Below are 91950 nucleotides of genomic sequence, written 5' to 3' on the forward strand. Positions count from 1 at the left end.
GCAGCCATTCGAAAAACTCTGGCCGACCGCGTCGGGGATTGCGGGTTCGACCGGTGCGTTTCGTTTTGCTCCGCCATGGCCGCGTGGGCTGAGTCGAATTCAGAGCGATACCGAGATTTTTGTTTTGCCCGAAGGCTACGCGAGCAAGCTGGAGGAGCCATGCCCGATCGACGTGACGGAATCTGAACTGAACACGTCCAGCATTCCCGCCGGACAACGGGTTCGATCTTATCTCCTGCAGTTCAACCCGGTGGACCCGACCGGACAAGAGGCAGCCAGCATCGAGCTCGGCAGCCGGATGCGGCGGATCGAAGGCAGTATCACATTCGACCGCCCGGTGATCGGAATGATCGTGAATGGGGAAACATTGAAGGCCACCGATGAGATCTTCTCGCTCAACAGAGGCCCGATGCGTCCATTCACGCGTGGGCTGGAACTGAGCCAACCACGAACTGCCGATGTCGTATCATTGAGCGAAGACCGTCATACGTTGACGTTGAAACTGGCGGTGTTTGACCTGTTCAGTGACCACGTGCGGGTGATTGTGGACGCCTCACTCGATGATGTTGAAGACTGATTAGCAAATTCCAAATGGAACAACGAATCCATGAATCATCTATCCGCTGTCTTTCCAGTTGGCGCCAATCTGACGATGAGAATTCTCACCGCGATACTGTGTTTGTTCTTCACTGCCAACACGATCATCGCAGAGGAACTCACGGCCGAAGAATTGAACTTCTTCGAGGCCAGGATTCGCCCAGTGCTCATTCGCGAGTGCTACAGTTGCCATTCAAATCAGACGGGCAATGCTCGTGGCGGCTTGAAACTAGATACGAAGCAGCTCATGCATCTGGGTGGCGAATCGGGGCCAGCGATTGTGCCGGGTGAACCTGAAGAAAGCTTGCTGTACAGCGCAATCACGCATGAAGACTTTGTCATGCCGCCTAAGCGGAAATTGTCGCAGAAGATCATTAACGATTTCAAAACGTGGATCGAAATGGGCGCCCCCGATCCTCGTGTGAATGAAGTTGCCAAAGTAAACTCGACGATCACGGCCAAAGACATTCAGCAAGCAAAGGAGTCGTTCTGGGCATATCAAAAGCCACAGTACACACCACCTCACAAAGTTGAGCGGACCGATTGGCCACGCACGACGATCGATCGCTATATCCTGGCAAAGCTTGAACAGGCCGAATTGACTCCGTCCGACGATGCTGAGCCCTATAAAATTCTGCGTCGCCTGACTTTCGATCTCATCGGCCTGCCCCCGACACCTGAGCAGCTTGCTTACTTTGAGTCAGCTTGGAAAAAAGATCCTGACAAGGCAGTGGAATATGTTGTGGATCGCTTGTTGAGCATGGATCAATTCGGCGAACGCTGGGGACGACACTGGTTGGATGTCGCGAGGTACGCAGAATCAACGGGACGTGAGGTCAACATGACCTATCCGCAGGCCTGGCGGTATCGCGACTACGTCATCGACTCGTTCAACGCCGACAAACCTTATAACCGCTTTGTTCAGGAGCAACTCGCGGGCGATCTGCTGCCTGCGAAGTCGGATGAAGAGTGGACTGAGAATCTGGTGGCGACGGCTTTTCTGGCGATTGGGTCGAAGAACGTCAACGAAGAGAACGGCTCGCAATTCGCTGCCGACGTCGTTGACGAACAGATTGATGTGACGAGTCAAGTATTCCTCGGCATGTCAGTGTCGTGTGCCCGATGCCACGATCACAAGTTCGACGCTATTCCGCAGACCGACTATTACGCTCTGGCCGGAATCTTCAAGAATATGAAAACTTACTTCGGACGTCCCCAGTCCGAGTACGGCGAATTCATCAGCACCGTTCAGGAACGGCAACTCAGCACGCTGTTGGTGATGCCTGTCGAAGACCCGAATCCTTTCGACACGAGTTATTCGCCCGCACAACTGCAGCGTCTCAAAGAAGCAATGGACGCCAAGCTGGAGCAATTGAATGCGCAGCGACGTCGAGCCGCAGGCGAGCGAAGTATCGCAACACAGCGGCAAACGATCGTCTTGCTGCGGCAAGCGTCTGCACTTTCGAGCCAACTTGCGACAGTCGACGAGAAAGGCCAGCCGGTTAGCTTCTGCATGGGAGTGCAGGAGACAGAGAACCCAGCGAACGCTCGCCTCCTTGTGCGAGGGGAAATCGATCAGCCGGGTGAACTCGTGAAACGCGGCTTTCCGCAAGTGCTGACCGACAATCCCGTCCACATCAATTCCGAAAAGAGTGGCCGACTGGAGTTAGCACGGTGGATCGGGAGTGACGAGAACCCCCTGACTGCGCGTGTCATGGTAAACCGAATTTGGCAGCACTTGATCGGCCACGGCATTGTGCGATCGACGGAGAATTTTGGCGTGACTGGAGAAATGCCGACGCATCCGGAATTACTGGACTACCTGGCGATTCAATTTGTCGAGTCAGGATGGTCGGTGAAGTCGTTGATTCGAGAGATTACCACATCCCGCGTTTATCGCATGCAGTCGACCTACAATGAAAAGAACCACGAATACGACCCAGACAACACACTTGTATGGCGAGCAAATCCAAGACGATTGGATGCCGAGGCCATCCGCGACGCGATGCTGAGTATCAGTGGCAAGCTTGATCTCGAGCGACCGCGCGCTTCGATTGTCGCCGAGGCGGGACACACACGAGTCCAGGATGGGCAGTTTGATTCGGGGCGTCCGCCGGAACAGCAGGATTCTGCTGGTGAAAAGCGCGGCATGAATGGCATGCGTGGTCCGGGGCGCGGCATGTTCGGTCGCGGCGGGATGAGCGGCCAGTCGAACGGTACTGATAGGAGCCCATTTGATATGGAATCGGCTCAGTTCCGAAGCGTCTATCTGCCAGTCGTCCGTGATGCGCTGCCACGATCGATGACAGTGTTCGACTTTCCCGACGCCAGCACGATCACGGGGACTCGCGACGATTCCAACACCCCAAACCAGGCTCTTTACATGATGAACAACCCGTTCGTTGTGCAGCAGGGTGAATCATTTGCGCGTCGCTTGGCGGAGTCGAATTCCCAGCCTGTGAAACAAGTAGAGCAAGCGTTTTTACTGGCCTTTGGACGAACTCCGACTTCGAGCGAACGATCGGCAATGACGAAGTTCCTGCAAAATCAGCCGAGTCGTGGTTCGTCCTCCCTGGACGCGATGTGCCAGACCCTCTTTGGAGCGGCGGAGTTCCGCTTGATCGACTAGTCCACGAACCAATAACTGTCTCACAGGCATTCAAATCAACTATGGAGTCCCCAATGTTCTTGTCGCGACGTGAAATCCTAAAGAGTGGTTCGGCTGGTTTCGGCTATCTGGCGTTTGCTGGCTTGGCCAACGCTCAAGCCGCCAAGGAAGCCCCACTTGCGCCCAAGTCGTCGCACTTCCCCGGCACTGCTAAACATGTCATCTTCCTATGTATGTCGGGTGGTCCTTCGCACGTGGACACGTTCGACTACAAGCCACAACTTATCAGAGATCATGGCAAGCCGGGACATTACGGAGGCACGCTTTTGAGTTCGCCCTGGAAGTTTCGTCAACGGGGTCAAAGCGGCCTGTGGATTAGCGATCTATTCCCCAACGTTGGCGAACATGCAGATGACCTGTGCCTAATTCGTTCGATGCAGTGTGATCAGCCAGCTCATCCCAGCGCGATGACGCAGATGCACACCGGGACGTCCCGTTTCATTCGACCTTCGTTAGGAGCCTGGACGCTCTACGGCTTAGGCACCGAGAACGATAGCGTTCCCGGTTTCATCTCTCTGAATCCAATTGCCGGAAACTCCCGAAACTACGGCAGTGCTTTTCTTCCCGCGATCTATGGCGGCACAAAAGTTGAATCAGGCGGGCAAGGAAACAAAGAAAGCGTTCGAGACATCACCAACAAGTCGCTCTCAAGAAAACAGCAACGGGATCAACTGGATTTGCTTCAGATGCTTAACCGCGAAAAGCTTGAGCGAGACAAAGTCCAACCTCAGGTTGAGGGTGTGATCGAGGCATATGAACTCGCCTTCCGAATGCAGGATGCGATGCCAGCCGTCATGGATACGTCGAAGGAGACTGCCACGACATTGGCGATGTATGATGTGAATTCCGAAGAGACGGCATCGTTCGGTCTCCAGTGCCTACTAGCTCGTCGGATGGTGGAATCTGGCGTCCGCTTTGTTGAAGTGACACTCGGTCCGTGGGATCAGCATACGAACCTGAAGTCGGACCATAAGGCTCGGGCCGTGGCCTGTGACAAGCCGATCGCCGCACTGCTGCAGGATCTGAAGCAGCGCGACATGCTGAAAGATACACTTGTGATTTGGGGCGGTGAGTTTGGCCGCTCGCCCGAAGCCCAGGGTTCAGGGAGCGATGGCCGCAACCACAACAACAAGGGCTACACAACCTGGATGGCTGGTGGTGGAGTCAAAGGAGGATTCAGCTACGGAGCGACTGACGAATACGGCTACGAAACCGTCGAAAACAAGTGCCATATCCACGACTGGCACGCCACGATTCTGCATTTACTTGGCCTCGACCACGAACGACTTACTTATCGTTATGCAGGTCGCGACTTCCGCCTGACTGACGTCCACGGCGTCGTCGCGAAGGATATTCTTGCCTAGTCAACTACCGCGAACAACGTTGCCACCGCCACTTCCGCTGGTGGTAAAAATACTCAGGCGGCAAGTTCACCGACTGGAGTGCTCATCACGTCGACATCGCGCAGTGAGCAATCCAGGCAGTATCGTCAAGCGATCCAGGACATCGAATACAATCTAGACCTAAATACCGAAAACCTCGTCTGACCCCGGCGAAGCCTCCTAAGGATTCGGTTCTACTGTGTTTATGCAAACGACTCCTGAGACGCACTGCATCGTCACCTTGCGGTCAAAAGCCCTGGCGTTCACCAGTCACGGGCATTCCGGAGTAGTGGACATGGACGGTCCGCCACCCTTGATTCGTCTTTTCTAGCACTTGCGTCTCGCGCCCTTCCGTGTGAATCGTCGTTGCATCCTTCGCCATGGTCGCGTCGAACGACCAGTAGAATTCTGCCCACGCCATGTTTCCGATCACATGAACAACCACATCACGGACCTTTAACTTGCGTTTTGTAAAATTGGCTCCCATCGTCTTTTCGTAGAAATTCTCTTTCACCTCTTCCCAGCCGTGCTGATGACCACGCGGCTGAATGAAAGAGACATCGTTCGTGGTTTGCCATACTTTCGCTGCCAACTCGACATCCGCAGTTTCGATCGACTTGGCGTATCGGTCGATCAACACGCGTACCTCCTTCACTTCACTCGACTTACCATCATCGGTTTGGCCCCATGCGAGCCTCGAACCACCGATCAACGCGACGATCAAAAGGCTAACGAAGACTGATCTAATTGCTGCGATTTTCATTTCTATTCCTTGTTTTCTCTGATCGGAAAAATTGACGTTGGTTGAAGCCACTATTCAATCAGAACTTTCCGTTGAAGTTTTGCCAATCCGATCCTCCGAGATAATCTTTCGGTGTCGGAGCCCAGGCACGATTGAATTCTTCGACTCCCTGGAAATCGAAGAAGCGCGCCCTGCCATGTTGCGGGGGAAGACGCAGCCACGAACGATGCCCCACGAAGCCACCGCCGCTGGCGTATAAAGGTTGCAAAAAAAGAGCCGGAATCTTTGCTAATTCCTGGCGGCCTACAGGAATTATTTAGTAATGAGCAACGATCACACACATCTCGATGACCACACTTTGCAGGTTCAAACTCTGTTTGTGCAGCACCAGCAGGCTGTCTTAGCGTTCGTGTTATCGCTTGAACCTGGGATTCATGAAGCTGAAGAGATCGTGCAGGAGACGTTCGTCACAGCCAGCCGAAAAGCCTCGACGTGGACGGCTGGGACGAATTTTCTTGCCTGGGCGTGCACGATCGCGAGATTCAGGACGCTGAGTTTGCAGCGTGATCGAGGGCGCAGGAACTGCCGGTTGGCGGAGGATGTCGTTGAACTCTTGGCAGAACATGCGGAAGAGGACTTCTCGGTGTTTCAACGACGAGTGTCGACATTGCGTGGTTGCATGAAAGAGTTAGCACCAAAGGCCCATGAGCTAATCAATTTGAGATACCACGCAGGGTTAATGCCTGAGCAGATTGCAGACGAAATCGGGTGGACTGCCAATGCGGTTCGAGTGGCCCTGACGCGGGCTCGCGCCAGGCTTCGGGAATGTCTCGGGCGATCAGGGGAGAAGGCACTATGAGCGATGATCGGCTTCATCGGTTGATCGACGCCTGGCGTGACAATGAACTGTCAGACAATCAGGCAGAAGAACTGAATCAGATTCTTCGCGATTCAGAAGAGGCTCGTCGAACGTTCTCGGCTGAGGCACAGTTGCATGGCTTGCTGCATTGCGCTGCGGCGGAAGATGCCATTGAGCGCGTGGCCGATATTCCTTCAGCGACACTGCAAGGCGGAAGTCGAGTGTTGCGCCGCAATTCACGGTCCGCTTGGCTGATGTTGGTTTCCGCGATTGCCGCAGGTCTGATCGTCGCAGTGGGAATCCAGTGGTGGAATCGGGCTTCCCTGTCGACACCTGTCGCGACATTGGCGTCCAGTGAGAACGCAGCGTGGGAAAGCAAGTTGCCGACGATGCCGGGATCGGAACTGTCGCCGGGACTTCTGAGTCTGCGGACTGGCGTCGCGACGATTCGATTTCATTCAGGAGCGGAGGTTGTGGTCGAAGCGCCGGCGCAATTGGAATTGCTTTCGTCGATGCGAGCCAAACTGTTTTCTGGAGCAGCGGTGATTGATGTGCCGGATTCGGCAATCGGTTTTGTTATCGAAACCCCCGATGGCTATGCGATCGACTATGGGACTCGATTTGCCGTGCGAGTTGACCAGGAGGAGAAACAATCGAACTTTGAGATCATCGAAGGCGAGATCGCCGTCCATCACCCCGGGTCGGGCGACGAAGTCCGGCTAACCGGCCACGGACAGGGCGCGACGGTGTCCCGGCAGTCGGTCGTTGTGGTCGACCTCGAGCGACAGGCGGACATCGCGCGGCCATCGGAGAATGTGATCCGCGTCGGGACAAATGGCCGAACCGGGTCGGCGATGCGACGTGATGAGAAGCGGCACAAGTTTATCGAACGAGAGTTTTTGTCGGTCAAGCATACGAGTAGCGGAAAGTGGGATCATCGCTCGTTCTTTGCCTTCGACGTCAGCTCAGTCGACTTGGACCAGGTCGGATCGGCCCGTCTACGACTAAATCTGGTGCCGTCGACACGTGGACTTGTGTCGCGTTTGCCGAAGACAAATCGTTTTGGGATTTATGGCCTGACGAACCGGGAAAAAGATGGCTGGAAGTTTGGCGGCAGTTGGGACGAATCACCAGCACCGGCCGACGGCGTACTGCTCGGCACGTTTGAGGTACCTCGGAGCATGCAACGCGGGACGTTTGGAATTCAAAATGACAAACTGTTGGACTTTCTGAGAGCCAACCGCGACCGACCGGTCACGTTTATCCTCGTTCGCGAAACGACACAGATTGAAGGCGTCGGGGCAGGTTTGACGCACCTGTTCGCGAGCGACTCTCACCCAGAGGCAGTGGGACCAATGCTCGAATTTACGGTCGGTTCAGAAGAATAGCCTTTACGAGAAATTGTGACTTTGCCTGGATGTTGATTACAGAGCTTTTTAAACAATGAAACGATTGACCCTATCCACGTTAGCCCTGGCTGCTCTCGCCGCGTGCTGCAACATCGTTGCTGGCCAGGCGACAGAGCCGACTTCAAAGGCAATGATGCCAAAGAAGCATTTCGAGGTTCTTCGCACGTACTGTTTCGATTGCCATGACTCGGCATCGAGGGAAGGGCAGCTTAATCTTGAGTCGCTCTCGCTGGAAATCAGTCAAGACATTCCGACGGCGGAGTGGTGGTCGAAGATTCTGGCGGCACTGAATGCCGGCGAGATGCCGCCAATGGATGCCGAACAGATCACCGATAACGAAAAGGCGGCGTTGCTCGAAGATCTGTCAGTGCAAATGGTGAAGGCTCGCAACATCCTCAGCGACAGCGGTGGCGAGATCACTCTCAGGCGGCTAAACCGGCGTGAGTATCAGAACACGCTCGAATCGCTGCTGGGGTTTCGTCCAGATGTTTCCAACCTGCCAGCCGATGACGGGACCGGTGGATTTGATACAGCGGGGGCGTCTCTGTTCTTCTCTGCCGACCAGTTTGAGCAGTATCGTGCGACGGCGACGGCGGCATTAAAGATCGCGTTATCCGACCGAATGAAACCAAGATCACAGACACATCGCGTGGAACCTGAAGAGACTCACTCGAAGGAGTACTTTGATCGCCAGGAGTTGCTGCTTGACGCAATCAAGAGGGCTGATGCATTCTTGGCACAGGACTCAAAACCTCCTCAGGATTTTGGTTTTCGCGATGTTGCCCATGCAGAAAAACAATCCGAGAGATCCAGAGTTCATCTCACGCAGATGCAGGACTATACACGCCGTCCGCAGGCCAGAGATGGCGCGTTCCTACTCCGCTATGAAGGGCACAAACGACCGGCGATCAGTACCCCCAAAGTCAGCACGGCGGGCGGGCGTTACATCCTGCGAATTCGTGCCGGAGCTTACGACGACTCACCTCCGCGGCAGCGATACGTGGAGTACGCGATAGGCAATCCGAAAGAGTATCAGGTTCTGGGACAGGTAAAGATCCCTGGAACGGTTGCCAAACCGAGTGTTATCGAAGTCCCCATCGATCTGGAACCCGGGACATCGGGCGCGTTTCACATCCTGTGGCGCGACTACGAGGAACAGGCTTCCCGGTACGTGACTCACCGCATTCAGAGAGAGAAAAACGGAATTGGGCAACTGCCCGTCGTGTGGGTGGACTGGGTGGAAGTTGAAGGACCTCTCTTCGATGAGTGGCCGATTTCGGCGAAGGTAGATTTGCTAACACCGCAACGCAACGGTGAGGATAACGCAACTCACGCTCGACGGTTGATCGAATCGTTTGCGACGCGTGCCTTTCGCAAACGGCCGCCAGCCGAAGAGTATGTCGACAAGCTCGTCGGGCGGTATCTGGAAAAACGCAAAAGCGGCCAGAATCATGTCGCATCGATCATCGACAGCTACGCGTTGATCCTGTCTTCCCCCGGCTTCATCTATATGCTTGAGCCGCGAGGCGGTGACCACCCCGAACGACTGACCGATCGAGAGCTTGCTGTCCGCCTAGCGTATTTCCTCTGGAGTGCACCGCCGGACGCCGAACTCTATGCTGCGGCAGACGCCGGAACACTCTCACGCGGCGACGTGCTTCGTGCTCAAACGAATCGCTTGCTACAAGATCCACGATCGGACGAGTTCATCAGCAGCTTTACGCATCAGTGGTTAGACATGGTGCGGTTGGATATGTTCGACTTCGATGCCCGGTTCCATCCCGAGTTTGACCAGGCCGTTCGACGCAGTGCCCGCGAGGAAGTCTATTCCACGATCCGCCACGTGCTGGATCAGCAACTGCCACTGGGGACACTATTAAAGGCCGACTTCGTGATGATCAACGATGTGCTTGCGGACTTTTATTCTCTTCCAGGCGTCGAAGGCCCTCACTTCCGCCGGATGCAAGTTCCCCCAACATCGCCTCGTGGTGGCCTGCTCGGGACGGCCGCGATTCATGTCATGGGTGCCGATGGAACACGATCCGTGCCAGCCGTTCGTGGTGCATGGATTCTGAAGCATCTGTTGCACGATCCACCGCCGCCACCACCTGCCAATATTCCTCAGTTGAGTCGCTTGGCAGGTGAACCCCGCAGCGGTCGCGAACTACAAACGCTTCATCAGGATGCGCCGCAATGCGCTCAATGTCACCGCAAGATCGACCCGATCGGATTCGGCTTGGAGAACTTTACGGCCGCCGGTCTTTGGAGAGAAGTCGAGACCGTTTACGTCGATTCGTCGGATGCAAAAAAGTTCAAACTCTCCAAGTCAGAATCGTTTGACATCGATCCGTCAGGAACGCTGATCCGAGGTGAAGAGTTCAGCAACTATTTTGAGCTCCGCGATGCGATTGCAGGCTACGACGACGCCTTCGCCCGTGGATTCACCGAACATCTGATTGCATACGCGCTCGGGCGATCCTATCAGATCTCTGATCACAATCTCGCCAGCGAAATCACTCAACAGGCTTCCGAAGAAGGCGATCGCATCGACGCTTTCATCCATGCCCTCGTCCAGTCCGAAAAATTCCAAACCAAGTGAGCCGCCCATGAATCCCTCAACGCGCCGCGCATTTCTCGCTAGTAGCAGCGCCTTCGTCGCTCTGCCTTTTCTCGAATCATTCGGATACCGACGATTCGCGCGGGCCGCCGAAGCGACGACTGCCGCTCCCAAACGAATGGTTTTCTTGGGAATGGGATATGGCGTCACGTCGGAGACTTGGTATCCGAACATCAAAACACCGGGCTATGAGTATGAATTGCCCGAGTCACTCCAGCCGCTCGCCAAATACAAGAAAGATATCACCGTCTTTCAAAACCTGGAGCATGCCAATTCGAGGGATGGTCACTCGGGCTCCACCTTCTGGCTGACCGGTGCTGATCGCTACGCGATTCCCGGGCAGAGCTTTCACAACACGATCTCTGTCGATCAGGTGGCCGCAGCACAGTTTGGCAACGAAACCCGATTCACTTCTCTGCATCTGAACGGGGGCGATGATAATGGCCATGGCCCTGGATCGATTTCCTGGAACAACCAGGGCAAGCCGATCGTCGGAATGCCTCATCCCGTTGCGATGTACCACAAGCTGTTTTCGTCTGACAACATGCCACTGGCCGAGCGGCAGGCGCTGCTGGCCGACGACCGTTCGGCTCTGGACACCGTGCTATCCGATGCCCGATCGGTCACCAAAGGGCTGACGAAGACCGACAAAGACAAAATTGATGAGTACTTTCAGTCGATTCGCGAAATCGAAATCCGCATCGCTAAGGACGAAAAGTGGCTAACCGTTCCGAAGAAGCTTCCAGAGAGTCCGATCAAAGAACCGTCAGAAACACTTGAAGGGATTCCTGAAGTTGAAATGGCCTATGAGCTAATGTTGGCCGCCATGCAGGTCGACGCCTCACGAGTCTTTACCTACCGCATGCCAGGTGACAGTTTCGTGAGCAGTCTTGGCTCCAGTTACTCCGTGCACAATCTAAGTCACCATCCCGGCTCTCCCGAACGCACACGGGATTCAATCCTTCGCGACCAGAAGAACGCCGAACTGCTGGCGGGTTTTATCAAGAAGCTCAAGGCGTCCAAAGAACCTGATGGCTCTTCGCTGTACGACAACGTGACGCTCGCACTGGGCAGCAATCTGCGGACGGTCCACAGCCTGGATAACTGCCCCACCTTGGTTACAGGCGGCGGTGCCGGATTCCACCACGGTCGTCACATGGTGATGGAAAAGAAGACTCCGCTGTGCAACCTTTGGCTCAGCATGCTCCGCGGCAGCGGTGTTCGAGCCGATTCGTTCGGTGACGCGACCGGGGTCATCGACGAGCTGTACAAGGCTTAGAGTTCAAAGTCAGTGAACCGATGAAGAACGAACAACCACTTCCCGTGGAAGGTACCGTCGGCTCAAGACGAATTATAGACCTGACACGGCCAGACCTTACTGCAGCCCATCAAACATATGGCCGACCACTTCAAACTAATATGCTTCGCTGCATTCCTAATCGCGAATGTGACTCACGCCGCGCATGGAAAGGTCTCCGCTGATCATCCCAATGTGCTGTTCATCGCTGTAGATGACTTGAACACGTGGGCCATGGGATTGTCGAGCGAGTATTTGGCCAAGACGCCTCACATGAACGCACTTGCAAAACGCGGTGTGCTGTTCTCAAACGCTCACTGCGCTGCTCCGGTGTGCAGCCCTTCGCGTGTCAGCGTGATGACGGGCGTTGCCCCTTCCACTAGCGGTGTCTATCAGAACAAACAGGACTGGCGTGAGTGTTCCCGGCTCAGGGATCATGTCACCTTGCCGCAGCACTTTCGCAATCAGGGTTACAAGGTCATCGGTGGTGGTAAGCTCTATCACGCTGCGAACTTAAGCGAAAAGATGTTGACGGGATATCTCGATCCCAGACCGTGGCACGAGTACTTTCCTTCAAAGCAACGGCAATTGCCCGACGAGTTTATCCCGCCAGGGAATTCCAGACACGGCAGCAACCAGTTTTATGGCGGTCGTTTTGATTGGGATGCCCTCGACATCGACGATTCCGAAATGGGAGACGCAAAAGTCGTTGCCTGGGCCGAGACGCAGTTGTCTCGCCAACATGACAAGCCTCTGTTCATTGGCGTCGGGATCTATCGCCCTCACATTCCTTGGTACACACCCAAGAAATGGTTCTCGGAATATCCTATCGACGACGTGCCACTGCCGACTGCGAGCGAAGATGACCTTATCGATATTCCAAATGCCGCAAAGGCAATGTCAAAACACGCGTGGCACGGATGGCTTGTAGAGAACGAAAAATGGGATGATGCCGTTCAGGCTTACCTCGCCTCGGTCAGTTTCGCCGACGCAATGGTTGGTCGCCTTCTGGCGGCACTCGATCGCGGACCGTTGGCCGAGAACACGGTCATCGTGCTGTGGTCGGATCATGGTTATCACTTAGGGCACAAGCAGCACTGGGAGAAAAGAGTTCTTTGGGAGCAGGCCACGAAGGTGCCCTTGGTCATTTCGGATTACCGGTTGAAGTCCTCCGGACGGCGTTGCGAGCGTCCCGTCAGCTTGCTGGACCTGTACCCAACGCTCGTTGATCTTTGCGAACTCGACCCAGTGGGGAGTCTTGACGGACGAAGTCTTAAGCCGCTGCTGATCGATCCGGCTGCGGAGTCTGACCGATTGGTTTGCACCACATACAAACCGGGTAATCATTCGGTTCGGTCCCAGAATTGGCGGTACATCAAGTACGCCGATGGTTCGGAAGAGCTATATGATCATCGAGCCGACCCGAGAGAGAACCACAATCTTGCAACGAAGCCGGCGCACGATGCGCTCAAACAGCGACTTGCCAAAGGACTGCCAAAATCGGACGCGATCACAGACCCTAAATTGAAGATAGCGGACCAGACGAGTCACTCCAAATGAAATACACACTGCTTTTCTTTTGTGTCATTTTTTGGACGCTACGTTGCACTTTCATTGGAGTTTCCCCCAATCGACTGCACGCTGACGATGTGGACCGTTCGCGTCCAGCGGAATGGGACAACCTAGTATTTGGAGGCCAGTTCAAGGATCGTTTCGAGCCGGTTCCCCTCCGAGGAGAACTGACCCGCGATGCGTGGGGTGGTGATAACGTGTTGCCGCGAGACGTGTTGAACGGGATCGAAGATCCAAAGTGGTCTTACTGGGGCGGTAATGCCGTGGTCGGCGAGGATGGCAAATACCATCTCTATGTTTGCCGTTGGCCTGAGAACGCAGAGAAGGGCCATTTCGACTATCACAACTCCGTCGTGATTCATGCCGTGGCTGATCATCCACTGGGTCCCTACGAGTACCAGGATACGATCGGCCACGGGCACAACCCGACGTTGTACAAAACAGACAAGGGGTATGTGATCTATTGCGTCGGGAAGTTTTACTACTCGAAAAACTTGAATGGTCCTTGGAAGCACAACGCTTTCGATTTCCACAAGCGCGAGCGTTGGTGCGTCCAGCGTCGCGTGAACTTCACCTTTGCTCCGCGCGAAGACGGGTCGTATACCGCCATCTCCCGACGCGGCCGAGCCTGGGTCAGCCCCGATGGTTTCAAAGACTGGTATCTCGTTTCTGCAGAATCAGTCTATCCGAAGGTTGAAGGTATCTTCGAGGATCCGCTGATGTGGAAAGACCACGTTCAATACCACTTGATCGCCAACGATTGGAAGGGGCGAATCGCGTACTACATGCGCAGCAAGGACGGCATTCACTGGGTCACCGAACCTGGCGAAGCCTACGCGCCGGGTATCGACCGGTATGAAGATGGGACGGCGCCCGATTGGTACAAGTACGAACGCATCCGCGTGTTGCAAGACGACTACGGCCGAGCCATGCAGGCGCACTTTGCCGTCATCGACAGCGATAAACATTCGGACCTGCCGAACGATCGTCACAGTTCAAAACACATTATCATACCGCTCACTGTCGAGCGTCTGATCGAAGTGCTTAACAAGCAGGCGATTGCAGCGGACACGAAGGAAATCCGGGTAAGGATCAAGGCCGAAGACGGATTCGATCCACATCGAGATATCAATTTTGATTCACTGAGATTTGGCTCGTCGCAAGAAGTCAACTTTGGCCGAGGAAACAGATTACTTTCGACGCAAAAGGCCGGCCGAGACTTGATCCTTGTGTTCGACGGACAGGGGAACGGCATCACGGCGGAGAACTTCGCAGGCAAGCTACTCGGCAAAACGAGTCAGGGGAAGCTGCTCATCGGCTGGGCACGACTGCCGGGAGTGTCATTCAGTGAGCCCATGCTTTCGTCGCTCTCGCCGAAGTTTGAATACACAGACGAGGGCCTCGAAGCCTATGTCGAAGTACAGAACTTCGGCCAAACCGCTTCACGGGAATCTTCCGTCACAGTCTTGGTGGACGACGAGCTTCTAGCGTCTGGTTCGGTCAGGCCGTTAGAACCATTTGAAAAATCAATGGTGCGTTTGATTTGCAGTCAACGCCTACCGCGGGGGAGCAAACAGAGCGTGACGGTCCGACTGGGGAGTGAAGGAGTGCCCGGCGAAACCTTCACCAAGAGCGTTGTACTGCCAGGAGACAAATCAAAATGAAGTCGATTCTGATATCCGAAGACAACGGCTCGTCTCGAAAACCCGCACGACAGTCTTGTCAATCAACAGTTCTTTTCTCGGGAAGAAGTCATGGGATACCGCAGCAGTTGGATTGTGGCGACAACAGCATTCGTCCTTGGGCTGGCGACTCAGCAGTCTGCCCTGTGCGAGGACACACGCCTTAATGTGCTGTTCATTGCCGTCGATGATCTGAATGACTGGGTCGGCTTTCTCGGCGGACACCCACAAACGAAGACGCCCAACTTGGATCGGCTGGCCGAGCAGAGCATGGTCTTTGAAAACGCTCAGTGTCCAGGAGTCGCGTGCAACCCGTCGCGGGCGGCATTACTGAGTGGGATCGCGCCGTATCGGTCCAAGATGTACAGCAATCATGTGGAAATGCGGTCGAGCCCACTGTTGAAGGACGCAGTCATGATGCCGCGCTACTTCAGCGATCATGGCTACACGTCGCTGGCACGCGGGAAGATTTTCCACAACGCCACCGGTCCAGGAGCCGATCCGCAGTCATGGGACGTTCTCAGCGATCAGAAAAAAGAGAAGATCCCAGTCCCTCCAAATCAGCGAACGGACATGACACCGTTCAAGGATATCACGATCGATAACAAGCTGCTGTTCGTTCAAAAGCCCGTCATCGCATGGAAGTCGACCCTGCAGCCGAAGGAACAAACGACCGATTACCAGAACGCAATGTGGGCGGCCGAGTGGCTGACCGATTCCGCAGAGCAAAAAACACCGGTACCGTTCTTCCTGGCATGCGGGATCTTTCGACCGCACTTACCCTGGACTGTGCCAGCGGAATACTACGCCCGCATTGATCTCAAAAACACCAAACTTCCGCCGATCAACGAGGACGACTTCTCGGACATCAAGGGTGGCGGACCGTCGGAAGAATATGCCTACGCGAAAGAGCATGAGCTACGCGAAGAAGTCGCTTGGGCTTATCTGGCCAACATCGCTTACGCCGACGATTGCATCGGCGTCATCCTCGACGCGCTGGAAAAGAGCCCCTACGCCGATCATACAATCATCGTGCTCTGGAGCGATCACGGTTGGCATGTCGGGGAAAAGCTGCGTTACAAGAAGTCAACGCTGTGGGAAGAAACCGCGCGAATGCCGTTGCTGATCAAGGTTCCGGGCATGACGCCGGGACGGACGAAAAGGCCCGTCAGCTTGATTGACCTCTATCCGACATTGATCGAACTCGCAGGGCTGCCGGAGAAGGAAGGACTGAGCGGTCGCAGCATCGTGCCGATACTCAAGGACCCAGAGATCGCATGGAAATACCCAGCCATCACGTCATCGAAGAGCGGTCACAGTCTGCGAACAGAACGCTGGCGTTACATCAAAAAGAACAACGGCGCCGATGAACTTTACGATCACTCCCGCGACCCGCAGGAATGGACGAATCTCGCCGTGGATCCGAAATACGAGGCGGTCAAGAACGAGCTTCGGCAGCACCTTCCGAAACATTAACGAGTCTCTGAAACAGGAAACCAACTCACAATGACCGGATTTACGATCAGATTACTCCTTACGGTTGGTCGTACTCGCACAAAGCGTCAGATTCGCCGGTGACTCTATCATATTCATCTGGGGTTTGCTTTCTTGGAATTTTGTCGTCGGTTGTTTGAGCACACGTGGGCATTGCAGCCTTCAGCTCGCTCCACATTTCTCGTTGACGTTCCCAAGACAGTTGCCTGGTGATCGGACGCAGGTTCCTTTCGTGAATCTTGGAACGCCCCGTCATCTCGCGGGGCAGGTAGAGCAAAGCTTCTTGGATTTCTGGTGCGAGCAGCGAAAGGTTAAGGATCTGAGTGAGACGGGGTTGCGAGACTTTGCCTATCTCGGCAAGTTCAATCGTGTCCTGTGCCTCGCCACGCCGCAGCATCTCGTCCATCCGAATCGCGAGTGCCATCAAGCGTGAGATCCTCGGAACTTTTCCCCGCCGTTTCACCGGCGGCTCGTCACTCATTTCCGTCGTCTTTTTCTGTGTTGGCTTCTTTAGGTTCACATCGATTTTGCATTTGACCGTGATCATGAGTTCGCCTCCTGTTGTTGTTCGGTCGCTTCGGCAGAAAAGGTTTTGATGCCCGCCGGGTGCAGCGAAATTGAAAGCGAGCTTTCGTCAGCGTCAAATTCGATCCGGCTGATCAGCAACGTCAGCACCGCCGACTTCTCTCGTATGTTCAGCTCATTCCAGACGTTGCCGAAGTCCGAGAAGGCCGCGTTCACATCACATTCATCGATCTGTTCCGTAGTCAATCGCTTGATCTCTCCGTTAACGATTTCAAGCGACTCAATAATGCGGGCGACCTCTTGGTGCAACGCGGCCAATCGTTCTGAATCGTCCGACCCAGCATCGGTCGAGATCGTCAGATGTTTCATCTGATCGTGCTGGTGATTCAACCGCTGAGTGAGTTGCGCTCGTTGCGTCTGCAACTCCGCCAATTCCGCTTCGCAACGTTTACTCGACTGCTCCAACACATCGCGGCGCAATCCTTGATCGTCGGCGATGCAGCGAATCTGGTCGACCACCGCCGCCTCAATATCCGCCGCCGGCAACGACGGCGATGGACAATACTTTCGCCCGCGTTTGATCGCCGTGACGCACGTGTAGTAGCGGTACACTTTCGCTCCCCGCCGAGCCACGTTGTGGACCATCGAGTAGTTGCACGCCGGGCAGTAGATCAGTCCTTTCAGCAACGCCTGATACTTGTTGACAAGGTGATTGCCACCGCCGCGAGCGTGGCTACGCATCATCGCCGCTACGTCATCGAACAACTTCTGATCAATGATTGGCGTGTGCTCACCCTTGAATGTCTGCGTCTTATGCTTGATCCGGCCAATGTAGGTCGGGTTGGTCAACATCGTATGCAACGAAGACTTATCAAATGGTTTACCGCCTTTCGTCTTTCCCGATTTCGTTGTCCAAGACTTCAAGCACCAGCCACGACGGTCAAGTTCTTCCACCACGGGCGTCATCGACTCCATCTCAAGGTACAGCCCAAAGATACGCCGCACCTTCGCCGCCTCGTCCGCGTTGACCACCAACTTTGGGCTTGGGCCGGATCGGTCGACGTCGTAGCCGAGCACCGGCACACCGCCCGCCCATTTGCCACGCCGTCGCTGAGCCGCAATCTTGTCGCGAATTCGCTCACCGATAATCTCTCGCTCGAATTGGGCGAACGAAAGCAGAATATTCAACGTCAATCGACCCATCGAATGGGTTGTGTTGAACTGCTGCGTCACGGACACAAACGAGACGCCATGGTTGTCGAACGTTTCCATGATCTTCGAGAAGTCCAGTAAACTACGACTTAGTCGGTCGACCTTGTACACGACCACGCAATCAATCTTGCCCGCCGCGATATCTTCCAACAAACGTTTCATTGCGGGCCGGTCAACGTTGCCGCCCGAGTAGCCACCATCGTCGTAGTGTGTTGGAACAACCTTCCAGCCCTCTTGCGATTGACTGGCGATGAAGTTCTCCGCGGCTTCACGCTGTGCGTCCAGCGAATTGAACTCTTGATCAAGTCCTTCCTCAGTCGACTTGCGAGTGTAGATCGCACACCGAATGATCCGCCGTTCAGATTCCGTTTCCTTTTTCATTTCTGTCTCCTTCCGAGTCGAAAGAAGAGAAATCCGTTGTAGCTGACTCCGGTGATCTCGCCAGCGACTTTGGACAGCGAACGAAATCGCTTGCCCTCGTACTCAAATCCGTCCGTCAATACGAGCACTCGGACCATCTTGCCCTTGTATCGCCGTTCTAAGAAACTGCCCGGCGGCGGCAAGCGAGGATCCCAGTCAACGTAGCCGTCTTCTTCAGGCTTGACCCGACGAACGTTGTCTAGGACGTCTTCGCGAGGAGCCGTCATGCGAAGATCCGAAGTCGCCGCCAACTCGCGAGCCTTCTGTTTCGCTTCGTTGCTCAGCCCGCCTTCGTCCAACGCTTGTAACCGCCAAGCGATGCGTCGAACCAAGTACTTTTTATGGCGACTGCGACAAACTTCATCGAACACGTCTTCGTAGAGCGCTCGCAATTCATTGACTGTCTTGTCTTCAAGCGAAGCGACTGCCATTCGAGTTTCATCCGTCATCGGCTCACCTCCGTGTTGGATTGCTTCGTTTCGGAGACGACCGACGCATCAGGGGTGTCGAGCGAATCGAATTCGTGTTCGACATCGACTGGATTCGACATGCGAGTGTAGATCGCACATTGGGTCGCAGGTTGCTCTGCCTTGGTCCTACGGCGAGCCAGCGCTCGCGAAAGAATGGCAGCGATATTGCTGCGTCTTGCATCACTCATGAATGGGTGCCTCTGTGGAAGAAGGAGTGGATTCGGCCGCGGTCATCTGCCGATCGGAAACCGCGTCCGTCACAGAGAGCCCTGGAAACCGACCCGGCTCAAGCGGCTTTCCCAAAGAGTCTTCAAGAGTTCCAGAAACAGTTTCCAAGCAAAACCGTTTCCACCGCCCCACGCCGCGCCCAAGCAACTCAGCCACGGCCCGTCGTCGCTCATCTGGCGACAACTCACCCACATCCAAATCCGGCTTACCCACACGCAACCCTCTGAAAGAACAACAAGCAACCGGGAGCGACCAAACGCTCCCTCCCTGGTTACCTATGCCGTCCTTCCGCCCACGTGCGCGATAAAGTAGAATTCAAAACAACAAGTAATCATCCACCCCCACCCAGGAACGGCATCGTACGAACCGATCCCCGTGAACGGCCAAAACCTAAAAGATAATCACCACATAATTTGCCGAGTGTGTTGACCAACGCCTAGAATTCCGCGCAAGTTTGAAAACCGCTGGTCGCCCACAACTTCTCTGAAAGGTTGGAACACTTTCCGACCCAACGGCAAACGAAAAGCCGACGTGGCTCCCACGTCGGCTTTTTTCGTTTTATCCCGTTATCTCGCAACCACTTGCGTCAACCATCGTCGCGGCGGTTTCTCTGTCGTCTCAGACATCCGAGAACACGCTGGCCAGCGACCGCGGCCCGATTTGGGTCTCTGGGCCAGAATTCTTACGTTCTCCGTTTCTTAGCCGGTTTGGGTTAGGAGCCGTCGGCACCTCCCTTTCGATCCAGTTGAGAACATCGTTTGCCCCTACAAATCGCGATGTTTCCTCTCGCCAAGTTCGTAGCGACCCACCGAAACGGAGCCCAAACGTCTTCAAACGGGTCATGTGATTTAGAGACGCTCAGAAGATCCTAAATGCCGACTTTCCGGCTTCGTCGAGGGTCGCGGTGTGGTTCAGCCGTCGAGCAAGACTTGGCCGACGACGCCGAGTAGGAATCCGAGGACGGCACCGATCGCGGGTGCCCTTTGGTTCTCGACCTTGGACTGGGGTGCCAAATCTTGGAACGTTAGATACAGAATCCCGCTGGCGGCAAACAGCATGATGAAGCCGACGATTCTTGGGTAAACCGAGAGATGCTCGTAGCCAGCCCATCCCGCCAGCGGACCGAGCGGAATGCAGGCCGCAAGCAACAAGACCAGTTTCTTGCCGCCGATGTCCCCGGTCGCATTCAGCTCGCGGTACGCGTTGAAACCCTCGGGCAAATTTTGCAACGCGATCAGAACCGCCAGCAGCAACCCCGTCTTCTCGCCGTGCGCTAATGCAGCTCCCAGCGCGATCGCCTCGGGAATGAAGTCGGACAGCATCGCTACCAACTGGGCAATCGAACCCTTCGACCTCGCAAGCAACGTCTCCAACCCCAAGAGCACAACCGCGCCGGCAACGAAGGCGGTGACGATCCAGCCCAGCAACAACACTTGAACCCCCTCGGGAACCAGCACCAAGGCAACGGCCGAGATCATCACGCCGCCGCGGAACGCGATCACGCTGTGACGAAACTCTTCTTCAATTCATTGGGGCGAAATCTTCTCAAACATTGCGATCACACCGCCGATCGGAATGGCAGCCCCCGCCATCGTCGTCAGCAACAACACCTGCACCAGTTCGTTCACGATACGTCCTCCGCCTCCTGCGTGATGCCTGGCCGCTTCGCTGCCGCCCACCAAACCCAAGCGATCAGCACACCCTGCAGAGGCAGCCGTACAACCAGCGCCCAAACAGGAATTGCCGGGAATTGGTCCGCGTTCATCAGCATGTCGACGTTCGCTGGGAATACGGCAACAAGCAGAGCGATCAATCCCCACCCCGCCGCTCGTCGCAAGCGCGGCACCGCCAAGCCAACCCCGCCGAGCACCTCAAAGAATCCTGAGACGTAAACCAAAGCCAACGGCCAAGGCAAAAAGTCCGGCATGATCTTCATGTACACGTCTGGCGACACGAAGTGGTTGATGCCGGCGGCGATGAATAAGAGCGAAAGTAGAGCGACGGAAAGACGAGCAAACATGGCGGACTTTATTCAGTGGAAACTCTCTTTCCGCTGATGGAAACTACATGCAGGAAGCGATTGATTCGCAGCGTGCATTTGAGTTGCGCGAGCACACTCGGTTGAGACAAAGACTAATCGTTTTCGGCAACTACAAATCGCAGAAGCTTTTCCGCGACTTCTCTCGCTCCTTCGCTCAAATCATCCACTGAGTCAATGTGGGACAGGGCTTTCTGGCAAAAACGGACCTTGTCCTTGATCGTGCCGCTTTCGTCAGCGTAGGCACGTTGCGTTCGATCGCTAAAACGCTTTGACCTACTTTTGTCGACGAGCACGTGGTCGTCGATGTATTTGCCAAGATAGTTGAGTCGGTAAGCCTTTTCGCTGTAATCATTCGTTTCTACTTTGCCCGATTCGTAGTCCTCGATGACTGCGGTGATCGTTGCAGGCGTTAGCAAGTTCTCCACCTCTCGAACACCCAAGCGGTGGAAGCGATCGTTCAAGACGCTCTCCAACTTCATGTGTCGCTCGTCTTTGCCGTCATCTTTGTCAGTGATTAGGAACAGGCGGGCACAGATTCGCTCTACATCCATACCGTCTTCTTCGTCCAGGAACGACCAATGTGTGATGTTCCCTCCACCGTACTCGACAAACGCATAATGCAGATTCTCGATCAAGTTGTAACCGCGCTCGGCGAGCAGCAATTGTAGGAAGCGTCCGTAGTAGAGCCGGTCCGTAATGCCTTCGACCCAGATCGTGCAATTTGCAAACATCACTGACGATGGACGGACGCCAATGTGTTTCAGCAACTCATGATCACCGGACGTTGCATTGGTTACCGAAAAACGCGGATCATGTTCAGGATGGTCATCGTCGGCCGGTTGCTTGGAACACCGAAATATTGAACAACCTTCTTCGGAAATGGTGATGTCCAGGAACTGATTCGAGTGCGTCGTCACGAAGACGTAGAGATTCGGATTCGGATGATCAAAAATTGCGTCGATAAAAGCTCGCTGAAAGCCTGGATGTAAAAACAGATCCGGTTCTTCGATAAAAAGAAACAGCGGTTTGTCCTGTCGCTCGAACAAGGGCAACGTCAAGATGATGATTTGCTGCAAGCCGTCACCAAGTGACTGGATCGGCCGTTCGGCCTCATTGCCAATCTTGATGTTGACCGTATCGTGCTCGCGACGCGGGATGAGCGCGACAGGTTGCCCCCGGAAAAACGCTGACGACAGATATTCCTCGTACTTGCGAATGAACTGGCGATCAGCCAGCGACCCCAGTAGTCGATCCGTCAGAACGTCGTAGAGATCAAGTCCGGTGAAGACAGTCTTGCCGCTCATTTGCGTGCGAGCTTGGTTGATGTCGTCCTCCCGCGAATGATTCTGGCGATTCGTTCCCTTGATGTAGTCTGCCCACGTACGATCGAAATAGGCAAACTTTAGATCGTCATCGTTGACGCCCAGTCGCATGCCACGCAATGTTGGGATGTAAACGAATTCGACGTCTTTGAATGGCGGTTCAGGGACTGGCTGATTGTGCCCTTGGCTTGATGATTTCCGCTCAAGCCGCTCGATTCCTCGTACAATCAACTGAAGTGCGTTCTGATGGTCATCGTAAATCTTCCTATCGAAATCTCCGCGTTGATTCGATCTAGCACGGCTAACGTTTGAAGCCAGCTCTTCAACTTCCTTCGCCGCGCGTTCGGCCTTCCCAAAATGCTGATTGCATCGGTGAAAGCCGAACACTGGACAGTTCAAAAGATCATTTGACTTTTCGGCAATCTCTCGATGTTTTGACAAGCCTGGTGCTGAAACAATTGACTGCCGAACACCTTGACGGACTGCACGAGCGTCTTCATCGTCCGTCGAGATCATCAGGTTCGCCCCTGCCAAAAACATCGCTCGCATCAGTCGGCTTTTGCCCGAATTGTTCGGACCGACGAACGCATTGAGCCGCCGTATGTCTCGGAGAGAATTGAACGGTGCGTCAGCGTCGTAATCATTGGCGACCGATTCCGGCAGCTTGATTTCTTCGATCCGTAACATAGGCAAACCCCTAGCCATGCTCCCAGCGAACCGACATTAGTCCAAGAAAAACCGCGAAGTTGCTCACTTGGCTCGCTCGTAGGCTTGGCGTTCAATCGCCTTCAGTTGGCGATCACTGCACCGAGCCAAGGCGCGGAACAAATTCGGGTGGTCAAAGATCTGCTGGGCGATAGCGTCGGGGACGTGATGTGCCAACAGTAACAACTCTTCTTCGTCAGCCTCCAGCACATCCGCCAGCCGATGGATCAGGGACTCCGACGGCGAGCCGTCGAAGTCGAGTCGACCGCGTTCGACTTTGCTGAGGTATGAGAAGCCAACACTGACAAGTGGCGCAAGTTTGCGCAGCGAATAGCCTTTCGATTTGCGCAACTCGCGAATTCGGTCACCGAATGCATTCATGTCGATCTGCCTGCCTGCTTGTTACCGGACGCAGTTAATCTTACATTTGTAGCAGTCCGCAGGCAACACGCTTGCAGCGAAGTCACGACAGTCAAATCATTGGGGCACAATAGATGGCGTCAGATCGCGGGGTCATTTTCTTTTTACACGTCCAAGCAAGAACGGATGCTTGATGCAAGCGCTGCCACTTTTTAAAGACGAATATCTGTTCTCGATTTGGGAAGATGAGTTTCATCAATATGCTGCTGAGCATGATGCTCAAGTCGTTGCGGCGTTAACAAGCTGGGACTCTCGCGACAAAGATCTGACTGAGCGACAACTTGATGGTCTGTTCGTCACTAAGTTGTTTCGCGACCTTTGGGGCTACGAAGGAACCGGTACGACAGACGCAACTGATGGGTACACGCTGCTCTCGGAGTACTCCGTCCCAGGGGCAGGACAGCGCGGTGGGACCGGAAAAGCCGACCTCGCGCTCGGCAACTTTGGAATGACAGGCTTATGCGACGTTCCCCAGGTTCTGTGCGAGTTCAAGGACATCAACTCAGGGCTGGACGCACCGCAAAAACGCAAGGGCAACGACCGCTCGCCGGTACAGCAGTGCCTTGACTACCTGAAGTACGCCTTCGACAAAACCGAGGACAATCAACCCGTCAAGCCGACTTGGGGCATTGTCTCGGACATGAACGAGTTCCGGCTATACTTCCGCAAAGCCGGCGATGCTCAATGTCAACGGTTCGTGATTGCATCCAGGGACGAAGCCGATGCAATGTTAGGTGTGTCGGAAACCGCGATTCAAAAACGCTTCCTGTTTTGGAAGTTGTTCTCAAGTGGCCAGCTGATCACGGATCGAGGCCAAAGCGAGCTCGAAAAGATACTTGGCCGCCAATGGACGCTGGAAAAATCGCTCGAGCGAGATTTCTACAAAGAGTACCAGGCTTACCGGCAACACGTATACGAGTCGATTCTCGAAGCCAATCCAAACTTCGCAGGCACGCGCGGCGAACTGGTGAGGATAACACAGCGGTTTCTCGACCGTTGCATCTTCCTGCTGTTTTGCGAAGACATGGGGAAAGCTCTGTCATTTCCGACGGATCTACTGCGCGACATCCTGATCCGCGAAAGTTGTTCACCAACCTACTCGGGCGATTTCGACAATATTTGGGCGCTCGTTAAGCAGCTATTCAACACGATGCGAGATGGCGGTGTCTTTCCGCCCAATCATCAAATTCACAAATTCAACGGAGGCCTATTCGAGAACCTCCAAACGCTCGAGAACCTTCGTGTCCCAAACCGAATTTTCTGTGCCCAGGGACAGGGCGAGTCGAAAGAACGACTCGCTGAGTTTAAGAACACGCTGCTATACCTTTCAGCCACTTACAACTTTGGTGCCACGTCAGCCGGCCGCGAGCGGACGATCACGCTTTATGCACTTGGCCGCATCTTCGAGCAATCCATTACCGACCTCGAATACATGCGAGCAGAAGCCGACGGAGTCCCCACCGTCGCGAAGCTTTCTAAGAGACGGCGTGATGGCGTCTATTACACGCCCGAATGGGTCACGATATATATCGTCCAACACGTTATCGGTCGGCGGTTGGAAGAAGAACGCGAACGAATCGGCTTGGTTCTTGGTCAGTCGATTAGCGAGGACGACTTAAAGAAGTATCGAAAGGCTCGTACGAAGCCGAAAACGAATCCAGCTACCATCCACGTAAAGAAGCTCGATCAGTACGAAGAGTTCTTAGACCACGTCACGGTACTTGATCCCGCGTGCGGCAGCGGTGCGTTTTTGATTCAGGCACTGCAATACTTACAGCAGCACCGTCGTGACATTGCCGTCGAGCGAGAGCGAATCACAGGAGCGGCATCGCTTTTCGATCAGGATGCAATTATTCGCAGCATTCTGTCGGACAATCTGTACGGCGTGGACATCAACCCAGAATCCGTCGAAATCACACAGCTCGCGTTGTGGTTGAATACAGCATCGCCTGGCAAGCCGCTAAGCACGCTGGACCAGAACATTCAGTGCGGAAACTCGTTGGTTGGAGACGGCTTCGCCGAATTCTACAACGCGAAGCACAAGACTTTGTTCGACGACGCCGATCCCGCCGAGCGAGAGAAGGTCAACGCATTCGATTGGTCGGCGGCCTTCCCAAAAATCCTCGGTCCCGACGTCGATAAACAGCATCGCGGTTTCGATTGCGTGATCGGCAATCCTCCATACGTCAAATTGCAGCACTTTCGTAAAGTTGTTCCTGATGTTGCTGAGTTTTTATCGTCAGCGACAACGGTCAATGAAACGGATGGGTCGTCCGTGCGTCTGTATGATTCGACCAGATCAAAGAATTATGATCTCTACTTGCCGTTCATCGAGCGAGGCTTATCCCTCCTGAATCCTTCCGGGCATCTTGGTTACATCGCCCCGAGCGTATGGTTGCTCAACGAGTACGGCGTGGGTTTGAAATCACTGTTGAAGCGATCTCAGCGGTTGAATCGCTGGGTCGACTTCAAAGATTTTCCTGTTTTCGACGAAGCGATGACGTACACGGCGCTGCAGTTCTATCGAGGCAGTCCGAGCAAGCACATCACGTTTGCCGCCTGCCCCGACGGCCAACTCGCAACGGTGGAAGACGTTGGAACGATCCCCTACGAATCGCTGGATGCCGACGACACGTGGGTATTCTTGCCGGATAACGAACAGAACCTGATTGATCGACTCAAGCAGAAGTGTTCCAGGCTTGATGAGCACTCGGCAGTGGAAACCATATTTCAAGGACTGGTCACCAGTGCCGATTACATCTTTCAACTCGAAAGAGTTGGTCCAAAGCAATATCGTCAAACAGGAAGCAAAGCTGACGGAATTCTTTACGATATCGAAGATGAATTGATGAAACCGCTGGTATCTGGAGTAGATGCCAAACGCTATCTGGAACCAAACACGACAACGTATTTGTTGTTTCCGTACGACGTAAGGTCCGACGATGCGGTGCTTTGGTCGTCTGATGAAATGTATTCAAGATTCCCGAAGGGATGGGAATACCTAAAGCGATACGAATCCGATTTGCGTGGCCGAGAAAACGGCAAGATGGACCGAGATCATGACTGGTGGGGTTATGTTTATCCTAAGAGTCTTGGCAAGCACGAACTTGCGAAGCTAGGCGTTGCAACAACAGTTCCTGAAATGAGAGTCTTTCTGGACTCCGAAGGCAGGTTCTATTTTAACAACGTTCGTGTCAACGGCATCTTGGTCAAACCCTCGCATGCATGGTTTCTACTGGGCATTCTTAATTCACGAGTCGCCGACTTCGTGTTTCGCCGCATCTCGAAACCCAAGGAACCTCGTCCGTCCGGTGCCTACTTCGAGGCAAACAAGCAATACATTGCTCCTATTCCTATTCCTTCAGCAGACGATTCCCAAACCAAGACAGTTGCCAGCGCCGCCCAGCGATTGCAAACGCTTCACACGCAGCGACGCGACATTATCGAAGCAATTGACCAACGATTCGCCAGTAGACAAATGGTTGACAAGCCGAAACCGCCGAGCTGGATTTGGGCAGATGTATTCGACGTGGCTCATTGGAAGAAGGCCAACCCCGAAGGGCTCCGCGGGCGGGCCTTGAGTGCGTGGTCCAAGTCGCACTACGAATCGCTTCTTGACAAGAAATACGAAACAGTCGAAGACCAGATCACGTTCGGCGACACGATGATGGCAGCTCACGAGGACGGTCAGCTCAAGTTTTTTATCGGTGGCCGCTGCGTGATCGACGGCATCTATGTCACCGACGACGAAGCCAATGTGATCCTTCCACAATGGCAGCAGAAGGCGCGCGATAGCTTTGTCTCTGAGTCGATGAACGCGAAACGAATAGTCACACGACTTCTCGATTTGCGAACGACTAGCAACCCTGCGTTGACCTCCCAGTTGGCCGACTTTACTAAGAAACTGGCGGACGTTGAATCGAAGATCCTCTCCGAAGAACGCGCTCTCGACGACTTCGTCTACGACCTTTACGGGATTGATCCCGATTCGGAAGATCGCGTCATTATCGAAACCGATACTGCCCGCCGCGCCGATGCTCGATTCCCCCGACGAAAGGAATAGTCGCTAACTATGGCCTTTAAGAGCTTGTTTGTCGGCGTTGGCCGGCACGCTGACCCTAACACTCCCGATTTGCCCGGCCCGCCACGAGACGCGAGGGCGATGCAATCCTTATTCAAGGATAGTTTAGATGGTGGTGAATTCGACTTGTTAGTAGATGAACAGGCGACGACGAAAGCTATTTCGTCCTCACTGGATCAGCTTTTTTCGACGGCGACCGATGAGGACACGCTGCTTTTCCATTTCTCGGGCCATGGCTCAGAGAATCATGATCTGATCCCACATGACATTGACGACAGTCGTGTGAGTGAAACGACCATTCCCATGGGGCAGATTGTAGAATTACTGCGGACGTCGGAAGCTAAGAACATTATCTGTTTCTTAGATTGCTGTTTCAGCGGAGGTGTTGGGGCAAAAGTTCTTACCGGCTTGCCGCGAACCCGCGACAGCGGATTTAGCTTCGATCAGATGGCCGGTGAAGGCCGCATCATCGTTGCCGCTTCGGAGCCCACCGGCGAGGCGTTAGAGTGTCCATCTCGAAATTTTGGCCTGCTAACACTCGCCATCATGCAGACGCTTCGCGAGGCGGCAGCTCCGCTTCCGGTCGGCCTGTTCTGCGACGAACTGCAAAAACGAGTACGAGCTGAGGCCGGAAGATTCGGTTTTAGGCAAGAGGCAGTGGTGCTCAACCAGATTGCTGGCGGTTTGCTGGTCCCCAACTTGGTGCCTGGACGAAACTACGCTAAACACTTTCCGGATGTCGCTGCGGTTCGGTTCGATGTCAACTATGAAGGGATGACGGACGCGGGTATTGCCGATAGCATTGTTGATGTCTGGCGTCGAGACATTCCAACATTGAATGAACTTCAATTGCAATCGCTGAACGAGAAACGATTGTTTGAAGCCGGTTCACTCGTGGTTCAGGCACCAACGTCGTCCGGAAAAACATTCATTGGTGAACTCGCGTCTGTTTTTCATGCATGCCAGGGTGGACGATCACTATTCTTGGTACCCTACAAAGCGCTTGCGACCGAGAAGGCCGAGCGTTTTGCTCGCATGTACGGTGACGTCGGTTTACGGGTCATAAAATGTACCGGAGACAGTCGCGATCAGGTGCCTGCTTTCTTCAAAGGCAAGTATGACATTGCTCTGATGACTTACGAAATGGCGTTGTCTTTATTGGCGGGCGACACGTCGTCGATTCGCACAATTGCCTGCATTATCATTGACGAAGCTCATTTCGTATCGGATGCAAACCGCGGCATTTCCGTGGAATTGTTGATGACGCTCGTGCGACAGTCTCAGAAAAAGGTGTCGGCTCCACAGCTGCTCTGTCTATCCGCAGTGTCGGGCGAGAGCTCAAGGCTGCATAATTGGCTTGGCGCGGAATTGCTTCGCTCAACGACACGACCCGTAGAGTTGACGGAAGGAGTGCTGGCCCGAGACGGCTCTTATCTGCATCTGACGCCTGACGGAAAAGAGCAGACCAAACAGTTGGTCAAACGTTCTGAAATTCGTCAGTTGCGAGATCGTCCGGGCCTGCGTGACATGCTCGTTCCGCTAGTGAAACAGCATATTGCAGATGGCCAATCAGTCTTGATCTTCAGGCCGTCACGTTCGGCAGTAAAGCATGTGGCTCTTTATTTGGCAGAATCCCTCGCGGAAGGTGACTACTCAGACATATTGAACGGTCAAAACCAAGGCGATCCATCAAACGATTCAACTGACTTGAAACGCTGCTTAGAACGTGGAACTGCTTTTCACAGCAGTAACTTGGCTGCGAGCGAACGATTGGCTATTGAGAGAGCCTTTGCCGATCCAACGCACCCGTTAAAAGTTCTCGCCGCAACAACCACGATGGCCGCTGGCGTAAACACGCCTGCCGACTCGGTGGTCATCATGGAAACCATGTTTCCAGGGCCGTTGAAGACGCCATTCTCAGTCGCCGAGTATAAGAACATGTCTGGTCGGGCCGGCCGACTTGGCTATGTTTCCGCCGGTCGTTCAATCGTGCTCGCCGAACATTCGGTGCAACAAAAGGCACTGTTTGATCAGTACGTCAACGGTGACTTGCCAACGCTATCTTCCTCCCTATCGCAGGATGAAATGGAGACCTGGGTGTTGCGACTATTGCTCCAAATTCAAACGGTTCCCCGTGACGAGATGGTCGATCTGCTCGGTGATACATTCGGAGGCTATCTGCGATCGTCTAAATCCTCGGGTAGCGTGGACGAATTGCGAGATGACGTAGATGAAGCTGTTTCTGAACTGTTGGACGTGGGGATGCTGGATCACGAACGTCGAAAGCTGTTCCTAACACCACTTGGGCGAGTTTGCGCCCGATCGCTGCTTTCTTACACGTCAAGCCAACGGATCGTGAAGTCTCTGAACAAGGTTGGAAAGCAGTGCGAGCTCACAGAGCTTTTAGCGATCGTTCAATGTGTGGAAATCTGCGACGACAGCTACACTCCGTATCAGCAAAGAGGCAGTTTCGAGAATCGCTGGCTCGGTGAGGCACGGTCAGCGTTTGGCCCGAATATCTATGATGCGATGTCTATCGGTGCTACGGGCGATTTCGCTCTTCAAAAGCGATGTAAGAGAGCGTGCTTACTCTTGGACTGGATAGCTGGGACTCAGATCCGCGAAATTGAGAGCAAGTACACCGGCAACAACTTTTCTTCGATGGCAGCGGGCGACATACGACGTATCGCTGACAACACCCGACTCGTATTCGGCCCCGTGACAGAAATCGCCGCCCTGGTTCTGGGACAAACTTATGAAGCGAAAGAACTTGACAGTTTTATGCGGCGTCTCGAATTCGGTGTGCCAGAGGGCGGCGTTGAACTTACAAACCTTCCTGAAGCATTCGACCGCGGCGATCTGCTGACTTGGATCATCGACGGCGTGCATTCCATATCTGATCTTTTGGGTGGAACATATCGCCGACTGGTCAAGCACAAGAACAAAGCGAAGGAAGCCGCGTTTGCACAAATCAAATCAGAATCCGATCAAAGAAGGAAATGAGCGTGTCGCGATGAAAGCTTTTCAATTTGTATGCCTATTCGGACTGTTTATCAATTGGTCAGGTTTAGTGCATCCTCAGGAAGTGGAAATTCTGCCAAAGCGTCAGCAAATATTCCTCACGCCGAACACAGCTCTCGATCGCGTCCAGCAAGAACATTCCACGGAAGCTCCGATCGTTGTATCGCAGGACGAACTCGATCAGTTAATTGACTGTAAGGGTGGTGGCGCGTGTCCAATTTCAGCGGCGTTAATTGCGTCACAGGGACTGCGGGCGATGGCGGGGCTGCCGGTGGATCCGCAACCGCATCGGACGGCGTTACGTGTGTTTCGGGACAAACCAGAGTTGTTGCTAGGTCGAATCAGCAACGATCGCTTTGTCAATTTGATTGCTTATCTCTGCGCGGACTTTCAAGAGATGTCGACAGCGATTTCGGTCCTATCTGCGCCCAATAGTCCGCATTCCGCACTAGAACCGAAATGGTCGGAAACTGATGGGCCGGACCTGTCGGTGAAGCATGGAGAGATGAAGGTTTTGGCTTACACAGTGACGACGGCGGATGGGACCGTGCGAGGCAGGCATTTTGTGTTGCTGAAAGAGAACAATGAAGGCAAGTTGTCTATTCTTAACCCTGGGAGCCCGCTGAAACAGCGATTCTTCTTGGTCGAGTATCGTGGTGTCCCGACCGCGGCCAAACAGCGAGTGTTCTTTGTCGTTCCCGACGGATTGGATAAGTCCAAACAAACCTACGAGCTGAATACGATATTCACCGTTCGATTCTTGACGGACGACGCCGATGGATCAACTGACGACGCTTCGAGGGTCGAGACGATAAAGGGCAAGATCGACTTGCTGGCTGATCGGTTGCGATCGTCAGGTGAATTGACGTCGCCGGTAGCTTGGAGAAGTGGGGGAGCCGCATTCGGATTGCCAGGTATTGACCTGCCGGTGGAAGTTGGAGGCGGTGGTTACTCGGCTTCTGAAGCAATCGAATTGTTCCGCCATGCTGGGAGAATCAATCTGAACTTGCGTGATGTCATCGGCGGCGCACATGGTCGGCCTCTGACAAAATCAAGCACAGCACTTTCACAGGATGTGTTGCGAAAGCTAGTGGCTGGCGAGGCTTACGTGGCGGTGGCGATCACGGAGCCAACCGCGGGAACTGATATGAAGGCCATGAAAAGCAAAGCTGTTCGTTACGAGGCTGGCTTCAAATTGACCGGACGCAAGCTTTGGAACGCACGGTTGCGTCAAGCGACTCACGTTGTGCTCTACACACTGGCGGCCGACAGCAAAGACGGAGAACGTTCGGCGTTCCTTATCCCCCTTGATCACCCCGGTTTGAAGGTGGTTGACCGCTATGCCCACGGGCTAACCGGAAATTCTTTTGGTGGTCTTGAGTTTGACGATATGTTCGTCAGCCGTGACCACCTGCTGGGCGAGGATGGTGATGGAGGTGAAATTTTTAACGAACACTTTCAATACTGGCGCCTGATGCAGGCCGCCGCGGCGATCGGATGCGGCGAAGCAGCTCTAGATCAGATGGCCGAGCGAATCAAAACGCGAGAGGCATTTGGCGCACCGATAGGCCGCTTCACGCACCTGCAACAACCAATCGGTGAGTACCTAACAAAGTTACGAATGGCGATGTCGCTCGCACGGGAGGCGGCCCAAATGATCGACAATGGCGACTACGAGGGTGCGACGCCGTTGGTCAACGGCCTGAAAGCTGAAGGCGTCGAAATCGCATTGTCTGCGTGTGATGCAGCTATGCGTGCCCACGGAGCGATGGGATACAGTCGAGAAACTGATCTCGGTGATCGAGTTCGAGATTTGATGGGATTGCGAATCGCTGACGGCACTACGGACGTTATGCGAATGTCGGTCGTAAGTGAGAAATACGGATCCGATCTTTGGAAGATGGCTATCTACGGTGTTAGAGACACCGATACCAACATCCCAAAAGATAAATTGCAGCCTGCAAGTGCCGAGTAGCCTGCCAAGCCTAATGGACTGGACTGCCCAAATATCTTTGTCTCGACGTTGGATATCCTTCTAGCCGACCATCGCTGCGGTTTTGAGTAATTTTTGCGTTCCTTACGTGAGTGTTCAACTAGCGACAACGAGATTAACTGAACGACTCCGCTTGGCTGTGCGTCAATATTTGGAGACAAATGTTAATTGTGGTTCAGGTTGATGAATCCAGCAACGGAAACAGTCGCTTGCTGCGAATCCGATCCAAGAATTCTCATTTTCTTTCCCACCCCATGACCAGACGTGTCACGGGCGCCGGCTTCAATGATCCGGGCTGGCATTTTTGCTAGCAAAATTCTGTGTTGGGGGATTGTCCGGGTTTGTGGACAAGGGATAAGATGATTGCAGTGTTTAGTGCACGCTACACAACGGAGGCCGGCGGATCGTGTTTTCGCGGGTTTCCAGGGGAGAAAGTGGTTGATGGAGATTGCCATGCTTTGGATGCAGTGGATTTCGGGCGAACGTTCGGCGGGGAGGCCTGCGCGATGAAAAAGGCTCGTGGTGTGAAGTCGTTTGGCGCGGTGCTGCGCGAGAAACGTATGGCGAAGAAGATCACGCTGCGCAAGTTCGCGGAGATGATCGGCGTGTCGGCAACCTATTTGTCGCAGGTCGAACAGGATCACTTCGCGCCACCGACGGCGGATCGTGTCACAAAGATCGCCGAGTTGCTGGGCGAAGATCCTGACGAATGGATTCGTTTGGCCGATCGTGTGCCAGACGATGTGGATGTCATGGTGCGGCAACACCCAAAGGATATGCCGGAATTGATGCGGCTAGCGACCGGGCTTTCGCCAGAACAGTTTGAAGTCATCAAAGAACAAATTCGGAAAATGAAAAAGCGGGGGAAGTGACGATGGTCGTTGATTTGTGGGCACAGGGAATCAAAGTGCCGTCGCTGTCGTCTCGCCAGATCGCTGCCGAGGCCGATGCGGTGCTGGCGGAGTATGCGAAGCGATTCGGGCCGATCACGAAACCGCCAATCGAGATTGAGGACGTTACAACATCGGTGTTGCCGTTGACGTTTGGGTTCTCGGATCTCCAAGGCCAGCTTGGTGGTCGCGTTCATGGTGCGATCTGGTTCTCGCGGCAACAAGTTCTTATCGACAACGCACTGAATCCTGATCGCTTCCCTGATCTCTTGGGCCGATACCACTTCACGCTCGCTCACGAACTGGGACATTGGCAATTACACCGCTTTCTGTTCTTGGACGAAGATGGTCATGCGGTGCTGTTTGGTGACGGCGAAACGCCAGACGTGATTTGCCGCAAGGATCATGCTCGTCCAATGATCGAACGACAAGCCGATGAGTTCGCTGGTTGTTTATTGATGCCCGAGTGGTTGCTCAGGCCGGCGTGGCGAGAGTTAACCGGCGGCGATGATCCGATCTGCGACAGGCAGCTTCGCGAACTCGTCCCGCCGATAGAGCCAATGCGTTTCTTGATTGACGCCGACGGAATCGAAGTCGAGCCGGATCCGATTCGATTGATGCGTGAGGTGTTCTGTGAATCGCTTGCTGGCCAATTTGCCGTGTCAGAGGAGGCGATGCGGATTCAATTGGAATGTCTCGGTCTGTTCGTCACTGAGCGAACACCGCGGCCCGCTCCATAGTCGCTTCGATTTGATAGGAGTTTGCGTCGCGTACGTTATACCGCCTTCCTCCGAAGGCGTTTCTTTTTGCCTTGAGTGTTTAGTGAGTACTTTACACGGAACTATTTATGGGGAGCTATCCAAATGTCAAAGAGTTTTGATCCGCGGTATGTCCTGCGGCAGGTTTCAAACGAACTGCTGGAAGACCTGTTGGAAGGACAATCGCAAACAGTTGATGTGCCGTGGAGCGAATTAAAGGAAACACAAATCGAACCGATCTTTTCGGCGTGGCAGTCAATGCCCATCGAGCCGCGGCGGGCGATAGAGCTAATTTTGCGCGATGTGTTCTCGATGGCGAACGATCATGGTGTGCGGGCGATCATGGAAGAAGCGAATCGTCAAGGGAACACGTCGCTGCTTGACGACTTGGCCGGCGACGTGAGCCGTTTCGACATTGCAATGCGGACGTGCTTGCAAGCCGACGCGGTGTGGTCAGTCGCTTCCCAGTTTGCGAAGGCAGATGAAGTGTCGGGCGGTCGCTATTGGATTCGGCGGACCAATGTCCCCGAAGGCACACTGAATGTGGAGCCCGATAACGTGATCGTGTTGCAGAAAGCTATCGCCGCGTTCTATCAAGCGGGCCAGGGGCGCGGCCGGCAATGCGTGATCGAACACTTGATACGTGCCGATGGAAGCCATTACTTCTTCGCGTACTTAGACGATTATACCGACACGTACTTAAAAGTCGTCGAATCGGGAAAGTTCGCTCGCGTATGTGAGACGCATGCATTTCAGGTTTTATTTGTAATGAGCGCGGATCTGAAGACACTGGACATGTTCGTTCATGGAGGAAAACAGGTCTACGAACCGCTGCAGCAGATCTTCACCCGAGTGATTTTGAGCATCGAGTTGCCGCCCGAAGATCCAGAACTTCACCCGTACGCATTGGGAGTCTTGCTCGATCCAAAGTTCTCGTTCCCCACCGATCCGGCGGACGGCATCCTGAGCGTTGAAGTTGTCTCGGCGAACGTCCGTGCAAAGGGTGGATCACAGCGACGGATTGTCTTAAAACCCGATCAACAACTCGGGCCGTGCGATTTCCAATCAATGATTGACGAATGGGTAAACACGGAGAACGTGCCACGTTCGATCATGCACATGTATGGCATTACGCTGCGATTTAATTTCGATCGTAGCGATCCCGAGTTGCCTTCGAAGATGCAATTTTCAATCTCCTGCCCGAACCGGTGTAGTTTGAAGAATCTGCCGGATGATCAACGTGAAATTGGCGAAAGGTATCTCAAGTTCTGGGGGATCGACCGTGCAGTCGATAGCGAAGTGGCTGTTTCCGCTGATTAATTTGCCTTGCCGTGCTAATCGCGTAACACTGGACAACTTGCGGGCATTCGGCGAGACCGACCCGACAGCCCTTGTTGCCACCGGATTCTTGATGCCGATGGGGCCAGCGACGCATGTGCAAGCCATCAATGGATGCGGATGTGGCTTGCATGAGGTAGTGCGAATCGGTCGCGGTCCGCGTGCCCGTTTTATGACGTCGTGTGTGATTGATGGCGTTGAAGAGATCCAGCGGGATCGGCTTCGGCAGTGGTTCGTTAACGATTTGCAAGTCGGAGACGAACTTGCGACCGCGATCAAATCGGACGGCAAATGCCGGGCAATCGTGATTGATGGAGCATGGCTGATCGGCGAGTTGATCGTCGACGGCGTGCGTCTGGAGATCTTTTTGGCAAGGGAATCCGATGTCGATCGCATATCCGAGTGTGTCGTTCCATCGCGAGCGATCGTCGTGGTAGCGGATTCAGTTCAGCGGACGTGGGATCAATTTGCAGGCGTCGTGAAATTGTCGGATGCGTTTTCGTTTGCTGGACCGAAGCCGGTTTTTCAGGCCGACCGTGTGCGTTCGATGGTCCGTTGGGAGGATGGGACTGACGGTAACGTGTTCCTTTGCAAGGGCGAATTTTGGGAACTGCGTCACGAAGGCAAGGTTGCCTACTTAAAAGATTCGGTGGGTATGGGTTATCTCGCGCGTTTGCTGGCTCAACCGAATCGAGTGATCCCAGCAGTCACGTTGTTGGCATCGCGACTGGGGATTGATCCGCTGCAACTCTCTGGCTCTAGCGGTGAAGTGATCGACGAGCAGGCACGAGAAGACTACCGCGGCCGGTACTTGATGCTTCTGGATGACATGCGTTTGGCGGAGGCGAATCACGATCGGGCGACGATGGAGCGAATTCAGCTCGAACAAGATGCGTTGACAACCGAATTGTCGGCTGCATTTGGCAAGGACGGTCGTGGACGCGTGAAATCGGACGCGGAGAAGGTTCGCAAATCCGTGTCGATGGCAGTGACGCGGGCGATCGAAAAGATCACCGTGCATCACACTTCGCTGGGCCGTTACCTCGATGTGTCGATGGAGTTGGGTGGCACGATGGTCTATCGCCAGCACGAACCGATGGACTGGCTCGTGTGATTTTCTTCGGTCGGCGAGTTGCCACACGGTTTGTGGCACCGCGACATGAGTTGTGGCGGCACGTCTTCGCTGTGAGGACGTGACGAACGAACCTCGCCGGCCGCCTGCGTTCTATTCGTGACATGGCTTGTCGCGACGCAGCTTCTTTGCGGTCTGTGCGAATCGCTCACATCACGGGATGCCTCCAGCCGGAGACAACCATGAGTGCGAATACTCAAGCGGGCGGCAAACGGCTCGGCGAAGAAATTCTCAGCGATTTCGCGATGAAGACAGCGCGGATCAAGGCTGAGCAACTCCATCGGCGACCGGAGTTCAGCGACTGTGACGCCGAAGACATCGCTCAAGAGTTGCTGATGTACTTGATCCAAAAAGCGGACTGTTTCGACCCGACGCGATCGAAAGTGAACACGTTCATCAATCGAGTCATCAACTCGGGCGTGCGAGAGCTGTTGCGATCGAAGAAACGCCACTAACGGCATCCGATGGAAGATGGCGTGCAAATGCAATCGTTTGAGACGCCCGTCGACACGGTGGATGAGACTTTCGCGACTCTGGGCGGCGAAATCTGTGACGAGGACCAGAACCGACGAAACCAGTCGACGTACACCGATCCATTCGACGCGATCGACGAAGCGGACGCGTTGGAGGTCGCGATACAGAAGATGCCCGCGGAATTGCGGCAGGTGTGCGAGCACCTGCGTTGTCATTCCATGAGCAGCACGATGGAGAAGTTTGGCCTACCGCGACGGCGGTTCAACGCGATGCGTGTGGAGATTGCCGAGCACTTGAAGAAGTACGGCGTGACCAATTTATAAGTTTGGTGTGCAAGGCGACTAAATCACGGCATAGGTAACCAGGGGCGGCCAACGGGTCGTCGGAACATCAAACCTTCCATCCACCAGGTTAGCGAATGAGTGATTTGGACATCGAACGCCGTGTGGCGCTTTCATTGGCGGTCGGCCGTTACCTGCGATCGGCCGACCGCTTCAACCAAGCGTCGCGAGATTTTACCGGAGCGTGCAAGTCGCTTCGCAAGCAACTGGGCACCAACCAACGTTTCGTCGCCCAGATTGATTTCAAGCACTACCTCGTGACCAGCGATCGGGACGGCAACTTCGATGTCGAAGCGATTCCCACTCTGTAACTCCAACCATCTCAGCCATCCAACCAAGGAACTATCCAGCCCATGACTAACTTGCTCGAAACCATCCAATCTGGCCGGCAATCGAAGCCGCCTCGCGTCTTGCTGTACGGTGTCGAAGGCATCGGTAAATCGACCTTCGGCAGCGAAGCTCCCAAACCGATCTTCATTCAAACCGAAGACGGACTCGACGAAATCGAATGTGATCGCTTTCCGCTGGCGACGAAGTTCGATGACGTGATCGCCGCTCTAAAGACGCTCGTCAACGAGAAGCACGATTACGAATCCGTTGTGATCGACTCGCTCGATTGGCTGGAGCGTCTCGTCTGGGACAAGCTCTGTCAGCAGTACGCGGTCGAGTCGATCGAAAAGGTCGACGGCGGGTACGCTCGCGGTTACATGCACGCCCTCTCCCTGTGGCGTGAAGTACTCGATCTTCTCAATGTGCTGCGTTCTCGCGGCATGGTGATCGTTCTGATTGCCCATTCCAAGGTCGAACGGTTCGAGGATCCTGAATCCTCGCCCTACGACCGCTATTCGCCGCGACTGCACAAGCACGCCGCGGCCCTCGTCAAGGAATGGTGCGACGCCGTGCTGTTCGCGACTCGCAAGATGCGCACGCAAAGCGAAGACGGTGGTTTTAACCGCAAACGCACCATCGCTCACGCGATTGGCAAAGACGGTGGCGAACGCATCGTGCGTGCTTATGGATCGCCCAGTTGCGTTGCCAAGAACCGTTACGGCATCGCTGAAGAATTGCCGCTCTCGTGGTCGGCGTTCGTGGCAGCGATGTCGGCCAACTAAACGACTCAACTAATTTTCTTTCTACAGACTCCAGACGAAGGACCACTGACTAACCATGGCAAATCTCAACGGCTTTGATGCCAACACCGTCGAACCAGCCGACGAACTCGAACCGATCCCCACTGGCAAATACGTCGCGGTCATCACTGACAGCGAAATGAAACCCACGAAGTCTGGCACGGGCAACTATCTGCAGTTGACGTTTCAGATCGTGGAGGGCGAGTACGCAAACCGTCTTCTCTGGGTGCGTCTCAACCTCGACAACCCCAACGCGACCGCGGTGGAAATTGCCCGGCGGGAGTTGTCTGCGATCTGCCGGTCGGTTGGCGTCTTGGTGCCAACCGACTCGGCGGACTTACACAACTTGCCATGCGTGATTCACGTGCGAGTCAAACGCCGCAATGACACCGGCGAGTTGCAAAACGAAGTAAAGGGCTACTCGATGAAGGACGCCATTGCCCAGCCGATCTCCGCGTCGCAAGTCAGCGGTGCCGACGGCCAATCCTCGTCCCCGCCTTGGAAGCGTTAACCGCCCGTCAGCTTCCAAGGAACGGCACCCAGTCAGCAATGGATTGTTGGCTGGGTGTTTTTATTCGCTCGTTGAACATCGAAGTACGCCACCATGATCAGACTCACGTTGCCCTATCCGCCTTCGGTCAATCATTACTGGCGACACGTTGGAAACCGCGTGTTGATCAGCAAGGAAGGCAGGAAGTACCGAGCGGCCGTCAGCTCGCTGCTAAATCGCAAGAATGTCGAAACGCTCACTGGCGACTTGATCGTCGATATCGTCGTCTATCCACCTGACCGACGCCGGCGTGATGTCGATAACTGCTTGAAGGCGATGTTGGACTCGATGCAGTGGGGCGGCGCCTACGAGGACGACAGCCAGATCGTGCGGTTGACGATCGAGAAACGGGAGCCGGCACCGAAAGCGGGAAACGCCGAAGTCGTCATTCAACGCATCCCAGCACCGATTGGGAAAGCTGGGTTTCGATCATGCTTGCGCTGCGACGAGGCTTTTGTTTCCACGGGACCGGGCAATCGCATCTGCGAGAGCTGCACGTTCATCAACGATCTGCTGCCACCGACGACGCCTATTGAGCGAGGTAGCAAACGGCACAACGGGGAGTTGATGTGATGAAACTGCGTTCCTACCAGAAAGCCGCGGTCGATGCGGTCTACGAACACTTGCGAAACCGTGACGATAATCCCGTCGCGGTCTTGCCGACGGGTGCGGGCAAGAGCCTCGTGCTGGCAAAGATAGCGTCCGACGCTGTTCAGCAATGGAACGGTCGCGTATTGATCTTGGCTCACGTCAAAGAGCTACTCGAACAGAACGCTGACAAGGTTCGCCGTCTGTGTTCGGACATCAAGGTCGGTCTGTATTCGGCCGGCCTCAAGAAACGCGACACGAACACGCCGGTTCTTGTTGCCGGTATTCAGAGCATCTACAAGCGAGCGTGTGACCTTGATCCGTTCGATTTGATCGTCGTTGACGAAGCCCATCTGATTTCAAAGAAGGGCGACGGCATGTACCGGCAATTCCTGGCCGATTGCAAAGTCATCAATCCACTCGTCCGCGTCATTGGCTTGACCGCGACGCCATTCCGCCTCGACTCAGGCATGATCTGCTCGCCTGAGCATTTTTTGAATCAAGTCTGTTACGAGATTGGCATCAAAGAATTGATCCGTGACGGCTATTTGAGTCCGCTCATTTCCAAAGCCGGCGTGAATCGAGCCGACTTCGGTGGTCTTCATCTCCGTGCCGGCGAGTTCGTCAGCGAAGAGGTCGAATCGCTGGTCAACGACGATGCCCTCGTGTCGGCCGCGTGCGGCGAGATCGTCGAACTGACGGCCGAGCGCCGGGCAGTTCTTATCTTCGCGTCGTCCGTCGCACACGGGCGGCGAGTCGTCGAAGTGTTGCGGGACAACCACGGCATTGAGTGCGGTTTCGTGACTGGCGAGACACCAGCCGCCGATCGTGACGAATTGCTGGCTCGCTTTCGCGGCGATGCTCCAACGTCGCTACTTGAGACCGAATCGTTGCGTTTCCTCTGCAACGTGAATGTCCTCACCACCGGTTTCGACGCACCGCGAGTCGATTGCGTCGTGATGCTGCGGCCTACGATGTCGCCAGGATTGCTTTACCAATGCGTCGGTCGCGGTTTTCGACTGCATGCCGAAAAACAGAACTGCCTGGTCCTCGATTTCGGTGGCAATATTGAACGCCACGGACCGATCGACCAGATCAAGCCGAAGGACAAAGCCAAACGTCCCGACCAAGATCCGCCGGCAAAAGAATGCGAGAAGTGTCACGCCTTGGTTGCATGTGGCTATGCGAATTGTCCTGAGTGCGGTCATCCGTTCCCGCCTCCGCAACGAGAAGCCCATGACGCCGAGGCAAGCGAGGCCGGCGTGCTGTCTGACGAAGTCACCGATACCTACCATGACGTCCAAGACATCATCTATCGTATCCACCGCAAACGCGACGCTGACGAAGACGCGCCCCGATGCCTGCGCGTCGACTACATGATCGGACTGGATCATTGGCAGAGCGAATTCATCTGCATCGAGCACTCTGGCTACGCACGTCGCAAAGCTGAAGCGTGGTGGCGTGAGCGTTGTCTCGACCCTTGTCCTACCAGCGCTGAGGAAGCTCTCGACATCGCCGACGCTGGTCTGCTTGCAGCGACCGAATCGCTGACAGTCCGCTCAATCGCAGGCCAGAAATACGATCGTATCATCAAACAGACGATAGGCGAAATTCCAAACGAGGCATTGGAAGAGGCACCGTTTTGATGGCCGATCCGCGGGAGCAGGTTGCGATCTATCGCCAACGTGGCTGGTACTGCGTGCCGCTGCGCACGCGATCGAAGTCGCCGGCGCGGCGTGACTGGACCAATTTACGATTGACCCCCGAGGTGTTTCCCGATCAGGGTAATATCGGCATCATTCTTGGCGAACCGTCAGGGTGGCTCGTTGACGTTGATCTGGACTGCGACGAAGCGATCGAGTTGGCCGACAGCTATCTTCCACAAACGCCGGCGATTACCGGCCGGCCGTCAGCCCGACGATCGCATCGTTGGTATATCGCGGTTGGAGCGACGACCGAGAAGCATACCGATCCCAGCGATGGCTCGATGATTGTCGAACTGCGTTCAACCGGAGCGCAAACCGTCGTCGGGCCGAGTATGCATCCCGACGGCGAAACCTACGAAACGCTCGATGGCGAACCGGCTGCCGTTCCCTCGTTAATGTTGGCCGCCTGCGTGAAAGCCCTCGCAGACGCCGTCATTCATCAACGTGGAACCAAGAAGCCACCGCAACATATCGCCGCGTTGCCGCCACAGTCGCCGCGTGTGCCCAACGACGTCGAAACGCGGGCAATCGCCTATATCAACGCAATGCCGTCAGCAATCGCCGGCAGTGGCGGTCACTCGCAAACCTATGCCGCCGCGACGGCACTCGTCCACGGTTTCGGACTCGATCCGGCAGTATCGCTCGCGATTCTAACCAACCACTACAACCCACGCTGCAATCCGTCCTGGTCTGAGAAAGAGCTTCAACACAAGGTCAACCAAGCAGCAACGAAACCACACGATCGCCCATTCGGCTGGCTTCGTGACGAGCGACTCATGGAACCGGCTGGTGAAACCGTTGATCTCAGTGGTTTCATGACCAAGTCGAATGTTGTCGTTGCGAAAGGGAGCGAACAACTAAGGTTCGACTTCAACGCCGATCCTGGTCATCTTCCTGAGCGTCTGTTCGACGTGCCAGGATTCGTCCGAAGGGTCATGGATTTCACGCTCGCAAACGCACCCTATCCGAACGTTGCGTTGGCGTTTTGCGGAGCGATGGCCCTGCAGTCGTATCTCGCTGGTCGCAAGGTCGCGACCACCGGTGATCTTCGTACCAACATCTATCTGCTGGCTCTGGCGGGCAGCGGAACGGGCAAAGAATTTCCCCGCAAAGTCAATTCGCAAGTGTTGTTTCAGATTGGCGAATCGCATTCGCTGGGCGACAAGTTCGCGTCCGGCGAAGGCATCCAAGATGCGTTGGCTCGTAGTAACAAAATGCTTTTTCAAAATGACGAAATGGACGGCGTGCTCCGCCAGATCAATCTCGACCGCGACAGTGGCCGCGAGTCTATCCCGAACATCCTACTGACGCTCTACACATCCGCCGGCGACTTTTACCCGCTCCGCGTGAAGGCAAATCAGAAAGAAGCAGGTCACGTCGACCAACCTCACCTGACGTTGTACGGAACCGCGACGCCGAAGTACTTTTACGAATCGCTGTCGCAGCGGATGCTCACTAATGGCTTCTTTGCACGGCTCAATATCATCGACGTCGGCCGGCGTGGCAAAGGCCAAACGCCCGGTTCGGCTCGCGACCTGCCCGATGAAATTTTGGAGACTGCCAAATGGTGGGCGGACTTCAATCCCGGCGGTGGCAATTTTATGACGGTTCATCCGCGACCGCTGCGAGTGCCGTTCACGCCGGACGCCGAAGCCGCAATCAACACCCTTCGTGAACAGACGGAGGCTGAATACGACAAAGCGGACGAAGCCGGTGACGAGGTGGCGCGTGCCGCTTGGAGTCGAACGTGCGAACACGCCAAGAAGCTCTCGCTGATCTACGCCGTTAGTGAAAACCATCTTCAACCACAGATCACGATTGAAGCTGTTCGTTGGGCCAGCGAGTTTTCGCTGCACCAAACCCGCCGGCAGCTCTACCTCGCATCGGTTCACGTCGCCGAGAACCCATTTCACGCCGAGTGCTTGAAATTCAAGAAACGTCTCGCCGACCGACCCAACCACACCATGGCTCGTCGTGAAATGATGCGTTCGATGACGTTGAAGGCAAGCGATTTCGATCAAATCGTACAAACGCTGATGCAGCAGGAAGACATCGAACCGGTCACGATCGAAACGCGAACCAAACCGGCGTCGGGATATCGCCTCACCACGGTGCCCGATCTGCCCAAAAAATCCGTCAGACAATCCGTCAGCGATGGTGCCGACGATTCTGACGTGTTGACGACCAAAGCGACCGATTCGACCCCGGAATGAGCGAATCTGTCAGCAAACGTCGGAGGGTCAAACTGACGGATTCGCTGACGGTTTTGGTTCGCGAAAACCTAACGATATACGAATGAAAACACTCTCTCTCCTAATGCGTCAGTGTGTCAGTCCCATTCGCCCGCGATACACGTTTGCACGCATGAGGGGGCTGTCTGACGGATTCACTCATGACGTTTCTCTTTTTTCCCTCTTTGGAGCTTTGCTTGTGGACCAATGTTCGCGTTGTCGTTTCTTTCATCCCGTTCATTCCGCTTTTCAAGAGTCGGCTGGTGGTGAGTGTCGCCGTCATCCGCCGGCTACACCGAAAAATTCTCAACGTCGGGCACGCCCGGACATCGCCATCTTCCCAGCGGTGATGGAAACGGATTGGTGTGGCGAGTTCGTCCCGCGCCGCGACACGTCGGTCCACCGCCGCAACATCGAAGCCAATGCCGCCTTCGACGCGGCAGCCCGCGAGGACGCGACCGACGCCGCCACGTGCGGCCTGACCCAAGACGTTTAGGTACTCCCGGCCGGCTCTTTCTCTGGTCAGGGCCACGGGAACAGCGGCCGTAGATAGCACAGTTTGTTTTTTGCCGATGTCCGACTTTCAAGGAGAAAGAATGAATGCAACCGACCGAGATTGGAGTCTTTGGGCTCGACGATGTGCTCGCCAATGCGATGGCCAAGGTTCGCCATCACCGAAAAGTTCAGGAACCCTGGACACGGGCGTTGCACAACTGCATCAACGCACAACGGATTCGATGTCGTCGAGCACTGCGAATGCAGACAGACGCGAAAAGCCGCTTGAGCACGATGGATTGGCACGAGACGTTGACCAAAGCGATTGTGAGTTCCCGTCAGAGGACAACAAGCCAACTCGAAACGGGAAGTTGGAAACGGGCTCTCGACAACAAATTAACATCGGTGAAACAACGCAAACTGCTAGCTTCCTTGAACCGGAAATGACGGTCTCGATGTTCGTTCGTTTGGTCAACGATAGCGGCTTCGGTGAGGTACTGACCGAGCGGCAGTTGTTGCGTCAACGCCGTGCTTTTCAGTCCATTGATGCAGGGCGTGGCAGGGTCAACGTGATGGCATTCCTTGCGTCGATGTGTTCCCGTCGTCGACGAAAGAGTCGTAATGGCGAGTTGAGCGTCGCGGATTTGGCCCAAATGTTGGAGCAGCAACGATATCGATGCGCTCTGACGGGAGATCGCTTGACGCCTGAAAACCTGGCGTTGGATCACATCGTCCCAATTTCCGAAGGCGGCGGATTTGACGTCGAGAACTCGCAATTGGTTACCCGCGACGCCAATCGAGCTAAGCACACCATGTCGCAGAGCGACTTCGTCCAACTCTGCAAAAATGTTTCCCAAACCTCTGGAAGCAACTAAATCGTCCGTCCGAACGCATCGGATCCCAATCCAACCAGCCAGAAAACCAACGACTGACCGAACCCTTCCCGTTTCATTCTCTCGCCTTGGAAGGGCAAACATGAAGGTCGAAATGTGGTCGCTTGATCGAATCAAGCCATACGAGAACAACCCTCGCATCAATGACGACGCCGTTGATGCCGTCATTCTCTCGATTAACGAATTCGGCTTTCGCCAGCCAATCGTTGTCGATACCGCCGGCGTCATCATCGTCGGCCATACGCGTTTCAAGGCGGCTACGAAGATGGGACTCACGGAAGTGCCTGTTCACGTCGCGAAGGATCTCGAACCCGAAGCAGTGAAAGCGTACCGGATCGCCGACAACCGAACCGGCGAGAACGCGCAGTGGGACTACGACCTTCTGCCCTTGGAAATCGGCGGATTACAAGAATCTGGTTTCGATGTTGAGTTGCTCGGCTTTGACGGGGATGAACTCGCCAAGCTGCTCGATCCCGGCGTCACACAGGGTTTGACGGATCCAGACGACATTCCCGAACCGCCAGACGAAGCAATTACGCAACGCGGTGATCTTTGGATCCTCGGCGAACACCGTCTGCTGTGCGGTGACTCAACCAGTGTCGAGGATCTCGATCGGCTGCTCGCCGGCGCGAAGATTCACCTCTGCAATACCGATCCACCGTACAACGTGAAGGTCGAACCGCGCAGCAAGAATGCGATCGCGGCCGGCAATTCGTCGTTTGAGGCTGGCAAAGGCAAGACGACAGAATGCCCCAAGAAGATGCGGGCCAAGGATCGGCCGCTCGCCAATGACTTCGTTTCGGACGAGGAGTTCGACCGATTACTGAAGGCGTGGTTTGGCAACATCACTCGCGTACTCGAACCCGGTCGTTGCTTTTACATTTGGGGTGGTTTCTCCAACATCGCCAACTACCCGCCGGTCCTCGCCGCGGCCGGTTTGTACTTTTCGCAGGCCATCATCTGGGACAAGCAGCATCCCGTGATGACCCGCAAGGATTTCATGGGGGCACACGAGTGGGCGTTCTACGGCTGGAAAGAAGGTGCAGGGCACAAGTTCTTTGGGCCAAACAATGCAACTGACCTGTGGCATGTCAAGAAAATTGCACCGCAGAAATTAGAACACCTCACCGGCAAGCCAGCCGAACTCGCGGTGTTGGCGATGCAGTATTCATCTCGCAAAGGCGAGAACGTGCTCGACCTGTTCGGCGGCAGTGGCTCGACGCTGATTGGTGCCGAGCAGACCGGACGCAAGGCGTTCTTGATGGAACTCGATCCACCGTATTGCGACGTGATCGTTGATCGCTACCAGCGATTCACGGGCAAGAAAGCGATCCTGGAACGGACCGGCGAGTCGCCGATCCCCGTCGGTAAACGCGAGGAGAACATGCGGTGACTAGAGTTCCTTGCAGGACCAAGCTCCGTCGTCAAAGACATAGACGAATCGAGCGCCGCAGTTCCTTGCGAAGTCAATTAGCGAATCGTTGGTCGGTAGATTCGCCGGCGGATCGCCGTCTGAGAATCGCTCAGCATTTCCGGTCTCGCGATTCAGACAACGCAAGTCGCCACCCGAGACGAGTTCCTCGGCGGCAGTTTGAGTTTTGTAGCCTTGCATCAGAATTTCTCCGGTGTGTTCGGGGTAACCGTCGTAGTGAAGGTAGACCGCTGCGTATGTTCGGTCGGCGCGGCGGACGGCGATCGTCGCTCGTGTGGACATGGTGGTTGCTCCTTAGTTCGTTTTGTCGGCCGGCAGTCGTTCGACGACGTCCGGGGGAATGGATAGCATCAGCGACCGGCCGCCCGCCCAATCGACATCGACTTGCGTCCAATCGCTATGCGGATAAACGCCGGCCACCGTTCCGATGGTGCCGGCGGGAATCGGGTCGGGATCGTCGGTCATCGAAAGCAACCGCACCCGATCGCCCGCCTTGAGATTCGTTTTCATGGTTTCGTTTCCTAGTTGCGAGCATTGTTAGTTTCTGCCACCAGCGCGGCGACTTCAGAAAGTTGAGCGTTGACCAAGTTCAACGCTCGCACGTGTGTCCATCGCAGTGTCTTGTTGTCTGGCCGAATCATTCGGTCGAGTTGCAACTCGATGTGCTGCAGCAGGTCGCGAGCAATCTGGTGAGCGTTGTCGTAGGCCGCGGCCGGTTCGACCGGCCGCGCGTTCAAGGTTTGCACGTTCGTCATTTCGTTTCTCCGTTCGTGTTTTTTGAAAAACCGTTCGTACAACCACACATGAGCCATGGGTTTACCGACACATCAAGCGAAGTCCGCGAAACATTCCAAAACTTGTGAATGTTTTTCGCCGGAATGCAACTGCCCGCGACGTTGCCGCGTGTCGCGTCGCTCGGGTGCGCCGCGTGATTACGCCCGTCACGACGAAACGCCCGCACGTTGCCAACGTCGGGCGTTGTCGGCGGCGTTCGGACTAGAAGCCGAGCGGCACCAAAACGTGGGCGTTCTTGCCCGTGACCGCGAACTCCTCGCCGGCCGTCGTCCTCGCAAAGATCGCGTCTCCGCGGCGGACTACATATTCCACCACGCCGGCCTCAAAGTTGTCGCCGGCGATCGACCGCAGTTCGTAACCCATGTCGGGTTCCGGCGCGGCCTTTTCTCCTTCAGCCAAGTCCGTGACCTGGCGGACGTCGCAGATGAACTTCATCGCTACGCCTTATGCCCTCGCCGTAAACCGGCCGCGTTCCGTTTTGACGAACCGGCTTTCATCGCCGCGTTTCATGTCGCGCAAGATCGCCGAGTACAGCGTGGCGTGGGGCGTCTTGCCGCCAGGGCTTTCCCACAGGCCGGCGTCGACCATCGCGGCAATCATCTCTTGGGCGTTCATGGGTTCGCCGCTGTCGGTCAGAACCTTCAACGCTGCTTTGACGCAAGAAAGCTTCTTCTCCCCCGCCGGCGTCGCAGTCACTTCCTTCTTCTTCGGGACTCGTTTTCGGGAACGCGTCTCGGTGGCCGGCGCGTCGGTCGCCGCGGTGCTTCCGGCCGGTCCTTGCAGCCTGCCGGCCGTTTTGATCCGCACCTTCTTTCCCGTGGAAAGATTGGTCGCGTCCCAGCCGCCACTGCGGTTCTCCGCGTCAATTCGGACCGTGACCTTCTTGTTGGTGACCTTCGCGAAATACTCGCCACCGATCTTTACGTCTGCCTTCTTCATCGTTCGTTCTCCGTTTGGGTATCGTTCGTGGTTGGCTGCCATCGTCAGGCCGCGGGAACCACCCGCGACAACGCCCGATTGCGTTTCGGCTGTTGTCCTTGTGAATCGTGCTGCGATTCCGTCCGCGGCGGTTGCCTTGCGGCGTGCGGTTTACACAACCGCACCCAAGAGGCTCTTGTTGAGCCGGTCGAGCATCTCGCAAAAGATGTAGTGCTCTTCCAAGAGCGGACCGTCCGGTCCCAGGTCCGCGTCGGCTTTCTCAAGGGCGTCGACCAAGGGGCGAAGCTCGTCGGCGATCTTGTAGTACGACTGGCGAATTTCCTGATACGTTTCGGGGTCGAGCTTTCGCATCTCTGTGAGAAGGGCGGCGACTTTCGCTTTTTGCGTTTCGTTCATGGCCATGGTTTTGTCTCTCATGAAAAAGGGTTTGAAATCGTTTTGCCGTTTGGCGTTAACACACATGAGCCATGCATTTGGAAACAGCTCAAGCGAATCTCGGCAGCAATTTACAGTCTTTTCCGATGTTTTCAAGTTTCGCCGACGTTCGCGTTTGTGGGCCGTTAAGAGATGTCGGCATGGTTTGCCGCTTGTTGGCAACATCGGGCGACACGGGCCAACGTCGTCGTCGGTTCAACGAGAGACGGCCGTGCTGGCGAGCGCGGCCGAAAGGTTGCGGGCGGGTATCTATTCGCCGGTCGGAGCAACGAAGTCCTTCAATTCCTTAAGCCGTTCGCAAAGGTGTTGCAGCGAACCGACGTGTTCCCAATTGATGGGATGGTTGGCATCGGGGGCCGGCACGTCTTCGACGATTTGGTGAAGGTCTTCGAGCAAGGTCAAAGCCCGGACATGCAAGGCGGTGTAAGCGTCTTCGACTCGAGCGGTGTTCTTTGCCATGGTTGGGTCTCCGTTGTTGGAAAGGGAAAATGCGTTTGCGTTGACACACATGAGCCATGCGATTTCAGACACAGCAAGCGAAGTTCGGGAAAGTTTTTGAATGTTTCCCGAACTCGCTTTCGCGCGTCGCGTTTAGCAATCGCGGCAGGTTTCCCAGGCCCGCTTGCTGCCGTAGCAAATCTGGCCACCCTCGACGATGTAGACGATCGCGTCTTCGGCGACGTCTTGGTCATCGAAATACTCGCTTGGGTCGTCTTCGCTCGCTTCGTTCATTTCAGCGCCGCTGGTGACGCCGGCGATACGGTTTTCAAAAGGCCAGTTCTCTTGCGTCATCAAACGCACTTCGGCGTCTGGACCGTGTTCGTCGCGGTACTCTTCCAGCAATCCGATCAGTTGGTCGATGGTCATGTTTGGGTCTCCGTTGGGGTGAATGAAAAACCGTTTCGTATGACCACACATGAGCCATGCGTTTCAAAACACAGCAAGCGAATCCAGCCAGTAATTCGCAGTCTTTTTGAATGTTTTTCTAACTCGTCGACGTGGCCCAAGATTGCGGCGTGTGTCGCGATGCGAAACGGTGGCCCGCTATTAGTCACATACGCCGTCGACGCGACACGATGTACACGTGCCCCCACAAAACTAAAGAAACGCCGCGAGGTACATCGCGGCGTATGTCGAGCGGAAGGCCCTCGGCCATTAGACCGCTTGGTCGTATTTGCGGGCCAATTCAAGAAGCTTCTTTTTGACCGGTTTCCAATCGCAGGTTTGTTCGCCGACCGAAAGTTCGCCGAAGCGTTTGTTGCGAAGCTCGCCCTTGTACCAACCCTTGGTCCATCCAAGGCGGTAGAAGAGCCGGTTGAGTTCCGTTTCGCCGTGGCCGGCATCCGGTCGGTCCCAGCAACTCTTCGTGCCGGGCTTCTTGGCGTAGTCCCATCCGCTGCAGCGTTTTGTATTGAGGGCGAGTTCTACCAAGCCCAATATCATCTGGATGTATCCGATCAGTTTCGTTTTGTTGAGCGTTCCGGCGAAGGCCCGAATCTCGATTCGGTTTCGGCCGGCGGCCAGGTGCGTCAGGTTCAGAAGGTGGTAGCGATCTCGTTCGCAGCGTGTCTTCGCGGCCTCTTTGTTGCCGTAGGTTTTAATTTGCTTTGCCCAGTGGGTTCGTTCGCGGCGTTTGGTGCCGGTCGAAGCGTAGATGGCTCGTTCGTGGTTCGCGACCAGCGAAATCAGTCGGGCCAAGGCCGCGGCGTCGCCGTTCCAGGAAACTGTTACGTGAAGCCCGCAAGATTCGTTTACTCGCGATCCGCGTTCTTTGATCGCGTCGACCGCGGTCTCTACGTTGGCGAGTCCTTCGTAGCCGCGAAGGACAGGCGATACGAACTCGCATGGTTTGCGTCCGGCCGGTGTGCGGATGCTGCCGTCTCGTTCTGCTTTCCAGCCCACGGGCAACCATTCGACCGGCAATCCGTTGTGGTATCCGCCGATCGGCGTGCGGTCGGTGCCGGGCATGTGGGTTTCGATTTCGATACCGAAGGCGATGTCGTTAGCGTTCATTCGTGTGTCTCCCAAAGGCGTGTAATTCGTTTCGTTGACACACATGAGCCATGCGTGTCGAGACACCTCAAGCGAAGTTCGGAAGTAATGTTTAAGTAATTCCCAGGTTTCTTTTCAGCCGCACACGCGGCCAGTTTTGGCCCTACGTCGCATCCAAAACATGCGGCCGACGATGCCAAACATTCAAACAATCGCGACAGTCGCCAACGTGTGCGACGTGTTGCGAACCAACCCACGGATCCCGTTATGGAAGGCAAACGAGAGAATGTTGACCCCACGAAACTTTCGGTCGCGCAACTTTCAAAGTTGTTGAGCAATGCGTACCGCCAGCGCGTTCCCGAGGAACAAATCGCCGCCGACATCGAAGCCGGCGCACCGACCAACGTCGACGGCACGATCAACCTGGTCGTCTACACCGCTTGGCTCTTACAGGAGATGAACCATGGCGACTGACCCACGACGAATGAAACCGAGCGAGTGCTGCCGGACGCTTAACAGCACGTCGCTTGGTGAGGTGATTAACGAACGCCAGCTTTATCGCTATCGAACGCGAGCCGGCAATCGCATCGGAGACAGAACGCACGTCGATCTTCTCCGCTTCACTGCTTGGCTAGTCGAAGAACGCCATCGTCCGAAGCCGCCTGCCGAGGAGGATCCCTACGGCAAGGTCAAAGACAAAGCCCGCGCCCGTAACGCAGCGATCGCATTGGCAGGTCGAGACATTGGTGATCTGCCGGTAATCGAAAATCCGCAACGAAAAGCCAAGGCCGCCGGCAGCTTTCGATACTTCTGCGAAGCGTACTTCTCGCTGACGTTTCACCTGCAATGGTCGCCGGATCACTTGAAGGTGATTGAGCGAATCGAGGAAGCGGTCGTTCGAGGTGGACTGTTTTCACTCGCGATGGCGCGTGGTAGCGGCAAGAGTTCGCTGGCGGAGGTGGCTTGTATATGGGCGGTTCTCAATGGCTATCGTGATTTCGTCTGCCTGATCGGCAGCGATGAAGGCCACGCCTGCGATATGCTCGACTCGATCAAAACGGAACTCGATGCCAACGAATTGTTGCTAGCCGACTATCCCGAAGTGTGCTTTCCAATCCAGGCGTTAGATGGCATCTCAAACCGGGCTAACGGACAGCTCTACCAGGGAAAACGCACGCAAATCGGATGGACCGCCAAAGAGGTCGTCTTGCCAACAATCGCCGGCAGCAAAGCAAGCGGCGCGATCATCAAGGTTGCCGGCCTTACCGGGCGCATCCGCGGAATGAAATTCAAGCGTCCGGATGGCCGAACAGTTCGGCCGTCGCTTGTCGTGCTTGATGACCCGCAAACGGACGAATCAGCTCGCTCGCTATCGCAGTGCGCCAACCGCGAAGCGATCCTCGCCGGCGCGGTACTCGGGCTTGCCGGTCCAGGTAAAAAGATCTCTGGCATTATGCCTTGCACGATCATTCGTCCTGGGGATATGGCTGACAATATTCTCGATCGCGACAAGCACCCGGAATGGAACGGTGCCCGAACGAGAATGGTCAACTCGTTTCCTACCAACGAGACCCTATGGCAACGCTACGCCGAGATCCGCGCTGAGGGCTTGCGTGCCGGTGATGGTGGAGCTGCCGGTACCGCGTTCTATCGCGAGAATCGCCGGGCAATGGACGAAGGTGCCGACGTCGCGTGGAAAGATCGATTCAATCACGATGAACTGTCGGCGATTCAGCACGCGATGAATTTGAAACTACAAGACGAAGCCGCCTTCTTCGCCGAGTATCAGAACGAACCGCTTCCCGAAGAGCGAGTCGATGCCGACCAGCTCACTGCCGAGCAGGTCGCATCCAAGATCAATGGACTCGAACGATGCTGCGTTCCCATTGCGGCCAACCATCTCACTGCGTTCATTGACGTTCAGCAAAAACTCTTGTTCTACGTGGTCGCCGCTTGGGAAGACGATTTCACGGGCTACGTTCTCGACTACGGAGCGTATCCCGATCAAAACCGCGCGTATTACACGCTTCGTGATGCTCGCCACACGCTCGCGACCGCCGCGGACGGCACTGGTCTCGAAGGCAGCATTTATGCCGGCCTCGGATCACTCACCGACGATTTGCTTGGCCGTGAATGGCAACGTGACGACGGCGCGGCAATGAAGGTCGGGCGGTGCTTGATCGACGCCAACTGGGGCCACGCCACCAACGTCGTTTACCAATTCTGCCGGCAAAGTCCCCACGCTTCGATCCTATTGCCTTCGCACGGTCGTTTCGTTGGCGCGTCCTCGAATCCATTCAGCGAATACAAACGCCGGCCTGGCGATCGCGTCGGGTTGAACTGGCGAATCCCATCGGTCCACGGCAAACGAGCGATCCGTCACGTCATCTACGACACCAACTGGTGGAAGTCCTTCACGCACGCGCGGCTCGCTGTCGCAATGGGTGATCGTGGTTGCTTATCGGTTTACGGCAACCAGCCCGAAACACATCGCATGTTCGCCGAACAGATCACCGCCGAGTATTTTGTAAAAACCGAAGGCCGCGGTCGGACCGTCGACGAATGGAAAGCCCGCCCCGAACAGCCCGATAATCACTGGCTCGACTGCTTGGTCGGCACCGCCGTCGCTGCGTCGATGCAAGGTGCACTTCTGTTTGGGACCGATATTACAACCACTCGCCGAGGGGAACGTGTAAGCTTCAGAGAGCTTCAACGCAGCAAGCGAAAGTAGTGCAAAGGAGTTGCCCCGGGCTATAAAAGTGGTGCTCGCTAGTATGTGTTCTTGGGGTCTGCTCGCACGTTGGGTGTAAAAATCACATGCCTATCGAAAAGCTTCAATTGCGACGCTGATCCGCGTCAAAGGTTAATCCGTGTTCAAAGCGGACTAGCTTCGAGATGGTCTTACGTAATTGAAGCGACTTGAGCGAATGGTTGCTGTCCAGCGTCGCCGTGTCGGCAAACTCTTTTGCAGCTGCAAAAATTTCATGGGCGACTCTCGGATGACGCGACGCGGTACGCGATGCGTTCCGGATCGTAACGACAAAGCAGGTTAATTCCACCGACTGAATGAGCCGCTTGCCAAGCTCTACATCCGAATCAGGGATTGGTTGGTCACAGAACTCTGCAGTACGACAACGAATGAGATCAAGGTATTCACCAACACACAGTTGTGCCGCTCTTGACTCTTCCTCTCGAGCAATAGCACATTGAGTAGCCCAGTGGCCTGCTAACAATGACTTGTGAAAATCGTTCATGGCACGATGTGGTGCAGTGTGAAGGCACGATATAATCGAACCGTTGCGAGAATATTGCTTGCTTTGCGATCGGAATTTTGATGCAGTCCCAAAATCAACTGCTTGCTCAAAAGTATACCCGATCAACCCGCTGCCTACACTTGTTCAATGCTCAGTCTGGTCTCGACGCCCCTTTGCTTAGCGATCTGGAACGCATCGATCGACACTATATTCAGCGGATTCAAAATACACGTCGGTGACGTCAGCGTGGAACGCCTCGGAACGGTTGAATGTTCGGTTCATTTCGACGATCTGCTATGCGACCAGAGGAAACCGCACACCTCTCTGGTGGTACAAGAAATGCTCTTCAAAAAGCTGAGACAGAGTCAAAATTTTGGATTGACGCTTGTCCATACTTGCCCGATTTCAATGCAGTATTGCGAGGACATGATAAAAGGGAGGCATTTGGCAAATCGCGTAGTAGTGATGGAACGCACTAGCGACAATTGTCACAATGCGTGATTCAAAAACAATGGCTCAGAGAACGAAGGAATGCCACATAAGTATTACGACATTTCAAGGCGATCCACGAAAAAATGGCTGGAAGCATCCGAGAAGATGATTTGCGAGTCTACCATCGAGAACCCTAGTGATTTGCATGAGAGAATAATGTAAAACGCAACAACTTGGCTTGGGGGCCAAAACATCGATGTAACCGTCTATCGGCTGTTGCTCGTTCCGCTTCCCGACAACGTACAGGATTCAGAACGGCAGCAGGGCATAAAGAAATCGTCGCAGTCGTTTTAGAAATCACGCACCACCACGCTACGTTGTCAACGGATGCCGGTGTGTGGTCGATGTATATTGCCCTGTTTGATAGCTATGTCCTTCGACGCGGTCATTTGGCAAACCTTGTCGACCTAGCCGCATGCAACAAGTGGCAACTTACAGTGGATCTGCAAGCTTCGAGCAGAATAGGCGGTTACCTGGCTTTGATTCACCGTAGAAACTTTCAATGCGGTATATTCTCTATTCCGTTCTAACCTTCAATAATCGAACACCACAATGCAGCAGGATGGAAACGACTATGATCGTCAATTAGGAATGGATTGTTTGGCTCAAGCTAGAAGCATGATCAAACAGGCGACTGACGTAGATGAACAACGCTTGCGTGATCTGTCACGATTAAAGAGATTCGAAACAACGGACGGCCAAATCATCTCGGGGAACGTTGTTCGATTGTTACTGCATCCTATAGTCGGTTGCGGAGACGATTCCGATCTGAAACAGGGATTAGAGGCGACGCTTTCCGCGGTTATCGAATGCACGGAAGGTCGGGCAAGGATGGCAAAAAGGGAGCAGGGCTGGGCGATTTACGCAGTAATCGCCGGAAGTTCTTCATGTTACCGAGGTGTGATTACTTGGCTAGCTCACATGGCAGTGAGAAACAAGTGGAGCTTAGTGGAAGATCTTGAACGCCCGTGACACCAACGGACGGCCCGCCGCTTGCACAAATAAGGCGGCGATGCCCACAGGACACGTAGGTAAATGGTAAATGGCTGATGGATGAATGACGAAAGCCTAAACAGCGTACTTGATGAAGAGCATGGTCGCGGAGTAAGTAGATGCCCGAAGCTGGGCGATTGCAGAGCAGTGCTGATCGACGGCGAACCAGATGGCAACAAAAGCGAGATCTATTTTTATCCCGAGGATAAAGTCTGCAAAAGGAACATTCCGTTGGTAAATGCATCCAAGCATGACCAGAAACTTCCCGGCAGATCGCGATTGCGAAACGCTTTATTCTGGACTTTATTAATCGGGATCGCCGCGATGCTTGTTGGCGTTATCGTCATCAGTGGATGGATAGGTGGCAGTTAGTTCAGACACACAATGCGCTCGTCCGTGTTCTCTTGCCCACACCGATTTTACGGATGCTCCTCTTTATGTGTGTCTTACCAACCCAGTGAGACGGTCCACTCAGACGCTCTGGCGACTTGCCATGCCCCCCGCGATGGCGGGAACGCCGGCAATTCGATTGATTTGTATAGTGCTGCTCAAGTACCTCGAAGGCACTAGATTGCGATGGCAGGAAAAGCAGGATGCAGGGGAATACAAATATGGGTTTCCGGTTATCGCGAGCCCGCGTGACGTGGCCACCGCCAAGAAATGGCATGAGTTAACAGGTGCGGTAAGTGTAGACGAGATTCGACAATCGTTGATTAGGCGAGTGCCCAGGACAACAATCCTTTCCACACCAAGCCCCCATGTCCATCGACTTCATTGTGGCCGATGTCTGGCCATGATTCCGATCCAGACATCATTGCAAAAATCGAACGGATCCTCGCTACAATCATCAAAGCCACCAAAAGATACGCGAGAATCGCGAAAGATAGTGGGGCTTATGCTGTCTATATCATTTTGTCTGAATCCGAATCATATCAGCATTGTATGATTGCTTAGCTCTCGCGTCACGCCTCCAAAAACAAATGGAACTTGCTGGAAGACGTTGCGGATGCGACTTGGTTGGAAACTGGCACAACATTTGAACCTGCGAAAGGGCATGGAATCGATCACATGTTACAAGCGTCAGGGGCATCAATGGTTGATGAGTTTATCAATGTCCGCAATGGCGAAAAGTTTGACTTCAATGACAAACGGTATCGCAAAGTGGATGATCATCGAGCGGTGCTAATCTGCACTGAAACAGGCGACAGCAAGAAAACGTATAACTTTTATCCCGAGGACGAAGTTCGTCGGGATCGTTGATCCATTGCAGCTGGAACGATTGGGGGCCGGTGGTGAGCGAGAAGTTGCTCTAGGTGGAAGGCGGCCGCGTGATGCTTAACGGCCCGCCCTCCACCGGCCCACAATAATTCATTCGACATCAATTGTTAGAACATCATCGGATTCGCAAAAGTCACTCAGCCGCCTTTTCCTTATTTATCTTTTGGAAGATGTAGGTTGGACGAATGTCGAGCGCGGCATCACCACCGCCAGGGAATGTTCGCATTCGCCCGCCTTCGACCGCGATCAATTCCCAGCCTTGGGCGTAGAGGATGTTCAATCCGCGTTCAAGTGATTGATCGTAGGAATGGTTTGGTGGTAACTTTCCATTCAGCCCAAGCTTATCAATCTCTAATCGCGGCATAACGCGGTATTGTCGAGGCAGCGTTGTTCCGTCGGTGTCTGGATCTGCTGCAAAGGTGTAAGCGAGAGAACCAATAGCGATCCCAGCGCATACGCCGATGACGGACTTTCTCATTTTAGAGTTCCTGCGATGGACAGTTTGATGGAACAGAACGGAAGTGGCAGAAAAGATATAGAACACCTGTTCTCACTCGCGAGGCAGGAAACAGGCAAATATTTACAAAATTGCTCCGCCCCCACACCACGTAGACCGATAGTTGTCCGCCGTAGTATTACAGGCTGGATCCATCCCAGACATGCGACGCATCAGGAACAAATGTGATCCCGAAACCGGCATCGTTTTGAAGGCTCGTTTTGCCCGCAATAAGCCAACCTCCGGGCACCTTTGTACGTGTAGTTGTGGTCCCCTTCAATCCAGTCGCAGCAATGGGAGTAAATTCCATTTGCAGTTCCAGTGATTCTGTCCCGTTCAGATCAGAATCTTGCGCCGTTGCATTCCTGTCACTCAAGGCCAAGGAGACGCAGGCTACCAAAAACACCAGAGCAAAAACGATTACTGCAATTCTTTTAGACATTGGTTCACGCTCCAATTATTAAGATTGAGGAGAATCCGTATCAATCAATCGGCGAACGATAGAATTCACGGGGTGGCGGGATTTGACCTTCCGCCTCCTGACCGAAAAAAAGTCCTGACACCTTTTTATTAAAATTAGCAATATTAGTCCAGCAAGAGCTACTGCTGACTGCTGTAGTCGACATCATGATCCCAATAGTGTTCTTTCGCACGAACCGAAACGTTATTTTCGTGGAACGGATCCCCGTAGCCAGAACGTTGGCGATGACGTAGTCGCGGAATGGATGTATCCATCAACTAGCGGTCGCCCCGTGACTTAGGTCCATCGCTTGGTTCTGCTCGTTTCCCTCGAACGTCAGAACGGGAATGTGGTTCAACGGCTATTAGGACTACGAAGTCGGTGTGCCACTGATACGCAGCTTGCGAGGGAATCGGTGGTTCTTGCCCTAGCTCCATTGCTGCTTGAGACACGGCAGGCGGCGTTCCAATCATCGAACCGGTTTCGTATCCTTTTAATACGCAGCGGATATCTTTAGGAATTCGAAATCCGGAAATTGGCACATTGCGTGGCTCAGCGAGCTTTACTCCGTTCACGGTATCCACACGCAGCATTGTTGCACCGCCTTTACCAGTTCGTAAGTTTTCAGGTTGCGTCCCCTCGATCGTAATCAATTCCCCAAGATCGTCAGTAAGCCTGCCAGTCCTCTGCGAACGATATTTTGTTCCGTCATTTGGCTTAATATTTATATCGCTTTGGGCAAGCGCAAGTGCGGGAAGGAAAGTCAGAATTACTCCGAGTAGTAAGATTTTGCAGGTGTAGATCTTCATCTTGATCCTCGTTGTCATCAATTGCAGAATGATACGGAACACGTGGTCGCCGCAAACGACTCACCACTTCAAAAACCTAAGTTCGGCGGCTCAAGTGCATCGCCTGGTTCGCCGGTTCCCTTCATACGACAGCGTTCCGTTCGATACCTAGCGTAAAGGAAGAGCATTCAGCGTTGTAATCGATCTGCTTCCATCCTAACGGTTCATACAAAGTTGGAACATCCGTGAACACAAATAGACGCTCAGTATATTGCGGTATACTGTGTTCAACCGCGGACCGAATTAGTTTGCGTCCGGTTCCAAGACCACGTTGACCGGGCACAACGTACACAGTGTTAATCCAGAGCTCATTGGTTACCTGCCAGGTCGTTCGATGACGCCGAAATGTCAGGGCGCCGGTTGGGACACCATCTGAAATCGCAAGCAATGCTCCCGGACAGTTCCTCGTTGGCGCAAGCGTGCCGGGGAAAACATCATTGGGATCATCCCAAGTAGACCGCAACCAAGTCAGGACGAGATCGGAATGCTCTGCGTGTGAGGTCAATTGGGAGATCATGACGTATTGGCCAATTGTTCCGGCGAACGGTAGAAATCAGGGGGAACGGACGAAAGATTTTCCACTTCAAAATAAACAAGCAAGCGTAAAGCGATGTCATGGTCTGTGCTCCTCTGCGACAGCGTGATCAGGGGCTTGTAGTTCTGTTGCGTATTAACGGAACCGGTATTCAACCGCTTGTCTCTCGTCTTGGCGATTAGTTGGTGCGATTGGTTTGGCGTTCGAATACTATCGACGTGCGGATCTCAGTTCCACAACGTGCGCAACGTTGCGTGGCTCGTGAGCATTCTTCGCATATTTCCCACATGCTGTTCCGATAGTGCTTCTTGCAATCGTGTTCGTTCCACTGTTGACCACAGGTGGGACACCGTCCGAAGGATCGTACAATCGGTCCGTTCGCACATTCCTGACTGCAATACAGCGGGTTTGACGATGATGTCACGGTTAGCAATTGCTTATTAACAGAACGAATTGTGGTAACTGGGTTCGCAGGCTTAATGTTTTTATTAAAGTGGACTGGCTCGCGAACTCCCGGTCATCATGTCAGTGTAGATCGAACGGCTAATTGAATCGAACAAGCGATTCGATATTCGTGATGTTGGCAAAGTAGCACTGCTCGTAAACTCATACGCGCCGATCGAGGTGATTGCCGCCAAGTAGATTACAATCGGGACGATGCATCCGATGGCCATTGCGCGAAGTCGACCGACGGCAATAAGTGCAGAGATTGCGGTGAGCGTTGAAACAAGACAGAACACGCCAACGTATATGGATGCAGCAATCCCACCCTGCATGATTGCAGCAAATGCGAGTGCAATCAACGCAACGACTGAGATTACGGTCCGAATCGAAATTTGCATGGACTTCTTGTTGCGCCGATCAGGATTACAGTGGATAACGGTTATGATCACGTGGTCGCCGCGAATGATGAGCCACTTCAAACACCTCAGCTCGGCGACTCACGTGCATCATCTGGTTCGCCGCGTTGCGTTCCAGCCATGAGTTTCCCCATGCTGATTCGTTCCTCGGTATCATACCCTATTGCATGGTAGAAGGTGACGATCGATGAGTTCTGAGAGCGGACCTGAAGATTTACTTTCGGGCAGCCAAGTTCGCTGAGCGTTTGTTCCACGTGCTGAACGAGCATCGAACCAATGCCTTTCCTTCGTTGGGTTGGATCGACGGCAAGGGAATAGATCCATCCGCGGTGTCCGTCGTAGCCCGCTATGATCGTTCCGACTACCGTAGCGTTCTTTTCTGCAACAAAGAAGAGGCCGTCGCCAACATTGCATTTGCGATCGATCGACGCTGCAGCATCATTGTGGCCAGTTGAATCAGGGAACACATCATCCCATAGCGAGATGACGTAATCGCGGTCGGCAGGTTCGTAGCGTCTCACGGTTATCGGCAATGGTCACACTCTCGGTAGACGGTATGTAACTCAGTCGGCGAACGAGGTGCTTATCGCCGGTTGTTGAGGTGATAAGTTGATCCCATGGGTGTTATCGCTGGTCGGAACTGTAAAACAGTGAATGTCATCGGCTGATTGATGGGAACTTATCGCCGCTTGTAAATCTACCGAGTATCAGCTAATTGGAATGCCAGGTCAAGCAAAAGGGTTCGCAAAATCGCATTGTGGACGCATTGATTTGCTCAACATGTATGCGAAGAAACAGCTCCACAGTGCTAGGGTTGCTTGGCACTCCTTCGGGGGAGGCTGAGGATCAAAAAAATACTTCGTTGGCTCAAGTCCGAAATCCGTGTTTTTGATTCGCCCGATTACAACGATCTGACAGCGGAGGTAGCTGCCGAGTGCACCAATGCGGCCAAAGCAGCTGTGGCAACCGGAAGCAACATCGCGAAAGCGAACATAGACGTACTCGTTAGCACGCAACGATGGCCGACTGGGGATCGTCAAGTTCGGACTACCGGTCGATGAAACTATCGCAAGTTTTCATGATGTTGAAACGGCATGGGCTAGGAGAGCCGCCACAGAATGAGGTTTTCTAGTTGGTTGGGCGACGAGGCTTGCCGCTACCTGTCCAAGGTTGGCCGAAACTCAGCGTCAACGTTGATCCCCAAACTCGTACCGATCTACGCGACCTCTGCGATTATCACGTTTCAGATAATCTGTTCCAGTGGGTCGGCTGCGACATCGCTGCGTGCATCCAGGGTGCGTTGCTGTTCGGAACCGACGTGGAACCGACTCGCCGACGCGAACGAGTCAGTTTTAAAGAACTTCAGAAGCGAAAACGGAACTAAATCGAGGCTTTCTGAACATTCGCGTACAAGTGTCGTCTGCCACGGCATAGGTAACCAGGGATGAAGCAATGTTTCAAACCAAACGTTAACCATGCCTGAAGAGTTGAAAGATGTGATTCACGACAATGCTGCTGGGCCTGCGAAGGCGTCCGGTGACGCTGGTTCGGTTGAGCAGCACAAGCTGACTGAACAGATCGCTGCGGACAAGCATCTCGCCGGCAAGGACGCGGTTCGCAAACCAAATCGCGGGTTGCGGTTTAACAAGATCGTGCCGCCTTCGGCTGGCTGATCTTTCTTTTCGTTTCGCGAAGTGCATAGGGCTGCCGGGGACGGCAATAGGATTACAACACGGATGTTGAAGCGATTGTCAGGGATTATCGAGCAAGCATGGCGAGGTGGAGCTTCCCGCTCCTCATCCGCGCCGGGACGCTCAACCCGGCAGCCCTTCTTTTCGCGGCTTCGTGCAAAGTACGACGCGGCGAATACGACGCTCGACAACATGAAACACTGGTCGCGTGCCGATGGTTTGTCGGCCGCGGCTGCGAATAGTACGGATGTTCGACGTACGCTTCGCAATCGGTCGCGATACGAAGTTGCGAACAACAGCTACGCTCGCGGGATCACGCTGACGTTGGCGAATGACGTGGTTGGCACTGGGCCGCGTTTGCAAATGTTGACGCCTGATGACGCCGCGAATCGTTTCGTTGAAGCGGAATTCTTTGCTTGGGCCGAGGCAGTTGGATTGGCCGAAAAGCTGCGGACGATGCGGCTGGCTCGTGTCTCGGACGGTGAATCGTTCGGGCTGCTGACTAGCAACGAGCGAATCGACGCGAAGGTGAAACTCGATTTGCGGTTGATCGAGGCGGACCAAGTTGCTTCGCCAACGCTGGTCGCCGACCGTTCGCGATACATCGACGGCATTCAGTTTGACGCGGACGGAAACCCGATCACTTACGACGTCCTGCGTGAACATCCTGGTGATGTGACATTCACGATTGACGAAGAATTCGACACCGTGCCGGCCGTAGCGGTGCTGCACTACTTTCGCTGTGATCGACCAGGACAAATTCGCGGCATTCCCGACATCACGCCCGCGTTGCCTCTATTCGCACAACTTCGACGCTTCACATTAGCAGTACTTGCCGCTGCCGAAACCGCCGCCGAGTTCGCCGGCATCCTGTACACAGACGCTCCGGCGAATGGTGAAGCCGACTCCGCCGAGCCTTTCGAGCCGATCGAACTTGAAAAACGAATGCTGCTGACGATGCCGGGCGGTTGGAAGATGGCTCAGATGAAGTCGGAACAACCTTCGACGACCTACGCGGAGTTCAAGAAAGAGATTCTCAATGAAATCGCCCGCTGTTTGAACATGCCGTTCAACGTCGCCGCTGGAAATTCCTCGGGTTACAACTACGCCAGCGGGCGACTCGATCACCAAACCTATTTCAAATCGATCCGCGTTGAACAAACGCAACTCGCTCGCGTTGTTTTGGATCGCATTCTGACTGCGTGGATTCGCGAAGCCATTCTGATCGAGGGCTATCTGCCCCATTCGCTTCGCACGCTCGATTCCACATTCGAGCACCAATGGTTTTGGGATGGTCACGAACATGTCGATCCCGCCAAAGAAGCCAACGCCCAGAAAATCCGTCTCGCCAGCCATACGACGACTCTGGCCATCGAATTTGCGCGGCAGGGGCGTGACTGGGAGACGGAACTTAAACAACGTGCCAAGGAATTGGCACTGATGCGCGAACTCGGCCTGTCGATCGAGTCCGACACTGATACTCCACCCGAAACCCCGGTCACGCAACACGATGCCGAAGACGCTGAACAACAAGCCGCTTGAAGCGGAAGCCGAATCTGTCCCCAGTTCGCTACGAATCGTTTGTGAGGACGCGGCGACGATTACGCTTGCAGCAGTCGAAACGCCTGAAGAGGGCAAGCCTTCGCTGCGTAAGTTCTCGATGACCGCGTACACCGGCGGTGCAATGCGACTGGGCGGATGGCCCTACCCAGTCGTCGTTGATCTGGCTGGGATGCGAGTGACTCGAAAGTCACGACCGATCCTGAAGGATCATGATCGCGGCAGCATCGTCGGTCACACCGATGACATCGCGATCACCGACAAGTCACTCGAAGTCGCTGGGGTGATTTCCGGAGTGGGCGCCACAGCCCAAGAAGTCATCGCGACCAGCGAGAACGGGTTCCCTTGGCAGGCATCGCTCGGTGCGAGTGCCGACAAAGTTGTTTTCATTCCCGAAGGCAAGACGGCGAACGCCAACGATCGTGAGTTCAAAGGTCCAGTCTACATCGCTCGCAAATCGACCCTTGGTGAAGTTTCATTCGTCGCTCTTGGCGCCGACGACAACACCGAGGCACGTGTGGCCGCAGGGCTAGCGGATGGCGACGGACCGGATGAAAGCGAAACTGACGAAACCCAATCCACGGACGACCTCGAACCCGTCAACGCAAGTTTGAACATGAGCACGAAGCCCAAGACCGAGCCGAAACACCCCAAGCCGACCTCGCCGGTTGACGAAATGCGTGCCGAGGCCGCAGCCGAATCACGCCGCATCGCCGGTATTCGGAAACTTTGTGCCGGCATCCATGTGGACATCGAAGCCGACGCGATCGAGCAAGGTTGGTCCACCACCAAGACGGAACTCGCGGTGTTACGAAGTGAACGTCCCAAAGCGCCAGAGCAAACCCAAAACTCACCGCGTTACAGACGCGAAGTCCTCGAGGCCGCCGCATGTCTGTCGGTAGGGATCGAGGAAAAACAACTGCTAGCTGCCTACGGCGAGAAGACTCTCAACGCCGCGGATCCGCTGCGACATATCGGTCTGCGAGAACTGGTCGCCGAGTGTGCTCGTATGGAAGGCATCGAAGTGCCGCGAGTGTTCGGGGACGGAACGGCCACCATCCGTGCCGGTTTCTCCTCGATGAGCTTGCCGTCGATCATGGAAAACGTCATGAACAAGACGTTGCTGGCGGCATACCAAAACACTCCTATCGCTGCGTTTGATTTATGTAGCGTCGGAACCGTGACGGACTTTAAGGAAGTCGCACGGTATCGTTTGCTTGGAACCGGCGGTTTTGAGCAAGTCGCCCCGGATGGGGAACTGAAGCACGGCAAGTTGTCGGACCAGAAATTCAGTAACAAGGCCGACACGTACGGCCAGATCCTGACGCTGACGCGACATGACATCATTAACGACGACTTGTCGGCGTTCATGGACATCCCACGCCAAATGGGACGCTCCGGTGCCGAATCGATCGACGATCTGTTCTTCACGTTGCTGCTGAAGAACGCGGGCTTCTTCTCCTCAGGCAACGCGAACCTGCTAACAGGTGCCGACACCAAGTTCGGTCCCGATGCTCTGACCGTCGCCAAGACGACCTTCCGCAAACAGAAGGCCGGTCCCGGCGGGAAGCCAAAAGACCAAAAGCCGATCAATATTCGGCCCGAGTACTTGGTAGTTCCGGTGGAGCTTGAAACCGAAGCTGAATTGCTGATGGGCTCATCTCAGTTGATGATCGATGCTCAAGGTTCGCCGACTAAGATCCCGGTCGATAACCCGCACCGCAATAAGTACCGGATCATCAGTACGCCTCACCTGTCGGATTCTTACTACACCGGCGCGAGCGGCACCGCGTGGTATCTGTTCGCCAACCCCAACGTGCTGCCAGCGTTTGAGATCGTGTTCCTCAATGGACGCCGCACGCCGGTGATCGAACGAGTCGAAATGCCGCCGAACACGCTCGGCATGGGCTTCCGAAGCTACATCGACTTTGGTGTGAATTCTCAAGACCACCGCGCCGCCGTGAAGGTCACCGGCGAAGCGTGAGCCGTGGGATAGGCATCCACCTTTCCTAGCAACCAACCAATTCACTTCCATTTGAGGTTTTCATGTCTTCAGCAGAGTTCGTTTATGACGGATCGGCGATCGATCATACGCCTGACGCCGATCTCGCAATGGGTGAAATCGTGGTGCAAGGCGATCTCGTCGGCATCACTAAGCGAGCAATCAAAGCCGACACGCTCGGCGCTATCGCCGTCGAAGGCGTTTTTGACGTTCCGAAGACCCCAGCCAGCGCCGTTGCGTTTACCGTCGGTCAGAAGGTCTATGTCGACGGAAGCAACGAGCCGCAGACGACGGCTACCGGAAACAAGTTGCTTGGCAAAGCGGTGCTCGCCGCAGCCGCCGACGATGACAACGTGCGTGTGCGTCTGAGCCAATAAAGAAAGGAAGTTGACTCGCGATGCCTGCAACTTTCCTGCACGACGGTTCGACCATTGATTTCGTCCCCGCGGGTGATGTGCCCGCTGGTTCGATCATTGTGCTGGGGGAACTTGTTGGGATCAGCAAATTTTTCGTTGCAGCCGGTCAGACCGGGGGACTTTCTGTTCGCGGTGTTTTTGACGTGCTGAAAGACCCGTCGACCAACATCGACGTTGGCACTCGGCTTTATTGGTCCACCGCCAGCTGGCATGTGGTCAAGACGAGTGGCGGTCATCCGCTGCTTGGCAAAGCGATTCGGCCCGCGCTGCCGGGCAGCTCCATTGTTCGCGTCCTGCTGACGCAGTAAATCCCGTTCATCTTGAAGAGGAAAACCACGTGAAAGGATTTCTGCGTGCATTTATCGCCGCCGGACTGCTCCTGTTTGCCACAGGATGTTTGCCGGACCGACCGGTGCAAGTCAAGCCGCTTCCGGCACCGCCAGCGGAACAGCCGGTTGCGAATCTGCCCTCGCAGCTTCATCAACGTAACTGGACTGGCAGTCTGAATCAGGGCAGCTGCGTCCATGCGTCGCTGGTCAATCACCTTCGCTGGCTGAACCTGTACGAACTTGGCGAACGTTGGCGGGCGACCTACAGCGATGGCGAGTGGGACTCGCGATTGCGAAGTCGACTTGATGCGGCGGATATCGATTACAGCTACACCGTCAAAGCCGACCCACGTTTTCTTGACTGGGCTACGGCAACTCGGCGAGGGGCAATCCTGTGGTGGAAGCCAGCTCACTGCTGCACCTTCGTTGGTTGGGTCAACCGAGACGGGCGTCAGTACGCAGCGATTCTCGACAACAACTATCCCGGACGGTTTGAACTCACGCCACGTGAACAGTTCGTTCGCTTATGGGCGGGTTATGGCGGCTTCGCGTTGACCGTTTTGGAAGACCCCGCCAGTTCTTTGCCTTATCCAAGTTACGAGGTCATCGAGTGAAAGACGAAATTCAAATTCGACTAAGCGTGGGACTGATCGCCGTTGCGGTCATCCATGCCGTACTGCTGGCAGCAGTGTTTACCGCATTGCATTCCCCGACGCCACCACCGCAAGAATCTTCATGGAAGTTGCCTCCGGCCAGACCGGTTGCACCTCCGACCGGCCAGATTGAAAAGCTGCCGGAACCACCGCGAGTCAATCTTGGTGCTCAGAGCGAACTGAAGCAGCAATCTGGTCAGCCATGTCGTCCCTGTCTTCCGACGTCCCAACCATCGCGTGTAATGCCAACTGCGCCGACAGTGCGTCCGTATCATGTGACGCCAACTTCGTCGCCAGCCACTTTGACCGTGCCGGCGCCGATTGTGGTACCTCCTGCATCCGGCTCCAAGCCGGTACCCGCTCGGAAGCAATATCAAATTGCTCTCTTCGTTGGTAGCGATGCGAAGAGTCAGCGGCTTTTGGATTGGTTCAACCGCGACAAACAGCTGACAAGACTCAAGTCAGTTTGCGAATTTCAGGTCTACACGTCGGGCAACGCCCTCTATCGGACTCGATTCGAAGAGATCGTGCCGGTCAATCAGTTCCCGGTGGTGTTGTTCCAGGACGCAAATGGGGGACACGTTCATGCGGCGGGACACACGATGCTTCCCTCAACCGCCGCCGAACTTTACGACGACCTGCGACACGGGTACGAACTTTATCAACAGACCCGTCAAGCTCAGCGGACCGGTGCTCTCAAAACCCGCGGCTATTCTTGGGACGATGCGATCTCGCCAACGCTGCAGCTCTCCTCACAGGACTGTCCCGACGGATACTGTCCCGTTGAACCAAACGATAACTGGCGTCCATTCGACCGAGACCGCGACGTCGACCGTGACCGGCTATTTGACAGCGATCTTGGCGGACGCAACGCCTTGATCTGGGCCGGGGCCGGCGAACTGGCCACGCTCGCCCTGATCGTTGTCGCCATCATCCTACTCGGATTCATTCTCATCAAGCGAGGCATGTGAAGCTCATGATTCTAGGAATCGCAACCGTAGTCGTACTGGTACTCCTCGCCGTGGCTTTGCTGCCGACAAAGAAACGTGACGGAGGCGGGAACCCATTGGGCGGAGGAAACAGTCCGCTTCATCCGTTCTCACGCCAGCTCAACTTTCGGCAGCAACAGTTGCACGAAGAAGCCGAGGCGATCTCGGACGAGTATCAACGTCGTGCAAATGAAGCGTGGCGTGACGAACTTGGCGAGAAGGCAGCTGCGTTGCTGCAGTCGAAACGCCCCACTAATTCGCGGGCGAGTAGTAAGTCGTGAGCGACATGCTTCAGCGAGGCCAGTCTTGGTTAGCGGAAAAGTTGACCAAGCACGCTTCGCGGTCCGTTGTCTATCAGCGTGAAGAATTATCCGCTGAGCTATCGGCGACGATCGGCAAGTCGGAATACGAACAAGACGACGGCGAGGGAATCATCACCCGTGCTCAGGTTCGTGACTTTCTGATCAACACGAAGGATCTGTTGCAGTCCGACATCGGTACATGGCCTCGCCGCGGTGATCGCATCTTGGAAACCGACGGCGATACGACGTTCGTGTACGAGCTGATGTCGATCGGAAACGATCCGCCCTGGCGTTACAGCGATCCCTTTCGCATCAAACTTCGCATTCACACCAAATTGGTTGATACGATCACATGACAACATCGACACCCGCAACGGTCATTCAAATTGCCGACAGCGTCGTCGCTGAAATCAATGCCGGCGAGTTTTCAAAGAAAAACCTCGCTGCACAACGATTGTATGTTCCCAACTTCGATCTCGAAGACATGAAGGAGCTGCGAGTTACCGTGGTGCCACGTGAGGTCGAATACTTGCCGCTCGATCGAGTCAGCAACAAGTTTCACGCGACGATCGATGTGGCCATCCAAAAGAAGTTCAGCAAGGGCGATGCCAAAGAGATCGACCCGCTGGTGTTCTTCGTCGAAGAACTGGCCGACTACTTCCGACTCAAACGACTCAATTCTTTCGTCGCCGCTCGCTGTGTGAAGGTTGAGAATGCGGTGCTGTACTCGACCGAACATTGGACGCAGTTCAATCAGTTTACGAGTTTGCTGACGTTGACGTTTGAGCTCGCGAAGTGATCCAGATTCGGACGCGGGTTCGTTTCGATCAAGCGAAAGTCCAGAAGAAAGTTCAAGCCGCCAACTTCCGATCGCTTGGTCATGCCGCCGCGACCATTCGGATAACCGCGAAGCGATCGATCCGAAAACGGAAGAAGCCGTCGAGTCCTGGTTCGCCACCGCACACGCAGACCGGCATGCTGCGCCGCGTGATTCGCTACGAGGTGAATCGGGACCGCGAAGAGGCAGTAGTAGGCCCGGTCAACGAAATCGCTGGTCGCCTGTGGAACCTGCACGAGTTCGGCGGTGTTGTCACAAAGCGACGCAATCTAAAGCGTCACCGATTCCGAGTCGGCCAGCACGGCCCGATCCGCGTGACAGCACCCGGAAAGTTTGTTCGCACGCTTTTGCAAACCGCCGCCCAGGCCAATCGTGCCACACGGTTGGTTGAGGAAGAAAACGAACGCCGTGGTGCAAACAAACCACGACGTTATCCCCAACGTCCATTCATGAAACCGGCCCTGCAAGCCAACCAATCACGTCTACCCAAATTCTGGCGTGATTCCGTCAAGTAAATCGAGAGAAGGTCAATATGTCAGCAGAAGTAGTTCTCGGTCTCGACGCGGTGCTCACCATCGACGGTGCCGAAATCAAGAACGTCAAAGACTTGACGGTCAACCTCGAAAAAGCTGAAGCGGATGCGAGTACTCGTGACAACAACGGGTGGCGAGCCACCGTGGGCACACTCAAGGATGCCTCGATCGAGTTCACGGTCCTCAACAAAAATGGCGACACCTCGTTCTCGATGCTCCAGACGCTCTGGAGCAGTGGCACGCCCTGCGACGTCGACATCAGTGACGCCGGCGGTTCACTGACACTGACCTGCGAAGTCATGAACTTTAACGTCAATCAAAACCTCGAAGAAGTGGTCTCCGCCGACGTGACCCTCAAGCCTACTCAATCCTCATCCGGTAACGGGATCAACGTCCCTGTCGGTAGCGGTGCTTGATATGGCGGCCAGCATTAGAGTGACCATGGCCCCATCGTATTGGTAGCACCACATTTGGGACACTGATTCCCGCAGATGCCACCGACACCCGGTCCTTTGCAGTCGTGCCATGCGAGTAAATTCGCACCCCCGATAAACAATGGCACTGGCAAAGCGATCCACCAAATCTCAGGAAACGCGTAGGCGAACCAAATCGTTCCTATGACTGATGCGAGAGTCAATGGAAAGAAAAAACCTGGCGCACTGGAACCGCCTGGAGCAGGTTGTCCGTCTTCTGGCGAAAATCGCTGAGAGCAGTGCCTGCACTTCAATTCAATCAGGGCCTCGCAAGAAGATTCAGTGATGAACGCCTCGGCAGCAGTGTCGAGGAAAGGCTTTCGCACCATACATCGTAACGTTTCTTAGCCTGAAAACGGAGTCCCATGCAAAAGTTCATTGACCGCCGCGGTCGCGTCTGGATCGTCGATATCGACAACACCACGTTACGCCGTGTGAAAGCACTCACCGATGTTCGCTTGTTGGACGCCATCGACGGCGATCTGATCACACAGATTTCCAGCGACCCGCTGTTGTTAGGCGACGTCCTATTTGCAATCTGCAAACCGCAAGCGGACCAACAAGACGTCGACGATGAAGCATTTGCGGAAGGGCTGGCCGGCGATGCGATCGACGAAGCCTGCAAAGCGGTCGTCGACGCTTTAGTTGCTTACTTCCCGGAGTCGCGTCGCCGTCTTCTGCGGAAGGCGGCCGACAAACAGCGTCTGATCGAGACTCGGGGATTGGAAGCGATCGAACGCAGACTGGACGATCCGAAGTTGGTGGACACGATTCTCAGCGACCTCGAACGGAAACTCGGGGTGCCGACGTTGAACGGATCGTCGTCGAACTCGCCGGAGTTGTCGGAGTCGACCCCGGACCACTCACCCTCCGCCAGCTAATGCAAATGGCTGACGCTCGACGCCGGCACGATTGGAACATCGCATCGAGTGTCATGGCACTGACCGCCGAAATCAACCGCGATCGCCGCCGTCGTCGCAAGCCGTTCAAGCCCGACGATTTCAACCCCTACACGGCGACCAAGCCCGTTCCGGCGCGAGCTACCGTTCGCCAGGTCGCCAGTCTCTCGGGGGCAGCGTTTCACCCGTCCATTGTCTCTCTTGGACCTTCTGATTCATGTCCCAAGTCCGAGCCGGAGCCGCCTACGTCGAACTGCTGACCAAGGATGCAGCGTTCGTCAAAGGTCTGCGATCAGCTCAGAAGCGACTGCAATCGTTCGGCCAATCAACACGATTGCTCGGCACGAAGTTGATGGGTTTGGGCACCGCCGCCGCAGCCCCTCTGGCCGGTAGCGTCGCGATCTTCTCGAACTTCGACGATGCCATGCGAGGTGTCGCTGCAATCACCCAGGCGACCGAAACGCAGCTGGAGTCGCTCCGCAATACCGCCAAGAAGCTGGGAGCCACGACTAGCTACTCGGCCAGCGAAGTAGCATCGCTGATGACGGAGCTCGGTCGCGCCGGTTTCAAGCCGGAGCAGATCGAACGCATGACTGCCGCCGTGATGAACATGGCTCGAGCGACGGGCACCGATGCGACACAGGCATCCGGCATCATGGCGGCAACGATTCGCCAGTTCAGTATGGAAGCCGGTGATGCCACTCGCGTCGCCGACCGACTGACCGCCGCAGCCAACAAGTCGTTCAACACTGTGGAGTCACTCGGCGAAGCTTTGTCGTACGCCGGCCCGGTCGCTGCGGACGCCAACATGAGTCTCGAAGAGACGCTGGCAATCCTCGGCACGCTCGGCAACATGGGCATCCAGGGTTCGTCGGCCGGTAACGCCATGCGCCGGCTGCTCACCATCAGTGCCGCCGAATCTGAGAAGTTTAAAACCACATTCGGTGTCACCACCAAAGATGCCAAGGGCAACGCCCGTTCGTTGGTCGACATCCTCGGGGAAGTTGCCGCAGCGACCGAAAACATGGGCACGGCGGAGAAGGCCGAGAAACTCAACGAAGTCTTCGGACTGCTCGGCATCACCGCGGCCAGTTCGATCGGCAAGTCGGTGGCCGACACCCGCAAGCTCTACCAGGAACTGCAAAACGCACGGGGGATCGCTGCCAAAACATCCGAGGAGATGGAAGGCGGCCTGGGCGGAGCATTCCGCATTCTAAAATCCTCTATCGAAGGCGTCGCCATCGCAATCGGCGAGTCGCTAGAAGGCAGCGTCACCAGCATGGTCAAAGCGTTCAGCCGCGCGGCGTCCGGCGTCATCGAGTGGATCAACAAGAACCAGAAGATCGTCAAGATTGCCGCGGCAAGTGCTGTGGCAATTTTTACTATCGGTGCGGCACTATTCGTCCTCGGTTCGTTTGCTGCTGCTGCCTCGTTTGCTGTCGGTGGACTCGCCACGATCTTTTCTTTTATCGGGGGCGCCATCGGCGTCATTGTCTCGGCAGTCGGCATGTTATTCACGCCACTCGGCCTAGTTGTTGCCGCGGTCGCAGCCCTCGGTGCCTACTTTCTCTATTCGACCGGCATCGCTGGCCAAGCGATCGAGTATCTCGGCAGCGTCTTCGAAGTCCTCAAAGCGGATACGCTTGCCGCCTTCGGTGCAATCGCTAACGCGCTAGCCGCCGGCGACATCACCGCGGCGGCCGATGTGCTATGGTCCTACCTGAAACTGCAGTGGATTAAAGGCACCACTTTCCTGAAAGCCAAGTGGGCCGAATTCACCCAGTACATCTCCGATGTCTGGGCAGACTCGGCGTATGCCATTGGCGATGTTTTGATCGGTGCGTTATCGGGTCTCGCCGGCGTTTGGAACGACACGCTTGGATTCATGGCCGATGGATGGACGATCCTCACCTCCGCCGTTCAGAAAGGCTGGAACAACACGATTGGCTTCCTCAAGAAGGGATTTCTTAAACTACACGAACTCGTTGACATCGCGGGCGATGTTGCAGTCCAGATTGGAGGCGTGCTGATCAACGCTCTTGCCGGCGTCGAAAAAGCCTGGGTAGAAACCGTCGACTACTTGGCCGACACCTGGACCGTGTTTGTTGGTCAGGTGAAATCAATGTGGAACTCCACCGTGGGATTTCTGAAGAAAGCCTGGATCAAGCTGAAGGCACTGTTCGACGATGACATCAACGTCGATGTTGAAATGGCAAAGATCGATGCTGACACCCGCGCTGCCGATGCGGCCGAAGATCAACAGCGTCAACAAGCGATTATCCAACGGCAACAACGTCGATCGAAACGTAAGCATCAAATCGAAGCGAATCGCGTTGAGATGCAGAAAGGCATCGCCGACCAGCTCGCTGCACGCAGGAAAGCTCGCGAAGGTCAGAACATCGACGCCGACATGCGGGCGATCGACGCAGAGACCGATGCAAAGAACGCCGTTGTCGACCAATCCAGGGAGCAACAATTTCGCGGCAACGACGCTGCGCATACAAAGCGTCAACAGATCATCGACGACGCGACCACGGGCGCGCAAAGTACGCTCGACCAAATGCGAGCCGAATCGAAAGCGGCACGAGAAGCAGGGCGTCCCACTGCGGAAACTCGCCGCAACGATCGCGACGATCAAATTAAAACCGCCCAGGCCGAGTTCGATGCCGCGGTGAATCGAGCCAACAGTGCAACGGCGCCGTCGGATGCTGAATCTAAGTCCGATGATGCTGTCCCTCCGCAACCACTGGCGGCTCCGCCGAAGATGCCCGAACCCGGCGTAGTCGATATTCACAAAGTCGATTTGCCCGGTATCGATGACCCTGAACTTCAGCCTCCGAAACCCAAGGACTTAAAACTCGGCCTTGATCGTGATGCCAAGGATTCGCTGGATCGTTTCTCGTCAGGTCCAGAGACCGATCCAGCACAGACCGCTGCGGCCGGCGATTTTGAGACGCTCGGACTGGGGCTCGGAAGTGGCGCCCGAAAACTTGAGCAGCTCCGGTTGGAGCCAGTCGAGGACGCTGGTGAAGTCATCGTCGCTCCTAAATTGGAGCTTCCTGACAAGGCCGATGCCGCGGTCCCCGCGGAAGTCCCCGAGCCGGTTAAGCCCGAAATGCCTGAATTGGCAATCGAACAGCCAATGCTGGATATCGCTGCTGTTAACGAAGCTCTCGCTTTGGTGCGTCAGTCGCTAAGCGAATTCGACGCAGCGTTATCGGGCACAACCGCATCGCTGCGATTGCCCGCCTCCTCAGGCGACGGCATCACTGACGATATGAAGCGAGCAATCATCGCGACCGCCGAAAACACGCGGCGACTCGTCGAACGCTCCCAGTCGGGAGGCTTGGTGTTCAGCTAATGAGTTTCACTTCGGGAGGTTACAACTTCGACACTGCGGCTCTTTCCGAGAAAGCGTCGCGAGGCAAGTCACACTCGGACTTTGCCGCCTACGTTGCCACCAACGACGGCGACGTTGACCCGACTGCCGCAGCCGACGCAGCCTTTTCCTATTACGATGCTAACCACCATGACCTAGTTCCGTATCTGCAGATCGATGCGGAATACATCAACGCGAGGCACGCCCTGGTCAGTATCACGCTGAATCAAACGAAACTGGATCCTGTTTCGTTCAGCACTACTGGTGCGACGACCCACCTGAACCAATCCTTGCAAACGCGAGGCGTCTACGCGGCGCCGGGTGCCGTTGCTCCCATCTACCACGGAGCGATCGGCGTCAGTGATTCGGGCGTTGCCGGTGTCGACATTACCGTGCCGGCATTCGAGTTCTCGGTACGCAAAAAGTTCGAGTACGTCTCGACGGCGTATCTATTGGCGATGGTCTCGATGACCGGGCGAACCAACTCGTCGCCTTGGTCGATTTTCGCTGCCGGCGAAGCATTGTTCCTAGGTGGCGAAGGAGGTGAGGATGAAAACAACTGGGTCGATGTCACCTATCATTTCGCAGCTCGGCCCAACGAGTCGAACCTGACGATCGGTAACATCAGCGGCGTCGAAAAATACGGATGGGATTACTTGTGGGTCAAACACGGCGAGAAAGTCGTGGGTGATCGGGTGCTGCAGGTTCCAGAGGCCGCCTACGTCGAACAGGTATATCGCGGTGGTAATTTCGGCGTGCTGGGGATTTCGTAAACGATGGCACGACGCGTCCGTCCCGGCGATCCATTCCATATCACCGCGGCAGAATACAACCGTTTGCTCGCCGCGGCGGATGCGGCCCATCGCAACCGGTTGCCGGGTGGTGGCGGTCCGCGCACACATGTGCGAAACGCAGCGACTGTCCGCGTCCATAACACGTCGGCAGCGACCATTCCAATTGGCGGCATCGTCGGCTTCAATTCGCCACTGACCGATCCAACGGTGGGACCGACTGAACTTGCACGCTTCGTTCGCGATGCGACGATCCAGTGCGTTATCCCTAACGAACAGGAACACACCGGTCGCGTTGGGGTTGCCATCGAACCGATTGCGGAAGACAAGGTCGGCCGCGTCGTGTTCGATGGCGTTGTGGCTGCGCGAGTCAACGTCGTCAAGACATGGCACAAGTTTGCGGACGTGGGTGAATCCGGGGGCGATACACTTCAGTCCAAACCGGATGGATCTGCCCAAATCCTCTGGCGAAATGATCCCAGCCAACTTGGCGAGCAGTGGGCGGTGGTTCGCGTTGGCCGGTCTGCGGCTCAGGTTTACTTCATCGAAGTTCCCGCCGGTGGCATCGCGGAACGCCGAGGTATGCGCACGGGCAGTGCCGATTGCGACCTCTACCAACTCGACGAAGCAGGCGACGTTGAGCCCGTCGCTGATCCAGACGGCAACACGGTCCGGATTACCGCTCGGAATCATTCAGCACAGCGAATCCGCGGGCCGATTGCCGACTCGCCCAGACAATACCTGCAAGTAAGCTTCGATGGGCAGCGTTCGTGGGTGATCGACCCACCGAAACAAACGCTTCTATGTAAGCCCACGAAACGCATGAAAGCAAAGTCTTGGGGTGTTGCCCGAGAGCTGCGATTCGATGGGACTCGCTGGATACCACTTGGACCGCGTGTGTCGGTCTACAATGTCTGCGACTACGCGTTACTTGCAAGTCAACAGATTATCTGTCACTTCCATGAAGACACCAGCAGCTACCTGACTATCGGATGTCGCTGTTGCGACGGCAGCAGTTCGTCCAGTTCGTCATCGTCGAGCAATTCTTCTTCGAGCGGATCGTCTTCGTCTAGCTCATCGGAATCGCATTCATCGAGTGTCTCGTCTAGCAGCAGTAGCTCGTCATCCTCATCGTCGAGCAGTGGGGCTAGCAGCAGTTCGTCAGATAGTTCGAGCATCAGCGGATCGAGCTCATCAAGTACGTCGTCGAGTCCCAGCAGTTCGTCGTCACATTCTAGCAATGCATCATCAAGTTCAGATTCCAACTCATCGAGTGGCAGCTCCTCTCTAAGTAGCGTTTCGTCCTCATCATCACCCTCGGTGTCGGACAGCAGTTCGTCATCCGGCAATTCCGCATCTTTTAGCAACTCGGAGATCTCGTCCTCATCATCCGGGTCGTCATCGAGCCACTCCGAATCATCGAGCAGCGTCAGTAGTCACTCTAGCAATTCCGGCAGCACGCTGTCGCTCAGTAGTTCGACGTCGAAATCGACAAGCGAATCGTCCGGCGGGGAATCGTCGGCGAGTGAGTCGATCGGTTCCGTCTCAAGCGTTTCGCATAGCGAATCGAAGAGCGACTCGGACTCTCGCTCCGAAAGCTCGCCATCGCACAGTTGGGATGTGTCGGCAAGCAGCCTCAGTGGATCAGATACGAGCGACTCAGAATCGCATTCCGAGTCCGCTTCTGTGTCACGATCAACCAGCAGATCGGACAGCGATTCCAATAGTGAACCGAGTGTCGATGAGAGCTCTGGCTCACGGCACGATTCCATCAGCGAATCACGATCGTATCTCGGCAGTACTTCCGGTTCCGATAGTAATGCGTCCACCAGCGTGCCGGCATCATCCAGCGGCTCTGGCTCGTTATCCACTTCACGATCGACAAGCGACTCAGAATCCGACGGTTCCGACAGCGATCGCCCCAGCCAAAGTCACTCCATCGAGGAACCTTCCCATGACAGCAGCGGCAGCAGCGAACCGTGTTACAGCACTTGGGTTTGGTCCTGCGGATGGGAATTACTCGAAAGCGACTGTGACGATCCCGGTGAACCGCCCTCAAGCACAGGAAGTTACGACGGCCAGGTGACGGAGATGACCGCATGATCCATTGTCCTCACCTATCCGGCGACAACGTGTGCTCGGTTGCCACCAGCCTGGCCGAATGCCAAGTCAAAACTTCGCCAGCGGCTTGCAACGCGTGCCAGAACGAAAGCAATCCACGAGCGATTAACGTGGTCACGATCGGCATGGCGTTGGTCAATCGCAAACGCCGCCGCAAAAACATCTCGCAATTGCAAACAATGCTCGGCAGCTATCTGCCGGAGGGCGATGTCTCGCCTGCAACGCTGAGGATCACCGATTACCGGCCCGGTCCGGGAAACGAACTGAAAAACATGCTTGCATGGTTCGCAAAGCCGAGCGAAACGTGCAACTGCGAAACGCGAGTCGACACGATGAACGACTGGGGCGCCGAAGGCTGCCTGCGAAACATCGACACGATCGCCGACTGGTTACTCGAAGAAGCTCAATTGAGAGGAATGCCCCATGGAAGGTTCACTCGCATCATCGCCAAGTCACTCGTTCAAACTGCCGTCCGAAAGTTCCTACGCAAATTCCCCGACGGAGCACCCGAGCCGAATGACAACGAGGATCGCGATTGATCGGCCGATCGTCGAGCGATGCTTTCTGATGAACCTCGATCGGCGCGAGGATCGGCTCAAAGAGTGGATGGAGCAACTTCCCGATCCTTGGCCGTTTCCTCATCCCGAGCGTTTTACGGCGATCGACGGACGTCGCGTCGCGACGCCGCCCCAGTGGCGTGCCGGAAACGGAGCGTGGGGTTGTTACCGTTCGCACGCATTGATCCTCGAAAAATGCCTGATCGAGCGTATCGATTCGTACGTAGTCTTCGAAGACGACGCCGGGTTCTGCGAAGGCTTCGCTCAACAACTCAAAGCCTACGTCACCGAGTTGCCTGCCGATTGGGGACTCGCGTATCTCGGTGGCCAGCATCTTTATGCGGGTAAACACCCGCCGCACAAAATCAGCGAGCACGTTTACCGGCCGTACAACGTTAACCGAACTCATGCGTTTATGGTTCGTGGTCGTGAAAACATGAAAGTTTTGTACCGACATCTCCACTGGAGCGATTGGCACTCAAAACACCACATCGATCATCATCTTGGGCGATTGACCCAGCGCCGCTACCAATCACTTGTGCAAGGCAAGAACGTCGACAAAGAGTCGATTTCGGTCTACGCCCCCGACCGCTGGCTCGTCGGGCAACTACCGACCAAGTCCAATATCTGCGGTCGCAAGTGGGAACAGACACGCTTCTTCAACGACGCCCGCAACGCCGACCATTCGGACGCCCCTTTCTTCGCGGTGCTCGGTCCCCATCGCTCGGGGACATCCTGTGTCGCCATGGTTATGCATCATCTTGGCGTCCATATGGGCAACCAGCTCGGCGGTTATGAAGCGACCGGCGGTGGCGAAGCCGTCGGATTGGCCCAGCTTTGTGAAAAGGCGATGCGATTTCCCGCCGTCGATCCCACGATGTCGGATGAGCAGCTGACACAACAGCTGAAGTCATGGATTGTCACCCGCAAAGCGGAAGCAAATCGCGACAAGACAGTGGCCGGCGGTAAATACCCGCATCTGTGCCGGTTTGTCGAGCATCTTCATGCTGGCCTCGGGGGTTCACTGAAGGTCATCAGCGTCGAGCGTGACATCGCGGCGTCTATTCGAAGCCTGCAAAACCGATCCGAAAAACATCGAGGCCAATGGTTTGCTGCCAATGATGAGCAATGCGAGCGTCTCCAACGCAGCCTGATGCTGCACCGTGATGCATTCCTGGAAAAGCATCCCGAGATCGACGTCTTCCGCATCGAGTTCGCCGAGTTGACCACACATCCCGAAGAAGTCATTCGCAATTTGATCGAATTCCTTGGCATCCAGCCAACCGACGAGGAGATCGCCTCGGCCATCGACCACGTCAATCCTGAACTGCGGAAGTTCGGCTGAGCTCCAAGGCGTTGCCCAACAATTTGAGAAACCAAAACGCGTGATTACTTGCTCTGTATTCCTACATCACGACGATGATCCGGTGACCCGCGATCACTTTGCGAGACTCCAGCGTTTCTCGTCCGGTCCGACCGTCGCCGTCTCCTCCGCAACGCCACTTGCAACCGGGGAGTCCATCGCCGACTTCTCGCATTCGCTTTGGCGAGCCCAAGTCGAACAGCGTCCGAAACTCAAAGCGAAATCAACGGACTTGCTTCTGATCGATTGGTTTCGCAATCGTCGCGTATCCGCAGATCGATACTTCATTGTCGAGTGGGATACCCTGGTCAACCAGTCCATCGACGATCTGCTATTACCCGTGACACAGTTTCCACTCGCGGCGCCGTCCATCCGTTTGTCCCATCGAGAGCCAGAGTGGTTTCGCCGCCAGCGACCGCACATCCCGGCTGACTTGCGACCACTAGCAACGGGCATGGTTCCCTTCTCTTGCATCATGGTATCGCATGCGGTGCTCAACCAGATTGCCATGCTCTATACCGAGGATCTGATGGGGCTCGGCGAGGTAACCGGCGAATTGCGGTTTGCAACGCTAGCGGCCCGCTGTGGGATAACTCCCGTCAGTATTCCGAGTTTACATCGTGTCACCTGGATGCCGTTTCGGCCGATTGGGTTGGGCGCGACGATCTATCACCCCGTCAAACTGCCGTACGTTGACCCTCATCCGTGGATGGAGGCCGACGAAATTGCGGCTTTGGAATCACTTCTTCAGCCACACTTTCACGTCCTAGAGTATGGCTGCGGACACTCAACATTTTGGTTGGCTGATCGAGTGGCGAAAGTAACTACCGTTGAGCACAACTCCAAGTGGCTCGCACGCGTCACACCGTTTCCGCCCAACGTGGAGGTCCTCTTCGCACCGCCAGCCTGGCCATGTCCCAAGTTTGGACCGGCCGAACCAGGGCAATTTGAAGACTACATCCACGCCGCAACTGATCGGACGCCCGACCTCGTGCTGGTCGATGGACGCGCCAGAGTCCCCGCCTGTCGCCACTGGGCATCCAGAACGCCGACCATTCTTCACGACGCGCATCGGTCACGCTACGGCGAACTTCGAAAACAGTTCCTAGCCGGAAGCCTCGCCAGGATACTACCGGAGGAATCGCCGAATGAAACTCAGTGAGATCACCTTTTGCATCAAGACGATCCATCGCCCATGGTCTTGTCACCGGCTGGTTGAATCGCTTCATCAGCATATCGAGAGTCCCAACATCATTGTCGTGGACGACGGCCTGCCCGAGACAAGGTTCAGCGGCAAGTACCCTGAAACCGCAAAACGCTGCACCGTGATCAACCTGGACCAGCACGACGTCGGTGTGGGTGTCGGCCGCAATACCGTCGTCGATGCAGTGAAGTCCGAATACTTGTTCCTGCTGGACGACGACCACGTTGTGACGCCGAACCTGTATCTCGACAAACTAATCGAACGCTTCGATAACTTTGACGTTGACCTTCTGGGTGTCCGGCAAGGATCCGGCGGTCGGCCGACGATGCTATCGCCGTTGATGAACAGTCAGCGAATTTGGATGCATCGCGGCGAAATCCGGCGAAACGGCCACGTCGCTTGGTGTCACATGTCCTCCAATGCGTTTCTCGCTCGCACCGAAACGATCCGGTCCCTTCGGTGGGACGAAGAGCTGAAGACGTACGAGCACTGGGAGTTCTTTTACCGTGCAAAGCTGGCTCAGCTACAGGTGGCGGTCTCTGGCGATTGTTTCATTCGCCACGCCCACGTGACGAGTGACGCTTACCGTCCCCTCCGCGGACGTTCAAAGTTCCGCTCGATGGGACTTCGTAAGCACGGATTCCATTCGATGCGTTATCCCGGAGGCCAGATTGTCCGTGCGTGATCAAGTTACTTTTTGCATCAAAACGATTCATCGTCCCCAGTGCTGTGCCGCCCTTGTTCGCAGCATTCACCAGCACTGCGCTGAGGATCGCCCCGCGATTCACGTACTCGATGATGGCAAACCCGAATTGCGATTCTCGACCAATTGTCCCACTGAAGCGGCAATGGTCGATCGTATCATCGAGACGAAATACGACATCGGACTTTCCGCAGGGCGCAACCGCCTTCTCGATGCCGGCGAAACTCCGATCGTGGTCTTCGCTGACGACGACCATCTGGTCACCGAACAAACAAAACTGGTTGACCTGGTCAAAACGCTAAACAAGCATCATGACCTCGACCTGCTCGCCGCTCTATCGAATCAGCAAGAACGCCCGAAGTTAATGCGAGTCGATGGAAAGACGCTACGGATCCCTCGCGGCTATTACCGACAGCGCGGCTCGATTCGTTGGTGCCACTATGTCGGCAACTGTTTCGTCGCCTATCGCGACATCCTGCAAGCGATCCGGTGGGATGAATCGCTCAAGGTCGAAGAGCATTGGGATTTCTTCTGGCGATGCAAGATTGCCGGCGTCAACGTTGCCTGTGATATCAATCATTCGTTTCGCCACGAGCACGTCGATCCGCCAGGATACATTCGGCGGCGGCCACAGTTCCTCAAAGCAGCACTTAGGAAACACGGATTAGAGAAAGTGATTTGGCGATGATTGACATACCAGCATTGGAATACCACCTCGCACACGGTTGCAATCTGTCGTGTCAGCAGTGTAGCCACTACAGCAATTTTCGTCTCGCAGGAAAATTGCCGACACCGGCGGATGCTCGCCGCGAGTATTCACCGTGGTCGCATCGCGTTCGGCCTCGCCGTTGCGCCCTGCTCGGCGGCGAGCCGCTCTTGAACCCGCATTTGATCGAGCACTTGCGTTTGGCCCGCGAGTGTTGGCCCGATTCCAACTTGATGCTCGTTACGAACGGCTTTTTCTTCGATCGTCATCCCGATTTGCCTGCGACGTTGGTGGACACCAATTGCCGTCTCGAAGTCAGCCAGCATGGCACGCGTCAGCCGTATATGGATCGTTTCAACGCGGTAAAAAGAACAGTGTGGCAATGGCGAGCCGACTATCCCGCAATCCGAATCAAGATCCGCCAGTCACATCGTGGCTGGATGCGGCAGTATCGAGTCGAAGACGGCAAGCCGATGCCTTTCGATTCAAATCTCGAGTCCGCCTACCGCGTCTGCATGCAGAAAACTTGCACACAGTTGTTTCGTGAACGCTTGTGGAAATGTCCCGCGTTGGCCTACTTTGCCCTTATGCAACAACGACTAAAACTCGAAACCATCCCCGCGTGGCAACTTTTCCGCGACTACAAGGCATGCCCTGCATCGGCCAGTGATGAGGAACTGCAAACGTTCGTCGAGGCGAAAGCGATCCCGCAATGTGGACTGTGCCCAAGCAATCGTGTGCCGTTCAAACATCGAGATCCAACCCAGAGTGGAAAGATCTGACGACGTAGTAAGATCAACGAGAAGTAAGGCGATCTCTCCAACCGCCTTAGATTCTCCTCCTCTTATGCCGTGCTTCGTGTGAATGCGGTGGTTATCCGCCGTTGTGAATCAGCAGGAAGTGAAGGCAATGTCCGGGCCGAAAATCCCATCCGAATAAAACGGGATCGACCCTGACACGCAATTGTGGATCAACTGAGCCATGCCGTAGTCGTAGACAACGTAGTCTATCCGACCAACAACGGTCTTCCATGTACCAGGTGGTCCATCAACGAGCCAGTTTAGACTGAGTCCTTGGTCGTCGCATCCCCAAGGGAGTATCCCGGGGGCACTTGGATACGCTTCGTAGGTTTGCCCGAGAATGTGATGGCCATAATCTCGTGCGGCACTAAAGAGCGTTTCTGCGGTGAAAGAAATGCTTGGACGATGAGTGATGTTTAACACGCAAAGCTTGAAACGCGAGTCTGAAAAGCATCCAGTTCCGAAAACCTGTAGAAATTCGAGGTAGTCGTTCGGTAATTCTATCGGAGGACCGAGCGCAGGGTGCAATTTGCGTGAGGAACTCAGCGCAACGGCAGATGGTGGAATTACGATATTGGCGATGCGGCTGACCATTTCCATCTCAAGCATCTTCAGTCAGAGAACGTTGGAATTTATTGGGCGGCGGGAGTTGATCACCCACTTGAAAACACCTTACCACCGCCGCTCAAGTGCAATTCTCTGGTTATCCGCCGCGATCGGATCCGGCGGGAACATCGTAAGACAAGACAACCTTAGTCACTTCAGCTTCGGCGACTGATCCAAGACGTTGATCCAGCTCCTTTTCGATTCGGTCCTTTAGTTCGGTCAAAGTGAATGGAAAGATCGGCTTCATGTCGCTCAGCGATCTATCGGTCACTCCAGTCATGTGCAGCGCAATTCGCGTCGATTTACGGTCAGATGGTGGACCAATCGGATCAAGAATCTCGACATCAACAATCAAGTCGTCAAAATCCAATGCAAATTGTAGTGTAGACGCAAGCGCGGCGGTCTCCGCGTCAACAAATGAGACGCGTGTTGAATTCGTATAGCCGTCAATTTCCATACGGCCAAGAGACCGCGTCACAACGGCGACTGCGAGCGCTGCTAGAGCAACGCCGATCATGATTGTACGAAGCGAGAATTGCAAACTTTATCCTATTGTTCAGTCGGATAACGGTCCCCGTCACCGAGGACGGGCGATTGAGATTCCAGTCGAGTAAACACGCAAGCCGTCCTTCGGACAAGTAGAACGGAGTCGCTCGGCTGTTAGAATACGCTTTGTATTCACGGTTTGCCACAAATTTCTCCTTGTGGTGCCACGGTATTTGATCCGTGTCCAATTGATCACCGAACCCTCTCAGAACCGGACTGACGCCGTTAACGCATCCGGCAGTCAGCCAATACCTTTCACCCTCACTACCTCTCTGTTTACGCTTCAACCAACCACTTCAGCTCATGATGCTTATAGGTTGGCTGCAATACTCGATACTGAGCCTGTGGCTAACAGTTACTCAGGCGATCCTTCACACCCGCTAGTCTTCAAGACCTTGCCAGTCCGCACGTTCACGCGATGGTTATTTGGCAGATCCGGGGGAGTCGTCTAGTGCTCCAAGATGCTCACCTTTCGTTGTGCAAATGATTTCGCCAGTTGTGAGAACTAGCCGCGTGCCGCGATTGACAAATCCGAAATCAACCGCATCGGGCAGTCGGGTTTCAGTAACGATGTTTCCATTGTGGCGAGCAATAGCCAGCAGTGTGAACGGCCCACCCTTCTCGTAGGGCCATGATATCGCCAAAAAGTGTTTGGAATCTTCGTTGTAGCCCACATCCAATGCGTGGACACCATCCGGGAAGCTTAGTTCCCAGACTTCCTTCCCGGTTTCGACATGATAACACGTCACCGGCCCTCCACTTTCGGAGATGCACATAAATTCAGGCGAAAACGCGTAGTCAATAACCGCAAACGACTTTCGCTTCACCGTAGCAACATGTTTGAGTCGTCGGTCTGTGATTCGGATGTCTCGTTCAACACTGTCAATTACGAGGTATTCGTCGTATGGGCTCTCGACAAGATCCTTTGCGCCGTAAAGAACCTTCTTAAACCAATTAAAACGAAGCGTTTCACCAGTCTGAACGTCCAATTGCGAGATAATTCCGCGATGATGAGAGCAGAGTAAAGTGTTGCCATCGAGCGAGAATCTAACCTTTTGAACCTCGTCAACGTCAGTTCTTTGCCACAGTTGCTCACCTTGCATGTCGGTGAGCGTTAGGTTGTTGCTGTTGTACGACGCAATCGCGCAGAAAACGCCGTTGGGATCTATCGCAAGTCGCGACCCACCAAAATCAAGGTCGGAGTCAAATCTGGAAACCCGAGCGCCGGTCGCGAGATCAAAGATGTGAACGACACCCTTGGATGCGCCGAAGGCAACGGCAGAGCCATCGAATGATGTCGCGACGTGCCGAAATGGTTTCCGTGTCTCATCCATATGCGTTGCCAAATAACGGTAGACATCACCGGGGACGGGCGAAAGACTTGCAAGCAAACGAAAAACCGTACCACCCGTCCTCCGGGGCATGGAATGGTTACCCGTCGTCGTCGTTCGGGTTGTCCGCGTCCGGCTTGATTAGCCGTGCACCGCAACCGTCGCAAAACGCGTCCGAGCGTAACATAGCGCCGCAATTACCACACGATAGAATATCATCGAAATACGAACCGGACACACGTCCTGCGTAATCAAGTCCACCGTTTCGTTTTAGAAGACGGATGATCTCAGCGAGCGACCGGAACAGTAACCAGTTTAGAAAGGCACCGAAGGTTGTTAGTGCGGCGGAGTAGAGTCCGCTCGACATGATCATCCAGGTAGATGCAGCCACGCCGAGAAACAGCACCATGAGTGCAGCAAAATCGAGGATGGATTCTATCGCAATTCCGTTGATGCGTCGACGTTTCGGAATCGCGCTCGCGGTTACCATATCGCCTCCGTACGACCCAGGTCGCGGCTTCCGGCAATTTGAACAGATATTGACGCCGAGTTCAGTTGCAGAATTGCAGGAAGGACAAACCCAAGGCATTGCGTCGTCGTAAGTTTAAAGGTGTCTCAGTCGGGTAACGGTGGCGATGACCGAGTCGCCGTGATCGATCATCCACCTGAAAACGCGCTGTCGGCGACTTCGCGTCCATCGCATTGTTCTGTCGTCGCTTCCTGCTGAAAACGCCGAAACGTGATCCCGAAAAATAAAGCGAGGCCGCCAAAGCTAAATCCCAACAACGATCGCCCTCCAATATAGCACCAACGATCCAACGAATCGCCAGAGAGGACACCAAACGAAGTTCCCGTAAGTGTACGAATACCCTGTGCCACGAATCCAGTTGCAAGAGAGTCGACCGCCCAGCCAGCGAGAAGGACACCAATGGCAAGAAGCCAATGGCGGCGCCATGCAATGAGTTGAGTAAACAATACGGCGGCTGGAATTAGTGAGAGCAACAAATAGATCGTCTGTTCTTTGAAGTTTTGAGAAAGTGTCGAAGAACTGTAGCCAGTCCGAGGGGCAAACTCTGAGTTGAGGAATCGAATCCATACGAAAATAACTGCGGCTAGCGCAGTCCACGACAACAGGTCCAGGATCGAGATAGGATTAGTCGAAGATAGGCTGACACCTTCGTCAAGTTTCCAGCGAAATACGCGAAACAAAGGCAGAAACAACAACACGGTGTAGAGCACTGGCAGAATGGTAATCAAGGGTCGGCCGTACGATTTATAAGCCAAGCCGGGCAGCTGAAATGCAGGCACCGTGCTTGTCCACCAATCCTGGGTCGCGTCAAAAAGCATGCCTCCGTATCCGAACGCCACAAAGTACATCATCAAACGGCCCCAAGTTGACCACGATCGCCACGATCGAATACGCCCAGCTACCCAGAATGCGAGAATAAGACCAAGCGAATCAAACCCCCAAAGGACGTAACCGAGTGGTCGAAGAGAAGGTCGTTGCTGATATATAGTCTGGATGCACGCGATCGTGATGGCGCCGGTCAACAAGAGTGCCAATGTGAAGATGATGCGGCGCCACAATACAAACGTGATCATATGTCGTAAGATTCGATTGAACGCCTGGAGACAGAACGTCCGCCATCACGGGGTGGCGGGAGTTGACCTTGATTTCGGAACACGATGACCACCGCCACTCCCGTGTCCATGCCTTGGTTCGTCGTTTACTACCTCGTCAACCAGTTTAGCTCTTCAATCAGGTTAGGATCGCCAGGAGCGTTTTCTAGCCACCGTGTGAGCAACGTAATATGGTCGGCGCAGGCCGGCGTGTCCAGGAATGGTTCAACGAATTGGCGATCGATCTCGGCTAAACATCGAAAAGCAGTGCCACGGCAAGTAACCAAGGGATAATCATCTGGGCGTCTAGCTGACCCGATCAGCTCTTCAAGCCGTGTGCGTGTTTCTTGCGGCGGGACACTCAAGAGCGAGAGTGCGTGGATCGACGTTCCCGCGATTTGAATGTGACGACACGTGGGAAGCGAAAGCAGCCATTCAAGAATGCTGGCGTGCAACGCGTTGGCATCATCGTATCCCGAGGCATTTACAATCGTGCTTAACGACATGGCGCCGTGCGAGACCAGGCGCTGTTCAAAGTTCGATAGTTCACTGACGTTCAGATCGATTGCCTTGCATCGCGAAAGAAGCTGGGCAATGTAAGGCGATCCTGACTCGCCCTCTGCGGCAAGGAAAAGCGCTGCGTACGCTTGGGCTCGGATCGAGTCGGAACGAAGTGCGCGATCAAAGTCCAAGTCGTTACCTCAGGTCGACGAACGACCGCCATCACCGGGTGGCGGGAGTTGACTTTTCTTTCACAAAACGCTGGGCACCGCCACTCCGGTGGATGGCATGGTTATCCAGGGTTGTAATGCGTCGCGTTGACAATCTGCGGTACGGAGCGAATTGTTCGCCCCTTAACGTCTAGCTCGCACCACAAAACGGCATGCTCAGAGCGGCCATCACCCTTTCGACTTTCAAAAGGCGAGTAATCTGGTCCCGGACGAGCTCCCCAGTTCCATACCCAACGTCGTTTAGCGAATTCTTCAAGTGGTGTTTCCGCGTAGATATTTCCAGGGGAGATCAAAGTCTCCTTGGCGCTCACTCGCAAAACTTCGTATTTCTTCCCCGGAGCGACCGTGACCGTCTCTTCACCAAGTGCCACAGTCGCTTTGTCGCCTCCAAACATTCCCGTTTCCTGTCTCGAACCGAGGTGGAGAGGCCAATGAGTTCCGTTCGATCCGGAAGCACACAAACGAATGCGATTTGGCGAGTAGGTCTTGGGGACGTCCGCAGCTGTTGATGTGCCATTCACAATCGTGATCACAATATCGAAGTTCTCCAACCGTTTCCAATCGCCGTCAGGAGCCTCAATATCGGATTGGAGGATTAGTTGGACGCGAACATCCAATTGGGCGAATGCAGCACCGCCTGTCGAACAGGCAGCCACACAAAGAAAGAGGAGAAGTCGCAAGAGCATGGGTATCTCACGTGGATAACGGCCGAGATCACCGAGTACGGCCAAGGTGATCGCCATTTGCAAAAAACCGGATGCCGTACTTCGGTGAATCTCATGGTTCGCCGCATTCTTGCGTTTGCCGAGGCGTTCTGAAGTCGCTTTCATGCAGCCTGAGCGAAACCAGCGGCTAACGTCGCAGCTGCTTTAATAAAGCACTGAGTGCGTCGTGATTGTCGCTTGTCGTGGAGACGACGAGCGAAAAGTTCTGCGCGTAAGGAGCCATTGTGGAAGGCCCGCCCAGTGCCTCCCAGCTCTTGGGCGAGATCGAAGAATGAATCAGCATGATCATAAGGTTGGGATCATAGTGACCATCCTTTGACCAGACGGGAAGGTCTTCCAGTCGGTAAGTCACTGGGTAGACCTTGGTGTTTTGTGCAGCGGCAACATCATCCGCCGCTGAGACCTCGTGTGATTTATCCTGCGCCAGAGCGACACAACACAAAAGACCAATTCCAAGAACAGAAAGTACGCTAAACGAACGCATCGCAATCTCCAGTTTGGGTTTCAGTGATGAGTCGCAAGATACAGCTAGTCGACGAAATGTGAAACAGCGATTTCGGTTGGTGATCTGTCGGCGAACGGCGGCGATAACCGGGTGGCCGCGGTTGATCATCCATTTGCAAACGCGCTGTCGGCCACTCCGCGTTCATCGCTTGGTTCAAGTAAGCCGCTGTCGCGGCGGTGTGGCTGCTTTATCTCGAGCGTCAGTTTAGCCGATTCTCAGGGCGCTGGCATGTTTTCTTGTTGTTTTTTACTCTCTCAACAAGGATCTACCATGGTTAACTACGATCACCTCCCCGCTGCATCTCGTTACTTCGACGGCAAGCTCTATCAGAACATGAACGACGACCTGCAGCTTGCCGGTATGAGCAAACGCACCGTGCACGGCTACCTGCGAGCCGTACGCCAACTGGCCGACTACTGCGAAAAACGCCCCAACCGGATCACCGAAGCCGAACTGCGGCGATACTTTCTGTACCTCAAGAACGAAAAACAATTCGCGTACGGGTCGATCCGTGTAGCCTTCTCAGGTATCAAGTTCTTCTACTCGCGAACCTGCAAGCGGAACTGGCAGACGCTCGCCACGATGAAGCTGCAGCGGTCCAAAACGATGCCCGAAGTACTCACCATCGAACAGGTCCACCGCATCATCGACGCCTGCCGAGTCGAGCGGATTGCAGCCTTCTTTTGGACGACCTACTCGATGGGCTTGCGGCTTGAGGAAGCTCGCAACCTGCAAGTCGGTGACATTGATTCCCAGCGGATGATGGTTCACATTCATCGAGGCAAAGGCGCCAAAGATCGCTACGTGCCACTGCCGACTTCCACACTTCACTGGCTCCGGCAACACTGGGTGACTCATCAACATCCACGGTTCCTCTTCCCCGCCGAGGGGCGTAATCACAAACAATCGTCTACGGCCAACACCCCGATCCAGACTTCGACTTTGCAAAAGGCGATGGGCAAGATCGCGGTGGAGCTGAAGTTTACCAAGCGTGTCAGTATCCACACGCTAAGACATTCTTATGCCACGCATCTGCTCGAAGCAGGCGTCTCTTTAAAGGTCATTCAACAGTATCTCGGTCATAGCAGCCTGCAGACTACGATGATCTACCTGCACCTGACCGACACCGCCGAGGCGAACGCCAGAGAAACGATCGAACAGATCTTTCGCAGACGTTAAGCGATGCCCACCGTTGCGAGCTGCCTCCGACAGCACGCACCGGCACTGTTTCAAGCTTTTGGCAACCGAGTGCCGCTTCCCATGCGGATCGTCCTGGATGCGATCACCCGCTGCCGCACTGGCGCGTTGGGCCGTGTCCTGATCGAATGCGAGAAGTGTCAAGCGAAACACCTCATCGGTCGCTCGTGTGGCAATCGTCACTGCCCCAACTGCCAGAAGCACAAGACGCAGAGTTGGCTCGCCAAGCAGTCGGAACGACTGTTGCCGGTGCATCACTTCCTGGTCACTTTTACGGTTCCCGAGGAACTGCGTTCGCTGCTGCGCGGCCATCGTCGCGAAGGCTACACCGCCATCTTCGACTGCGGTAGTGACACGATTCGTGACGTGGCGGGTGCCATGCGTTCGCTCGCCGGGTGCCAACTCGGCTTCTTCGGCGTCCTGCACACTTGGGGACGCGATCCCATGGTCTACCATCCGCACGTGCACTTCGTTGTCCCCGGTGGCGGAGTCAACGAAACCGAAGGCTGTTGGCAAGCGACTGCGGAAAACTTTTTCATGCATCACGGTACGGCCTGTCGCGTTTACAAAGAGAAGTTCAAAACGCGACTGGAAGAACTTGAGCTGCTTGATCAGGTCGATCCGAAAGTGTGGCGAAAGAAGTGGAATGTTGACATCAAACCGGTGGGTAACGGCCAAGCGGTGCTGAAGTACTTGGCTCCATACGTTTACCGCGTCGCGATCAGCGACAACCGAATCGTGTCGTGCACCGAAGACTCCGTCACTTATCGCTACACGCCTTCGGGCACAAAGCAATGCAAGCGGCGGACGGTCAGCGGTCTTGATTTCACGGTGGGGTTCTTGCAGCACGTGCTGCCGCGCGGCTTTCAGAAAGTTCGCTACTACGGCTGGATGAGTCCCAACCATCGGATCCGTATCGAGGAAGTCCGCTGGATGGTCTGGTTGTTCTTGGGCTGGACGTTCACGCTGGCAATGTTAGCTCGTAAGAAAAGTCACTCTCCACCAACGAGCCGCTGCACGGACTGCGGTGGTCCGTTGTCGGTCATCAAGATCACTGATCGAAACCACCGGGTGATCTATAGTCGCGGACCACCGCTGGAAAAGGCGAGCTAAACGATGCAGCTTACGATCGTTCGAACCGTCAAAAATGAAGCGTCACCAGGAGTGCGGTCGCAGACGGTCTGCGCAGATCGCGAAAAACGAGGCCCACCGCCGCACTGGCAGACAATCAGGAAACGCACAAAGCGGCCCAGTCGCTGGCTGCAACGTGGCACCCCAGGCCATCTCCGCCACCATCATCAGTCCTGCGGTCACGCGACAAGAAAGCAAAACCCTTCGTAAATTCTCTGGGTGATCGCTGAATCTTCAAAGCGTTCCACCGGCCTTCTTGAACCAAGGCCTTGAACATCGGCTCCGCTCGTGCCTCGCTCCGCGATGTCAAAGCCTTAATTGTTATCGCAGATCGCAGCAAGCATAAATCGAGCATGGTTGCAGTGGCGTTCCGCCCCGTGGGTGGCCCGTCAAGCAGGCAACCGTTGGGATCGACCAGTGAGGCTAGTGTAACGGACTGCGAATACAAGATGTTGCACGATCACAACCGCGGATTCTGCTTGTTACGGCAGCGATGGCATAAATCGCAAATCAGCGCAGGTCACGCCGCTAGTTGCGATAACGGTGCGGTTCAGCGGGCGGCGGCGAACGACTCAGCCATAGCCAAAGCGGCGACCACCGCCGCTCCGTTGCAACTGATGGTTCCCCGTCTATTCTCTATCGCCGTCGATGATAGCATTGAGGATATCCCAGGCGAGCACTTCTTCGCGAACCACGGCATTCGACGAACCAGAGTATTCGTTAAGCATCCGAACAACTAGTCTGCGACCGCGAAGTATCCGAGTCAAGCTTGGCGAGTCAGTAAGAAGTGTCGGAAGTACGCGAATTGTCTCCGAGATGATCAAGTTCATACGTTCATTCGTGTTGGTCGCAGACGGCGACGCGGCAAACGCGATGGATGAGTCGTCGGGATCGAGATAGAACGCGATGCCGTCAACGATGACCAGTTCACCACGCGAGAAACGCGAGGAGGTTGTCCAAGGAAAACGACGTACCAATTCGATAAATCGAGAAATGCGATTGTGAGTCGAAGCGACCGGTGTCGGCGGATGGTACGGATTGGGGTTCGAGTTAGAGGTCAACGATCGTCAGCGTGTTGTCTATGTTTCAGTCGGGGAACGGCGGCGATCAGCGGGCCGGGAAAGTTGATTGTCCATTCGTGAAACCTCGCAAGCCCG

The 91950-nt window shown here is 54.9% G+C and carries 93 protein-coding genes and 1 other RNA gene (1 of these 94 only partly in view); 56 read left to right on the forward strand and 38 right to left on the reverse strand.

Annotation, left to right across the window (positions count from 1 at the left end; genetic code table 11):
* The 3 genes in view from ABD971_RS03945 to ABD971_RS03955 are tightly spaced (at most 41 nt apart) and all read left to right on the forward strand, a layout consistent with a single transcriptional unit that may run on beyond the window.
* A protein-coding gene (locus ABD971_RS03945) for a FecR domain-containing protein (protein ID WP_345319614.1) crosses the window boundary here: on the forward strand, positions 1–577 show its final stretch. Its footprint begins 914 nt before the window's first position; only the last 577 of its 1491 coding nucleotides appear in the window; its start codon lies off the left edge, out of view; its stop codon occupies positions 575–577.
* 30 nt (positions 578–607) lie between these two features.
* Entirely contained in the window at positions 608–3226 is a 2619-nt protein-coding gene (locus tag ABD971_RS03950; RefSeq protein WP_345319616.1) for a PSD1 and planctomycete cytochrome C domain-containing protein, read from the forward strand.
* Positions 3227–3267: 41 nt separating this feature from the next.
* Entirely contained in the window at positions 3268–4629 is a 1362-nt protein-coding gene (locus tag ABD971_RS03955; RefSeq protein WP_425571247.1) for a DUF1501 domain-containing protein, read from the forward strand.
* Positions 4630–4894: 265 nt separating this feature from the next.
* Here the strand turns inward: ABD971_RS03955 and ABD971_RS03960 are convergent, their stop codons facing one another.
* A complete protein-coding gene (locus ABD971_RS03960; RefSeq protein WP_345319620.1) occupies positions 4895–5410 on the reverse strand; it encodes a YybH family protein in 516 nt (171 codons plus the stop codon).
* A 301-nt stretch (positions 5411–5711) separates the two neighbouring features.
* Between ABD971_RS03960 and ABD971_RS03965 the strand changes: the two genes are divergently transcribed.
* The 7 genes from ABD971_RS03965 (at position 5712) to ABD971_RS03995 (ending at position 16301) form a co-directional block, all read left to right on the forward strand.
* Positions 5712–6248 (forward strand): sigma-70 family RNA polymerase sigma factor, encoded by a 537-nt coding sequence (locus tag ABD971_RS03965; protein WP_345319622.1) that lies wholly within the window; start codon positions 5712–5714, stop codon positions 6246–6248.
* On the forward strand, positions 6245–7636 hold the full coding sequence (locus tag ABD971_RS03970) for an iron dicitrate transport regulator FecR (RefSeq protein WP_345319624.1): 1392 nt from the start codon (positions 6245–6247) through the stop codon (positions 7634–7636). Before ABD971_RS03965 ends, ABD971_RS03970 begins: the two co-directional genes overlap by 4 nt.
* 154 nt (positions 7637–7790) lie before the next feature.
* Positions 7791–10256: a DUF1592 domain-containing protein gene (locus ABD971_RS03975; RefSeq protein WP_345319626.1), complete on the forward strand. Its 2466-nt coding sequence runs from the start codon at positions 7791–7793 to the stop codon at positions 10254–10256.
* A 7-nt stretch (positions 10257–10263) separates the two neighbouring features.
* The gene (locus ABD971_RS03980; protein WP_345319628.1) at positions 10264–11553 is read left to right on the forward strand and encodes a DUF1552 domain-containing protein; all 1290 of its coding nucleotides are present in this window, start codon (positions 10264–10266) and stop codon (positions 11551–11553) included.
* Positions 11554–11721: 168 nt separating this feature from the next.
* Complete coding sequence (locus tag ABD971_RS03985; RefSeq protein WP_345319630.1) at positions 11722–13131, forward strand: sulfatase; 1410 nt, start codon at positions 11722–11724, stop codon at positions 13129–13131.
* Between the two features lie 227 nt (positions 13132–13358).
* Positions 13359–14807 (forward strand): glycoside hydrolase family protein, encoded by a 1449-nt coding sequence (locus ABD971_RS03990; protein ID WP_345319632.1) that lies wholly within the window; start codon positions 13359–13361, stop codon positions 14805–14807.
* A gap of 90 nt (positions 14808–14897) precedes the next feature.
* The gene (locus ABD971_RS03995) at positions 14898–16301 is read left to right on the forward strand and encodes a sulfatase (protein ID WP_345319634.1); all 1404 of its coding nucleotides are present in this window, start codon (positions 14898–14900) and stop codon (positions 16299–16301) included.
* 58 nt (positions 16302–16359) lie between these two features.
* Here the strand turns inward: ABD971_RS03995 and ABD971_RS04000 are convergent, their stop codons facing one another.
* From ABD971_RS04000 to ABD971_RS04035, 8 genes are all read right to left on the reverse strand, one after another.
* Positions 16360–16866 carry a hypothetical protein gene (locus ABD971_RS04000; RefSeq protein ID WP_345319636.1) on the reverse strand — a complete coding sequence of 169 codons (507 nt, stop codon included), beginning with the start codon at positions 16864–16866 and terminating at the stop codon, positions 16360–16362.
* The gene (locus ABD971_RS04005; RefSeq protein ID WP_345319638.1) at positions 16863–18437 is read right to left on the reverse strand and encodes a recombinase family protein; all 1575 of its coding nucleotides are present in this window, start codon (positions 18435–18437) and stop codon (positions 16863–16865) included. The genes ABD971_RS04000 and ABD971_RS04005 overlap by 4 nt, the downstream gene beginning before the upstream one ends.
* Complete coding sequence (locus ABD971_RS04010) at positions 18434–18925, reverse strand: DUF2924 domain-containing protein (protein WP_184301864.1); 492 nt, start codon at positions 18923–18925, stop codon at positions 18434–18436. The genes ABD971_RS04005 and ABD971_RS04010 overlap by 4 nt, the downstream gene beginning before the upstream one ends.
* On the reverse strand, positions 18922–19134 hold the full coding sequence (locus ABD971_RS04015; RefSeq protein WP_345319641.1) for a hypothetical protein: 213 nt from the start codon (positions 19132–19134) through the stop codon (positions 18922–18924). The genes ABD971_RS04010 and ABD971_RS04015 overlap by 4 nt, the downstream gene beginning before the upstream one ends.
* 951 nt (positions 19135–20085) lie before the next feature.
* Complete coding sequence (locus ABD971_RS04020) at positions 20086–20676, reverse strand: ZIP family metal transporter (RefSeq protein WP_345319643.1); 591 nt, start codon at positions 20674–20676, stop codon at positions 20086–20088.
* A 122-nt stretch (positions 20677–20798) separates the two neighbouring features.
* Positions 20799–21194, reverse strand: a complete 396-nt coding sequence (locus tag ABD971_RS04025) for a DoxX family protein (RefSeq protein WP_345319645.1) — start codon at positions 21192–21194, stop codon at positions 20799–20801.
* Positions 21195–21307: 113 nt separating this feature from the next.
* Positions 21308–23224 (reverse strand): AAA family ATPase, encoded by a 1917-nt coding sequence (locus ABD971_RS04030; protein ID WP_345319647.1) that lies wholly within the window; start codon positions 23222–23224, stop codon positions 21308–21310.
* A 63-nt stretch (positions 23225–23287) separates the two neighbouring features.
* Complete coding sequence (locus ABD971_RS04035) at positions 23288–23623, reverse strand: helix-turn-helix domain-containing protein (RefSeq protein WP_345319649.1); 336 nt, start codon at positions 23621–23623, stop codon at positions 23288–23290.
* A gap of 172 nt (positions 23624–23795) precedes the next feature.
* Here ABD971_RS04035 and ABD971_RS04040 point away from each other — a divergent pair, with 172 nt between their 5' ends.
* From ABD971_RS04040 to ABD971_RS04125, 18 genes are all read left to right on the forward strand, one after another.
* On the forward strand, positions 23796–27725 hold the full coding sequence (locus ABD971_RS04040) for an Eco57I restriction-modification methylase domain-containing protein (protein ID WP_345319651.1): 3930 nt from the start codon (positions 23796–23798) through the stop codon (positions 27723–27725).
* A gap of 9 nt (positions 27726–27734) precedes the next feature.
* Entirely contained in the window at positions 27735–30746 is a 3012-nt protein-coding gene (locus ABD971_RS04045; RefSeq protein WP_345319653.1) for a DEAD/DEAH box helicase, read from the forward strand.
* Positions 30747–30756: 10 nt separating this feature from the next.
* Positions 30757–32739: an acyl-CoA dehydrogenase family protein gene (locus ABD971_RS04050; RefSeq protein WP_345319654.1), complete on the forward strand. Its 1983-nt coding sequence runs from the start codon at positions 30757–30759 to the stop codon at positions 32737–32739.
* A gap of 485 nt (positions 32740–33224) precedes the next feature.
* Complete coding sequence (locus tag ABD971_RS04055; RefSeq protein ID WP_345319795.1) at positions 33225–33629, forward strand: helix-turn-helix domain-containing protein; 405 nt, start codon at positions 33225–33227, stop codon at positions 33627–33629.
* Between the two features lie 2 nt (positions 33630–33631).
* Positions 33632–34387 carry an ImmA/IrrE family metallo-endopeptidase gene (locus tag ABD971_RS04060; protein ID WP_345319655.1) on the forward strand — a complete coding sequence of 252 codons (756 nt, stop codon included), beginning with the start codon at positions 33632–33634 and terminating at the stop codon, positions 34385–34387.
* A 123-nt stretch (positions 34388–34510) separates the two neighbouring features.
* Positions 34511–35725 (forward strand): hypothetical protein, encoded by a 1215-nt coding sequence (locus ABD971_RS04065; protein WP_345319657.1) that lies wholly within the window; start codon positions 34511–34513, stop codon positions 35723–35725.
* Positions 35637–36857, forward strand: a complete 1221-nt coding sequence (locus ABD971_RS04070) for a hypothetical protein (RefSeq protein ID WP_345319658.1) — start codon at positions 35637–35639, stop codon at positions 36855–36857. The genes ABD971_RS04065 and ABD971_RS04070 overlap by 89 nt, the downstream gene beginning before the upstream one ends.
* A 200-nt stretch (positions 36858–37057) precedes the next feature.
* Positions 37058–37330, forward strand: a complete 273-nt coding sequence (locus ABD971_RS04075; protein WP_345319660.1) for a sigma factor — start codon at positions 37058–37060, stop codon at positions 37328–37330.
* 27 nt (positions 37331–37357) lie between these two features.
* Positions 37358–37672 (forward strand): hypothetical protein, encoded by a 315-nt coding sequence (locus ABD971_RS04080; protein ID WP_345319662.1) that lies wholly within the window; start codon positions 37358–37360, stop codon positions 37670–37672.
* A gap of 95 nt (positions 37673–37767) precedes the next feature.
* Entirely contained in the window at positions 37768–38001 is a 234-nt protein-coding gene (locus ABD971_RS04085; protein WP_345319491.1) for a hypothetical protein, read from the forward strand.
* A gap of 42 nt (positions 38002–38043) precedes the next feature.
* On the forward strand, positions 38044–38802 hold the full coding sequence (locus ABD971_RS04090) for an ATP-binding protein (protein WP_345319664.1): 759 nt from the start codon (positions 38044–38046) through the stop codon (positions 38800–38802).
* Between the two features lie 55 nt (positions 38803–38857).
* On the forward strand, positions 38858–39331 hold the full coding sequence (locus ABD971_RS04095) for a DUF669 domain-containing protein (protein ID WP_345319666.1): 474 nt from the start codon (positions 38858–38860) through the stop codon (positions 39329–39331).
* Between the two features lie 93 nt (positions 39332–39424).
* Complete coding sequence (locus ABD971_RS04100) at positions 39425–39943, forward strand: RusA family crossover junction endodeoxyribonuclease (RefSeq protein ID WP_345319668.1); 519 nt, start codon at positions 39425–39427, stop codon at positions 39941–39943.
* The gene (locus ABD971_RS04105) at positions 39943–41604 is read left to right on the forward strand and encodes a DEAD/DEAH box helicase (protein WP_345319670.1); all 1662 of its coding nucleotides are present in this window, start codon (positions 39943–39945) and stop codon (positions 41602–41604) included. Before ABD971_RS04100 ends, ABD971_RS04105 begins: the two co-directional genes overlap by 1 nt.
* Entirely contained in the window at positions 41604–43877 is a 2274-nt protein-coding gene (locus ABD971_RS04110; RefSeq protein WP_345319672.1) for a bifunctional DNA primase/polymerase, read from the forward strand. Before ABD971_RS04105 ends, ABD971_RS04110 begins: the two co-directional genes overlap by 1 nt.
* A gap of 217 nt (positions 43878–44094) precedes the next feature.
* Positions 44095–44391 carry a hypothetical protein gene (locus tag ABD971_RS04115; protein WP_345319674.1) on the forward strand — a complete coding sequence of 99 codons (297 nt, stop codon included), beginning with the start codon at positions 44095–44097 and terminating at the stop codon, positions 44389–44391.
* Positions 44392–44491: 100 nt separating this feature from the next.
* A complete protein-coding gene (locus ABD971_RS04120) occupies positions 44492–45265 on the forward strand; it encodes an HNH endonuclease signature motif containing protein (protein ID WP_345319676.1) in 774 nt (257 codons plus the stop codon).
* Positions 45266–45365: 100 nt separating this feature from the next.
* Positions 45366–46676, forward strand: coding sequence for a DNA modification methylase (locus ABD971_RS04125; protein ID WP_345319678.1), 1311 nt, complete (start codon positions 45366–45368; stop codon positions 46674–46676).
* Here the strand turns inward: ABD971_RS04125 and ABD971_RS04130 are convergent, their stop codons facing one another.
* From ABD971_RS04130 to ABD971_RS04175, 10 genes are all read right to left on the reverse strand, one after another.
* On the reverse strand, positions 46677–46997 hold the full coding sequence (locus ABD971_RS04130) for a hypothetical protein (protein ID WP_345319680.1): 321 nt from the start codon (positions 46995–46997) through the stop codon (positions 46677–46679).
* A 12-nt stretch (positions 46998–47009) separates the two neighbouring features.
* The gene (locus ABD971_RS04135; RefSeq protein ID WP_345319682.1) at positions 47010–47225 is read right to left on the reverse strand and encodes a DUF4314 domain-containing protein; all 216 of its coding nucleotides are present in this window, start codon (positions 47223–47225) and stop codon (positions 47010–47012) included.
* 11 nt (positions 47226–47236) lie between these two features.
* Positions 47237–47470 carry a hypothetical protein gene (locus tag ABD971_RS04140; RefSeq protein WP_345319684.1) on the reverse strand — a complete coding sequence of 78 codons (234 nt, stop codon included), beginning with the start codon at positions 47468–47470 and terminating at the stop codon, positions 47237–47239.
* A gap of 241 nt (positions 47471–47711) precedes the next feature.
* Positions 47712–47945: a hypothetical protein gene (locus ABD971_RS04145; protein ID WP_345319686.1), complete on the reverse strand. Its 234-nt coding sequence runs from the start codon at positions 47943–47945 to the stop codon at positions 47712–47714.
* A 9-nt stretch (positions 47946–47954) separates the two neighbouring features.
* Complete coding sequence (locus ABD971_RS04150; RefSeq protein ID WP_345319688.1) at positions 47955–48449, reverse strand: winged helix-turn-helix domain-containing protein; 495 nt, start codon at positions 48447–48449, stop codon at positions 47955–47957.
* A 29-nt stretch (positions 48450–48478) separates the two neighbouring features.
* Positions 48479–48540, reverse strand: an RNA gene (locus ABD971_RS04155) — hammerhead ribozyme type II.
* 59 nt (positions 48541–48599) lie between these two features.
* Positions 48600–48851: a hypothetical protein gene (locus ABD971_RS04160; protein WP_345319690.1), complete on the reverse strand. Its 252-nt coding sequence runs from the start codon at positions 48849–48851 to the stop codon at positions 48600–48602.
* Positions 48852–49133: 282 nt separating this feature from the next.
* Complete coding sequence (locus tag ABD971_RS04165; RefSeq protein WP_345319692.1) at positions 49134–49343, reverse strand: hypothetical protein; 210 nt, start codon at positions 49341–49343, stop codon at positions 49134–49136.
* 132 nt (positions 49344–49475) lie between these two features.
* Positions 49476–49751, reverse strand: coding sequence for a hypothetical protein (locus ABD971_RS04170; RefSeq protein WP_345319694.1), 276 nt, complete (start codon positions 49749–49751; stop codon positions 49476–49478).
* Between the two features lie 288 nt (positions 49752–50039).
* Positions 50040–50897 (reverse strand): amidoligase family protein, encoded by an 858-nt coding sequence (locus ABD971_RS04175; protein WP_345319696.1) that lies wholly within the window; start codon positions 50895–50897, stop codon positions 50040–50042.
* A 246-nt stretch (positions 50898–51143) separates the two neighbouring features.
* On the opposite strand from ABD971_RS04175, the gene ABD971_RS04180 reads away from it, so the two are divergent.
* Together ABD971_RS04180 and ABD971_RS04185 are read left to right on the forward strand one after the other, a co-directional pair.
* Entirely contained in the window at positions 51144–51350 is a 207-nt protein-coding gene (locus tag ABD971_RS04180) for a hypothetical protein (protein WP_345319698.1), read from the forward strand.
* Positions 51340–53607 carry a terminase gpA endonuclease subunit gene (locus tag ABD971_RS04185; protein ID WP_345319700.1) on the forward strand — a complete coding sequence of 756 codons (2268 nt, stop codon included), beginning with the start codon at positions 51340–51342 and terminating at the stop codon, positions 53605–53607. Before ABD971_RS04180 ends, ABD971_RS04185 begins: the two co-directional genes overlap by 11 nt.
* Before the next feature lie 103 nt (positions 53608–53710).
* Here the strand turns inward: ABD971_RS04185 and ABD971_RS04190 are convergent, their stop codons facing one another.
* Positions 53711–54130, reverse strand: a complete 420-nt coding sequence (locus ABD971_RS04190; RefSeq protein WP_345319702.1) for a hypothetical protein — start codon at positions 54128–54130, stop codon at positions 53711–53713.
* 1545 nt (positions 54131–55675) lie between these two features.
* Between ABD971_RS04190 and ABD971_RS04195 the strand changes: the two genes are divergently transcribed.
* Positions 55676–55987 carry a hypothetical protein gene (locus ABD971_RS04195; RefSeq protein WP_345319704.1) on the forward strand — a complete coding sequence of 104 codons (312 nt, stop codon included), beginning with the start codon at positions 55676–55678 and terminating at the stop codon, positions 55985–55987.
* A 696-nt stretch (positions 55988–56683) separates the two neighbouring features.
* Positions 56684–56875, forward strand: a complete 192-nt coding sequence (locus tag ABD971_RS04200; RefSeq protein WP_345319706.1) for a hypothetical protein — start codon at positions 56684–56686, stop codon at positions 56873–56875.
* A gap of 151 nt (positions 56876–57026) precedes the next feature.
* Here ABD971_RS04200 and ABD971_RS04205 read toward each other — a convergent pair whose 3' ends face one another.
* From ABD971_RS04205 to ABD971_RS04225, 6 genes are all read right to left on the reverse strand, one after another.
* Positions 57027–57371 (reverse strand): hypothetical protein, encoded by a 345-nt coding sequence (locus tag ABD971_RS04205; RefSeq protein WP_345319708.1) that lies wholly within the window; start codon positions 57369–57371, stop codon positions 57027–57029.
* Positions 57372–57528: 157 nt separating this feature from the next.
* Positions 57529–57831, reverse strand: coding sequence for a hypothetical protein (locus tag ABD971_RS04210; RefSeq protein WP_345319710.1), 303 nt, complete (start codon positions 57829–57831; stop codon positions 57529–57531).
* 296 nt (positions 57832–58127) lie between these two features.
* Positions 58128–58658 carry a hypothetical protein gene (locus ABD971_RS04215; RefSeq protein ID WP_345319712.1) on the reverse strand — a complete coding sequence of 177 codons (531 nt, stop codon included), beginning with the start codon at positions 58656–58658 and terminating at the stop codon, positions 58128–58130.
* Between the two features lie 121 nt (positions 58659–58779).
* Positions 58780–59214: a GNAT family N-acetyltransferase gene (locus ABD971_RS36010; protein WP_425571250.1), complete on the reverse strand. Its 435-nt coding sequence runs from the start codon at positions 59212–59214 to the stop codon at positions 58780–58782.
* 506 nt (positions 59215–59720) lie between these two features.
* The gene (locus tag ABD971_RS04220) at positions 59721–60074 is read right to left on the reverse strand and encodes a hypothetical protein (RefSeq protein ID WP_345319714.1); all 354 of its coding nucleotides are present in this window, start codon (positions 60072–60074) and stop codon (positions 59721–59723) included.
* Between the two features lie 86 nt (positions 60075–60160).
* Complete coding sequence (locus ABD971_RS04225) at positions 60161–60613, reverse strand: GNAT family acetyltransferase (protein ID WP_345319716.1); 453 nt, start codon at positions 60611–60613, stop codon at positions 60161–60163.
* A gap of 611 nt (positions 60614–61224) precedes the next feature.
* Here ABD971_RS04225 and ABD971_RS04230 point away from each other — a divergent pair.
* From ABD971_RS04230 to ABD971_RS04305, 16 genes are all read left to right on the forward strand, one after another.
* Positions 61225–61476: a hypothetical protein gene (locus ABD971_RS04230; protein WP_345319718.1), complete on the forward strand. Its 252-nt coding sequence runs from the start codon at positions 61225–61227 to the stop codon at positions 61474–61476.
* A 91-nt stretch (positions 61477–61567) separates the two neighbouring features.
* Positions 61568–61765: a hypothetical protein gene (locus ABD971_RS04235; RefSeq protein ID WP_345319720.1), complete on the forward strand. Its 198-nt coding sequence runs from the start codon at positions 61568–61570 to the stop codon at positions 61763–61765.
* A 63-nt stretch (positions 61766–61828) separates the two neighbouring features.
* Positions 61829–63325 carry a phage portal protein gene (locus ABD971_RS04240; RefSeq protein ID WP_345319722.1) on the forward strand — a complete coding sequence of 499 codons (1497 nt, stop codon included), beginning with the start codon at positions 61829–61831 and terminating at the stop codon, positions 63323–63325.
* A complete protein-coding gene (locus ABD971_RS04245) occupies positions 63294–65327 on the forward strand; it encodes a phage major capsid protein (protein WP_345319724.1) in 2034 nt (677 codons plus the stop codon). Before ABD971_RS04240 ends, ABD971_RS04245 begins: the two co-directional genes overlap by 32 nt.
* Before the next feature lie 62 nt (positions 65328–65389).
* Positions 65390–65722 carry a DUF2190 family protein gene (locus ABD971_RS04250; protein WP_345319352.1) on the forward strand — a complete coding sequence of 111 codons (333 nt, stop codon included), beginning with the start codon at positions 65390–65392 and terminating at the stop codon, positions 65720–65722.
* A 20-nt stretch (positions 65723–65742) separates the two neighbouring features.
* Positions 65743–66069 (forward strand): DUF2190 family protein, encoded by a 327-nt coding sequence (locus tag ABD971_RS04255; protein ID WP_345319726.1) that lies wholly within the window; start codon positions 65743–65745, stop codon positions 66067–66069.
* A gap of 29 nt (positions 66070–66098) precedes the next feature.
* The gene (locus ABD971_RS04260; RefSeq protein WP_345319728.1) at positions 66099–66704 is read left to right on the forward strand and encodes a hypothetical protein; all 606 of its coding nucleotides are present in this window, start codon (positions 66099–66101) and stop codon (positions 66702–66704) included.
* Positions 66701–67714, forward strand: a complete 1014-nt coding sequence (locus ABD971_RS04265) for a hypothetical protein (RefSeq protein WP_345319729.1) — start codon at positions 66701–66703, stop codon at positions 67712–67714. Before ABD971_RS04260 ends, ABD971_RS04265 begins: the two co-directional genes overlap by 4 nt.
* A gap of 5 nt (positions 67715–67719) precedes the next feature.
* Positions 67720–68013, forward strand: coding sequence for a hypothetical protein (locus ABD971_RS04270; protein WP_345319731.1), 294 nt, complete (start codon positions 67720–67722; stop codon positions 68011–68013).
* A 5-nt stretch (positions 68014–68018) separates the two neighbouring features.
* Positions 68019–68390 carry a hypothetical protein gene (locus ABD971_RS04275; RefSeq protein ID WP_486348643.1) on the forward strand — a complete coding sequence of 124 codons (372 nt, stop codon included), beginning with the start codon at positions 68019–68021 and terminating at the stop codon, positions 68388–68390.
* A complete protein-coding gene (locus tag ABD971_RS04280; RefSeq protein ID WP_345319735.1) occupies positions 68387–68833 on the forward strand; it encodes a hypothetical protein in 447 nt (148 codons plus the stop codon). The genes ABD971_RS04275 and ABD971_RS04280 overlap by 4 nt, the downstream gene beginning before the upstream one ends.
* The gene (locus ABD971_RS04285; protein WP_345319736.1) at positions 68830–69387 is read left to right on the forward strand and encodes a hypothetical protein; all 558 of its coding nucleotides are present in this window, start codon (positions 68830–68832) and stop codon (positions 69385–69387) included. Before ABD971_RS04280 ends, ABD971_RS04285 begins: the two co-directional genes overlap by 4 nt.
* Positions 69388–69404: 17 nt before the next feature.
* Positions 69405–69821 (forward strand): phage tail tube protein, encoded by a 417-nt coding sequence (locus ABD971_RS04290; RefSeq protein ID WP_345319738.1) that lies wholly within the window; start codon positions 69405–69407, stop codon positions 69819–69821.
* Positions 69822–70243: 422 nt separating this feature from the next.
* Positions 70244–70759: a hypothetical protein gene (locus tag ABD971_RS04295; protein ID WP_345319740.1), complete on the forward strand. Its 516-nt coding sequence runs from the start codon at positions 70244–70246 to the stop codon at positions 70757–70759.
* Between the two features lie 235 nt (positions 70760–70994).
* Positions 70995–74138, forward strand: a complete 3144-nt coding sequence (locus ABD971_RS04300) for a phage tail tape measure protein (RefSeq protein WP_345319742.1) — start codon at positions 70995–70997, stop codon at positions 74136–74138.
* Positions 74138–74929, forward strand: a complete 792-nt coding sequence (locus ABD971_RS04305; RefSeq protein ID WP_345319744.1) for a hypothetical protein — start codon at positions 74138–74140, stop codon at positions 74927–74929. The genes ABD971_RS04300 and ABD971_RS04305 overlap by 1 nt, the downstream gene beginning before the upstream one ends.
* On the opposite strand, the gene ABD971_RS04310 is transcribed toward ABD971_RS04305, so the two are convergent.
* From ABD971_RS04310 to ABD971_RS04320, 3 genes are all read right to left on the reverse strand, one after another.
* A complete protein-coding gene (locus ABD971_RS04310) occupies positions 74875–75276 on the reverse strand; it encodes a hypothetical protein (protein WP_345319745.1) in 402 nt (133 codons plus the stop codon). The genes ABD971_RS04305 and ABD971_RS04310 overlap by 55 nt on opposite strands.
* A gap of 648 nt (positions 75277–75924) precedes the next feature.
* The gene (locus ABD971_RS04315) at positions 75925–76314 is read right to left on the reverse strand and encodes a hypothetical protein (RefSeq protein WP_345319747.1); all 390 of its coding nucleotides are present in this window, start codon (positions 76312–76314) and stop codon (positions 75925–75927) included.
* A gap of 69 nt (positions 76315–76383) precedes the next feature.
* The gene (locus tag ABD971_RS04320) at positions 76384–76818 is read right to left on the reverse strand and encodes a hypothetical protein (protein ID WP_345319749.1); all 435 of its coding nucleotides are present in this window, start codon (positions 76816–76818) and stop codon (positions 76384–76386) included.
* A gap of 228 nt (positions 76819–77046) precedes the next feature.
* On the opposite strand from ABD971_RS04320, the gene ABD971_RS04325 reads away from it, so the two are divergent.
* From ABD971_RS04325 to ABD971_RS04350, 6 genes are read left to right on the forward strand one after another with little or no spacing between them, the layout of a single operon-like run.
* Entirely contained in the window at positions 77047–77607 is a 561-nt protein-coding gene (locus tag ABD971_RS04325) for a hypothetical protein (RefSeq protein WP_345319751.1), read from the forward strand.
* Complete coding sequence (locus ABD971_RS04330) at positions 77585–78970, forward strand: sulfotransferase (protein WP_345319753.1); 1386 nt, start codon at positions 77585–77587, stop codon at positions 78968–78970. Before ABD971_RS04325 ends, ABD971_RS04330 begins: the two co-directional genes overlap by 23 nt.
* A 40-nt stretch (positions 78971–79010) precedes the next feature.
* Positions 79011–80150: a hypothetical protein gene (locus ABD971_RS04335; RefSeq protein WP_345319755.1), complete on the forward strand. Its 1140-nt coding sequence runs from the start codon at positions 79011–79013 to the stop codon at positions 80148–80150.
* Positions 80137–80877: a glycosyltransferase family 2 protein gene (locus ABD971_RS04340; protein ID WP_345319757.1), complete on the forward strand. Its 741-nt coding sequence runs from the start codon at positions 80137–80139 to the stop codon at positions 80875–80877. The genes ABD971_RS04335 and ABD971_RS04340 overlap by 14 nt, the downstream gene beginning before the upstream one ends.
* Positions 80870–81583, forward strand: a complete 714-nt coding sequence (locus tag ABD971_RS04345) for a glycosyltransferase family 2 protein (RefSeq protein ID WP_345319759.1) — start codon at positions 80870–80872, stop codon at positions 81581–81583. Before ABD971_RS04340 ends, ABD971_RS04345 begins: the two co-directional genes overlap by 8 nt.
* Positions 81580–82383 carry a radical SAM protein gene (locus ABD971_RS04350; protein WP_345319761.1) on the forward strand — a complete coding sequence of 268 codons (804 nt, stop codon included), beginning with the start codon at positions 81580–81582 and terminating at the stop codon, positions 82381–82383. The genes ABD971_RS04345 and ABD971_RS04350 overlap by 4 nt, the downstream gene beginning before the upstream one ends.
* Before the next feature lie 108 nt (positions 82384–82491).
* On the opposite strand, the gene ABD971_RS04355 is transcribed toward ABD971_RS04350, so the two are convergent.
* From ABD971_RS04355 to ABD971_RS04390, 8 genes are all read right to left on the reverse strand, one after another.
* Positions 82492–83010 carry a hypothetical protein gene (locus ABD971_RS04355; RefSeq protein ID WP_345319763.1) on the reverse strand — a complete coding sequence of 173 codons (519 nt, stop codon included), beginning with the start codon at positions 83008–83010 and terminating at the stop codon, positions 82492–82494.
* A gap of 94 nt (positions 83011–83104) precedes the next feature.
* On the reverse strand, positions 83105–83548 hold the full coding sequence (locus ABD971_RS04360) for a hypothetical protein (protein ID WP_345319765.1): 444 nt from the start codon (positions 83546–83548) through the stop codon (positions 83105–83107).
* Between the two features lie 427 nt (positions 83549–83975).
* On the reverse strand, positions 83976–84977 hold the full coding sequence (locus ABD971_RS04365; RefSeq protein WP_345319767.1) for a WD40 repeat domain-containing protein: 1002 nt from the start codon (positions 84975–84977) through the stop codon (positions 83976–83978).
* Positions 84978–84984: 7 nt separating this feature from the next.
* The gene (locus ABD971_RS04370) at positions 84985–85374 is read right to left on the reverse strand and encodes a hypothetical protein (RefSeq protein ID WP_345319769.1); all 390 of its coding nucleotides are present in this window, start codon (positions 85372–85374) and stop codon (positions 84985–84987) included.
* A gap of 167 nt (positions 85375–85541) precedes the next feature.
* Positions 85542–86231 carry a hypothetical protein gene (locus ABD971_RS04375; RefSeq protein ID WP_345319771.1) on the reverse strand — a complete coding sequence of 230 codons (690 nt, stop codon included), beginning with the start codon at positions 86229–86231 and terminating at the stop codon, positions 85542–85544.
* A 383-nt stretch (positions 86232–86614) separates the two neighbouring features.
* Entirely contained in the window at positions 86615–87196 is a 582-nt protein-coding gene (locus ABD971_RS04380) for a hypothetical protein (protein ID WP_345319773.1), read from the reverse strand.
* A 101-nt stretch (positions 87197–87297) separates the two neighbouring features.
* Positions 87298–87921: a hypothetical protein gene (locus ABD971_RS04385; protein ID WP_345319775.1), complete on the reverse strand. Its 624-nt coding sequence runs from the start codon at positions 87919–87921 to the stop codon at positions 87298–87300.
* Between the two features lie 166 nt (positions 87922–88087).
* A complete protein-coding gene (locus ABD971_RS04390; RefSeq protein ID WP_345319777.1) occupies positions 88088–88444 on the reverse strand; it encodes a hypothetical protein in 357 nt (118 codons plus the stop codon).
* A 291-nt stretch (positions 88445–88735) separates the two neighbouring features.
* Between ABD971_RS04390 and ABD971_RS04395 the strand changes: the two genes are divergently transcribed.
* Together ABD971_RS04395 and ABD971_RS04400 are read left to right on the forward strand one after the other, a co-directional pair.
* Positions 88736–89644 (forward strand): site-specific integrase, encoded by a 909-nt coding sequence (locus ABD971_RS04395; RefSeq protein ID WP_345319779.1) that lies wholly within the window; start codon positions 88736–88738, stop codon positions 89642–89644.
* Positions 89645–89647: 3 nt separating this feature from the next.
* On the forward strand, positions 89648–90775 hold the full coding sequence (locus ABD971_RS04400; protein ID WP_345319781.1) for an IS91 family transposase: 1128 nt from the start codon (positions 89648–89650) through the stop codon (positions 90773–90775).
* A 647-nt stretch (positions 90776–91422) separates the two neighbouring features.
* Here ABD971_RS04400 and ABD971_RS04405 read toward each other — a convergent pair.
* Positions 91423–91854, reverse strand: coding sequence for a hypothetical protein (locus ABD971_RS04405; protein ID WP_345319783.1), 432 nt, complete (start codon positions 91852–91854; stop codon positions 91423–91425).
* Positions 91855–91950 lie beyond the last annotated feature (96 nt).

This window comes from Novipirellula rosea (genome assembly GCF_039541335.1).
Classification (GTDB): Bacteria; Planctomycetota; Planctomycetia; order Pirellulales; family Pirellulaceae; genus Novipirellula; species Novipirellula rosea.

What these genes read in the sequence shown, in the direction of transcription:
- ABD971_RS04255 (WP_345319726.1), top strand. Translation starts at nt 65,743, where the DNA reads ATGCCTGCAACTTTCCTGCACGACGGTTCGACCATTGATTTCGTCCCC.
- ABD971_RS04010 (WP_184301864.1), bottom strand. Translation starts at nt 18,925, where the DNA reads ATGACGGATGAAACTCGAATGGCAGTCGCTTCGCTTGAAGACAAGACA.
- ABD971_RS04355 (WP_345319763.1), bottom strand. Translation starts at nt 83,010, where the DNA reads ATGCTTGAGATGGAAATGGTCAGCCGCATCGCCAATATCGTAATTCCA.
- ABD971_RS04240 (WP_345319722.1), top strand. Translation starts at nt 61,829, where the DNA reads ATGTTGAAGCGATTGTCAGGGATTATCGAGCAAGCATGGCGAGGTGGA.
- ABD971_RS04045 (WP_345319653.1), top strand. Translation starts at nt 27,735, where the DNA reads ATGGCCTTTAAGAGCTTGTTTGTCGGCGTTGGCCGGCACGCTGACCCT.
- ABD971_RS04120 (WP_345319676.1), top strand. Translation starts at nt 44,492, where the DNA reads ATGAATGCAACCGACCGAGATTGGAGTCTTTGGGCTCGACGATGTGCT.
- ABD971_RS04275 (WP_486348643.1), top strand. Translation starts at nt 68,019, where the DNA reads ATGCTTCAGCGAGGCCAGTCTTGGTTAGCGGAAAAGTTGACCAAGCAC.
- ABD971_RS04190 (WP_345319702.1), bottom strand. Translation starts at nt 54,130, where the DNA reads ATGAACGATTTTCACAAGTCATTGTTAGCAGGCCACTGGGCTACTCAA.
- ABD971_RS04330 (WP_345319753.1), top strand. Translation starts at nt 77,585, where the DNA reads ATGACAACGAGGATCGCGATTGATCGGCCGATCGTCGAGCGATGCTTT.
- ABD971_RS04150 (WP_345319688.1), bottom strand. Translation starts at nt 48,449, where the DNA reads ATGAAGAAGGCAGACGTAAAGATCGGTGGCGAGTATTTCGCGAAGGTC.
- ABD971_RS04085 (WP_345319491.1), top strand. Translation starts at nt 37,768, where the DNA reads ATGAGTGATTTGGACATCGAACGCCGTGTGGCGCTTTCATTGGCGGTC.
- ABD971_RS04350 (WP_345319761.1), top strand. Translation starts at nt 81,580, where the DNA reads ATGATTGACATACCAGCATTGGAATACCACCTCGCACACGGTTGCAAT.
- ABD971_RS04015 (WP_345319641.1), bottom strand. Translation starts at nt 19,134, where the DNA reads ATGAGTGATGCAAGACGCAGCAATATCGCTGCCATTCTTTCGCGAGCG.
- ABD971_RS04070 (WP_345319658.1), top strand. Translation starts at nt 35,637, where the DNA reads ATGATCAACGTGAAATTGGCGAAAGGTATCTCAAGTTCTGGGGGATCG.
- ABD971_RS04195 (WP_345319704.1), top strand. Translation starts at nt 55,676, where the DNA reads ATGAATGACGAAAGCCTAAACAGCGTACTTGATGAAGAGCATGGTCGC.
- ABD971_RS04235 (WP_345319720.1), top strand. Translation starts at nt 61,568, where the DNA reads ATGCCTGAAGAGTTGAAAGATGTGATTCACGACAATGCTGCTGGGCCT.
- ABD971_RS04385 (WP_345319775.1), bottom strand. Translation starts at nt 87,921, where the DNA reads ATGCTCTTGCGACTTCTCCTCTTTCTTTGTGTGGCTGCCTGTTCGACA.
- ABD971_RS04250 (WP_345319352.1), top strand. Translation starts at nt 65,390, where the DNA reads ATGTCTTCAGCAGAGTTCGTTTATGACGGATCGGCGATCGATCATACG.
- ABD971_RS04295 (WP_345319740.1), top strand. Translation starts at nt 70,244, where the DNA reads ATGCAAAAGTTCATTGACCGCCGCGGTCGCGTCTGGATCGTCGATATC.
- ABD971_RS03950 (WP_345319616.1), top strand. Translation starts at nt 608, where the DNA reads ATGAATCATCTATCCGCTGTCTTTCCAGTTGGCGCCAATCTGACGATG.
- ABD971_RS04370 (WP_345319769.1), bottom strand. Translation starts at nt 85,374, where the DNA reads ATGGTAACCGCGAGCGCGATTCCGAAACGTCGACGCATCAACGGAATT.
- ABD971_RS04100 (WP_345319668.1), top strand. Translation starts at nt 39,425, where the DNA reads ATGATCAGACTCACGTTGCCCTATCCGCCTTCGGTCAATCATTACTGG.
- ABD971_RS04375 (WP_345319771.1), bottom strand. Translation starts at nt 86,231, where the DNA reads ATGCTTTTTGACGCGACCCAGGATTGGTGGACAAGCACGGTGCCTGCA.
- ABD971_RS04125 (WP_345319678.1), top strand. Translation starts at nt 45,366, where the DNA reads ATGAAGGTCGAAATGTGGTCGCTTGATCGAATCAAGCCATACGAGAAC.
- ABD971_RS04140 (WP_345319684.1), bottom strand. Translation starts at nt 47,470, where the DNA reads ATGACGAACGTGCAAACCTTGAACGCGCGGCCGGTCGAACCGGCCGCG.
- ABD971_RS04210 (WP_345319710.1), bottom strand. Translation starts at nt 57,831, where the DNA reads ATGTCTAAAAGAATTGCAGTAATCGTTTTTGCTCTGGTGTTTTTGGTA.
- ABD971_RS04205 (WP_345319708.1), bottom strand. Translation starts at nt 57,371, where the DNA reads ATGAGAAAGTCCGTCATCGGCGTATGCGCTGGGATCGCTATTGGTTCT.
- ABD971_RS04005 (WP_345319638.1), bottom strand. Translation starts at nt 18,437, where the DNA reads ATGAAAAAGGAAACGGAATCTGAACGGCGGATCATTCGGTGTGCGATC.
- ABD971_RS03965 (WP_345319622.1), top strand. Translation starts at nt 5,712, where the DNA reads ATGAGCAACGATCACACACATCTCGATGACCACACTTTGCAGGTTCAA.
- ABD971_RS03995 (WP_345319634.1), top strand. Translation starts at nt 14,898, where the DNA reads ATGGGATACCGCAGCAGTTGGATTGTGGCGACAACAGCATTCGTCCTT.
- ABD971_RS04075 (WP_345319660.1), top strand. Translation starts at nt 37,058, where the DNA reads ATGAGTGCGAATACTCAAGCGGGCGGCAAACGGCTCGGCGAAGAAATT.
- ABD971_RS04170 (WP_345319694.1), bottom strand. Translation starts at nt 49,751, where the DNA reads ATGACCATCGACCAACTGATCGGATTGCTGGAAGAGTACCGCGACGAA.
- ABD971_RS04105 (WP_345319670.1), top strand. Translation starts at nt 39,943, where the DNA reads ATGAAACTGCGTTCCTACCAGAAAGCCGCGGTCGATGCGGTCTACGAA.
- ABD971_RS04040 (WP_345319651.1), top strand. Translation starts at nt 23,796, where the DNA reads ATGCAAGCGCTGCCACTTTTTAAAGACGAATATCTGTTCTCGATTTGG.
- ABD971_RS04280 (WP_345319735.1), top strand. Translation starts at nt 68,387, where the DNA reads ATGACAACATCGACACCCGCAACGGTCATTCAAATTGCCGACAGCGTC.
- ABD971_RS04300 (WP_345319742.1), top strand. Translation starts at nt 70,995, where the DNA reads ATGTCCCAAGTCCGAGCCGGAGCCGCCTACGTCGAACTGCTGACCAAG.
- ABD971_RS04325 (WP_345319751.1), top strand. Translation starts at nt 77,047, where the DNA reads ATGATCCATTGTCCTCACCTATCCGGCGACAACGTGTGCTCGGTTGCC.
- ABD971_RS04220 (WP_345319714.1), bottom strand. Translation starts at nt 60,074, where the DNA reads ATGCAAATTTCGATTCGGACCGTAATCTCAGTCGTTGCGTTGATTGCA.
- ABD971_RS04095 (WP_345319666.1), top strand. Translation starts at nt 38,858, where the DNA reads ATGGCAAATCTCAACGGCTTTGATGCCAACACCGTCGAACCAGCCGAC.
- ABD971_RS04110 (WP_345319672.1), top strand. Translation starts at nt 41,604, where the DNA reads ATGGCCGATCCGCGGGAGCAGGTTGCGATCTATCGCCAACGTGGCTGG.
- ABD971_RS04395 (WP_345319779.1), top strand. Translation starts at nt 88,736, where the DNA reads ATGGTTAACTACGATCACCTCCCCGCTGCATCTCGTTACTTCGACGGC.
- ABD971_RS04400 (WP_345319781.1), top strand. Translation starts at nt 89,648, where the DNA reads ATGCCCACCGTTGCGAGCTGCCTCCGACAGCACGCACCGGCACTGTTT.
- ABD971_RS04145 (WP_345319686.1), bottom strand. Translation starts at nt 47,945, where the DNA reads ATGAAGTTCATCTGCGACGTCCGCCAGGTCACGGACTTGGCTGAAGGA.
- ABD971_RS04050 (WP_345319654.1), top strand. Translation starts at nt 30,757, where the DNA reads ATGAAAGCTTTTCAATTTGTATGCCTATTCGGACTGTTTATCAATTGG.
- ABD971_RS03975 (WP_345319626.1), top strand. Translation starts at nt 7,791, where the DNA reads ATGCCAAAGAAGCATTTCGAGGTTCTTCGCACGTACTGTTTCGATTGC.
- ABD971_RS03955 (WP_425571247.1), top strand. Translation starts at nt 3,268, where the DNA reads ATGGAGTCCCCAATGTTCTTGTCGCGACGTGAAATCCTAAAGAGTGGT.
- ABD971_RS04090 (WP_345319664.1), top strand. Translation starts at nt 38,044, where the DNA reads ATGACTAACTTGCTCGAAACCATCCAATCTGGCCGGCAATCGAAGCCG.
- ABD971_RS04165 (WP_345319692.1), bottom strand. Translation starts at nt 49,343, where the DNA reads ATGGCAAAGAACACCGCTCGAGTCGAAGACGCTTACACCGCCTTGCAT.
- ABD971_RS04390 (WP_345319777.1), bottom strand. Translation starts at nt 88,444, where the DNA reads ATGCGTTCGTTTAGCGTACTTTCTGTTCTTGGAATTGGTCTTTTGTGT.
- ABD971_RS04245 (WP_345319724.1), top strand. Translation starts at nt 63,294, where the DNA reads ATGCCGAAGACGCTGAACAACAAGCCGCTTGAAGCGGAAGCCGAATCT.
- ABD971_RS04030 (WP_345319647.1), bottom strand. Translation starts at nt 23,224, where the DNA reads ATGTTACGGATCGAAGAAATCAAGCTGCCGGAATCGGTCGCCAATGAT.
- ABD971_RS04290 (WP_345319738.1), top strand. Translation starts at nt 69,405, where the DNA reads ATGTCAGCAGAAGTAGTTCTCGGTCTCGACGCGGTGCTCACCATCGAC.
- ABD971_RS04060 (WP_345319655.1), top strand. Translation starts at nt 33,632, where the DNA reads ATGGTCGTTGATTTGTGGGCACAGGGAATCAAAGTGCCGTCGCTGTCG.
- ABD971_RS04035 (WP_345319649.1), bottom strand. Translation starts at nt 23,623, where the DNA reads ATGAATGCATTCGGTGACCGAATTCGCGAGTTGCGCAAATCGAAAGGC.
- ABD971_RS04305 (WP_345319744.1), top strand. Translation starts at nt 74,138, where the DNA reads ATGAGTTTCACTTCGGGAGGTTACAACTTCGACACTGCGGCTCTTTCC.
- ABD971_RS04200 (WP_345319706.1), top strand. Translation starts at nt 56,684, where the DNA reads ATGTTACAAGCGTCAGGGGCATCAATGGTTGATGAGTTTATCAATGTC.
- ABD971_RS04160 (WP_345319690.1), bottom strand. Translation starts at nt 48,851, where the DNA reads ATGGCCATGAACGAAACGCAAAAAGCGAAAGTCGCCGCCCTTCTCACA.
- ABD971_RS04365 (WP_345319767.1), bottom strand. Translation starts at nt 84,977, where the DNA reads ATGCCCCGGAGGACGGGTGGTACGGTTTTTCGTTTGCTTGCAAGTCTT.
- ABD971_RS04135 (WP_345319682.1), bottom strand. Translation starts at nt 47,225, where the DNA reads ATGAAAACGAATCTCAAGGCGGGCGATCGGGTGCGGTTGCTTTCGATG.
- ABD971_RS36010 (WP_425571250.1), bottom strand. Translation starts at nt 59,214, where the DNA reads ATGATCTCCCAATTGACCTCACACGCAGAGCATTCCGATCTCGTCCTG.
- ABD971_RS04340 (WP_345319757.1), top strand. Translation starts at nt 80,137, where the DNA reads ATGAAACTCAGTGAGATCACCTTTTGCATCAAGACGATCCATCGCCCA.
- ABD971_RS04180 (WP_345319698.1), top strand. Translation starts at nt 51,144, where the DNA reads ATGGAAGGCAAACGAGAGAATGTTGACCCCACGAAACTTTCGGTCGCG.
- ABD971_RS04215 (WP_345319712.1), bottom strand. Translation starts at nt 58,658, where the DNA reads ATGAAGATCTACACCTGCAAAATCTTACTACTCGGAGTAATTCTGACT.
- ABD971_RS03980 (WP_345319628.1), top strand. Translation starts at nt 10,264, where the DNA reads ATGAATCCCTCAACGCGCCGCGCATTTCTCGCTAGTAGCAGCGCCTTC.
- ABD971_RS04000 (WP_345319636.1), bottom strand. Translation starts at nt 16,866, where the DNA reads ATGATCACGGTCAAATGCAAAATCGATGTGAACCTAAAGAAGCCAACA.
- ABD971_RS03960 (WP_345319620.1), bottom strand. Translation starts at nt 5,410, where the DNA reads ATGAAAATCGCAGCAATTAGATCAGTCTTCGTTAGCCTTTTGATCGTC.
- ABD971_RS04130 (WP_345319680.1), bottom strand. Translation starts at nt 46,997, where the DNA reads ATGTCCACACGAGCGACGATCGCCGTCCGCCGCGCCGACCGAACATAC.
- ABD971_RS04175 (WP_345319696.1), bottom strand. Translation starts at nt 50,897, where the DNA reads ATGAACGCTAACGACATCGCCTTCGGTATCGAAATCGAAACCCACATG.
- ABD971_RS04270 (WP_345319731.1), top strand. Translation starts at nt 67,720, where the DNA reads ATGATTCTAGGAATCGCAACCGTAGTCGTACTGGTACTCCTCGCCGTG.
- ABD971_RS03970 (WP_345319624.1), top strand. Translation starts at nt 6,245, where the DNA reads ATGAGCGATGATCGGCTTCATCGGTTGATCGACGCCTGGCGTGACAAT.
- ABD971_RS04080 (WP_345319662.1), top strand. Translation starts at nt 37,358, where the DNA reads ATGCAATCGTTTGAGACGCCCGTCGACACGGTGGATGAGACTTTCGCG.
- ABD971_RS04065 (WP_345319657.1), top strand. Translation starts at nt 34,511, where the DNA reads ATGTCAAAGAGTTTTGATCCGCGGTATGTCCTGCGGCAGGTTTCAAAC.
- ABD971_RS04025 (WP_345319645.1), bottom strand. Translation starts at nt 21,194, where the DNA reads ATGTTTGCTCGTCTTTCCGTCGCTCTACTTTCGCTCTTATTCATCGCC.
- ABD971_RS04185 (WP_345319700.1), top strand. Translation starts at nt 51,340, where the DNA reads ATGGCGACTGACCCACGACGAATGAAACCGAGCGAGTGCTGCCGGACG.